Annotated in this window: 103 protein-coding genes and 1 tRNA gene; 52 read left to right on the top strand and 52 right to left on the bottom strand. The window is 70.7% G+C overall.

All coding sequences use genetic code 11. The features are described from left to right. Positions 1 to 82: 82 nt before the first annotated feature. The 19 genes from CGQ25_RS04320 to CGQ25_RS04230 form a co-directional block, all read right to left on the bottom strand. Complete coding sequence (locus CGQ25_RS04320; protein WP_208711977.1) at positions 83 to 1,444, bottom strand: ABC transporter substrate-binding protein; 1,362 nt, start codon at positions 1,442 to 1,444, stop codon at positions 83 to 85. Positions 1,445 to 1,591: 147 nt separating this feature from the next. Further along, positions 1,592 to 1,665 (bottom strand) — tRNA-Leu (locus tag CGQ25_RS04315). Between the two features lie 107 nt (positions 1,666 to 1,772). After that, positions 1,773 to 3,203 (bottom strand): NAD(P)/FAD-dependent oxidoreductase, encoded by a 1,431-nt coding sequence (locus CGQ25_RS04310; protein WP_208711976.1) that lies wholly within the window; start codon positions 3,201 to 3,203, stop codon positions 1,773 to 1,775. Between the two features lie 32 nt (positions 3,204 to 3,235). Beyond that, the gene (locus tag CGQ25_RS04305; protein WP_369802290.1) at positions 3,236 to 4,558 is read right to left on the bottom strand and encodes a S8 family serine peptidase; all 1,323 of its coding nucleotides are present in this window, start codon (positions 4,556 to 4,558) and stop codon (positions 3,236 to 3,238) included. Then, positions 4,555 to 5,547: a Ppx/GppA phosphatase family protein gene (locus CGQ25_RS04300; protein WP_208711975.1), complete on the bottom strand. Its 993-nt coding sequence runs from the start codon at positions 5,545 to 5,547 to the stop codon at positions 4,555 to 4,557. The genes CGQ25_RS04305 and CGQ25_RS04300 overlap by 4 nt, the downstream gene beginning before the upstream one ends. Then, positions 5,544 to 6,236, bottom strand: a complete 693-nt coding sequence (locus CGQ25_RS04295; RefSeq protein ID WP_255405562.1) for a DUF501 domain-containing protein — start codon at positions 6,234 to 6,236, stop codon at positions 5,544 to 5,546. The genes CGQ25_RS04300 and CGQ25_RS04295 overlap by 4 nt, the downstream gene beginning before the upstream one ends. A gap of 48 nt (positions 6,237 to 6,284) precedes the next feature. Beyond that, entirely contained in the window at positions 6,285 to 6,878 is a 594-nt protein-coding gene (locus tag CGQ25_RS04290) for a septum formation initiator family protein (RefSeq protein ID WP_208711974.1), read from the bottom strand. A gap of 167 nt (positions 6,879 to 7,045) precedes the next feature. Beyond that, positions 7,046 to 8,326, bottom strand: a complete 1,281-nt coding sequence (eno, locus tag CGQ25_RS04285) for a phosphopyruvate hydratase (protein WP_208711973.1) — start codon at positions 8,324 to 8,326, stop codon at positions 7,046 to 7,048. Between the two features lie 151 nt (positions 8,327 to 8,477). Further along, entirely contained in the window at positions 8,478 to 9,200 is a 723-nt protein-coding gene (locus CGQ25_RS04280) for a MazG nucleotide pyrophosphohydrolase domain-containing protein (RefSeq protein ID WP_208711972.1), read from the bottom strand. Between the two features lie 29 nt (positions 9,201 to 9,229). Then, a complete protein-coding gene (locus CGQ25_RS04275; RefSeq protein WP_208711971.1) occupies positions 9,230 to 10,372 on the bottom strand; it encodes an adenosine deaminase in 1,143 nt (380 codons plus the stop codon). A 45-nt stretch (positions 10,373 to 10,417) separates the two neighbouring features. Further along, a complete protein-coding gene (locus tag CGQ25_RS04270) occupies positions 10,418 to 11,152 on the bottom strand; it encodes a DedA family protein (protein ID WP_208712871.1) in 735 nt (244 codons plus the stop codon). 95 nt (positions 11,153 to 11,247) lie between these two features. After that, positions 11,248 to 12,582: a thymidine phosphorylase gene (locus CGQ25_RS04265; protein WP_369802289.1), complete on the bottom strand. Its 1,335-nt coding sequence runs from the start codon at positions 12,580 to 12,582 to the stop codon at positions 11,248 to 11,250. Beyond that, positions 12,579 to 13,016 (bottom strand): cytidine deaminase, encoded by a 438-nt coding sequence (locus tag CGQ25_RS04260; protein WP_208711970.1) that lies wholly within the window; start codon positions 13,014 to 13,016, stop codon positions 12,579 to 12,581. Before CGQ25_RS04260 ends, CGQ25_RS04265 begins: the two co-directional genes overlap by 4 nt. Next, positions 13,003 to 14,466 (bottom strand): ABC transporter permease, encoded by a 1,464-nt coding sequence (locus CGQ25_RS04255; RefSeq protein ID WP_255405561.1) that lies wholly within the window; start codon positions 14,464 to 14,466, stop codon positions 13,003 to 13,005. Before CGQ25_RS04255 ends, CGQ25_RS04260 begins: the two co-directional genes overlap by 14 nt. After that, positions 14,463 to 15,743: an ABC transporter permease gene (locus tag CGQ25_RS04250; RefSeq protein ID WP_208711969.1), complete on the bottom strand. Its 1,281-nt coding sequence runs from the start codon at positions 15,741 to 15,743 to the stop codon at positions 14,463 to 14,465. Before CGQ25_RS04250 ends, CGQ25_RS04255 begins: the two co-directional genes overlap by 4 nt. Further along, entirely contained in the window at positions 15,736 to 17,316 is a 1,581-nt protein-coding gene (locus tag CGQ25_RS04245) for an ABC transporter ATP-binding protein (protein WP_208711968.1), read from the bottom strand. The genes CGQ25_RS04250 and CGQ25_RS04245 overlap by 8 nt, the downstream gene beginning before the upstream one ends. 123 nt (positions 17,317 to 17,439) lie before the next feature. Continuing rightward, positions 17,440 to 18,552: a BMP family protein gene (locus CGQ25_RS04240; RefSeq protein WP_208711967.1), complete on the bottom strand. Its 1,113-nt coding sequence runs from the start codon at positions 18,550 to 18,552 to the stop codon at positions 17,440 to 17,442. 154 nt (positions 18,553 to 18,706) lie between these two features. Continuing rightward, positions 18,707 to 19,906: an amidohydrolase gene (locus CGQ25_RS04235; protein ID WP_208711966.1), complete on the bottom strand. Its 1,200-nt coding sequence runs from the start codon at positions 19,904 to 19,906 to the stop codon at positions 18,707 to 18,709. 60 nt (positions 19,907 to 19,966) lie between these two features. Beyond that, positions 19,967 to 21,106, bottom strand: coding sequence for a mannose-1-phosphate guanylyltransferase (locus CGQ25_RS04230; RefSeq protein ID WP_208711965.1), 1,140 nt, complete (start codon positions 21,104 to 21,106; stop codon positions 19,967 to 19,969). 249 nt (positions 21,107 to 21,355) lie between these two features. Between CGQ25_RS04230 and sdhC the strand changes: the two genes are divergently transcribed. The 4 genes from sdhC to CGQ25_RS04210 are packed head-to-tail and all read left to right on the top strand — an operon-like array spanning position 21,356 to position 24,825. Further along, positions 21,356 to 21,736: a succinate dehydrogenase, cytochrome b556 subunit gene (sdhC, locus tag CGQ25_RS04225; RefSeq protein WP_208711964.1), complete on the top strand. Its 381-nt coding sequence runs from the start codon at positions 21,356 to 21,358 to the stop codon at positions 21,734 to 21,736. Position 21,737: 1 nt separating this feature from the next. Then, on the top strand, positions 21,738 to 22,220 hold the full coding sequence (locus tag CGQ25_RS04220; RefSeq protein WP_208711963.1) for a succinate dehydrogenase hydrophobic membrane anchor subunit: 483 nt from the start codon (positions 21,738 to 21,740) through the stop codon (positions 22,218 to 22,220). A gap of 26 nt (positions 22,221 to 22,246) precedes the next feature. Beyond that, positions 22,247 to 24,046 (top strand): succinate dehydrogenase flavoprotein subunit, encoded by a 1,800-nt coding sequence (gene sdhA, locus CGQ25_RS04215; RefSeq protein ID WP_208711962.1) that lies wholly within the window; start codon positions 22,247 to 22,249, stop codon positions 24,044 to 24,046. Beyond that, positions 24,046 to 24,825: a succinate dehydrogenase iron-sulfur subunit gene (locus CGQ25_RS04210; RefSeq protein WP_208711961.1), complete on the top strand. Its 780-nt coding sequence runs from the start codon at positions 24,046 to 24,048 to the stop codon at positions 24,823 to 24,825. Before sdhA ends, CGQ25_RS04210 begins: the two co-directional genes overlap by 1 nt. 84 nt (positions 24,826 to 24,909) lie before the next feature. Here CGQ25_RS04210 and CGQ25_RS04205 read toward each other — a convergent pair whose 3' ends face one another. From CGQ25_RS04205 to CGQ25_RS04165, 9 genes are all read right to left on the bottom strand, one after another. Continuing rightward, complete coding sequence (locus CGQ25_RS04205) at positions 24,910 to 26,049, bottom strand: YihY/virulence factor BrkB family protein (RefSeq protein ID WP_369802288.1); 1,140 nt, start codon at positions 26,047 to 26,049, stop codon at positions 24,910 to 24,912. Beyond that, entirely contained in the window at positions 26,000 to 26,596 is a 597-nt protein-coding gene (locus tag CGQ25_RS04200) for a 2'-5' RNA ligase family protein (protein WP_208711960.1), read from the bottom strand. The genes CGQ25_RS04205 and CGQ25_RS04200 overlap by 50 nt, the downstream gene beginning before the upstream one ends. Before the next feature lie 4 nt (positions 26,597 to 26,600). After that, positions 26,601 to 27,647 (bottom strand): tryptophan--tRNA ligase, encoded by a 1,047-nt coding sequence (gene trpS, locus CGQ25_RS04195; RefSeq protein ID WP_255405559.1) that lies wholly within the window; start codon positions 27,645 to 27,647, stop codon positions 26,601 to 26,603. 20 nt (positions 27,648 to 27,667) lie between these two features. Then, a complete protein-coding gene (locus CGQ25_RS04190) occupies positions 27,668 to 28,495 on the bottom strand; it encodes an exodeoxyribonuclease III (RefSeq protein WP_208711959.1) in 828 nt (275 codons plus the stop codon). A 9-nt stretch (positions 28,496 to 28,504) separates the two neighbouring features. Continuing rightward, positions 28,505 to 29,038 carry a hypothetical protein gene (locus CGQ25_RS04185; protein ID WP_208711958.1) on the bottom strand — a complete coding sequence of 178 codons (534 nt, stop codon included), beginning with the start codon at positions 29,036 to 29,038 and terminating at the stop codon, positions 28,505 to 28,507. Positions 29,039 to 29,203: 165 nt separating this feature from the next. Further along, the gene (locus tag CGQ25_RS04180) at positions 29,204 to 30,025 is read right to left on the bottom strand and encodes an ABC transporter permease (RefSeq protein ID WP_208712866.1); all 822 of its coding nucleotides are present in this window, start codon (positions 30,023 to 30,025) and stop codon (positions 29,204 to 29,206) included. A 5-nt stretch (positions 30,026 to 30,030) separates the two neighbouring features. Continuing rightward, positions 30,031 to 30,930 (bottom strand): ABC transporter permease, encoded by a 900-nt coding sequence (locus CGQ25_RS04175; RefSeq protein ID WP_255405558.1) that lies wholly within the window; start codon positions 30,928 to 30,930, stop codon positions 30,031 to 30,033. Further along, entirely contained in the window at positions 30,923 to 31,861 is a 939-nt protein-coding gene (locus tag CGQ25_RS04170; RefSeq protein ID WP_255405557.1) for an ABC transporter ATP-binding protein, read from the bottom strand. The genes CGQ25_RS04175 and CGQ25_RS04170 overlap by 8 nt, the downstream gene beginning before the upstream one ends. A gap of 83 nt (positions 31,862 to 31,944) precedes the next feature. After that, positions 31,945 to 32,919 (bottom strand): LysR substrate-binding domain-containing protein, encoded by a 975-nt coding sequence (locus CGQ25_RS04165; RefSeq protein WP_208711956.1) that lies wholly within the window; start codon positions 32,917 to 32,919, stop codon positions 31,945 to 31,947. 250 nt (positions 32,920 to 33,169) lie between these two features. Between CGQ25_RS04165 and CGQ25_RS04160 the strand changes: the two genes are divergently transcribed. Next, positions 33,170 to 34,561, top strand: a complete 1,392-nt coding sequence (locus tag CGQ25_RS04160; RefSeq protein WP_208711955.1) for an MFS transporter — start codon at positions 33,170 to 33,172, stop codon at positions 34,559 to 34,561. Positions 34,562 to 34,713: 152 nt separating this feature from the next. On the opposite strand, the gene CGQ25_RS04155 is transcribed toward CGQ25_RS04160, so the two are convergent. The 5 genes from CGQ25_RS04155 to glyA form a co-directional block, all read right to left on the bottom strand. Continuing rightward, a complete protein-coding gene (locus CGQ25_RS04155; RefSeq protein WP_208711954.1) occupies positions 34,714 to 34,989 on the bottom strand; it encodes an SHOCT domain-containing protein in 276 nt (91 codons plus the stop codon). 153 nt (positions 34,990 to 35,142) lie between these two features. Then, positions 35,143 to 35,808 (bottom strand): response regulator transcription factor, encoded by a 666-nt coding sequence (locus CGQ25_RS04150; RefSeq protein WP_208711953.1) that lies wholly within the window; start codon positions 35,806 to 35,808, stop codon positions 35,143 to 35,145. Continuing rightward, the gene (locus tag CGQ25_RS04145; protein ID WP_208711952.1) at positions 35,805 to 36,953 is read right to left on the bottom strand and encodes a sensor histidine kinase; all 1,149 of its coding nucleotides are present in this window, start codon (positions 36,951 to 36,953) and stop codon (positions 35,805 to 35,807) included. Before CGQ25_RS04145 ends, CGQ25_RS04150 begins: the two co-directional genes overlap by 4 nt. Positions 36,954 to 37,151: 198 nt before the next feature. Continuing rightward, complete coding sequence (locus CGQ25_RS04140; protein ID WP_208712864.1) at positions 37,152 to 38,057, bottom strand: bifunctional methylenetetrahydrofolate dehydrogenase/methenyltetrahydrofolate cyclohydrolase; 906 nt, start codon at positions 38,055 to 38,057, stop codon at positions 37,152 to 37,154. Between the two features lie 8 nt (positions 38,058 to 38,065). Next, positions 38,066 to 39,364, bottom strand: a complete 1,299-nt coding sequence (glyA, locus tag CGQ25_RS04135; RefSeq protein WP_222703693.1) for a serine hydroxymethyltransferase — start codon at positions 39,362 to 39,364, stop codon at positions 38,066 to 38,068. 285 nt (positions 39,365 to 39,649) lie between these two features. Between glyA and CGQ25_RS18260 the strand changes: the two genes are divergently transcribed. Together CGQ25_RS18260 and purU (CGQ25_RS18255) are read left to right on the top strand one after the other, a co-directional pair. Next, the gene (locus tag CGQ25_RS18260) at positions 39,650 to 40,768 is read left to right on the top strand and encodes an NAD(P)-binding domain-containing protein (RefSeq protein ID WP_222703724.1); all 1,119 of its coding nucleotides are present in this window, start codon (positions 39,650 to 39,652) and stop codon (positions 40,766 to 40,768) included. Positions 40,769 to 40,773: 5 nt separating this feature from the next. Then, complete coding sequence (gene purU, locus CGQ25_RS18255; protein WP_222703692.1) at positions 40,774 to 41,622, top strand: formyltetrahydrofolate deformylase; 849 nt, start codon at positions 40,774 to 40,776, stop codon at positions 41,620 to 41,622. Between the two features lie 153 nt (positions 41,623 to 41,775). Here the strand turns inward: purU (CGQ25_RS18255) and CGQ25_RS04125 are convergent, their stop codons facing one another. Beyond that, on the bottom strand, positions 41,776 to 42,303 hold the full coding sequence (locus tag CGQ25_RS04125; protein WP_208711951.1) for a gamma carbonic anhydrase family protein: 528 nt from the start codon (positions 42,301 to 42,303) through the stop codon (positions 41,776 to 41,778). 128 nt (positions 42,304 to 42,431) lie between these two features. Between CGQ25_RS04125 and CGQ25_RS04120 the strand changes: the two genes are divergently transcribed. From CGQ25_RS04120 to CGQ25_RS04105, 4 genes are all read left to right on the top strand, one after another. After that, positions 42,432 to 43,622: an ROK family transcriptional regulator gene (locus CGQ25_RS04120; protein ID WP_208712861.1), complete on the top strand. Its 1,191-nt coding sequence runs from the start codon at positions 42,432 to 42,434 to the stop codon at positions 43,620 to 43,622. 160 nt (positions 43,623 to 43,782) lie between these two features. Beyond that, on the top strand, positions 43,783 to 45,327 hold the full coding sequence (mmsA, locus tag CGQ25_RS04115; RefSeq protein WP_208711950.1) for a multiple monosaccharide ABC transporter ATP-binding protein: 1,545 nt from the start codon (positions 43,783 to 43,785) through the stop codon (positions 45,325 to 45,327). Between the two features lie 31 nt (positions 45,328 to 45,358). Continuing rightward, on the top strand, positions 45,359 to 46,642 hold the full coding sequence (gene mmsB, locus CGQ25_RS04110) for a multiple monosaccharide ABC transporter permease (protein WP_208711949.1): 1,284 nt from the start codon (positions 45,359 to 45,361) through the stop codon (positions 46,640 to 46,642). Positions 46,643 to 46,743: 101 nt separating this feature from the next. Continuing rightward, on the top strand, positions 46,744 to 47,850 hold the full coding sequence (locus CGQ25_RS04105) for a sugar-binding protein (protein ID WP_208711948.1): 1,107 nt from the start codon (positions 46,744 to 46,746) through the stop codon (positions 47,848 to 47,850). 36 nt (positions 47,851 to 47,886) lie between these two features. Here the strand turns inward: CGQ25_RS04105 and CGQ25_RS04100 are convergent, their stop codons facing one another. Continuing rightward, positions 47,887 to 49,767, bottom strand: coding sequence for a heavy metal translocating P-type ATPase (locus CGQ25_RS04100; RefSeq protein WP_208711947.1), 1,881 nt, complete (start codon positions 49,765 to 49,767; stop codon positions 47,887 to 47,889). A gap of 87 nt (positions 49,768 to 49,854) precedes the next feature. On the opposite strand from CGQ25_RS04100, the gene CGQ25_RS04095 reads away from it, so the two are divergent. The 3 genes from CGQ25_RS04095 to CGQ25_RS04085 all read left to right on the top strand — a co-directional run bounded on the left by CGQ25_RS04095 (position 49,855) and on the right by CGQ25_RS04085 (position 53,369). Further along, positions 49,855 to 50,928 (top strand): Gfo/Idh/MocA family protein, encoded by a 1,074-nt coding sequence (locus CGQ25_RS04095; protein WP_208711946.1) that lies wholly within the window; start codon positions 49,855 to 49,857, stop codon positions 50,926 to 50,928. A gap of 97 nt (positions 50,929 to 51,025) precedes the next feature. Continuing rightward, positions 51,026 to 51,976 carry a hypothetical protein gene (locus tag CGQ25_RS04090; RefSeq protein WP_208711945.1) on the top strand — a complete coding sequence of 317 codons (951 nt, stop codon included), beginning with the start codon at positions 51,026 to 51,028 and terminating at the stop codon, positions 51,974 to 51,976. A 76-nt stretch (positions 51,977 to 52,052) separates the two neighbouring features. Then, positions 52,053 to 53,369, top strand: a complete 1,317-nt coding sequence (locus tag CGQ25_RS04085; protein WP_208711944.1) for a hypothetical protein — start codon at positions 52,053 to 52,055, stop codon at positions 53,367 to 53,369. 157 nt (positions 53,370 to 53,526) lie between these two features. Here CGQ25_RS04085 and CGQ25_RS04080 read toward each other — a convergent pair whose 3' ends face one another. Beyond that, positions 53,527 to 53,973, bottom strand: coding sequence for a DoxX family protein (locus CGQ25_RS04080; RefSeq protein ID WP_208711943.1), 447 nt, complete (start codon positions 53,971 to 53,973; stop codon positions 53,527 to 53,529). A gap of 302 nt (positions 53,974 to 54,275) precedes the next feature. Next, positions 54,276 to 56,498, bottom strand: a complete 2,223-nt coding sequence (locus CGQ25_RS04075) for an NADP-dependent isocitrate dehydrogenase (protein WP_208711942.1) — start codon at positions 56,496 to 56,498, stop codon at positions 54,276 to 54,278. Between the two features lie 171 nt (positions 56,499 to 56,669). Between CGQ25_RS04075 and CGQ25_RS04070 the strand changes: the two genes are divergently transcribed. The 7 genes from CGQ25_RS04070 to CGQ25_RS04040 all read left to right on the top strand — a co-directional run bounded on the left by CGQ25_RS04070 (position 56,670) and on the right by CGQ25_RS04040 (position 61,203). Continuing rightward, positions 56,670 to 56,942 carry a hypothetical protein gene (locus CGQ25_RS04070; RefSeq protein ID WP_208711941.1) on the top strand — a complete coding sequence of 91 codons (273 nt, stop codon included), beginning with the start codon at positions 56,670 to 56,672 and terminating at the stop codon, positions 56,940 to 56,942. Positions 56,943 to 57,206: 264 nt separating this feature from the next. After that, positions 57,207 to 57,950, top strand: a complete 744-nt coding sequence (locus tag CGQ25_RS04065; protein WP_208711940.1) for a BTAD domain-containing putative transcriptional regulator — start codon at positions 57,207 to 57,209, stop codon at positions 57,948 to 57,950. Between the two features lie 88 nt (positions 57,951 to 58,038). Further along, positions 58,039 to 58,767 (top strand): hypothetical protein, encoded by a 729-nt coding sequence (locus CGQ25_RS04060; protein WP_208711939.1) that lies wholly within the window; start codon positions 58,039 to 58,041, stop codon positions 58,765 to 58,767. A gap of 211 nt (positions 58,768 to 58,978) precedes the next feature. Next, entirely contained in the window at positions 58,979 to 59,179 is a 201-nt protein-coding gene (locus CGQ25_RS04055; protein ID WP_208711938.1) for a hypothetical protein, read from the top strand. A gap of 102 nt (positions 59,180 to 59,281) precedes the next feature. Then, positions 59,282 to 60,661 carry a hypothetical protein gene (locus CGQ25_RS04050; protein WP_208711937.1) on the top strand — a complete coding sequence of 460 codons (1,380 nt, stop codon included), beginning with the start codon at positions 59,282 to 59,284 and terminating at the stop codon, positions 60,659 to 60,661. A gap of 71 nt (positions 60,662 to 60,732) precedes the next feature. Then, positions 60,733 to 60,933, top strand: coding sequence for a hypothetical protein (locus CGQ25_RS04045; RefSeq protein ID WP_208711936.1), 201 nt, complete (start codon positions 60,733 to 60,735; stop codon positions 60,931 to 60,933). Positions 60,934 to 61,002: 69 nt separating this feature from the next. Next, the gene (locus CGQ25_RS04040) at positions 61,003 to 61,203 is read left to right on the top strand and encodes a hypothetical protein (RefSeq protein ID WP_208711935.1); all 201 of its coding nucleotides are present in this window, start codon (positions 61,003 to 61,005) and stop codon (positions 61,201 to 61,203) included. A gap of 82 nt (positions 61,204 to 61,285) precedes the next feature. Here CGQ25_RS04040 and purH read toward each other — a convergent pair whose 3' ends face one another. Continuing rightward, positions 61,286 to 62,959 carry a bifunctional phosphoribosylaminoimidazolecarboxamide formyltransferase/IMP cyclohydrolase gene (gene purH, locus CGQ25_RS04035; protein ID WP_208711934.1) on the bottom strand — a complete coding sequence of 558 codons (1,674 nt, stop codon included), beginning with the start codon at positions 62,957 to 62,959 and terminating at the stop codon, positions 61,286 to 61,288. A gap of 158 nt (positions 62,960 to 63,117) precedes the next feature. Here purH and CGQ25_RS04030 point away from each other — a divergent pair, with 158 nt between their 5' ends. The 5 genes from CGQ25_RS04030 to CGQ25_RS04010 all read left to right on the top strand — a co-directional run bounded on the left by CGQ25_RS04030 (position 63,118) and on the right by CGQ25_RS04010 (position 67,605). After that, entirely contained in the window at positions 63,118 to 64,269 is a 1,152-nt protein-coding gene (locus tag CGQ25_RS04030; protein ID WP_208711933.1) for a zinc-dependent alcohol dehydrogenase, read from the top strand. A gap of 12 nt (positions 64,270 to 64,281) precedes the next feature. Then, entirely contained in the window at positions 64,282 to 64,854 is a 573-nt protein-coding gene (locus CGQ25_RS04025) for a hypothetical protein (protein ID WP_208711932.1), read from the top strand. Between the two features lie 57 nt (positions 64,855 to 64,911). Continuing rightward, on the top strand, positions 64,912 to 65,367 hold the full coding sequence (locus CGQ25_RS04020; protein ID WP_208711931.1) for a DoxX family protein: 456 nt from the start codon (positions 64,912 to 64,914) through the stop codon (positions 65,365 to 65,367). 241 nt (positions 65,368 to 65,608) lie between these two features. Beyond that, a complete protein-coding gene (locus tag CGQ25_RS04015) occupies positions 65,609 to 66,961 on the top strand; it encodes an MFS transporter (protein WP_208711930.1) in 1,353 nt (450 codons plus the stop codon). Positions 66,962 to 67,131: 170 nt separating this feature from the next. Then, complete coding sequence (locus tag CGQ25_RS04010) at positions 67,132 to 67,605, top strand: SRPBCC family protein (protein ID WP_208711929.1); 474 nt, start codon at positions 67,132 to 67,134, stop codon at positions 67,603 to 67,605. Positions 67,606 to 67,689: 84 nt separating this feature from the next. Here the strand turns inward: CGQ25_RS04010 and purN are convergent, their stop codons facing one another. The 3 genes from purN to CGQ25_RS03995 all read right to left on the bottom strand — a co-directional run bounded on the left by purN (position 67,690) and on the right by CGQ25_RS03995 (position 71,079). Then, on the bottom strand, positions 67,690 to 68,277 hold the full coding sequence (purN, locus tag CGQ25_RS04005; protein ID WP_208711928.1) for a phosphoribosylglycinamide formyltransferase: 588 nt from the start codon (positions 68,275 to 68,277) through the stop codon (positions 67,690 to 67,692). Positions 68,278 to 68,484: 207 nt separating this feature from the next. Next, the gene (locus CGQ25_RS04000) at positions 68,485 to 69,801 is read right to left on the bottom strand and encodes a DUF6350 family protein (protein WP_208711927.1); all 1,317 of its coding nucleotides are present in this window, start codon (positions 69,799 to 69,801) and stop codon (positions 68,485 to 68,487) included. A 117-nt stretch (positions 69,802 to 69,918) separates the two neighbouring features. Beyond that, positions 69,919 to 71,079 (bottom strand): NADH:flavin oxidoreductase, encoded by a 1,161-nt coding sequence (locus CGQ25_RS03995; RefSeq protein WP_208711926.1) that lies wholly within the window; start codon positions 71,077 to 71,079, stop codon positions 69,919 to 69,921. A gap of 157 nt (positions 71,080 to 71,236) precedes the next feature. Here CGQ25_RS03995 and CGQ25_RS03990 point away from each other — a divergent pair, with 157 nt between their 5' ends. The 12 genes from CGQ25_RS03990 to CGQ25_RS03935 all read left to right on the top strand — a co-directional run bounded on the left by CGQ25_RS03990 (position 71,237) and on the right by CGQ25_RS03935 (position 87,344). Next, positions 71,237 to 71,701, top strand: coding sequence for a DUF4383 domain-containing protein (locus tag CGQ25_RS03990; protein ID WP_208711925.1), 465 nt, complete (start codon positions 71,237 to 71,239; stop codon positions 71,699 to 71,701). Positions 71,702 to 71,804: 103 nt separating this feature from the next. Further along, complete coding sequence (locus CGQ25_RS03985; protein WP_208711924.1) at positions 71,805 to 73,004, top strand: MFS transporter; 1,200 nt, start codon at positions 71,805 to 71,807, stop codon at positions 73,002 to 73,004. A 114-nt stretch (positions 73,005 to 73,118) separates the two neighbouring features. Further along, positions 73,119 to 74,279: a glycosyltransferase family 1 protein gene (locus CGQ25_RS03980; RefSeq protein ID WP_208711923.1), complete on the top strand. Its 1,161-nt coding sequence runs from the start codon at positions 73,119 to 73,121 to the stop codon at positions 74,277 to 74,279. Positions 74,280 to 74,297: 18 nt separating this feature from the next. Further along, positions 74,298 to 75,650, top strand: coding sequence for a UDP-glucose/GDP-mannose dehydrogenase family protein (locus CGQ25_RS03975; protein ID WP_208711922.1), 1,353 nt, complete (start codon positions 74,298 to 74,300; stop codon positions 75,648 to 75,650). A gap of 88 nt (positions 75,651 to 75,738) precedes the next feature. Then, positions 75,739 to 79,083 carry a DEAD/DEAH box helicase gene (locus CGQ25_RS03970; protein ID WP_208711921.1) on the top strand — a complete coding sequence of 1,115 codons (3,345 nt, stop codon included), beginning with the start codon at positions 75,739 to 75,741 and terminating at the stop codon, positions 79,081 to 79,083. Between the two features lie 335 nt (positions 79,084 to 79,418). Further along, positions 79,419 to 80,096 (top strand): transglycosylase family protein, encoded by a 678-nt coding sequence (locus CGQ25_RS03965; RefSeq protein WP_208711920.1) that lies wholly within the window; start codon positions 79,419 to 79,421, stop codon positions 80,094 to 80,096. A gap of 365 nt (positions 80,097 to 80,461) precedes the next feature. Next, positions 80,462 to 81,946 (top strand): NCS1 family nucleobase:cation symporter-1, encoded by a 1,485-nt coding sequence (locus CGQ25_RS03960; RefSeq protein ID WP_255405721.1) that lies wholly within the window; start codon positions 80,462 to 80,464, stop codon positions 81,944 to 81,946. A 125-nt stretch (positions 81,947 to 82,071) separates the two neighbouring features. Next, the gene (locus CGQ25_RS03955; RefSeq protein WP_208711918.1) at positions 82,072 to 82,797 is read left to right on the top strand and encodes an aspartate/glutamate racemase family protein; all 726 of its coding nucleotides are present in this window, start codon (positions 82,072 to 82,074) and stop codon (positions 82,795 to 82,797) included. A 171-nt stretch (positions 82,798 to 82,968) separates the two neighbouring features. Then, entirely contained in the window at positions 82,969 to 84,183 is a 1,215-nt protein-coding gene (fdhA, locus tag CGQ25_RS03950) for a formaldehyde dehydrogenase, glutathione-independent (RefSeq protein ID WP_208711917.1), read from the top strand. A 102-nt stretch (positions 84,184 to 84,285) separates the two neighbouring features. Next, positions 84,286 to 84,951, top strand: a complete 666-nt coding sequence (locus CGQ25_RS03945) for an RNA polymerase sigma factor (RefSeq protein ID WP_208711916.1) — start codon at positions 84,286 to 84,288, stop codon at positions 84,949 to 84,951. Then, positions 84,948 to 85,994, top strand: coding sequence for an Ig-like domain-containing protein (locus CGQ25_RS03940; RefSeq protein ID WP_208711915.1), 1,047 nt, complete (start codon positions 84,948 to 84,950; stop codon positions 85,992 to 85,994). Before CGQ25_RS03945 ends, CGQ25_RS03940 begins: the two co-directional genes overlap by 4 nt. Before the next feature lie 45 nt (positions 85,995 to 86,039). Continuing rightward, complete coding sequence (locus CGQ25_RS03935; protein ID WP_208711914.1) at positions 86,040 to 87,344, top strand: FAD-dependent oxidoreductase; 1,305 nt, start codon at positions 86,040 to 86,042, stop codon at positions 87,342 to 87,344. Positions 87,345 to 87,359: 15 nt separating this feature from the next. Here the strand turns inward: CGQ25_RS03935 and CGQ25_RS03930 are convergent, their stop codons facing one another. Beyond that, positions 87,360 to 88,121 carry an IclR family transcriptional regulator gene (locus CGQ25_RS03930; protein ID WP_255405551.1) on the bottom strand — a complete coding sequence of 254 codons (762 nt, stop codon included), beginning with the start codon at positions 88,119 to 88,121 and terminating at the stop codon, positions 87,360 to 87,362. Between the two features lie 162 nt (positions 88,122 to 88,283). Here CGQ25_RS03930 and CGQ25_RS03925 point away from each other — a divergent pair, with 162 nt between their 5' ends. From CGQ25_RS03925 to hxlB, 5 genes are read left to right on the top strand one after another with little or no spacing between them, the layout of a single operon-like run. Further along, positions 88,284 to 89,606 carry an MFS transporter gene (locus CGQ25_RS03925; protein ID WP_208711913.1) on the top strand — a complete coding sequence of 441 codons (1,323 nt, stop codon included), beginning with the start codon at positions 88,284 to 88,286 and terminating at the stop codon, positions 89,604 to 89,606. 4 nt (positions 89,607 to 89,610) lie between these two features. Next, a complete protein-coding gene (locus CGQ25_RS03920; RefSeq protein ID WP_208711912.1) occupies positions 89,611 to 90,375 on the top strand; it encodes a fumarylacetoacetate hydrolase family protein in 765 nt (254 codons plus the stop codon). Then, the gene (locus CGQ25_RS03915) at positions 90,372 to 91,331 is read left to right on the top strand and encodes a sugar kinase (protein ID WP_208711911.1); all 960 of its coding nucleotides are present in this window, start codon (positions 90,372 to 90,374) and stop codon (positions 91,329 to 91,331) included. Before CGQ25_RS03920 ends, CGQ25_RS03915 begins: the two co-directional genes overlap by 4 nt. 10 nt (positions 91,332 to 91,341) lie before the next feature. Next, on the top strand, positions 91,342 to 91,986 hold the full coding sequence (locus tag CGQ25_RS03910) for an orotidine 5'-phosphate decarboxylase / HUMPS family protein (protein ID WP_208711910.1): 645 nt from the start codon (positions 91,342 to 91,344) through the stop codon (positions 91,984 to 91,986). Continuing rightward, complete coding sequence (gene hxlB / locus CGQ25_RS03905) at positions 91,976 to 92,530, top strand: 6-phospho-3-hexuloisomerase (protein WP_222703691.1); 555 nt, start codon at positions 91,976 to 91,978, stop codon at positions 92,528 to 92,530. Before CGQ25_RS03910 ends, hxlB begins: the two co-directional genes overlap by 11 nt. 49 nt (positions 92,531 to 92,579) lie before the next feature. Here hxlB and CGQ25_RS03900 read toward each other — a convergent pair whose 3' ends face one another. From CGQ25_RS03900 to CGQ25_RS03870, 7 genes are all read right to left on the bottom strand, one after another. Then, entirely contained in the window at positions 92,580 to 93,203 is a 624-nt protein-coding gene (locus CGQ25_RS03900; RefSeq protein ID WP_208711909.1) for a PadR family transcriptional regulator, read from the bottom strand. A gap of 72 nt (positions 93,204 to 93,275) precedes the next feature. Next, entirely contained in the window at positions 93,276 to 94,688 is a 1,413-nt protein-coding gene (locus CGQ25_RS03895) for an aminomethyltransferase family protein (protein WP_208711908.1), read from the bottom strand. A gap of 56 nt (positions 94,689 to 94,744) precedes the next feature. After that, positions 94,745 to 95,617, bottom strand: coding sequence for a formyltetrahydrofolate deformylase (purU, locus tag CGQ25_RS03890; protein ID WP_208711907.1), 873 nt, complete (start codon positions 95,615 to 95,617; stop codon positions 94,745 to 94,747). Positions 95,618 to 95,628: 11 nt separating this feature from the next. Further along, a complete protein-coding gene (locus tag CGQ25_RS03885; protein WP_255405720.1) occupies positions 95,629 to 96,468 on the bottom strand; it encodes a methylenetetrahydrofolate reductase in 840 nt (279 codons plus the stop codon). A 151-nt stretch (positions 96,469 to 96,619) separates the two neighbouring features. Next, a complete protein-coding gene (locus CGQ25_RS03880; protein WP_208711905.1) occupies positions 96,620 to 97,885 on the bottom strand; it encodes an MFS transporter in 1,266 nt (421 codons plus the stop codon). A gap of 6 nt (positions 97,886 to 97,891) precedes the next feature. Further along, positions 97,892 to 99,394 (bottom strand): aldehyde dehydrogenase family protein, encoded by a 1,503-nt coding sequence (locus CGQ25_RS03875; protein WP_208711904.1) that lies wholly within the window; start codon positions 99,392 to 99,394, stop codon positions 97,892 to 97,894. Positions 99,395 to 99,483: 89 nt separating this feature from the next. Further along, positions 99,484 to 100,848, bottom strand: a complete 1,365-nt coding sequence (locus CGQ25_RS03870) for an aminomethyltransferase family protein (protein WP_208711903.1) — start codon at positions 100,846 to 100,848, stop codon at positions 99,484 to 99,486. Positions 100,849 to 100,984: 136 nt separating this feature from the next. On the opposite strand from CGQ25_RS03870, the gene CGQ25_RS03865 reads away from it, so the two are divergent. Further along, positions 100,985 to 102,409 carry an aminomethyltransferase family protein gene (locus CGQ25_RS03865; protein ID WP_208711902.1) on the top strand — a complete coding sequence of 475 codons (1,425 nt, stop codon included), beginning with the start codon at positions 100,985 to 100,987 and terminating at the stop codon, positions 102,407 to 102,409. A 9-nt stretch (positions 102,410 to 102,418) separates the two neighbouring features. Here the strand turns inward: CGQ25_RS03865 and CGQ25_RS03860 are convergent, their stop codons facing one another. Further along, complete coding sequence (locus tag CGQ25_RS03860; protein ID WP_208711901.1) at positions 102,419 to 103,090, bottom strand: GntR family transcriptional regulator; 672 nt, start codon at positions 103,088 to 103,090, stop codon at positions 102,419 to 102,421. A 181-nt stretch (positions 103,091 to 103,271) separates the two neighbouring features. On the opposite strand from CGQ25_RS03860, the gene CGQ25_RS03855 reads away from it, so the two are divergent. The 5 genes from CGQ25_RS03855 to CGQ25_RS03835 are packed head-to-tail and all read left to right on the top strand — an operon-like array spanning position 103,272 to position 107,997. Next, positions 103,272 to 104,054, top strand: coding sequence for an ABC transporter ATP-binding protein (locus CGQ25_RS03855; RefSeq protein WP_208711900.1), 783 nt, complete (start codon positions 103,272 to 103,274; stop codon positions 104,052 to 104,054). Further along, positions 104,041 to 104,751 (top strand): ABC transporter ATP-binding protein, encoded by a 711-nt coding sequence (locus CGQ25_RS03850; RefSeq protein WP_208711899.1) that lies wholly within the window; start codon positions 104,041 to 104,043, stop codon positions 104,749 to 104,751. The genes CGQ25_RS03855 and CGQ25_RS03850 overlap by 14 nt, the downstream gene beginning before the upstream one ends. Positions 104,752 to 104,756: 5 nt before the next feature. Next, on the top strand, positions 104,757 to 105,638 hold the full coding sequence (locus CGQ25_RS03845) for a branched-chain amino acid ABC transporter permease (RefSeq protein WP_208711898.1): 882 nt from the start codon (positions 104,757 to 104,759) through the stop codon (positions 105,636 to 105,638). Further along, entirely contained in the window at positions 105,638 to 106,738 is a 1,101-nt protein-coding gene (locus CGQ25_RS03840; RefSeq protein WP_208711897.1) for a branched-chain amino acid ABC transporter permease, read from the top strand. Before CGQ25_RS03845 ends, CGQ25_RS03840 begins: the two co-directional genes overlap by 1 nt. Beyond that, positions 106,735 to 107,997, top strand: a complete 1,263-nt coding sequence (locus CGQ25_RS03835; protein WP_208711896.1) for an ABC transporter substrate-binding protein — start codon at positions 106,735 to 106,737, stop codon at positions 107,995 to 107,997. Before CGQ25_RS03840 ends, CGQ25_RS03835 begins: the two co-directional genes overlap by 4 nt. Positions 107,998 to 108,172: 175 nt before the next feature. Here CGQ25_RS03835 and CGQ25_RS03830 read toward each other — a convergent pair whose 3' ends face one another. Beyond that, positions 108,173 to 109,468: a serine hydrolase gene (locus tag CGQ25_RS03830; protein ID WP_208711895.1), complete on the bottom strand. Its 1,296-nt coding sequence runs from the start codon at positions 109,466 to 109,468 to the stop codon at positions 108,173 to 108,175. Between the two features lie 47 nt (positions 109,469 to 109,515). Then, entirely contained in the window at positions 109,516 to 110,871 is a 1,356-nt protein-coding gene (locus tag CGQ25_RS03825) for a phenylacetate--CoA ligase family protein (RefSeq protein WP_208711894.1), read from the bottom strand. Positions 110,872 to 111,005: 134 nt separating this feature from the next. Between CGQ25_RS03825 and CGQ25_RS03820 the strand changes: the two genes are divergently transcribed. The 3 genes from CGQ25_RS03820 to CGQ25_RS03810 all read left to right on the top strand — a co-directional run. Further along, positions 111,006 to 111,323 (top strand): SHOCT domain-containing protein, encoded by a 318-nt coding sequence (locus CGQ25_RS03820; RefSeq protein ID WP_208711893.1) that lies wholly within the window; start codon positions 111,006 to 111,008, stop codon positions 111,321 to 111,323. A gap of 22 nt (positions 111,324 to 111,345) precedes the next feature. Continuing rightward, a complete protein-coding gene (locus CGQ25_RS03815) occupies positions 111,346 to 112,131 on the top strand; it encodes a potassium channel family protein (RefSeq protein WP_208711892.1) in 786 nt (261 codons plus the stop codon). A gap of 104 nt (positions 112,132 to 112,235) precedes the next feature. Further along, the coding region (locus CGQ25_RS03810) for a leucine zipper domain-containing protein (RefSeq protein WP_255405719.1) at positions 112,236 to 112,349 on the top strand (114 nt) is incomplete at its 3' end.

Raw genomic sequence — 112,349 nt, 5'->3', positions numbered from 1 at the left:
CCGCTGCCGCACACCACACGGGAGGGCCCCGGTTCCTGAAGGAACCGGGGCCCTCCCGTCATGTGCGTCGGAGGAGGCGGGCTCAGCTGAGCTTGCCGTACTCCTCCTTGATCGGCTGGGGGACGTTCTTGTCGTCGAACTGGTAGATGCCGATGTAGGCCTCGGTCGGATCGCCCGCGTCGGAGAAGGTCACCGGCCCCGACTTGCCGTCGTAGTCGATGTCCTTGCCCTGGCGCAGGAGGGTGACGCAGGACGCGAAGTCGCCGCACTTCTCGCCGCCCTCGGAGACGTCCTTGAGGTGCTTGGCGATGTCGACGCCCTTGGTGCTCTTGGCCTCCTCGGCCGCGAGGGCAATGAGGTTCACCGCATCCCAGGACTCGCCGGCGTAGGAGTAGTCCTTCAGGGACGGGTCGATCGCGAGGAGCTGCTTCTTGAAGTCGTCCTTCGCGAACGTGCCCGGGATCGTGCCCTGCGCACCCTTGAGGGTGCCGGCCTGGAAGTCCTTGCTGTAGTCGGAGGTGTTGCCGTCCACCATGAACATCGACGTCGGCTTGACGCCCTTGCCCGTCAGCAGCGGGACAATCTGCTTGGCCTGGTCGAAGGTGATGAGCGCAATGGCATCCGGCTTGGCCGCGAGGACCTTGTCGACCTGGGTGCTGAACTGCGAGTCGCCCTCGTTGAACAGCTCTTCGGCCACGACCTTGCCGCCGGCAGACTGGAACGCGTCCTTGATGTTCTTCTGCAGGCCCGTGCCGTAGGCGTCATTGAGGACGATCATCCCGAGCGTCTGGGCCCCACAGCTGGCGATGTAGTTGCCGAGCACGCGGCCCTGGAGGACATCCGAGGGAGCCGTGCGCCAGTAGAGCCCCTTGTCGTCCCAGGTCGTGAAGTCGGGCGAGGTGTTGGCGGGAGAGAACTGCACGACGCCCGCGCCCGTGATCTGGTTGATGACCGTCTTCGACACGCCGGAGGACGCCGCGCCGATGATGGCGCTCACGTTCTGGCCGAGAAGGTTCGTGACGGACTGGGTCGCAATGTCGGTCTTCGTGTCACCGGAGTCCCGGTGGATGACCTCGATCGGCTTCCCGAGCACACCGCCTGCGTCGTTGACCTGCTTGACGGCGAGGTTGACGCCGGCGATCTCCGGCGGCCCGAGGAACGCGAGGGACCCGGTCGTCGGAAGCAGCGAGCCGAGCTTGAGCGGAGTGTCTGTCGTGCTCGTGGCAGGGGGAACCGATCCGGACGCGCCGGTGGCGGCCGCCGTCGCGCCGCCGCTTCCGCTCTGGGGCGCGGGACACGCAACGCCCTGCGGCGCCGCGCTGGCGGAGCTGCTGCCAGAGGACGTACTCGAGCCTCCACCGCATGCGGTGGCGAGAAGGGCGACGCCGACACCGAGCGCGGCGAGTTTCGCCGCCCGGGGCGTAGCCTGAAGGCGCTGAATCATGCGTAATCTCCTCCATCGAAGGTGCCGGGCACCCTGATGCGAACAACCAGGTGTTCCTGATTAGAAGACAGGCTAATTCAACGCTTAACCCTGAATACAGTGTTTCAGGTCACATGCTGGTAACGGATGGAGACCACATGCAAGACGTGCCCCAGCAGGGACTCGAACCCTGACTGAGCGGATTTTAAGTCCGCTGCCTCTGCCGATTGGGCTACTGGGGCGTGCACACCAGCCTAGCGAATCCGGGCCGACGCACGACGGCGGCGCCGCGCCTCCCGCAGGAGGCGCGCCGCCGCCGTCATGACTGCCGTAGCGGCCGGACGCCCGACTACTTGGTTCCGGCGGGAACCTTCTCCGCGGCGGGCGCGGCGGGGGCAGCGGGCTTCGGGGCGGGACGGGCGGCCGCCTCGAACGCGGCGCGCGGGTTGTCGAGCCCCTGGATCGGGGTGGTGTCGCGCCCGGCGAACAGCGACGAGAACCAGTCGAGGATGACCCGGAACTTGCGCTCGGCCGTGGGGATCGCCATACCGTGGTAGCCGCGGTGGGCGAGCCAGGCGAGCGGGCCCTTGAGGCCGATCCGGCCGAACAGGTTGATGTTCGCGACGCCCTTCCAGGCACCGAAGCCGGCAACGGCGCCGAGGTTCTTGTGCTTGTAGTCGGTCAGCGGCTTGTCCCAGCGGCTGGCCCACAGGTTCTTCGCGAGGACCTTGGCCTGGCGCAGGGCGTGCTGGGCGTTCGGAACACACGTTCCGTCCGGGAGGCCCTTGCCGGTGAGGTCGGGCACCGCGGCGATGTCGCCAGCGGCCCAGGCGTTCTCGATGATGCCCTCGTCACCTGCGATGCGCAGGTCGGGCAGGACGCGCACGCGGCCGCGCGGCTCGAGCGGGAAGTCGGTCGAGCGGACCATGGGGTTGGCCTGGACGCCGGCGGTCCAGATCAGGGTGTCCGCCTCGAACTCGTCTGCGGGGGCCTTGTCCGGCATGGTGATGAGCTTGAGCGGCCCCTCGGCGCTGGCGAGGGACGTGTTGAGGAGGACCTCGACGCCACGGCTCTTGAGGTGCTCCACGACCCAGTCGGCCTGCTCGGCCGTGACCTCGGGCATGATGCGGCCCATGGCCTCGACGAGCACGAACCGGACCTCGTCCTGGTGCAGGCGGCCATTGTTCCGGACGGCCTCACGGGCGAGGTCCTCGAGCTCGGCGATCGTCTCGATGCCGGCGAAACCGCCGCCGACGACCACGAAGGTCAGGGCGCGCTTGCGCTCCGCCGGGTCGGTCGCGGTCGAGGCGAACTCGATGCGCTCCAGGACCTGGTTGCGCAGCGCCACGGCCTCCTCGATGGTCTTGTTGCCGATGCCCTTGTCGGCGAGGCCGGGGATCGGGAACGTGCGGGTGATCGCGCCCGCGGCGAGGACGACGTCGACGTACGGGACCTCGACGGTGCCCTGATCGCCCGGAAGGGCGACGACGGCCTTGCGGTTCTCGTGGTCGATGGCCGTCACGGAGCCCTGGATGACCTCGGTCTTCTTCAGGTGCTCGCGGAGGGAGACGACGGCGTGGCGCGCCTCGATGTTGCCGCCGGCCACCTCGGGCAGGAACGGCTGGTAGGTCATGTAGGGAAGCGGATCGACGACGGTGACGATGCCACCGGCCTCGGCGATCTTCTTCTGGAGGTTGAGGGCGACGTAGAGGCCGACGTAGCCGCCGCCGACGACGAGGACGCGGGGGCGCTCGACAAGCTGCAGGGAGGAGGAAGGCATGGGACCAGCGTAGCAGCTTGTGAAAATATTCACTAGCGGTCCGTGGGGCGCGTCCTCGATGCAACGCGGCGCATGTGGAGCGCTCCCGTGATGGCGATCCCGACGATGAGCGACGAGCACCCGACGACGACGATCGGCGGCCACGGGTTGTCCGCGGGGGACGGCTCATGGGGCACGGGCGCGGCCGGCTCCGGTAGCGCTGCCGCCGGGGCCGAGGAGGCAGCGGCCGCGCCCGGGGCGGCGGTCGCGGGCGTGCCCTTCCGGTGCACGCGGATCCAGTCCGCGATCGACCCGAGCGGGTTGGCCGCTGCATCCGGGACGTCGGCCTTCAGGGCGGCCTCGGCGTCGAGGATCCCGAATCCGTAGATCGGGTCCTGGCCAGCCGGCCCGGCGTCTTTGGCGGTCGAGAGAATCCGGTTGATGACCTGCGAGGCGCTCATCGCGGGCCATTTCGCGCGGATCAGCGCCGCGACCCCCGAGACGATCGGCGCCGCGCCGGAGGTGCCGGCCCATTCGGCGTACTGGCCCCCGGGCATGCCGCCCACGAGGCCTTCGGCGGGCGCGGCCACGCCGATGCTGATGCCCTGCGCCGAGGAGTCGACGCTCGCCGTGCGGGCCCTGTCCAGGCCGGCGACCGTGAGAACGCCCGGGATGGTCGCGGGTGCGCCCACCTGGACGTTGCCTCCGCCCCGGTTCCCGGCGGCGGCCACGATCACGACGTCCTTCTGCTCGGCGTACAGGAACGCCTCGTCCCAGCTCTGGGGCCACGCCGGCGAGGAGCTGCCGAGGGAGATGTTGATGACCTTCGCGCCCTGGTCCACGGCCCAGCGCACCGCGTCGGGAATCTGGTCCTGGTCGGACCGGCCCGACGGATTCACCGAGCCGAGCCAGGTCGAGACGGTCAGGAGGGAGGCCTCCGGCGCGACACCGACGACGCCGTCGGGGCCGCCGGCCGGGTCGGTGTCCTTGGCCTGGGTCGCGTGTCCGCGGCCGGCGAGCATCGTGGCGACGAGCGTGCCGTGCTCGGGCTTGGCGCCGAGGGGCTTCTGGCCGTCCGGCGCGCCTGCACCCGAGGCGTCGTGGCCGCCGACGACGACGCCGCGGAGGTCCGGGTGCCGGCCGTCGATTCCGCTGTCGATCACAGCGACCTTGACCCCGGCGCCCTTCGAGACCTGCCAGGCCTTGTCGATTCCGTACTCGGCGATCCAGTACTCGCGGTCACGGATGCTGTCCGCTCTAGCCGGTGCCGCCGGGACCAGGAAGGCGGCGACCGCGGCGGGCAGGACTGCCGCCACCGCGACCAGCACCGCGAAGAGGGCCGCGGCCGCTCGGGCCCCTGCTCGGTTCCGCGTCACGGCGACTCGGGGGCCAGGGTGCTCAGGGCAATGCCGTCGAGGATGTCGTGCTCGCTCGTCACGGCAGTGGTGATCCGGCCTTCGCTGAGCTCTCCCATCCGCGTGAGGATGCGGCGCCACACGAGGGCGCCGGCACCGATCACGTCCACGCGTCCGGGATGCATGTAGGGCAGGGCGGCCCGCTCGGCGTGGCTCATCTCCAGCAGCGACGTGCACGCGGCCGCGATCTGCGCTGTCGGGAGCTCGGTGCCGTGGATGCGCTCGGGCAGGTACGACGGCAGCTGAAGGGCGTGCGCCGTCACGGTAGTGACCGAGCCGGCGACCCCGATCACCGCCCTGGCCTCGGCCAGGGGCACGGCGGCGAGGGCCTGTTCGATGCCCGCGTCGACGTCCGCCTCGGCGGCTGCGATCTGCTCGGGAGTCGGAGGGTCGGACCGGAGGTGCCGCTCGGTGAGGCGCACGCAGCCGATGTCGACCGAGCGCGCTGCGCGCACGCCCTCGGCGTCTCCGAGGACGAATTCGGTGCTCCCGCCGCCGAGGTCGACGACGAGGACGGGGACGCCCGGCTCGAGGGCGAGGACGCTGGCCGCTCCCGCGAAGCTCAGGGCCGCCTCCTCGTCTCCGCTCACGACCTCGGGCTCGACGCCGAGCCGGGCCCTGATGCCGTCGACGAAGACGCTGCGGTTGCGGGCATCGCGGGTCGCGGACGTCGCGACGAAGCGGATGCGCTCCGCCCCGAGGGAACGGATCGTCGCGGCGTAGTCGTCCGCGGCCGCGAAGGTCCGCTCGAGCGCCTCCGGGGCGAGCTCGCCGGTCGCGTCGACGCCCTGCCCGAGCCTCACGATCCGCATCTCGCGGTGAACGTCGGCCAGGCGGGGTGGCCGCTCTGCCGCCCCACCGCCGTCGTGCGCCTTGGGCCCGTCCGCACCCGCATCGGCGACCAGGAGGCGGATCGAGTTGGTCCCGCAGTCGATCCCCGCGACCCTCACGCCTCTTCGCCGCCCTCGCTGCGCTCAGCTTCGGTGGCGGAGTCTCCGGCGCCGGACCGCCTGGCGGGCGCCGGCCGGCCGGTCATCGACGGCAGGCCCTGCGGCCCGTGGCGCGAGAGGTCCCGGCTGGGCGCCGCGCCCTCCGTGTCCCACGCTCCTTCGCACCAGCACCGGTCCCGTGTCCACCATTCGGCGATGCGCTCGATCGCCTCGTCCCCGAGGGGGTTGACGCCGGGCCCCATCGCGAGCGACTGCCCGACGAGGACGTGCAGGCACTTGACCCGGGAGGGCATGCCGCCGGCGGAGACGCCGTCGATCTCGGGGACGGGACCGGTCCCGGCCCGCCGCCCTATCTCCTCGCGGGCGGCGAGGTAGGCCTCGTGCGCCGCCCGGTAATACGCGGCGAGCTCTGGGTCCGCCTCGAGGCGCGCGTTCATCTCGGCCATGACGCCGGCGGCTTCGAGCCGCGAGACGGCAGACGTGATCACGGGGTGCGTGAGGTAGAAGGTGGTCGGGAACGGCGTGCCGTTGCCCAGCCGCGGCGCCGTGGCCGCCACGAGGGGGTTGCCGCAGACGCAGCGGGCCGGGATGGCGACGACGTCGCGCACCGGCCGGCCGAGCTGCCGGCTCAGCACCTCGAGGTCGGCGGGCGTGGGCGCGTCGCTGGGCGCCGTGGAGTTCTCGGTCACGATGGTCCTTGCTTGGTCGGTCAGGGGCGGCTCAGCCGCGGGAGCTGCTCACTCCGTGGCGGCACGGACGAACGAGTCCCAGAAGCCCTCGGCCCACGGACGGTCTCCCCCGCTCTGGGATGCCGGGCTCCCGGCTGCCGGCGACGTGGAGCCGACGTCGCCGAACACCCAGTAGGACGTCTCGCCGGGCATGACCATGTTAATGCGGTCGCGGGCCTGCTGCTTGACGTAGTTGGGGTCTTCCCACCGCGAGATCGACTGGCGGAGCCCGTCCTGCTCGGTCTTCCTCGCCGCGATGTCCTGCTCGAGCGAGCTGATCTCGGCACGCTGGCTCAGGAACACCCGCACCGTCGGGGCGAGCATGACCGTGATCGCGACGAGCACGACCGCGAGTGCGAGGATCCGGCCTGAGAACGCCCGGGCCGGGACGGGCGCCTCCGCGGCCGGGGTCGCGGCGCGTCCCGACGGCGCCGCAGCGCGGGACGACGACGCCAACGACCCTGAGGCCGTCTTCGGCGCGGCTGCGCTCGGGCGGGCGGCGTCCTTGGGGGCGGGACCGCCGGCGGGGCCGCCGGTCGCGGGCGCGGGCGGCCTGCGCTTCGTGCCGGGGGTGCGGGGCACCGCCGGTCGACGCGTGGCCATGTGCGCTCCTCACGTGGGACGGGGCCGCTGGATGCACAAACGGCCGCGGCGGCCATGGTGTCTTCCACCATAGCCGCCGCGGCCGGCGAATCCGTGCAGGCCCCCGGGCGGGTGCCGGACTCCTAGGTTCCGTTCAGCTGGCCGAGGGCTCGGCCGCCGAGGGTGGCTCAGCCCTTGAAGCGCGGGAAGGCGCTGCGGCCCGCGTAGCGGGCGGCGTCGTCGAGCTCCTCCTCGATGCGCAGGAGCTGGTTGTACTTGGCCACGCGCTCGGAGCGGGCCGGGGCACCGGTCTTGATCTGGCCGGCGTTGGTGGCCACGCAGATGTCGGCGATCGTCGTGTCCTCGGTCTCGCCGGAGCGGTGCGAGGTGATGGTCGTGTAGCCCGAGCGCTGGGCGAGCGACACGGCGTCGAGCGTCTCGGTCAGCGAGCCGATCTGGTTCACCTTCACGAGCAGCGAGTTGGCCGTGCGCGCGTCGATGCCCTGCTGGAGGCGCTCCGGGTTGGTCACGAACAGGTCGTCGCCCACAAGCTGGACCTTGTCGCCGATGCTCTCGGTGAGGATCTTCCAGCCCTCCCAGTCGTTCTCGTCAAGCGGGTCCTCGATGGAGACGAGCGGGAAGTCGTTGACGAGCTCGGCGTAGTACGCGCTCATCTCGGAGGCGGAGAGGGACTTGCCCTCGAACTGGTAGGCACCGTTCTCGAAGAACTCCGAGGAGGCGACGTCGAGGGCGAGGGCGATGTCCTTGCCGGGGGTGTAGCCGGCCTTCTGGATGGCCTCCGTGATGAGCTCGAGGGCCGCGCGGTTGGAGGGCAGGTTCGGGGCGAAGCCGCCCTCGTCGCCCAGGCCCGTCGAGAGGCCCTTCTCCTTCAGCACGCCCTTGAGGCTGTGGTACACCTCGACGCCCCAGCGGAGGCCCTCCGAGAAGGTCTCGGCGCCGAGCGGGGCGATCATGAACTCCTGGATGTCCACGTCGGAGTCTGCGTGGGAGCCGCCGTTGAGGATGTTCATGAGCGGCACGGGCAGCACGTGCGCGTTCGGGCCGCCCAGGTACTTGTAGAGCGGGAGGTTGGCCGAGTCCGCAGCGGCGTTGGCGACGGCGAGGGAGACGCCGAGGATGGCGTTCGCGCCGAGGTTGGACTTGTTGGCGGTGCCGTCCAGGTCGATCATCGCCTGGTCGATGGCACGCTGGTCAGTCGCGTCGAAGCCGTTCAGCGCCGGGGCAATCTGGTCGAGGACCGCCTCGACCGCCTGCTGGACGCCCTTGCCCAGGTAGCGGCCCTTGTCGCCGTCGCGGCGCTCCACAGCCTCGAATTCGCCGGTCGATGCGCCCGAGGGGACGGCCGCGCGTCCGAGGGAGCCGTCGCTGAGCAGGACCTCGACCTCGACCGTCGGGTTGCCGCGGGAGTCCAGGATTTCGCGGGCGTGGATGGCATCGATAAGCGCCATGGATGTGCTCCTTGGTGGAAACGTGCTGACTTCGAAGGTGGTGATACCAGGGGTGACCACGGTGTCGTCCCCAGCCTAGTCGGCCCCCAGCTGGCCCGCGACCATGTGACGCCTGCCCTCCGCGGGCGGCTCGGGCCGGCAGCCGGCCCGCTCAGAGACGCCCGACGGCGGTGCGCAGCGCCCGCTCGGAGTCGAGCCCCCGCGCCCGGGCCGCCCGGACGACGCCGAGCAGGAAGTCCCCGAGTTCCTCCTCCGTCCCGAACGCCGAAGTCACCCCCTCTGACGCCGAAGTCACCCCGTGTGGGGCCGAGGTCACCCCCTCTGACGCCGAAGTCACCCCGTCGAGCGCACGACGCCGCTCCGCCCGCCCGAGCGCCTTGTCCGCGAGGGCGAGCGCCGGAAGGTGCCGCGGAAGCCCCTCGAGCGCGGTGGGGCCGACAAGGTGCGGCGAGGCGTCGCCGTCGTCCGCGGTTCCCTCGGCGAGTGCCGCCTTCTCCGCGCGCTTCGCCTCGTCCCACGAGGAGATGATCTCCTCGACCGTGGCCGGGAAGCTCGGCTGCAGGCCGCCGTCAGGCGTGAAGACGTGCCGGTTGCGGCGCACCATCTTCTCCGTGAGCGCCTCCGCCACCGCGTCGAGGTCGAAGGCGCCGCGCTCCCGCGCGATCTCGGCGTGCAGCACGACCTGGAGCAGGACGTCGGCGAGCTCTCCCTTGAGGTCTTCCTCGGGATGCTCATCCTCGATAGCCTCCACGAGCTCGTACGACTCCTCCACGAGGTACGTCACCAGGGAGGCATGCGTGAGCGCCGCCGTCCAGAGGCAGTGCTCGCGGAGGAGGCGGATCACCTCGACGAGACGGTCGACGGCGGCGCTCACGGTTGGCTCATTCCCTCGCCAGGGGCGCGCTAGCTGGAGAGGTTCGAGTAGGCCTCGTTGATGTACTCCACGAGGTCCTCGCGGTCCTCGAGGGGCAGGAAGGCCGCCTCGGCCGCATTGAGCGTGAGCTCGAGGAGGTCGTCGAGGTCGTAGTCGTAGGCCTCGACGAGGAGCTGGAACTCGTCCGTGAGGCTCACCCCGCTCATGAGCCGGTTGTCGGGGCTGACGGTCACGTTGAAGCCCAGCTCGTACAGCATGTCGAAGGGGTGGTCGAGGATGTCCTCTCCCCACTGGGAGATGGCCCCGGTCTGGAGGTTCGAGGACGGGCACAGCTCGAGCGGGATGCCACGGTCGCGGACCCAGGCGGCGAGCTGCCCGAGCGTCACGTCGAGGATCGGCACGCCATCCTCGTCGACCTCGTCGGTCGCCTCGACGGCGATGTCCTCGGCGATCCGGACGCCGTGGCCCAGCCGCACCGCGCGCCCGTCCACGAGCGCGGACTGGATGCTGTCGGGCCCGGCGGCCTCGCCGGCGTGGACCGTGGCGGGGAAGTTGTTCTGCGCGAGGTACCTGAAGGCCTCCGCGAAGCGCGACGGCGGGAACCCGTCCTCGGCGCCCGCGATGTCGAAGCCCACCGCGCCTCGGTCCCGGTGGCGCACGGCGAGCTCGGCGATCTCCATCCCGCGGTCCGCATGGCGCATGGCGGTGATGAGCTGTCCGACGGCGATGACGCGCCCGGTCTCCTCGACCGCGGCGACGCCCTCCTCGAGGCCGGCCTGGACGGCTTCGACAGCCTCGTCGAGCGTGAGTCCCCTCGCGAGGTGCTGCTCGGGCGCCCAGCGCACCTCGCCGTACACCACGCCGTCGTCCGCGAGGTCCTCCACGAACTCGCGTGCCACCCGGCGGAGCGCGGACGCGGTCTGCATGACGGCAACGGTGTGGTCGAAGGTCTCGAGGTACCGCGGGAGGGAGCCCGAATCGGCGGCCTCGCGGAACCATGCGCCCAGGGCGACCGCGTCCGTGGACGGCAGCTCGTGGCCGACCTCGGCAGCCAGTTCGATGATCGTGGCGGGGCGGAGGCCGCCGTCGAGGTGGTCGTGCAGGGAGACCTTCGGGAGGTTCCGCAGGTCGAAGGTCAGGTCCGGGGCGGCGTCGATGTTCGGCTCAGTCACGGGCTCAACTCTAGAGAAGCCCCGACCCGCGTTCCAGACGGCGCGCTACTCGCGCGGCGTGGTGGAACTCTCGTGCTCCCGCGGAGCGTAGTCGTCGGCGTGGGGGTGCGGGTGCTCGCGCAGCTCCCGCTCGTGGTCCGCGGCGGCGCGGGTTGCCGCCTTCCGAGCATCGACGGTGTCGCGCCAGCGGTGGAACAGCGTGATTGAGTGGTCGAGGGCCACGCCGAGGACGAGCGCGAAGACGACCGCCACGACGACGCTGAGCAGCGGGTTGTGGTGCAGCCAGGGGAAGGAGCTCGCCAGCAGGCCGACGCCGAGCGAGTAGCCGACCCAGGTCAGGCAGGCGAACGCATCGAGCCAGAAGAAGGTGCGGTGCCGAAACCCGGTGCTGCCGGACACGTAGTTGACCGCGACCCTGCCCCACGGGATGTAGCGCGCGGTGAAGATCAGCACCGCGCCGCGCTTGTCGAGCTCGTGGCGCGCCCAGCCGAAGACCTTCTGCACCTTGGGCCGGCGCATCCACTTCCACCGCTCCGTGCCGATCTTCCGGCCGAGCATATACGCCATGTTGTCGCCGGCGATCGCGCCGACGAGCGCCGTGAGGCCGAGGATCCAGAGGTTGGGCTCGCCGCTGTGGCGCCAGTAGGCCGCGAGCGCCACGATCAGCGTCTCGCTCGGAGCCACCATCGCGAAGCCGTCTATGAAGAAGAAGACGAGCAGGATGGGGTAGATCCACCATTGCCCGGCGGCATGGAGAATCACTTCATTGATGCTTTCCAGCATGCCGGGGACTCCTCGCGAATATCGGTCAGTCCAGTGTCGCACGCGGTCCGGCGCGCCGTCACCCGTCCTGAGGCGTAGGCGAGGGGCGCAGCTCAGCCGGCGATGCGGTCGATGATGAGCCTCCGTCCCGGCCGCGCCCCCTCCGGGGCGATCGTCACGGCACCTTCGAGGGCCTCCTTGGCGCGCTCGAAGCGCTCGGGGGTGTCGGTCAGGAGGGTCATCAGCGGCTCGCCGGCGCGGACCGACGCGCCGGGCTTGGCATGCAGCCGCACTCCCGCTCCCGCCTGGACGGCGTCCTCCTTCCGCGCCCGGCCGGCTCCGAGCCGCCACGCGGCGACGCCCACCGCGAGGGCGTCGAGCCCCACCAGCGTCCCGTCGGCGGGCGCGTAGACGGTCTCCGATTCCTTGGCCCGTGGCAGGGGCGCGTCGGGGTCGCCGCCCTGGGCTGAGATCATGCGGCGCCACACGTCCATCGCGCGGCCGTCCTTGAGCGCGGCGGCGGGATCGGCGTCGCGCACCCCCGCCGCGGCGAGCATCTCCTCGGCGAGCCGGACGGTGAGCTCGACGACGTCCTCGGGGCCGCCGCCCGCGAGCACCTCCACGGACTCCTCGACCTCGATGGCGTTGCCTGCCGTGAGACCGAGGGGTGTGCCCATGTCAGTCAGGAGCGCCACCGTGTTCACCCCCGCGTCCTGGCCCAGGGCGACCATGGTCTGGGCAAGCTCGCGGGCGGACTGTTCGTCCTTCATGAACGCGCCGGAGCCCACCTTGACGTCGAGGACGAGCGCGCCGGTTCCCTCGGCGATCTTCTTGCTCATGATCGAGGAGGCGATGAGCGGGATGGCCTCGACCGTCCCGGTCACGTCCCGGAGGGCGTAGAGCTTCCTGTCGGCCGGCGCGAGCCCCGCGCCCGCGGCGCAGATGACGGCGCCAACCCCGTCGAGCTGGGCCATCATCTCGGCGTTCGTGAGAGAGGCGCGCCAGCCCGGGACCGACTCGAGCTTGTCCAGCGTCCCGCCCGTGTGGCCCAGGCCTCGGCCGGACAGCTGGGGCACCGCCACACCGAAGGCGGCGACGAGCGGGGCGAGCGGGAGCGTGATCTTGTCACCCACTCCCCCGGTGGAATGCTTGTCCGCCGTGGGGCGCTGTCCGCCGGAGGGTGTCCGCAGCGAGGAGAAGTCGAGGCGCTCGCCTGAGGCGATCATCGCCGTCGTCCATCGGGCCGTCTCGCGGTGGGTCATCCCGTTCAGGAGGATCGCCATGGCGAGGGCGGACATCTGCTCGTCGGCGACCGCGCCGCGTGTGTACGCGTCGATGACCCAGTCGATCTGGGAGTCGGTGAGCTCGCCCCGGTCGCGCTTGGCGCGGATGACGTCGACGGCGTCGTGCGGCTCGTGTGCCTCGGCTGCGGCTTCTGGCAGGGTCACGTGGTGTCCTTCCGGTCGTCGGGGAGGTCCTGGGGCCCGAAGGCGTCCGGGAGGACCTCGTCCATGGAGCGTTCCCCGCTCACCGTCAGCAGGCGCATGCCGGGCGCGCGGAACTCGTAGAGGAGCTGCCGGCAGCGCCCGCAGGGCATGATGACCGTGCCCTCGGCGTCGACGCACACGAAGGCCACAAGGCGTCCGCCGCCACCGAGCTGAAGCTGGCCCACGAGCGTGCACTCGGCGCAGAGTGTCAGGCCGTAGGAGGCGTTCTCGACGTTGCAGCCCGTGATGGTGCGCCCGTCGTCCACGAGCGCCGCGGCGCCGACAGGGAACCTCGAGTAGGGGGCGTAGGCCGCGGCCATCGCCTCGGTGGCCGCGGCCGTGAGGGCATCCCAGTCGATCTCGGGGCCGGCCGCGCGGGGCTCACTGCTTGACATAGGGGATGCCTTCCATGGCCGGCGGGCGCGAGCGGCCCACGAGGCCGGCCACGGCGAAGACCGTGACGACGTACGGGAGCATCGCCATGAACTGGCTCGGCACCGGCGAGCCGATGATGGTGATGACGCTCTGCAGGTTGTCCGCGAAGCCGAACAGCAGCGAGGCCAGGAACGCGCCGATCGGGTTCCAGCGCCCGAAGATGAGCGCGGCCAGGGCGATGTAGCCGCGGCCGGCGGACATCTCCTTGCTGAAGGCGTCCACAGCCACGAGCGTGAAGAACGATCCGCCGATCCCTGCCACGGCGCCACCGAGGATGGTGTTCCAGAATCTGGTCCGGTTGACGTTGACGCCGAGCGTGTCCGCAGCCTGGGGGTGCTCACCGACAGCCCTGACCCGCAGGCCCCACCTCGTGTGGAACAGGCCCACGTAGACCACGATCACGGCGACATACATCAGATACCCGACGAGGGACTGGCGGAACAGGATGGGCCCGATGAGGGGGACGTCGGCGAGGACCGGGATCGCGATGCTGCCCAGATGCGGTGGCTTGTTGAGCCCCTCGGGGTTCTCGGTCAGGAGCGTCGAGAAGAGGAAGTTGGTCAGCCCCACCACCAGGACGTTCAGCACGACGCCGACGATGATCTGGTTCACGAGGTACTTGATGCTCACAAGGGCCAGAACGAGGGAGACGAGAGCTCCCGCGACCGCCGCGGAGACGAGGCCCACGTAGACGTTCTGGGCGATCGTCGCCCCGACGGCGGCGCTGAATGCGCCCATGAGGAGCTGTCCCTCGATCGCGATGTTCACGATCCCGGAGCGCTCGCACAGGACGCCGGAGAGGGACCCGAAAACGAGCGGGACGGCGAGCGTCACCGCACCGGCGAGCAGGCCGGCAAGCGAGATGTAGGGCGTCTCGGCCGCGCCGCCGGCCACGATCCAGGTCAGGAAGCCCACCAGGAAGGCGACGGCGAAGACGGCGGTGGCCCAGCGCGGCGTCGTGCGCGACCGGACCGTGAGCCACACGGAGTACCCGGCCACCGAGAGCATGATCACCGCGGTGAGCCACCCGACTACGGGTGCGCTGAGCGTGATCAGCGTGACGTTGGCGACGCCGAGGATGGACAGGACGAAGACGACGACGGCCGCCGCGAAGGCCCCGGGAACCCAGCGCGCCGGGGTGCGGCGCTGGCGGTACCACAGGTAGCCGAACCAGCCGGCGCCGGCGAGGGCGACAGCGAACGCTAGCCACGCCGCGACCATCGAGGCCTCTCCCCCGGTGTCGACGAGGCCGAAGGCGGCGTTCTTGCTGCCCGAGAGGACGCCGAACATGAGCGTGCCCGCCACTGCGAGGATGGTCAGGCCCACAGCGGTCTTCCAGCTCACGAGCGCCCTGCCCACCGCCGGCACGGTTGCCCCCGCGGGCCGTGGCGCTGACGTGGTCGCGGTCATGACGCGGCTCCGCTCTGGCCCGATGCGGCCGGCGTGGGGGTGGGGGACGGCGCGTCGTCTCGCTTCTTCCGGCGCCGGTTGAGGCCGAAGATGGCGCGCACGAGCGGAGGGGCCGCGATGAACAGGACGATGAGCGACTGGATGACGAGGACGATGTCGATCGGCGTCTGGGTGACGGCCTGCATCGAGACGCCGCCGGCCCGGAAGGCGCCGAACAGGAGGCCCGCGAAGAAGGTGCCCCACGGCGTCGAACGTCCCAGGAGCGCCACGGTGATGGCATCGAAGCCGATGGACGCCGCGACACCTGCGGAGAGGTACTTCTCGGTGCCCGAGACCTGGGCAATCCCGGCGAGTCCGGCCAGGGCGCCGGCGAGGGCCATGACGAGCACCGTGGCCCGGTTCACATTGATCCCGGCGGTCCGCGCGGCGTTCGGGTTGGCGCCTACGGCGCGGAACTCGAAGCCGGTCGTGGAGCGGGACAGGATCCACCACACGCCCCACGTGACGAGGATGGCGAGGATGAACCCCGCGTGCAGCCGGAACTGTGGTCCGAGGAGCGCGGGGAAGAGGGCTGTCTCATCCAGGAACGGGGAGATCGGGTTCGTCGAGCCGGAGCGCTGGAAGCCTGGCTGCGTCAGGAGGAACAGCAGGAGGAAACTCGCGATGTAGTTGAACATGATCGTGACGATGACTTCGTGGGCGCCGGTGCGCGCCTTGAGGAAGCCGACGAGGCCGCCCCAGAGGCCGCCGCCGACGATGCCTGCGAGCACCACGAGCGGCAGGTGCACAGCGACCGGCAGATGCCACGTGAATCCCACATAGGCCCCGAACATCGCGCCGAAGATGAGCTGGCCCTGGGCGCCGATGTTGAAGAGGCCGGCGCGGAACGCGATGGCGACGCCGAGGCCCGCGAAGATGAGCGGCGCCGACACGGTGAGGGTCTCGGCGAGAGGATAGAACATCGCCGCAGCGTCGGTGCCCTCCCAGTTGAAGATCGACCCCTGAACGAGTGCCGCGTAGGGCCGGAGGACCTCGGAGAGGGTGTCGGACGGCCGGGCGAAGAAGTAGCCCGCCGCCGCGGCGACCTTCGGGTTCGTCACCGCCATGAGCACGCCGCCGATCACGATCGCCAGGACCACGGAGAGCAGCGAGACCATCGGCGTCCCCGTGACGATCCGCCGGAAGACAGACTCCTCGTCGTGCCGGCCAGGAGCCTCGGGCGCGGGGACCGGCTGCGGGCCCTGCGCCGACTCCGGGGCGTTTCGGGTCTCAGCCATGCGTCTCTCCTCGGGTGTGGTCGCCGGCCGGCGGGCGCTGCTCGGTCTCCTCGGCCGCGGCTGCGCGCGCCTCCTGATCGCTCATCCCGGCCATCATGAGGCCGAGGACGTCGCGCGGTGTGCCGGCGTCCACGACGCCCATGAGCCGACCGCGGTACAGGACCGCGATGCGGTCGGCGAGTTCCATGATCTCGTCGAGCTCCGTCGAGACGATCATCACGGGAGTCCCGCGATCCCGCTCGGCGAGGATGCGGCGGTGCAGGAACTCGATGGAACCGACGTCGACCCCGCGGGTCGGCTGGGAGGCGATGAAGAGGCGCAGGGGCCGGGACAGCTCGCGGGCCATGACGACCTTCTGCTGGTTCCCGCCAGAGAGCGCGGACGCCGGGACGTCTGCCGACTGCGTCCTGATGTCGAATTCCTCGATCTTCTCCTTGGCCTGGGCGGCGATGCGTGCGGGGCTCATCGCGAGCCCTCTGGCGAACGGCGCCCTGTCGTAGAGGTCGAGGACGAGGTTCTCGGCGACGCTGAACGCGCCGACGAGGCCGTCGTGGGAGCGGTCCTCCGGGACGAACCCGACCCCCGCTTCCAGGATGTGCTTGACGGACCGGCCGAGCAGCTCCTTGCCGTCGAGGACCACCGAGCCGGTCGCGTGCTTCGCGAGCCCCAGGATGGCTTCCGTGAGCTCCGTCTGGCCGTTCCCCTGGACACCGGCGACGGCGAGGATCTCGCCTTGGGCGATGTCGAAGGTGACCCCGTCGACCACCCGCTGCCCGTTGGGCGCGGCGACCGTGAGGTCCCGGACGGAGAACGTGGTGTCCTTCGGCTCGGCGGGCGCCTTGTCGAGGGTGAGGATGACGGGCCGGCCAACCATCATCGTCGCGAGTTCCGCAGGCGCGGCCGACGGCGCGGCGTCGCCCACCACCCGGCCGCGGCGGATCACGGTGATCACGTCGGCGACGGCCTTGACTTCGCGCAGCTTGTGGGAGATGAAGATGATCGACGTCCCGGAGGCCTTGAGCTCGCCGATGATGGCCAGGAGCTCGTCCGTCTCCTGGGGCGTGAGGACGGCGGTCGGCTCGTCGAGGATGAGCACCTTGGCGTCCCTGACGAGCGCCTTGATGATCTCGACGCGCTGCTGGACCCCGACGGGGAGGTCCTCGACGAGCGCGTCGGGGTCGACGTCGAACCCGTAGCGGGCGGAGATCTCGCGGATCCTCTTCCTGGTCGCCTCGAGGTCGAGGAAGCCCGCCGCCTTCGTCGTCTCGGCACCGAGGGCGACGTTCTCGGCGACGGTGAAGACCGGCACAAGCATGAAGTGCTGGTGCACCATCCCGATACCGGCGGCCATCGCGTCCGCCGGCCCGCGGAAGGACACCGCGCGGCCGTCCACGAGGATCTCGCCCTCGGTGGGCTCGTACAGCCCGTAGAGGACGTTCATGAGGGTCGACTTGCCAGCCCCGTTCTCGCCGAGGAGTGCGTGCACCTGCGAGTCCTCGACGGTCAGGTCGATGTGGTCATTGGCGGCGAACGTGCCGAAGCGCTTGGTGATGCCGCGCAGTTCGAGTTTCACGGGTGGAACCATCCCCTTCGCGTGGGTGGGGCCAGCGTCACTGCCCATCATGCCAGCGCCGCCCGCCCGTGAGGGCGGACGGCGCGGCGCTCATGCTGGATGCTGACGGACGCAGCCCTGCGGCTACTTGGAGACCGGGCTGGACTTCGAGGTCACCTTGACAGAACCCGAGATGATGTCCTTCTTGAGCTGGTCGACTTCGCTCTTGAGGTCGGAGGGGACCGTCGAGTCCAGGTCGTGGTACGGCGCGAGTGCCACTCCCCCGTTCTCGAGGGTGCCCACGTACGGGGTGGAGTCGAACTTGCCGTCCTTGTCGTCCTTGATCACCGACTCGACCGCGTTGGCCATGGTCTTCTGGACCGAGGTGAGGAGCACCGACTTGTAGTCGGGGGCCGTGAGATAGCCGTCCGAGTCGACCCAGATGAGCTTCGCGTCGGTCCCGGCCTTCTTCGCGTCGAGGACCGCGGAGCCTGCTCCGGCGCCGACCGGGCCGGCCACGGGGAGGATGATGTCCGCGCCCTGCTGGAGGAAGCCCTGCGTGAGGACCTTGCCCTTGTCGATGGACTTGAAGTCGCCCACGAACGTGCCGTCCTGCTTGTCCTTGTCCCAGCCGAGGACCTGGACGTTCTTGTTCTTCTTCTGGTTGTAGTACTTGACCCCGTCCGCGAATCCGTCCATGAAGATCGTCACGGTGGGGATGTTGAGGCCGCCGAAGGTCGCGACCTTCCCCGTCTTCGAGGTGCCCGCTGCGAGGTAGCCCGCGAGGAAGGCGGCCTGGGCCGTGTCGTAGACGATCGGCTTGACGTTCTTCGGGAACGACGGGTCCGAGAAGTCGATGATGGCGAAGTGGCTGTTCGGGTTGGCGGTGGCGATGTTCTTCGTCGCGTCGCCGAGCAGGAAGCCGACCGTCACGGTGAGCTTGCAGCCCGCCTGGACCATCGAGCGCAGGTTCGGGTCGTAGTCGGTGTCCGCCTTGGACTGGACGTGCTTCTCCTGGATGCCGAGGTCCTTGGCCGCCTTCTGGAGGCCCTCGTACCCGGACTGGTTGAAGGACTTGTCGTCGAAGCCCCCGGAGTCGGACACCATGCAGCCGAGGTAGTTCGAGGCCGAGGCGCTGCCCGAGGATCCCCCGCTCGAGGGGGCTTGACCACATCCGGCAAGCACGAGCGCGGCAGCACCGGCAGCGGCGACGCCGGCGAATCCGGCCTTGGGCAGACGGAAACGTGTGGGGTTCATGGAGTCCTCCAGAGACGCGGGCGCGTGGTACGACTCACAACCTACTCGCCAAACGAATCCTTCACATAGGCGGCGGCGCCAGCGGGCGGGCAATCGTTGGCGATTCGTTACCTCGGCGGCACAGGGCCTGCGCCGGTGGCGGGCTGTGCCCGTTTCAGAGGTCGCGGACGCTCCGCAGCGCCGTCGCCGTGAGGACCTGCACGCCGTAGCCGATGGCCCGCTCGTCGACCACGAGGTCCCCGCGGTGGAGGTCGTACTCCTCCCCCCCAGGGGTGTGGGTCCCGAGGCGGAACATCGAGCCCGGGACCTCCGCGAGGAACCACGCGAAGTCCTCCCCGCCCATCGACTGGGGAGTGAGCACGACGGCGTCCTCCCCCAGCTCGGCGCGAGCGGCGGCCTCGATGAGCGCGGTCTCGTGCTCGGAGTTCACCACCGGGGGCACGCCACGGGTGTGCTCAAGGGTCACGTCCACGCCGTAGGGGGCCGCGACCTGCTGGACCACCTCGTCGAGGAGCTCGCCGGCGCTGTGCCATGCCTCCCGGTCCAGGCAGCGCATGGTGCCGGCCATCGAGCCCGACGCCGGGATCGCGTTGGGGGCCGAACCGGCGGAGATCTGGCCCCACACCATCGACACGCCACTGCGCACGTCGACCCTGCGGGAGAGGACGGCAGGGACATTGATCGCGATCTGGGAGAGGGCGAAGACGAGGTCTTCTGTCAGGTGGGGGCGCGAGGTGTGGCCCCCGCGGCCGGTCAGCTCGATCCTGATCGTGTCCGAAGCCGACGTGATCGGCCCGATACGCGTGCCGATCCTGCCGACCTCGATGCGCGGGTCGCAGTGCAGCGCGACGATCCGCGGGACCCCTGAGAGGACGCCCTGGTCGATGCACGCGAGCGCGCCGCCGGGCATGGTCTCCTCCGCCGGCTGGAACAGGACACGGACCGTGGCCCGGAGGGGCCGCTCGCGGTCCAGCTCGGCGAGCATGAGCGCGGCGCCGAGCGCCGCCGTCGTGTGCACATCGTGTCCGCAGGCATGGGTCACGCCGTGGTTTCGCGACGCGAACGGCAGCCCCGACTCCTCGATGATCGGAAGCGCGTCGATGTCGCCCCGGATGGCCGTGGCGATGGGCCCGGTCCCGATGTCCACCACGACGCCGGTGCCCTCGAGCCGCTTCGGGGCGAGCCCTGCCGCCTCGAGCCGCGCTACAAGGCGGTCGGTGGTGCGGTACTCATGGAACGACAGCTCGGGATGGGCGTGCAGATCCCGGCGGAACGCGATCAGCTCGTCCAGGAACCTCTCGAGCCGGGGGCCCACGAGGGGGGTCGGCTCCGCCTCTGTCGTGTAGTTTCGCACCCGTTCACTCTAGCGTCACCGTGCTGTGCGCCAGTGATTGTTGCCGGCGACGGCCCGCTTCTACAGCACGTCGGTGTCGCCGCTGGCCTTGAGCCCGGCGACCGCGTTCTTCACCTTCTGCGCGTGCTCCTTGGTTGTCACGAGCAGCGCGTCCGGCGTGTCGACGATGACGACATCCTCGATGCCGATGAGCGCGATGACGCGCTTCGTGTCCGAGACCACGATCCCGCTCGCGTCCTCCGTGAAGACGCGGGCACCCTCGCCGAGGACTGTGACGGCGTCCTCCTCGCGCGCGCTGTTGAGCCGGCCGATCGCGGCGAAGTCGCCCACGTCGTCCCAGCGGAATGCGCCGGGCACGACGGCGACGTCCCCGGCCGCCGCTGCGGGCTCGGCGACCGCGTAGTCGATCGCGATCTTCGGCAGCGTGGGCCACACGCGTGCAGTGACCTCGTCCCGGTCAGGGGTGTCCCACGCGGCCGCGATCTCGGTGAGCCCCTCGAACAGGACCGGCTGGTTGGCCGCGAGGTGCTCGAGCATGAGCTTCACGGGGGCGACGAACATTCCCGCGTTCCAGAGGTACTCCCCCGAGGCGAGGTACTTCTCGGCAACCTCACGGTTGGGCTTCTCGACGAACTCCGCGACCGCGCGGGCGCTCGGCGCGCCCTCGACGTCCAGCGCCTCGCCGCCCCGGATGTACCCGAAGCCGGTCGAAGGGTGGGTGGGCTCGATGCCGATGGTGACGATCTTCCCGCGCTCGCCCGAGGCCGCCGTGTACACCGCCTCGCGCACGGCCGCCTGGAACACGTCGTCGGGGCTGATGACCTGGTCCGCCGCGAACGAGCCCATGATGATGTCCGGGCTCCTGCGGTGCAGGATCGCCGCGGCCAGTCCGATGGCCGCCCCGGAGTCCTTCGGCTCGCTCTCGAGCACGACATCGGACGGGTCGAGCTCGGGGATCTGCCGGCAGACGGCGGCCTCGTGGGCCAGACCGGTCACCACGAGGAACCGGCCGTTGGCCAGCGGGGCGAGCCTGTCGTACGTCGCGCGGATCAGGGTGCTGCCGGAGCCTGTCAGGTCGTGGAGGAACTTCGGGGCGGCGGCACGGGACAGCGGCCAGAGCCTCGTCCCCACACCGCCCGCGGGGATCACGGCCACGAAGCGGTCGAGGACCGATCCGGGCGCAGCAGAAGAGAGTTTCATCGCCCTAACTCTAAGTCAGTCGCTCCCGGCGCCGACGACCCGGACGGCAGGGAGCCCGGCCGACTGTGACCATTACCACGCCTCTGCACAGGACCAAATACCCAAATTGAGTAAGCTGTGGGCGAAGTCTAGATTTAGGCTGGAGCTCGAGAAGAGCGCGCCCTGCGTCCTGCAGGGCAGCTGGCGCACCGGTAGCCCCCTCCGCATGGGCCCCATGCGGGCACCGGTGCCCGCAGGGAGGTTTATTCAGTGCCGACAAAACCAGCTGGCACCCTGTACCGCGGCCGTGAAGGCATGTGGTCCTGGGTCGGACACCGGGTCACCGGCGTCGTCATCTTCTTCTTCTTGTTGGTGCACGTCCTGGACACCTCATTGGTGCGCGTGTCCCCCGAGACGTACACGGCCGTCATCGGTGCCTACAAGAACCCGCTCATGGCCCTCGGCGAGACCGGCCTCGTCGCCGCCATCCTCTTCCACGCCTTCAACGGCCTGCGAGTCATCCTCGTGGACTTCTGGAAGAGCGGCCCCAAGTACCAGCGTCAGATGCTGTGGGCCGTCCTCGTGATCTGGGTGATCGCCTTCGCCGGCTTCGCCATCCGCCATCTCTCGCTCGCGCTGGGAGGCCACTGATATGAGCGCCCTGCCTGTCATCCCCGAGCCCCGCAGCACGTCCGTCAGCGGACGCATCGCGCCGCAGTACAAGCGCTCACGCAGCCCCAGGACCCAGTTCGAGATGCTCGCGTGGCTGTTCATGCGCCTCTCGGGGATCGTCCTGGTGGTCCTCATCTTCGGCCACCTCACGGTCAACCTCCTCGTCGGCGAGGGCATCCACGCGATCGACTTCGGCTTCGTCGCGGGCAAGTGGGCCGACCCGTTCTGGCAGTTCTGGGACCTCGCGATGCTCTGGCTCGCGATGCTCCACGGCACCAACGGCGTCCGCACGATCATCAACGACTACGCCGAGCGTGACGCGGTGCGCTTCTGGCTCAAGGTGGTCCTCTACGCGGCGTCCGCGCTCATCATCATCCTCGGCACCCTCGTGATCTTCACGTTCGACCCGTGCCCGGTGATCGACGGCGTCCGCCACGTCGCCGACTACTGCCCCGCCTCGTAAGTCCCCCGGAAAGAGAGCATCAAAGCATGCAGGTCCACAAATACGACGTGGTGATCGTCGGCGCCGGCGGCGCCGGCATGCGGGCAGCCATCGAGTCCGGCCAGCGCGCGCGCACCGCCGTGCTGACCAAGCTGTACCCCACCCGTTCGCACACGGGAGCCGCCCAGGGCGGCATGTGCGCAGCCCTCGCGAACGTCGAGGAAGACAACTGGGAGTGGCACACCTTCGACACCATCAAGGGCGGCGACTACCTCGTCGACCAGGATGCTGCCGAGGTCATGGCCAAGGAGGCCATCGACGCGGTCCTCGACCTCGAGAAGATGGGCCTGCCCTTCAACCGCACCCCCGAGGGCCGGATCGACCAGCGCCGCTTCGGCGGCCACACCCGCGACCACGGCAAGGCACCGGTCCGCCGCGCATGCTACGCCGCCGACCGCACGGGCCACATGATCCTCCAGACGCTCTACCAGAACTGCGTCAAGCACAACGTCGAGTTCTACAACGAGTACTACGTGCTCGACCTCCTCCTGACCGAGGAGGACGCGACCCGCGAGGACGGCACGCCGTACAAGCAGAAGCGCGTGGCCGGCGTCGTGAGCTACGACCTCGCCTCGGGCGAGCTCCACATCTTCCAGGCCAAGTCGGTCGTCTTCGCCTCCGGTGGCGCCGGGAAGGTCTTCAAGACCACCTCGAACGCCCACACCCTCACGGGCGACGGCATGGGCATCGCGTTCCGCCGCGGCATCCCGCTCGAGGACATGGAGTTCTTCCAGTTCCACCCGACCGGCCTCGCCGGCCTCGGCATCCTCCTCACCGAGGGTGCCCGCGGTGAGGGCGCGATCCTGCGCAACTCCGAGGGCGAGCGCTTCATGGAGCGCTACGCGCCGACCATCAAGGACCTCGCGCCCCGCGACATCGTCGCCCGCGCCATGGCCAACGAGGTGCGCGAGGGCCGCGGCGCCGGCCCGAACAAGGACTACGTCTACCTCGACCTGACGCACCTCGAGCCCGAGCACATCGAGGCGAAGCTCCCGGACATCACCGAGTTCGCCCGCACGTACCTCGGCGTCGAGCCCTTCACCGACCCGGTCCCGGTCTACCCCACCGCGCACTACGCGATGGGTGGCATCCCGACCAACATCAAGGGCGAAGTGCTCCAGGACAACGACACCGTCATCCCCGGCCTGTACGCCGCGGGTGAGGTCGCGTGCGTGTCCGTCCACGGGTCGAACCGCCTCGGCACAAACTCGCTCCTGGACATCAACGTCTTCGGGAAGCGCTCCGGCATCAACGCCGCCGAGTACGCGAAGACGGCCGACTACGTCGAGCTCCCGGAGAACCCGGCGGGCTACACCGAGGCCCTCCTCGAGGGCATGCGGAACTCCAACGGCACCGAGCGCGTCGCGTACATCCGCCGCGACCTGCAGGAGACCATGGACGCGAACATGCAGGTGTTCCGCGACAAGGACTCCCTCGAGCGGGTCCTCAGCGACATCGCCGTGCTCGAGGAGCGCTACCGGAACATCTCGGTAGGCGACAAGGGCAAGCGCTTCAACCTCGACCTCCTCGAGGCGGTGGAGCTCGGCTTCCTGCTCGAGATCGCCAAGGTCATGACGGTCGGCGCCCTGCACCGCAAGGAGTCCCGCGGCGGCCACTACCGCGAGGACTTCCCCGAGCGCGACGACGTGAACTTCATGAAGCACTCGATGGCGTACAAGGACCCGTCCGTCACGGCGCAGTCCTCACCCGACGGCGTGGCTGGTATCCGGCTCGAGACCAAGCCCGTCATCTTCACCCGCTACGAGCCCATGGAGCGTAAGTACTGATGACTGCTGCACCTGCCGAACCCGCATCCAAGGTCGAACTCCCCGAAGGGGCCAGTGGCGGCTCGGTTCCGAGCTTCGACGTCACGCTCCGCGTGCGGCGGTACGACCCGGAGGTCTCCGACGAGGTCCGCTGGGACGACTTCAAGCTGACCATGTACGGCACGGACCGCGTGCTCGACGCCCTTCACAAGGCGAAGTGGGAGCACGACGGCTCGGTCTCGTTCCGCCGCTCCTGCGCGCACGGCGTGTGCGGCTCCGATGCCATGCGCATCAACGGCCGCAACCGCCTCGCGTGCAAGACGCTCCTGAAGGACCTCGATACGTCCAAGCCGATCACGGTCGAGCCCATCAAGGGCCTTCCGGTCGAGAAGGACCTCATCGTGGACATGGAGCCGTTCTTCCAGTCCTACCGCGAGATCATGCCGTTCCTCATCTCCAAGGGCCACGAGCCCACGAAGGAGCGCATCCAGTCGATCGAGGACCGCGAGCGGTTCGACGACACCACCAAGTGCATCCTCTGCGCCGCGTGCACGTCGTCCTGCCCGGTGTTCTGGACGGACGGGCAGTACTTCGGCCCCGCCGCCATCGTCAACGCGCACCGGTTCATCTTCGACTCGCGTGACGACGCCGGCGACATGCGCCTCGAGATCCTCAACGACAAGGAGGGCGTGTGGCGCTGCCGCACGACCTTCAACTGCACCGAGGCGTGCCCGCGCGGCATCCAGGTGACGCAGGCGATCGCCGAGGTCAAGCAGGCCATCCTGGCCCGCCAGTTCTGAGGTTCCAGCTCTCCCACGTGCGAGGGGCGCCGCTTCCGACGAAGCGGCGCCCCTCGCGCATTTCGGGCACAGCCGCGCCGCGGCTCAGCGCGCCGCGGCCCTCCGCCTGCCTCCCCTGAGTGAGGCGATCCACGCCGCCGAGGCGTGGCGCCCCGGGCGGCCGGAACCGAACGCCTCCGGATGCCGTTCGGCGTGGCGGGTGGCCGCGGTGAAGTCGGCCTCCCGGACCGCGCTCCACGCCGCCGAGACCAGATACACCTGGCTCACGAGGTTGAACCAGATGAGGAGGCCCACCACGATCGCGAACGGCGCAAGCAGCGGGTTGGACCCTGCCCGGGCCAGCAGCTGAGTGCTGAAGGCCTGGAGGATCGACGTCCCGACGCCCGCGAGGATGGTCCCCTCGATGAGTGCCCTGCGGGAGATCTGGAGCCAGCCTGCGAAGCGGAACAGGATGAACGCCGTCAGGATGTTGAGCGCGAGCGGCACCGCGAGTCCCACCGCCCACCCGACCGGCCGCACGAACACGCCGTCGATCTTCAGCTGCTCGGCAATGTAATCCAGTGCCGCCGTGAACACCACGCTCACGGCCGAGGTCAGCACGAGGAGGACGCCCAGGAGCAGGAGCGTGCCGATGTCACGCAGCTTCACGAGGATCGGGTTCGCCCTGATGGGGCCGAAGCCCAGGACGCCCCGGAGGCCGTCGCGCAGTCCTGTAATCCAGCCCAGCGACGAGAAGACGGTGACGACGGTCGCGATGATCGCGGTGACGCTCAGGCCCGTGGGGTTGAGGAGCTGCTGGGGATCGACGAGGCCGTCGCCGCCGTCGACCTTCAAAAGGCCCGGCGCCGCCTTCGCCACGTTCTGGACGACCATGTCGAGCAGCCCCGGGTTTCCTGCCAGGACGAGGGCGGCGAAGGAGAACCCAGTGGCGAGGAGGCCGAAGATCGAGAAGAACATGTTGAAGCCGATGCCGGCACTCATGAGGGGGCCGTGCTGGAGCGAGTACTGCTGGAAGGCCCTCACGGGCAGCAGTGCCTTGATCCTCGCCACGGTCCACATCACGACCGCCAGTGCCTGCTTCGGGAGGCCTCCCCCGCGCCGGGCCCGTCCGACGTCCTGCCGCTTGTGCAGCACGTCCAGAAGGAGCTTGGCCCGTTCGGTCGGGAGGGGATCGTCAGCCGGCGTCCGGCCCCTGGGTCTTCGCTGCTCCTGTGCCAAAGTCAAGCTCTTCCCTCAGCTGCCAGAATCCGTCGGCGTCGTGCTCGTACAGGCCCATGCTAGCCACGGTGAAGGATTCGGAATAGGACTCGAGGGCGGCTTCTGCCTCGTCCAGGCGTTCCGCGGGCACGTCGTGGGCCACGGTCACGTGCGGGTGGTAGGGGAACGGGAGGTCCCGCTGGAGCGGTCCCTGCTGAAGCTCTTCGTGAAGCCGCACGCATTGGTCGAAGCCGTCGAGCACGTTCAGGTACACCACGGGAGAGACGGGGCGGAACGAGCCGGTCCCCTTCAGGCCCACGGTGAACGGGCGGGCACGCCGTGCCACCGACCGGACGTGGCGGACAGCCGCGTCCCAGTCGTCCGTCTCGGTGGTGGTGACGAGCGTGATATGGGCGGGGATGAGCTCCGCCATGGGGTCCCCGAAGGAGGCACGCCACGCGCGCAGCTCGGCGGTGACCCTGTCAGGGAAGCCAAGAATGACCCCCACGAGGGGACTCGTCGGGCCGGCGGGGGCGACGCCGTCGGGCTCGGTGCCTTCCTCGAAGTCCGGCATGGCCTCAGGCGAGGGCCGCAGCCGCCGGAGCCAGTGCGGGCAGGAAGCCGACGCGCTCGTAGACCTCGGCGAGGACCGGCACGGCGATCTCACGGGCCTTGGCGGCACCGACGGCGAGGAGCCTGTCGAGCTCGGCCGGATCCTCGAGGAGTTCCTCGGTGCGGGCCTTGATCGGGGCGAGCGTGTCCACGACCGCCTCGGCCACGTCCACCTTGAGGTGGCCGTACATCTTGCCCTCGTACGCGTCCTCGAGCTCGGGGATGCTGCGGCCGGTGACGGTCGAGTAGATGCTCAGGAGGTTCGACACCCCGGGCTTCGCCTCGCGGTCGAAGCGGATCTCCGTCTCGGCGTCCGTCACCGCGGACTTGATCCGCTTCGCCGTGACCTTCGGATCGTCGAGGAGGTTGATCAGTCCGTTCGGGGACTCGGCGGACTTGGACATCTTCGCCGTCGGGTTCTGGAGGTCGTAGATCTTGGCCGAGGTGCGTGGGATGAGCGGCTCCGGGACCGTGAAGGTCTCGCCGAAGCGCGTGTTGAAGCGGTGGGCCAGGTCGCGGGCGAGCTCGAGGTGCTGCCGCTGGTCCTCGCCGACCGGGACCCCGTACGGCTTGTACAGGAGGATGTCCGCCGCCATGAGCATGGGGTACGTGAAGAGGCCGGCGCTCGCCGCGTCGTGGCCGTGCCGGGCGGACTTGTCCTTGAACTGGGTCATCCGGGAAGCCTCGCCGAAGCCGGTGAGGCACATGAGGACCCACGCGAGCTGGGCATGCTCCGGGACGTGCGACTGCACGAAGAGCGTGGACTTCTCGACGTCAATCCCGCCGGCGATGTACTGGGCAGCGGTGAGGCGGGTGCGGTGGCGCAGCTCCGTCGGGTCCTGCGGCACCGTGATCGCGTGGAGGTCCGGGATGAAGTAGAAGCAGTCGTACTCGTCCTGCTGCGCGACCCAGTTCACGAGGGCGCCGAGATAGTTGCCCAAGTGGAGCGAGTCGCCCGAGGGCTGCATGCCGGACAGGAGCCGCTGGCGGGCGGCGGGAGCGTTCGAGGTCATGGAGTAGGCGCTTCCGGGGTCTAGAGCTTGTAGTCGATCACGAGGGGGGCATGGTCGGACCATCGGGTGTCCCACGCGCTCGCACGGTCCACGACGGCGTTCCGCGCCACGTCCGCGAGGGCCGGCGTCGCCATGTGGTAGTCGATGCGCCACCCGGCGTCGTTGTCGAACGCCTTGCCGCGCTGGGACCACCAGGTGTAGGGGCCGTCGACCTGTCCGGCCAGGTCCCGGTGCACGTCCCGCCACCCGATCTCCTGGCCGAAGAAGCGGTCGAAGTAGGCCCGCTCCTCAGGCAGGAAGCCGGCCCGCTTCTGGTTTGCCTTCCAGTTGCGGATGTCCAGTGGGGTGTGGCCCACGTTCAGGTCCCCGACCACGAGCGCGTAGTCGGCGTACTCCGCCAGCTCCGGGAGCCGCTTGAGCATCACGTCGAGGAAGCGGAACTTGTCGTCCTGCTTGGGGGTGCCGACCTCGCCGGAATGGACGTAGGCGCTCACCACCGTGAGCTGCCGCCCGCCGTCGAGCGCAAAATCCGCCTCGATCCAGCGGCCGGCGGTCGCGAAGTAGTCGTCGCCGATCCCGATGCGCGTCTCGGTGGGCGCCTCGCGCGAGGCGATCGCCACGCCCGCGCGCCCCTTGGCGTCCGCTTCCGCGTGGAGCACATGCCAGCCATCGAAGCACTCGTGGACGGTCGGATCGGGTGCGCGGACCTCCTGCAGGCACAGGATGTCGACGTCCCGCGGCTCCAGCCACTCCGGCATGCCCTTGCGCCACGCCGCGCGGAGCCCGTTGACGTTGACAGTCGCGATGCGCACAGCCCCGTCCTTGGGGGCCGCCTCCGTGGAACTCACCTAGCCACTCTACCCCTCGTCGACGACGGTCCCGGAGACGGGCGTGTCATCGTCGGGACGGAGCATGTCACGGGCGTTCGACGCCGTGATCTGGATGGTCTCGAGGGCACGCGCCACCATCTCGGGGTCGCCCCCGAGGTTCTCCCGGATCACACGCTCCTGGACCTGGATGATCTTGAACGAATGGTCGAGCTTGAGGTCGCGGACGTCGTCGACCGAGCGCGCCTCCCCTGCAGTCCCGGCGAGCGACGGCGCCCGGCCCGTGAGCTTCTCGGCCGCGCGCTCGAAGCGCTCCTGGGCGCGGCGCCCCGCGCTCCGGACCGTCAGGAACACGAACGTCGCGAAGGCGAGCCAGCCGAAGGACACGATGACCACGATCCAGCCGATGACATCGTTCTGGTTGGCGGCGAAGATCACGGCGACGAGGAAGGCCAGGACGAGGACCGACAGGCCCAGCGCACCGATCCTGAAGCCTCCTCCACGGCGGGCTTGGGCGCCGGCGCCGGACTGGATGGACGGGTTCTGGGGGCCGAGACTCTGCATGCCCCCCATTCTTCCAGACACGATAGGCGCCCCCGTCCCGTACGCCGAGGTCACCCCGTGTGCGCCCGAAGTCACCCCCTGTGAGCGCGAAGTCACCCCCGCTGACAGCGACACGGGGTGACCTCGGCGCCACACCGGGTGACCTCGGCGCCACACCGGGTGACGTCAGCGGAGGAAGAGCGCCCGGAGCCGGAGAGTCGTGAAGGCGAGTCCGCAGAGGATCATGCCTGCGTAGTAGAGCAGGTGGACCCAGGTCGAGCCCGTGAAGACGCCGATGCTGATCTGCCGCATCAGCTCCACGCCGTGCCAGAGGGGGAACGCCTCGACGATCCACTGGATCGGCTTCGGGTACACGGAGAGCGGATAGAAGGTTGCCGAGAAGAGGAACATCGGCAGCATGACGAAGGTGATCAGATCCATGTGCTGGAAGGTCTTCATGTAGCTGGTCACCGCCATCCCGAACGAGGCGAACCCGAACGCCACCATGACCGACGCCGGCACGAGCAGGAGGGCCGACGGGGTCGTGATCAGCCCCATGACCGCCATGACGCCGGTGAAGCCCAGCGCATACAGGAAGCCGCGGAAGAGCGCCATGAGGATCTCCCCCATGGCGATGTCGAGCGGCCCCAGCGACGTGTAGAGCATGCCCTGGTAGAGCTTGCCGAAGTGCATCTTGAAGAACACATTCCATGTCGAGTCGTAGATGGCGCCGTTCATTGCCGAGACTGCGAGCAGGGCCGGCGCGATGTACGCGGCGTACGAGATGGGCGTCCCTCCCGGCCCCTCGACTGTGCCGACCAGGGAGCCCAGGCCGACCCCCATGGACAGCAGGTAGAACACCGGCTCGAAGAACCCGGAGACGAGGATGATCCAGTTCTGGCTCTTGATGACGCGGAATCCGCGTTCGACGACGGCGCGCGCGTTCCCCGCGTACAGTCCCGCGAGCGGACCCCGCCCTGTAGCAGTGGCGCCGGAGCGGTTGGCCATGAGGATCACGTGCTCATCCTCCTCGTGTAGTTCCGGCGCGCCCACCAGATCCCCAGGACCCCGAGCGCGGCCAGATAGCCGAGGTGCACGCCAACGAGCCAGACGGGGAGGCTGAGGCCATACGAGACGATGCGCGCGAGCTGGTTCCCATGCCACAAGGGCGAGATCCAGCCGATCCACTGCATTCCCGCAGGCATGGTCTCGAGCGGATAGAACGTGCCGGAGAACAGGAACAGCGGCATGATGACGAAGCGCTGGATCATGGAGAACTGGAAGTTCTCCTTCTCGATGTAGGCGGAGTAGGCCATGACCGGGGCGCCGAACGCCATCCCGGTGAGGACGCCGAGCGGCACGAGCAGGAACGCCCACGGGCCGGGTGCCGCGCCGAACGCGAGCATGATGAGGAAGAACACGATGCACTGGACCAGCAGGCGGACGCCCACCGCGAGGATGTGGCCCGTCGCGAGCTGGCCCGGGGCCAGCGGAGTCACGTGCGGCCCGTAGTAGACGCGGCGCCACTTGAAGCCGTCCATCACCGGGTACATCATCTCGTTGGCGCACGTCAGGACGGCGCTGGACACCAGCAGTGCGGGGGCGGCGTACGCGAGGTACCCGACGCCGTCGAACGCCGCGGAGCCGGTGCCGGACCGGTCCACGATCGTGGCCAGCCCCACGCCCATCGAGAAGAGGTACAGGAGCGGGTTGCCCACGCTGGTCACGACGATGGTGACGAGGTAGGCGCGCATCCTGCGGAGCATGTGCTCGGCGAAGTACAGGGCGCCCCAGCGCCTGGCTTTGGCGGCCGAGACGCCGGGGCCGTGCGCGTGCACGGGGCTGGAGCGGTGCCGGGCGCGGGCGTCCCGCGCGGCTGGACGCCCTCCGGCCCGTGCGCGCTGGTCAGTCAACGAGCGACCGGCCCGTCAGCCGGAGGAACACGTCCTCGAGCGATGCGCGGCGCACGAGCGAGGTGAGCGGCCGCAGCCCCCGCGCCCGGGCCTGCTCGAGGGACCACTCGCCGTCGTGCGTGTAGACCAGGACGCGGTCCGGGAGCAGCTCGGTGCGTTCCCCCACCCCCTCGAGTTCACCGAGGACCGCGGCGTTGCGCTCCGCGCCGAACCGCAGCTCGAGGACCTCGCGGCTCGAATGCTCGCGGATGAGCGCGGGCGGCGACCCCTCCGCCATGATCCGGCCCTTGTCCACGACGATGAGGCGGTCGCACAGCTGCTCGGCCTCGTCCATGTAGTGGGTCGTGAGGACGAGGGTGACCCCCTGCTCCTTGAGGCGGAACAGCCGGTCCCACAGGATATGCCGGGCCTGGGGGTCGAGGCCTGTGGTGGGCTCGTCGAGGAGGAGGATCGTCGGCTCGTTCACGAGCGAACGGGCGATCGTCAGGCGCCGCTTCATGCCCCCGGACAGCGAGTCGACGCGAGCCGCGGCCTTGTCCTCGAGCTGGGCGAAGGCGAGGAGTTCGTCGGCCCGGCGCTTGAGGTACGCGGTGGGGAGTCCGAAGTAGCGGCCGTAGATGATGAGGTTGTCGCGGACGCGGAGTTCCTCGTCGAGGTTGTCCTGCTGGGGCACGACGCCGAGATGGGCGCGCACCTCGGGGCCCTGCAGCTCGGGGTCCATGCCCATGATGGTGAGCTGCCCCGAGGTCCGCTGGCTCACTCCGCCGATCATGCGCATCGTCGTGGACTTGCCAGCGCCGTTGGGTCCGAGCAGCCCGAAGGATTCGCCGGCAGCGACGTCGAAGGAGATGCCGTCGACCGCTGTGACCTCGCCGAAGGACTTCGTCAGGTGGCGTGCCGAGATGACGGCATTGCTCGTCGCCTCTCCCACTGCACTCCCCCCGAGTTGCATGGCACCACAGCGTGACATCTCTCGCACTCTAGTGCCGCGCGGCAGGTCTCACAACGAACGTTTCACCCCCGCGTGTCACGCGGGCTGCCGGCCGCCGCGGCGGGCGACCCGGCGCCGTCGTGCCCTGCCTGGCGACCGTAGCAGCCCAGGATCTCGACCGCGTAGTCCAGGAGGGCCGCGGCGCGCGGCGTGAGGTCCATGTCCTCGGGCCAGATGGCCACGACGTTCGTGCGCGTCGCCGAAGGCTCGATGGGGCGCACCGCGATCGGACGGCCTTCAACGGAGGTCGCGGTCGTGTTCGGGCGGGACATGAGCAGCCCATAGCCCACTCCGCGGCCCACGAGCGCCTGTACGAGGATGATCTGCGGCACCCGCGCCGCCACCCGCGGCGTGAGCCCGCGCGCCGCGAACGCCTGCAGCGTGTTCTCGATGCTGGGGCGCGCCTCGTACATGACGAGCGGCTCGTCGGCGAGGTCGGCGAGGTCGACGGCGTCCCTCGCCGCGAGCGGGTGGTCGGGGTGCAGGTGCGCCTCGAGCTCCGTCGCATAGATCTCCCGGTGCCGGTAGCCGGCCGGGAGGAAGAGGTCGTAGACGATCGCGACGTCGAGCTTGCCTGCCTCGAGGTCCGGCAGGAGGTCTTCGTGGGTCCCGACGGTGATCTCGAGGTCGATCCCGGGATGCCGGCGGGGGAAGCCGTCCACGACGGCGGGCACGATGCTCGTCGCGAAGCTCGCGAAGCAGCCCAGCTTGACGGGGCCGCGCAGCTTCCCCCCGCTCTGGGTGTCCAGGACGAGCTCACGGGTGTCCGCGAGGATCCGGCGCGCCTGGGTGGCGAAGTGCTGTCCGGCGGGAGTCAGCGCGAAGCCGCGTGCCTTGCGGCGCACGCACAGCTGCTCGCCCACCGTCCTCTCCAACCCGGTGATGGCCTGCGACAGCGCGGACTCCGAGATGTGCAGGTCGACCGCGGCGGCGCTGAGCGTCTCGTAGTCCGGCAGTGCCGCGAAGAGCTCGAGCTGCCTGAGCGTCACGTCTGCCATGAGGACCTCGAGAGGGGAAGTAGCGACGCCGCACCACGTTGAGTCGAGCAGCCAAGTTAAGTTAGACCGAATTACTTTGCCAATGCTCTGAAGTTTACACGAGGAAGTGGCATACGCCACGATGGGTCTTACCGTCCTTTCCTCAGTCCGCCCCATGAGGGCTCCGCTGACACCACCCTTCGCACCCTGCGGCGAGACCGCATCCGAGTGGCATCACCGACGATGCCGGCACCCCAAGGACAGACACGCAATGACCACACCCGGCGCAGCCTCAGCCCCATCCTCCGCAGCGAACCAGCGACGCGTAGCGTTCGCCACGATCATCGGGACCACCATCGAGTGGTACGACTTCTTCATCTACGCCACGGGCGCGGCCCTCGTGTTCGCCGAGCTCTTCTTCAAGCCGGCGGGCAACGACATCGCCCTCCTGCTCTCGTTCGCCACCGTGGGCATCAGCTTCCTCTTCCGCCCGCTCGGGGCCTTCCTCGCCGGCCACTTCGGCGACGTGATCGGCCGGCGCGCGATGCTCGTCATCACCCTGATCCTCATGGGCGCTGCGACGACCCTCATCGGCGTGCTGCCGACGTTCTCCCAGGTCGGCATGGCCGCGCCCATCCTGCTGCTGCTCCTGCGCATCCTCCAGGGCGTCTCCGCCGGCGGCGAGTGGGGCGGGGCAGTCCTCATGGCCGTCGAACACGCCCCCAACCACCGCCGCGGCCTCGCCGGCGCGTTCCCGCAGCTCGGCGTCCCGCTCGGCATGCTCCTCGCCTCCGGCGTCATGGCGATCATGACGGGGCTCGTCTCCCCCGGCAGGGCGTTCCTCGAGTGGGGCTGGCGCGTGCCGTTCCTGCTCAGCGTCGTGCTGATCGTTGTCGGCTACTTCGTGCGGCGTGCGGTCGAGGAGAGCCCCGTCTTCGCTGAGATCGCCGAGCGCGGCCAGCAGACCAAGGTGCCGATCGTGGCCCTGTTCCGCAAGCACTGGCATCTCGTGGTCCTCGCCTCGCTCGTCTTCGTCGGCAACAACGCCGCGGGCTACATGACCACCGGCGGCTTCATCCAGGGCTACGCCACCGGCCGGCTCAAGATGGACTCCACCGCCGTGCTGCTCGCCGCGACCGTCGCGTCCGCCATGTGGTTCATCTCGACGCTCGTCGCCGGGATCCTCGCCGACAGGATCGGCCGCAAGGCCACCTACCTCATCGGGTTCGTGTTCCAGGCGCTCATGGTCTTCCCGCTGTTCTGGTTCGTCAACATCGGCAACCTCGGCGGCCTCTACGCTGGCCTGGTCCTGTTCTCCATCGGACTCGGGCTCACCTACGGCCCGCAGGCGGCCGGGTACTCCGAGATCTTCCCCGCCTCGGTCCGGTTCTCCGGCGTCTCGATCTCGTACGCGATCGGCGCCATCCTCGGGGGCGCCTTCGCACCCACCATCGCCCAGGCCCTCCTCCAGGAGACCGGCACCACCGCAGCCGTCTCGGCCTACCTCCTCGTGATGACCGTCATCTCCATCGCCGCGGTCCTGATGCTCCGTGACCGGCGGGGCATTCCGCTCGGCCCGGACCACGAGGCGGAGCAGGCCACGGGCGCCACGGTCTTCGGCCCCCACACCGCGGCCGCCGCCCCCGAGGCCGCGAAGGCCTGACACCCGTACCCCCTCGTCTGAGGGTCACGTCCTGAAGGTCAGGTTCTGGAAGTCACTTCACGTGACCTCCAGAACCTGACCTTCAGAGTCTGACCTTCAGAATGTGACCCCCAGAATGTGACCCCCAGAATGTGACCCCCAGAGGGCTGGGGTCAGCGGGACTTTCCGCGGTCTGCCCTCAGGACCTCGAGCCGCTGCCGGTACTCCGTCTCGTCGATCTCGCCGCGCGCGTACCGCTCGCGGAGCACCGACTCGGCCCCGGCCCCTGAGGCCTCCTGCCAGTGCCGCCGCCACCAGAAGCGACGCGCGAACACGAAGAAGAGGATCAGGACGAGGAACCAGAACAGCGGGAAGAGCAGGAACCAGGGGAACCAGGGCCCTCCCCAGTGGTCCGCGGCGTTCTGGGTGGCGATGAGTGCTGCGTTCATGGCGCACGTCTCCTTGACTAGACATCGGCTGTCCTTCAGCCGCTGACTCCAGTCTTCGCGCCGCGGCCGCAGGGCGCGTCGGCCGCCGGGAGACACTTCAGCCGGACGCCTACTCCCGCGGGAGCACCGCCGGGAGCACACACGTCCCAGCCCTCACCCCAGCCACCCCGGCCGTACCAGCCCCGACTCGTAGGCGAGGACCACGAGCTGCGCCCGGTCCCGGAGACCCAGCTTCGTCATCGCCCGGGAGACATGCGTCTTCGCGGTCAGGGGCGTGATGAAGAGCCGCTCGGCGATCTCGGCATTGTTGAGCCCCTGACCGACCAGTGCCACCACTTCCCGTTCGCGCTCGGTGAGCAGGCCGACGTCGAGCGGCTGGGCCCGCTCGGCCGGCCCCTCCGCTGCGAGCCGGGTGAGGAGCCTACGGGTCACCGACGGCGAGAGCATCGCGTCGCCGTCGTGCACGGCCCGCACTGCGCGGACAAGATCCTCAGGCTCGGTGTCCTTGACCAGGAAGCCGCTCGCCCCGGCGCGGATCGCGCCGGTGACATACTCGTCCAGCTCGAACGTGGTCAGGATGATGACCTTGAGGCCCTCGCGATGGGCGCCGAGGATGATCCGGGTGGCCTCGAGGCCATCGCCGCCGGCCATGCGGATGTCCATGAGGACGACGTCGGGCGAGAGCCGCTCCGCCTCGGCCACGGCTGCCGATCCACTCCCCGCCTCCCCGACCACCTCCATGTCCGGCTCAGCGTCCAGCAGCGCACGGAATCCGGCGCGGATGAGGGCCTGGTCGTCTACGACGAGGATCCGGATCACCGGCGCCCCCCTCCCCCGACCCCCGCCTCGGGGAGCTCCGCGCGGAGGAGCAGCCCGGCGTCGTCCGCCAGGGTGAGGGAGCCGCCCGCCGCCTCGACCCGCTCGCGCATCCCGGTCAGCCCCGACCCGGGCGCGGCGCCGCGCAGGCCCGAGCCGTCGTCGTGCACCTCCACGACGACGGCGCCGCCCTCGCGCGCGATCCTCACCCCGGCGGTGCGCGCACCGGCGTGCCGCACGGTGTTGGTGAGCGCCTCCTGCACCACCCAGTGCACGATCCGCTGGATCGCGGGCGACGGCGGCGGGTCCAGCTGGGCCGTCAGGGTCACCTCGAGGCCCGTCCCCCGGGCATCCTCGACGAGCGCGGGCACCCGGTCCAGGGGCTCGTCCCGGCCGACGGGGGCGTCCTGCCGGAGGACCCCGAGGAGTTCGCGGACCTCGCCGAGCGCCTCGTGGCTCGCGTTCTTGATCGCCTCGAGGGCCGGGAGGAGCTCCTCGGGCCGCCGGTCGGCCAGATGCAGCGCGACGCTCGCGCGGACGTTGATGAGGGAGAGCGAGTGCGCGACCACGTCGTGGATGTCCCGCGCGAGCTCGAGGCGCTCCTGGTCGCGCGCCTGGCGCCGATGGGCCTCCCACTCGCGGCGCCGGGCGGCGAACCGCTCCCGCCGGACCCGCAGCCCCTCACCGAGCAGGAGCACGACGGCAGCCCACGCGCCCACCGCCGCGACCCTGAGCCACTCCCCAGTGGGCGCGGCCCAAGCCGCTGCCGCCGCCACGAAGACCACGCCGGCGGACCACGCCCAGAGGCGGGCACCGGCGGCCGTCGCCAGGACAAGGGCGATGGCGGGCGCCGCGAGGACCGGGCCCCACGGGTAGCCGAGGGCGAAGTAGGCGATGGTCACCGCCACCGCTGCGGCGGCGGCCGGCCCCGGCCAGCGCGGGAGGACGAGCAGGAGCGCCGGCCCGGCGACGAGGAGCAGGACCGCGAGGAGGTCGACGGCGCGGGCATCCGGCTGGCGCACCGCCGCGCCGTGCGTGCCGAGCACCTGCACGAGGGCGAGCACGGCGACGCCCGCCACGCGGAACGGCCACGGCGGGCGGCGGCCTGCCCACGCGGCCCGCGGCCCCGCCTCAGTCCACCCACGCATAGGCCGAGCCTACGCGCGCGTGGGGGCGGCGTCGTCGTCCGCCCGGCGGAACGGGGGCGGCGGGCGCGTACTCCCCGCGGAGTAGGCGCCCGACAGCGCTCTGGGGGTCCGACAGCACTCTGGGGGTCACCTTCTGGGGGTCACGCGATGTGACTCCCAGGAAGTGACCCCCAGAGGGTGACCCCCAGACGGGTGGAGTCAGGCGAGGCCTGCGGTGCGCTCGGCGGCTTCGACGACGTTGGTCATGAGCAGGGCCACGGTCATCGGCCCCACACCGCCCGGGTTGGGCGAGAGGTATCCCGCGACCTGGGCGACGTCAGGGTGCACGTCGCCGAACACCTTCGGCTTGCCGCCCTCGGGGTCGTCCTCGCGGGTCACGCCGACATCCAGCACGGCTGCACCGGGCTTCACGTCCTCGGCCTTGACGATGTGCTTCACGCCCGCGCCGGCGACGATGACGTCCGCCTCGCGCAGGTGCCTGCCCAGATCCTCAGTGCCCGTATGGGTGATCGTGACCGTGGCGTTGATCTCCCGGCGCGTGAGCAGCAGCGGGATCGGGCGGCCGATCGTGACTCCGCGCCCGACAACGACCACGTGCTTGCCCTTGAGGTCGTAGCCGTTGCGGACCAGGAGCTCGATGACGCCGCGCGGCGTGCAGGGCAGCGGCGTGTCGATCTTCCCGTTGACGTTGAGCACAAGGCGCCCGAGGTTCGTCGGGTGGAGTCCGTCCGCGTCCTTCGCTGGATCGATCCGCTCGAGGATCGCGTCCGTGTCCAGATGCTTGGGCAGCGGGAGCTGCACGATGTACCCGTGGCACCCGGGATCGGCGTTGAGCTCGTCGATGAGGGCTTCGACCTCGGCCTGCGTGGCGTCCGCCGGCAGCTCCTTCTGGATCGAGTTCATCCCGATCGCCTTGGACTGCTTGTGCTTCATGCCCACGTACAGCTGGGAGGCGGGATCGGCACCAACGAGCACCGTGGCGATGCCAGGGGTGATGCCCTTGGCCTTGAGCGCAGCGACGCGATCGGAGAGCTCTGCCTTGATCTCCGCGGCGGCTGCGCGGCCGTCGAGGACGACGGCCCTGTTCTCTGTCTGCGGCGCCATCGTCTCGCTCACCACTCCTCGTGCCCCGGGTAGAGCGGGAAGTCATTCGCGAGCTTGTCGACGCGCGCGCGGAGGGCCTCCAGGCCGGACCCGGCGCCGCCCTTGAGCGCGGTCGCGATGATGTCCGCGACCTCGGTGAACTCGGTCGCGCCGAACCCACGGGTGGCGAGAGCCGGCGTGCCGATGCGCAGGCCCGAGGTGACCATCGGCGGGCGCGGGTCGAACGGGACGGCGTTGCGGTTCACGGTGATGCCGACCTCGTGGAGGAGGTCCTCGGCCTGCTGGCCGTCGAGCTCCGAGTTGCGCAGGTCGACCAGGACCAGGTGCACATCAGTGCCGCCGGTGAGGACGGAGACTCCTGCGTCGGCCACGTCCTTCTGGTTGAGGCGGTCCGCGATGATCTTCGCGCCCTCGAGGACGCGCTCCTGGCGCTCCTTGAACTCATCGGAGCCGGCGATCTTGAAGGCGACCGCCTTGGCCGCGATGACGTGCATGAGCGGGCCGCCCTGCTGCCCCGGGAACACGTTGGAGTTGAGCTTCTTGCCGAACTCCTCCTTCGCGAGGATCACGCCGGAGCGCGGGCCTGCGAGGGTCTTGTGGACGGTCGAGGTCACCACGTGGGAGTGCGGAACGGGGCTCGGGTGCAGGCCCGCGGCCACGAGGCCGGCGAAGTGCGCCATGTCGGTCCACAGGAGCGCGCCGACCTCGTCGGCAATCGAGCGGAACGCCGCGAAGTCGAGGTGGCGCGGGTAGGCGGACCAGCCGGCGATGATGACGTTCGGGCGCTCGGCGAGGGCCTGCTCGCGCAGCTTGTCCATGTCGACCCGGAACGTGTCCTCTTCGACCTGGTACGCGGCGACCTGGTAGAGCTTGCCCGAGAAGTTCAGCTTCATGCCGTGCGTGAGGTGGCCGCCATGGGCGAGGGAGAGTCCCAGGATCTTGTCGCCCGGGTTGATCATGGCGGACAGTGCCGCGGCGTTGGCCTGGGCACCCGAGTGCGGCTGGACGTTCGCGTACTCCGCGCCGAAGAGCGCCTTGACGCGCTCGATCGCGAGGCTCTCGGCCACGTCGACGTACTCGCAGCCGCCGTAGTAGCGCTTGCCCGGGTAGCCCTCGGCGTACTTGTTGGTCAGGACCGAGCCCTGGGCCTCCATGACGGCGCGCGGCGCGAAGTTCTCCGACGCGATCATCTCGAGGGTATTGCGCTGGCGGCCGAGCTCCTGGTCGAGGACGGCCGCGATCTCGGGGTCGACTTCGCTCAGCGGGAGATTGCTGACGGTGGACACGGTAGGAGTGGTGGGGCTCACGGGATCTCCTGGTCGAAGGTTGCGGGAGGCTACTGGTCAGGCTACCGGCCCTGCCCGCCGCCCGGTACTGGATGGCGGAGCATGAAGGCGCGGCTTCTCGACCCCCGGCCCAGGCGTACGATCCGCGGTGTCCCAACAGCATGCCGCTCCCCGGTGGTGACCCACCCAACGCCAGTCGCGACCAGTCCAGCATATCCGCACGGCCGGAACAGGAAGAGGCGTTCGGCGGTTGGAACAGATAGTTGACATGTCAGTGAGCGTCTCAGGGAGGTCCGGGTGGACAGGATGAAGGCAGTCGTCATCGGGGCCGGCCAGGTGGGCCTGAGCGCCGCGTACTGGCTCGGCCGCCGCGGGCTCCGGGCTTGGGAGGACTTCGTCGTCCTCGACGCCAACGAGGGGCCCGGCGGAGCATGGCGCCACCGGTGGGACTCCCTCACGTTCGACGCCGCGCACGGCCTCCACCCGCTCCCCGGCCTCCCGCTCGAGGCGCCCGACCCGCACGAGCCGGCCTCCGCCGTCGTGAGCCGCTACTACGGGGACTACGAGCGCGCCTTCGCGCTGCCGGTGATCCGGCCCGTGCGGGTCGCCTGGGTGGAGCGGGCGCACGACGGCGGCGCGCTCCTCGTGCGCGCCGCCGACGGACGCGAATGGCGGACGGAGACGGTCATCAACGCCACCGGGACCTGGGACAGCCCCTACTGGCCCCACTACCCGGGGCGCGAAGCCTTCCAGGGCAGGCAGCTGCACACGCACGACTTCGTCTCGGCAGAGGAGTTCCGCGGGCAGCGGGTCCTCGTGGTGGGCGGCGGGACGAGCGCGGCGCAGTTCCTGCTCCAGCTCGACGCCGCCGGCGCCCGGACCTTCTGGTCGACCCGACGGCCGCCGCAGTGGACCGAGGTGCCCTTCGACGCCGACTGGGGCGTCGCCGTCGAACGCCGAGTGGGCGAGCGCACGCGCGCCGGCCTGCCGCCGCTGTCAGTCGTGGCCGCGACCGGGCTCCCCCTCACGGAGCAGTACCGCGCCGGGATCGACGCGGGCGTGCTGGTCTCGCGGGGGCCGCTCGCACGGATCACCCGCTCGGGTGCCGTCCTCGCCGACGGGACCGAGCTCGAGCTCGACGCCATCCTCTGGGCGACGGGGTTCCGGGCATCCCTCGGACACCTCGCGACCCTCCACGTGCGCGAGCCGGGCGGCGGCGTCCTCATGGCGGACGACGGCGTGCGGGTCGTGCGCGAGCCCCGGCTGTTCCTCGTGGGGTACGGGGCGAGCGCCTCGACCGTGGGGGCCACCCGGGCGGGGCGCTCCGCGGCCCTGGCCGCCGTGCGGTTCCTCTCAGACGGCGGCGGGGCGGCGGCGTCGTCCGCCCGGGCGCCGCGGGAGGACGCGCTCGCGTCGGTACCCTAGGACGCGTGGAACGCAACACCTTCATCGTGACCCTCTCGTGCCCGGACCGGCCCGGCATCGTCCACGCCGTCTCGGGCGCGCTGCTCGACGCGGGGTGCAACATCACCGAGTCCCGCCAGTACGAGAGTCCGGACACAGGGACGTTCTTCATGAGGGTCACGGTCGAGACTGGCTCGGAGCGGGCCGCGCTCGAGGCCTCGCTCGCGCCGGTGGCGGACGCCTTCGCGATGAAGCTCGGGATCTTCAACGGCGGCGAGCCCGTCCGCACGCTCATCATGTGCTCCAAGGACGGGCGCACCCTCAACGACCTGCTGTTCCAGCAGCGGACCGGGACACTGCCGATCGAGGTTCCCGCCGTCGTCTCGAACCACACCGACCTGGCGCCGATGGCCGAGTTCTACGGGGTCCCCTTCGCGCACCTGCCCGTGACCTCCGCGACCAAGGCGGACGCCGAGGCGAAGCTGCTCGCCCTCGTCGAGGAGCACCGGGTCGAGCTTGTCGTGCTGGCCCGGTACATGCAGATCCTCTCCGATGACCTGTGCCGCGCCCTCGAGGGCCGGGCGATCAACATCCACCACTCGTTCCTGCCCTCGTTCAAGGGCGCCCGGCCCTACCACCAGGCGCACGCGCGGGGCGTGAAGATCATCGGCGCCACGGCGCACTATGTGACCGCCGACCTCGACGAGGGGCCGATCATCGAGCAGGAGGTCATCCGGGTGGACCACTCGAAGACCGCCGAACAGCTGGTCCAGCTGGGCCGGGACGTCGAGGGCCGCACCCTGTCCAGGGCCGTGCAGTGGCACGCAGAGCACCGCGTGCTCCTCGACGGGCACCGGACGGTCGTCTTCGCCTGACCCCTGCCCCCGCCCTCTTCGCCGAGGTCACCGCCTGTGGGCGCGAAGTCACCCCCTGTGCGCGCGACGTCACCCCCTGTGGGCCCGAAATCACCCTTTACGGCGGCACACGGGGTGACCTCGGCGCCAGAGGGGGTGACCTCGGCGGGCCGGTCAGGAGTGGTGGCCGTTGGCCTGCCGGTGGGCGCGGGCCAGGTCGACGTAGTGCGTGGCGTTGCGGCGCACCGACTCGACCTCCTCGTCGGACAGCTCGCGACGGACCTTCGCAGGCACGCCGGCCACGAGCGAGCGCGGCGGCACCACGGTGCCCTCGAGCACGACGGCGCCTGCAGCCACGAGCGAGCCAGATCCGATGACGGCGCCGTTCATGATGGTCGCGCCCATCCCGACCAGGACGTTGTCCTCCACGGTGCACCCGTGCACGACGGCGTTGTGCCCCACCGAAACGCCGGCGCCGACCGTGCAGGGAAAGCCGGCGTCCGCATGGAGGACGACGTTGTCCTGGAGGTTGCTCCCCGCGCCGACAGAAATGGTGGCGCTGTCGCCGCGGACGGAGACGCCGTAGAACGCGCTCGAGTGCTCTGCGAGGTGCGCGTCGCCGATGATGCTCGCCGTCGGTGCGACGAACGCACTGGGATGGATGTCGGGGGCAGCGCCGCCGAATTCGATGACTGGGCTCATGCCCTCAGCGTAGTTGCGCCTGGCCGGCTGCGCCCGGCAGGCCGCCGACTCCGCAAGACTGGAACGCATGGCGCACCTGTTGCGTTTATTTCTTGACGACAAGCCGGATGAAGGGGAAGCTGTACCGCATGGTCTCCACGCTGCGTTCGACGACGAGCGCCACCGACAACCCGGGCTCCCAATCGGCCCTGCGAAAGCTCAACGAGCAGCGCATCGTGGAAACCCTCATGGCGGGCCCGGCCACGCAGGCCGAGCTGTCGCGGCAGACCGGCCTCTCCACCGCGACCGTGTCCAACATCGTCAAGGTGCTGCACGACGCCGGCGTCGTCGCCACCGAGCCGACCACGAGTTCCGGCCGGAGGGCCCTGAGCGTCCGCCTGAACAGCAACTCGGCGGTGGCGGTCGGGATCGACTTCGGACGGCGGCACCTGCGAGTCGTCCTGGCCAACCTCGCCTACGAGGTCCTCGCCGAGCAGAACATCACGCTGCCGCTCGGACATGAGGCCGACGTGAGCATCTCCGCGGCCGTGGACCTCCTGGACTCGCTCCTCGAGGACGCTGGCGTGCGCCGCGCGGACGTCGTGGGCGTAGGCGCTGGCATCCCCGGTCCGATCGACCACCGGACGGGGACAGTCGCCCAGGGCGCCATCCTTCCGGAGTGGGTCGGGTTCCACCTCCTCGCGCACCTCGAGGAACGGCTGGGACTGCCCGTCTTCGTGGACAACGACGCCAACCTGGGCGCGCTGAGCGAGGTCACATGGGGCCCGCACAGCGGCGTAGAGAACCTCGTCTTCGTCAAGATCGGCTCGGGCATCGGCGCCGGGCTGATCCTCAACGGCCTGCTGTTCTACGGGCAGGTCGGCGTGACCGGCGAGATCGGCCACGCCACCATCGTCGAACACGGGGCCGTGTGCCGCTGCGGCAACCGCGGATGCCTCGAGACCGTCGCCTCGACGACCACCATGTCAGAGCTCCTCTCGCGCGGCCAGCCGGAGCCGCTCACCCCGGACGAGATCGTCCGGCGCGCCCTCGCGGGCCACCCCGCCGTGCTGCGGGTCATCGACGACGCCGGGCTCGCCGTCGGCCGCGCACTCGGCAACGTCGCCAACCTCATCAACCCCGAGGTGATCGTCATCGGCGGGCCTCTGGCGGACCTCGGAGAGATCCTGCTCGAGCCGATCCGGCGCGGGCTGCTCCGTCACGCGGTCCCGCTCATCGGCGAGACCACCACCGTCACCATGTCCGCGCTCGGCGCCCGCGCGGAGGTGCTCGGCGCGGCCGCGCTGGTCTTCCAGAACGCGGACATCGCCCACCACTGACCGCTCGCGCACGACGCCGGCCACGCACCGCGCACGGTGACCTCACCACGATTGCGTTAAAGGCTTGACGGCAACCTGTGCATGCTTGTTTACTTTCTACTCAGACGGCGCCGCCGATCAGGCCGCCGGACAACGACGTTCGACCAGGAGGCAGCGGCACATGGCGCCGAACGAAGCGGTGATCCTCGAGATGAGGTCCATCACGAAGGAGTTCCCGGGGGTCAAGGCACTCTCGAACGTGAACCTGAAGGTGAAGGCCGGCGAGATCCACGCCATCTGCGGGGAGAACGGCGCCGGCAAGTCCACGCTGATGAAGGTGCTCTCGGGTGTCTACCCGCACGGCTCCTACTCCGGCGAGATCGTCTACCAGGGCGAGGTCCAGGAGTTCAAGGACATCCGTGCCAGCGAGCACGCGGGCATCGTGATCATCCACCAGGAGCTCGCGCTCATCCCCGAGCTCTCGATCATGGAGAACATCTTCCTCGGCAACGAGCCGACCAAGCGCGGCGTCATCGACTGGAAGGAAGCCCGCAAGCGCTCCCTCGAACTGCTCGCCCGCGTGGGCCTGGCCGACGACCCGGACACGCCCATCAAGGAGATCGGCGTCGGCAAGCAGCAGCTCGTCGAGATCGCCAAGGCCCTCAACAAGTCGGTGCGGCTGCTCATCCTCGACGAGCCGACGGCGGCGCTGAACGAGTCGGACTCCCAGCACCTGCTCGACCTCATCGTCGGCCTCAAGGGCCGCGGCGTCACGAGCATCATGATCTCCCACAAGCTCAACGAGATCGAGCAGATCGCGGACGAGATCACGATCATCCGCGACGGGAAGTCCATCGAGACCCTCAACGTCAAGGCGGACGGCGTGGACGAGGACCGCATCATCAAGGGGATGGTCGGCCGCACGCTCGAGTCCCGGTTCCCCGACCACACGCCCACCATCGGCGAGGTCCTGTTCGAGGTCCGGAACTGGACCGTCCAGCACCCCCAGGTCGCCGACCGGCTCGTGTGCAAGAACTCGAGCTTCTTCGTGCGCAAGGGCGAGATCGTGGGCTTCGCCGGGCTCATGGGCGCCGGGCGGACAGAGCTCGCCCGCAGCATCTTCGGCCACTCGTACGGCAAGGTCCTCTCGGGCCAGACCTTCATGCACGGCAAGGAGGTCAGGATGCGCACGGTCGCCCAGGCGATCGAGGCCGGCCTCGGATACGTCACCGAGGACCGCAAGTCGCTCGGGCTGAACCTCCTGGACGACATCAAGACGACCACCGTCTCGGCCGCACTGAACAAGATCACCCGGGGCCTCGTCGTCGACCGCAACCGCGAGTACAAGGTCGCCGAGGAGTACCGGCGGTCGCTGCGGACCAAGACCCCGAGCGTCGACGAGGGGGTGGCCAAGCTCTCGGGCGGCAACCAGCAGAAGGTCGTCCTCGCCAAGTGGATGTTCACCGACCCCGAGCTGCTCATCCTCGACGAGCCGACCCGCGGCATCGACGTCGGGGCGAAGTACGAGATCTACGGCATCATCCAGAGGCTCGCGAGCCAGGGCAAGGGCGTCATCGTCATCTCGTCAGAGCTGCCCGAGCTCCTCGGCCTCTCGGACCGCATCTACACCATCTTCGAGGGCGCCATCACCGGGGTCCTGACCAAGGAAGAGGCTACGCAGGAGAGCCTCATGAAGCTCATGACCCAGACCCGCAAGACGGCCTGAGACGAAGAACCAGGAGACCGAAGGACACCCCATGGACGCCCTCAAGAAGCTCTTCGGCGGGAACACCCGCCAGTTCGGCATGATCTTCGCCCTCGTGGCACTGATCGTGCTGTTCCAGATCCTGACCGGCGGTCTCACGCTGACTCCGGACAACGTGATCAACCTCTTCAATGGCAACTCCTACATCCTGATCCTCGCCATCGGCATGGTCCTGGTGATCATCGCTGGCCACATCGACCTCTCGGTCGGCTCGGTCGCGGCAGCGGTGGGGATCATCGTGGCCCTCGCGATCCGCGACTGGGGCCTCCCCTCGTGGGTCGGCTTCCTGCTGGGACTCGCGATCGGCGCGGTGATCGGCGCGTGGCAGGGGTTCTGGGTCGCGTACGTCGGCATCCCGGCCTTCATCGTCACGCTCGCCGGCATGCTCATCTTCCGCGGCGTGAACCAGTACATCGGCAAGTCGAACACCATCCCGGTGCCACGCGACTTCCAGACCATCGGCGCGGGCTTCCTCCCGGAGGTCGGCCCGGACACGGGCTACAACAATCTCACCCTGCTCCTCGGGCTCCTCGGCGCGGCCGCCGTGGTCTTCTTCGAGGTCAGGAACCGCCGCACCGCGAAGGAGCTCGGGGCCGAGGTCCCGGAGCTGTGGGTGACCGTCACGAAGCTCGTCCTGATCTGCGGCGCGATCCTCTACGCGACGTACCTCTTCGCCACCGGCCGCCCCGGCACCTCGTTCCCCGTCTCGGGCATCATCCTCGGCATCCTTGTCCTGCTCTACGGCTTCATCTCGGCCAAGACCGTGATCGGGCGCCACATCTATGCGGTCGGCGGCAACCGCCACGCCGCCGAGCTCTCCGGCGTGCAGTCCAAGAAGGTCAACTTCCTCGTCATGATGAACATGGCCATCCTCGCGGCCCTGGCCGGCATGGTCTTCGTGGCCCGCTCCACAGCGTCCGGCCCGTTCGACGGCACCGGCTGGGAGCTCGACGCGATCGCGGCCGTGTTCATCGGCGGCGCGGCAGTCACCGGCGGCGTCGGCACGGTCATCGGGTCGATCGTCGGTGGCCTCGTCATGGCGGTCCTCAACAACGGCCTCCAGCTGCTCGGCGTGGGCGCGGACCTCACCGCGATCATCAAGGGCCTCGTGCTCCTGGCCGCCGTCGCGTTCGACGTCTACAACAAGACCCAGGGCCGGCGCTCGATCATCGGCCTGCTCATCCGCGGCGGTGGCGGCGGCACGGGCACCCGGGGCACCCCGCTCCAGCCGGACGAGACCACCAAGACCAGCGAGGTCCTGGCCAAGGACGCCTGAGGCGCCCAGGCCGACCACACGGCGTCGTGCGTCCCCGCTCGGCGCCAGCCCACAGTTCCCCACCAAACACCATCACGAACACACAGAAGAAAGCGGAGAACATGCGCATGTTTTCAAGGGCAGCCAGGGCCGTCGCGGTCGTTGGCATCGCAGCACTGGCGCTGACGGCCTGCGGCCGCTCGGAACCGAGCAGCTCCGGCGGGAGCGGCGGGGCCAGCGGCTCGGGCGGCTTCGCCAAAGACGCGCTCATCGGGGTCGCTCTTCCGCAGAAGACATCGGAGAACTGGGTGCTCGCCGAGCAGCTGTTCAACGACGGTCTCAAGGGAGCCGGCTTCAAGGGCGACGTCCAGTTCGCGAATGGCGGCGTGTCCGAGCAGCAGAACCAGATCTCGGCCATGGTGACCAAGGGCGCGAAGGTCATCATCGTCGGCGCGATCGACGGCTCGCAGCTCGGCACCCAGGTCCAGCAGGCCAAGGCCTCCGGCGCGACGGTGATCGCCTACGACCGTCTGCTGAAGAACACGGACGCGGTGGACTACTACGTCGCGTACGACAACTTCAAGGTCGGCCAGCTCCAGGGCCAGGCCCTCCTCGACGGCATGAAGGCCAAGAAGCCCAGCGGCCCGTACAACATCGAGCTCTTCGCCGGCTCCCCCGACGATGCCAACGCCAAGGTGTTCTTCGACGGCGCCATGAGCGTCCTGCAGCCGAAGATCGACGACGGCACGCTGAAGGTCCTCTCGGGCCAGAAGTCCTTCGAGCAGGCCGTGACGCAGGGCTGGAAGGCCGAGAACGCGCAGAAGCGCATGGACACGCTGCTCGCAGCGAACTACACGTCCGCGAACCTCGACGGCGTGCTCTCGCCGAACGACACGCTCGCCCGCGCGATCATCACCTCGGTCAAGGGCGCCGGCAAGGCGATCCCGATCGTGACCGGCCAGGACTCCGAGGTCGAGTCGGTCAAGTCGATCATGGCCGGCGAGCAGTACTCGACCATCAACAAGGACACCCGGAACCTCGTGAACAAGGCCATCGACATGGTCAAGCAGCTCCAGGCCGGCCAGAAGGTCGACGTGAACGACGAGAAGTCGTACAACAACGGCGTCAAGACCGTCCCCGCGTACCTGCTCCCGCCGGTCATCGTGACCAAGGCCAACGCCAAGGAGGCCTACGCGAACGACCCGACCCTGAGCAAGCTCACACAGTAGCCTGGCTCAGGCACCGGGGGCCCTGCCCCTGGGCGTTCAGCGCACGACGGCGGCCGCTCCCCTTCCGGGGGCGGCCGCCGCTGTGCGTGGGCGCACCCTCCCGATGGCCCGGAGGGCGTTGAGGATCGTGGCGAGGTCCACGAGCTCCTGGAGCAGGGCTCCGACGACGGCGGGCAGGGCACCGGTGAGCGCGACGAGCATGAGCCCGACACTGAGCGCGATGCCCAGCCAGATCGACTGGAGTGCGACCCGGACGGTGTGCTGGGCGATCTCGACGGCCTTCGCCGTGCGCGAGATGTCCTCGACCAGCACCACGGCGTCCGCGGATTCGCTCGCGGCCGTCGAGCCGCGCGCGCCCATGGCGATCCCGACGTCGGCGGCGGCCAGGACCGGGGCGTCGTTGACGCCGTCGCCGACCATGAGGACCGGGCGCAGCTCGGCTGCGCGCACGATCTCGACCTTGTCGAGCGGCAGCAGCTCGGGCCGGACGTCCGTGACGCCCAGCTCTCCCGCGATGCTGCGCGCAGTGGTGGGCGAGTCGCCGGTGAGCATGAGCGTGTGCCCGACGCCGGCCGCCGCGAGCCGCTCCAGGGTCCCCTTCGCTTCGGGGCGCGGGAGGTCCCGGAGCACGACGACGCCGGCGAAGGCGCGGTCGACGGCAACGTAGACGGCGAGTTCGCCGGGCCCGAGGTCCGGCTCGTCGAGGCCGGCGCCGACCTCGGAGCCTACGTAGGCGCGCTTGCCGACCAGGACGCGGTGGCCGCCGACGTGGGCGAGGACACCGTTCGTGGCCGCCTCCTCGGCTCCGTCTCCCCGTTCGAGCCAGAGGCCGCGGGCGAGCGCGGCCTCGACGACCGACGAGGCGAGCGCGTGGGTCGAGTACTGCTCGGCGGAGGCCGCGAGCGCCAGGAGGGTGCCGGCGTCGAACGTGCCCGCCGGCCGGACGTCGACGAGCTCGGGGCGGCCGCGCGTGAGGGTGCCCGTCTTGTCGAACGCGACCGTGCGCACGCGTGAGAGGACCTCGATGACGGCCCCGCCCTTGACGATCACGCCGTGCTTCGCGGCCCGGCTCATGCCGCCCATGAAGGCCACCGGCGCGGCGATCAGGAGCGGGCAGGGCGTGGCGACGACGAGGACCTCGGCGAAGCGGTGCGGGTCCCCCGAGAGCCACCAGCCGAGGACGCCGAGGGCCAGCGAGAAGAGGGTGAACGGCACGGCATACCGGTCGGCGAGCCGGACCACCGGGGCCTTGCTCTCGGAAGCCTCCCGCACGAGGGCGACGATCTGGGAGAACTGGCTGTCCGCCGCCGAGGTCGTCGCCCTCACGAGGGCGGCGGCCGTGCCGTTGACGGAGCCGGAGAGGACGTCCTCGCCCTCCTCGCGGTCCACGGGCAGGCTCTCGCCCGTGAGGGACGACTCGTCGAAGCTCGCGGCGGCCGAGACGAGGACGGCGTCCACGGGGACGACCTCCGAGGGCCTCACGACGAGGAGGTCGCCGGGGCGGATCTCCTCGAGCAGCACATCTTCGACCAGCCCGCCGTCCACCTGGCGGTGCGCGACGCGGGGAGCGCGGTCCAGCAGGGCCTTCAGCTCCCGCTTGGCGCGCCCCGCCGCGAAGTCCTCGAGCGCCTCGCCGCCGGTGAGCATGACGACCACGATGATCGCGGCGACATACTCGCCGACCAGGAGCGTCGCGACGATCGCGGTGACGGCGAGGATGTCCAGCCCCCACTTGCCCTTCAGGAGCGAGCGGACCATGCCGACGGCGGTCCACGCGGCCACTCCCCCGGCGAACAGGCTCGCGATGATCCGCGCGGGCCCGTCCTGGCCTGCGGCCGCGAGCGCCAGGGACAGGGCGAGGACGGCGATCGCCGCGACGACGAGCGGATTCTGACGGGCCACACCCACGATCCCCATGCTTCGATCCTGCCCCTGACCCCGGTGCGCGTCCAGCAAGGCGAGGCTGTCCTCGTCAGCCGTACCGGACGTGGAAGGATGGCCCGTATGACGCGTCACATCCAGCACCCGTGGCTGTCCCTGCAGACCCCGTCGGATCCGCTCGCCGCCACCGGGGCGACGCTGCGGTGGGGCGTGGTCTCCACCGGCGGGATAGCCCGGACGGTCACGCGGGACCTCACGCTGCTGCCGGATGCGAGCCTGCACGCCGTGAGCTCGCGCAGCGCGAACCGTGCGGTGCAGTTCGCCCGGGAGCTCGGCTTCGCGCACGCCTATGGGGACGAGGCCGGGGTCCCAGGGTACCGCCGGCTCGTGGAGGACCCGGACGTGGACGTCGTGTACGTGGCGACGCCGCATGGGCAGCACCACGAGGTGGCCAAGGCCGCCCTCGAGGCGGGCAAGCATGTCCTGGTCGAGAAGGCCTTCACGGTCACCGCCCACGAGGCGCAGGAACTGGTCGACCTCGCGGCGGCTCGGGGGCTGTTCCTCATGGAGGCGGTGTGGAGCCGGTTCGTTCCGGGCATGCAGCGGGCCTTCGAGATCGCCGAGTCCGGGGAGCTGGGCGAGGTGCAGTGGGTCTCGGCCGATCTCGGGTTCCCCGCCCCCAAGGACCCTGCCAGCCGGCTCTGGGACGTCGCCGCGGGCGGCGGCGCGCTCCTCGACCTCACGGTGTACCCGCTGCTGTGGGCCATCGGGACGCTCGGCTTCCCCGACTCGCTCACCGCGGTGGGCACGCTCACGGACGACGGCGTGGACTCCCAGAACATCCTGACCCTCGCCTACAGCGGCGGCCAGCTCGCGGCCCTGACATCCTCCCTCCTCGCGCACGGACCGCGGACGGCCACCGTGGCCGGGACCGAGGGCGTGCTGACGACCGTCGGGAGCATCAACAACCCGACCGAGCTCGTGGTCCGCCGTGGGTGGGATCCGGCCCGCGTGGAGAAGCTCGAGATCGTCGCGCGGGGGTACGTGTACGAGCTGCGCGAGGTCACCCGCTGCATCCAGCAGGGAGTCACCGAGAGCCCCACCATGCCATGGCAGCACACCCTCGACACCATGCGCCTCTTCGACGGGGTGCGCGCGCAGCTGGGGATCAGCTACCCCAACGACGCCCGCCGCTGAGCGGACTGCCTGCAGCTTCTTCTCCTCCGGCTCTGGACCTCCAGCACCGGACCCGTTTAGCATGGCTGCCGTAACGACCTCGTGGGGAGGAGGGCCGATGCGCACTGCCACACCGTGGCGAGTCCGCGCCGTCGCCCTTGCCCGCCACGCCGCAGCCGCCGCCGGCCTTGGCCTCGCCTGGCTCGTCGTCTCAGGCTCCCCCGCGTCCGCGGCATCCGGCGACCTTCTGGGCGGCACTGCTGCCTCGCCGTCGTCCATTGTCGCCAGCGTGGCTTCCCCTGTCGCGTCCGAGGCTGCAAGCGTCGTGAATGCCCTTCCCGAGGTGAGCCCTGCAGGCGGAACCCCCGGCGAGACCGTCAGCAGCACGACCGTCCTTCTCGGTGCCGTCGTCGAGGATGTCCCCGACGCGCTCGCCCCGGTGACGCACGGTCCCCTCGCTCCGGTTGCCCCCATCCTCGATCCCGTGGTCGGCAACACCGCGGCCGCGGTAGGCGGGGTGGTTTCCGTGGTGGGAGACGCCGCGGGCGGAGCGGTGGACGACGCCGTGCTCCCGGTCGTCGACCTGGTGACGCCGGTGGCCGACACCGCTGTGGCGGTCGAGCCTGCCCTGCCAGCACCCCTGCCAGAGTCCGTTCCACCGGTCGGCGCCGAAGCTGACGCGCCAACCGCACCCGCACAGGCCGCGGTCCTGGACTCCGCCCCGCCTCTGAGCGCTGGAGCGGCCAGTGCCCCCACGCCTTGGTCGCTGGCATCCGGCTACGCCTTCACGGCGTTCGCTGCTCACCATGCTGCAGAGGCGCTCTCGAGCATCGTCCCCGTGCTGCCCTCGGACGGGCAGCCACTGATCTCGGTCCTTCCGCCGGCTCCGGCGCCGGGCTCGCTGGGGGGTTCGTCGTCCGGTCTGGGCGGAGGCCCGATCGGAGCGGCGGCGCTGGCGGCCGCGTCGTTCTCCCTCGGGCTCCTGTGGCTCGTGGGAGCAAGGCTGCGCCTCGCCGGCCCGCCGTTGCCGGCCGCACCGGCCTTCGATCCGGGCTCAACTCCCGACTAGAGGGGACGCATCTGCCCTCGCGCAGACCCGCATCCCCAGGCGCTCCGCGCCATTCCGTCCTAGTCAGGAGAAGACTGTGAATACCCTCGCTCGAAGGGTGCTCCTTGGCACCCTCATGGCCGGAGGCCTGTTCGGCCTCGGCCAAGCCGCCGCAACCGCGGCAGACAACACGACACTCACTACCGTCCCCGCCGTGGCGGCCACCGCCCCCACCCAGCTGACCACCGACGGGCTCCTCACCGGCGCCACCGGCAGCGGCACCGGAGCGGGCACGGGCGCGGTCCTGGGCGACACCACCCTCACCACCGTCCCGGCCGTGGCGGCCACCGCCCCCACCCAGCTGACCACCGACGGGCTCCTCACCGGCACCGCCGGCAGCGGCACCGGAGCGGGCACGGGCGCGGTCCTGGGCGACACCGCCCTCACCACCGTCCCGGCCGTGGCGGCCACCGCCCCCACCCAGCTGACCACCGACGGGCTCCTCACCGGCACAGCCGGCAGCGGCACCGGAGCGGGCACGGGCGCGGTCCTGGGCGACACCACCCTCACCACCGTCCCGGCCGTGGGTGCCACTGCCCCCACCCAGCTGACCACCGGCGGGCTCCTCACCGGCAGCGGCACCGGAGCGGGCACGGGCGCGGTCCTCGGCGACACCACCCTCACCACCGTCCCCGCCGTGGCGGCCACCGCCCCCACCCAGCTGACCACCGACGGGCTCCTCACCGGCGCCACCGGCAGCGGCACCGGAGCGGGCACGGGCGCGGTCCTCGGCGACACCACCCTCACCACCGTCCCGGCTGTCTGCCTCTCGGCTCCGCTGTCCCTGACGACGAACGGTGAGGCCGCAGCCCTGCCCGCCGGCACCTGCGGCAGCATCGCGACGCCGGCTGCAGAACCGGGAACCGGCACGCCCGCGGGCGATGGTGCGGGCTCGGGCACCACTCCCTGCTCCTGCACCACGGGAACGGCGCCCGGGACCGTCCAGGACGCCGGCGCCGCAGCTGAGGGCGTTCCCGGAAGCGCAACGCCTGCCGGCGTCGCGGACATCCCCGCTCGTGCCACGACCGGCGCCACGGCCGGTTCCATTGCCGCCGCGGCACCCATCCTGACGGGCGCAGGCGGAGCCTACGCGGCGGGGACCGCTTCGTCGGGGGCTGCCGGACCGGCTGTATCCACGCAGGGAGCGGGCGCGGCTGCAGCCTCGGCCGCACCTTCGGCGGCTGCAGCACCCGCGGCCGCACCGGCCGCCATGTGCCTGGCTTCCATGGCCGAGGACACCGTGGGCGGGGTCTCGCTCACGCTCGCTGCACTCCTCGCCGCAGCGGCGCTCGCCATCGGCCTGACCCTTGGGATGGTCCTCGGCGGCACCGTTCGCCGCCGGGTCCGGGCCTGACAGAGTCCTCGTTTGCCCGGGCTTGCCGGCCCGGGCGATGAGGACGGGTCCTCAAGCCGTCCGTGACGCAGACAGCGCGCACGACGGCGCCCCGCACCTCGGGCGAGAAACATCGCCTGAGGTGCGGGGCGCCGTCGTGCCTTGGAACAGCCCGGGCTCAGGCGGCGATGACCGCGAGACGACCCGAGCTGCGGCCGAAGATGGCGGCGCCGAGCGAGATGCGGCCCGGTCCGACGAGGGCCACCGCTGCGGCGCCGGCGGCCAGGAGCAGCACGAGCTCCATGCCGCCCTTCTCGACGAACATGCCCGCCGAGACGTGGACGAGGAACAGCGCACCGAGCATCTCGACGGCCAGCAGCGTCGCGGCCACGCGGGTCAGTAGGCCGACGATGAGCAGCGCACCGCCGACGAGCTCGAGCCCGGCCGCGATCGGCGCGGCAACCTGCGCGGCGGGGACACCCATCTGGGCGAAGGCACCCTGAGCACCCGGGATGGTGTACTCGAAGAACTTCTGCCAGCCGTGGGCGAAGAAGACCGCACCGAGGGCGATCCGCAGGACTGCGCGGGCGGCGTCGGCGAGGGCGGGGCTGGAAGTCGTGGCCATGGAGGCTCCTTGCTGTCAGAGGTCATCGGATCGGTGGCCGCCGAACAGGCGACACGCTGTTCAATCTTCAATTGAACTTTCAACCATTGTGGTGATGGTCGATGCACGCTGTCAAAGCCACCCCGACTTCCCCCGCAACACTGTGCCGGAGATCACCGCAGCCAGACGGACGACGGCGCCCCGCGCCCCGGGCGAGTTGCTCGCCTGAGGCGCGGGGCGCCGTCGTGCTCGTGAATCGACTGCTCCAGAAATGTCGTTATGAGCCGTCAGAACGACACTTTCTCAGCAATCGATATGCGGACCTACTTGCGGAGGCCGTCCACGACCCCGTTAAGGGTTGCCGAGGGACGCATGACCGAGGAGACCTTGGCCTCATCCGGGTGGTAGTAGCCGCCGAGGTCGACCGACGAGCCCTGGACTGCCAGGAGCTCGGAGACGATGGCCTCCTCATTCGACGTCAGGGCCTCGGCGACGGGCGCGAACGCGGCGGCGAGGTCGGCGTCGTCCGTCTGCTGGGCGAGCTCCCTCGCCCAGTACTGGGCGAGGAAGTAGTGCGAGCCGCGGTTGTCGATGGTGCCGAGCTTGCGGCCCGGCGACTTGTTCTCCTCGAGGAACGTGCCCGTGGCACGGTCGAGGGTGTCCGCGAGGACCTTCGCCGCGGGCACGCCGGCCTGCTCGGCGTAGAGCTCGAAGGACGGCACGAGGGCGAAGAACTCGCCGAGGCTGTCCCAGCGGAGGTAGTCCTCCTTGACGAGCTGCTGGACGTGCTTCGGGGCGGAGCCGCCGGCACCCGTCTCGAAGAGGCCGCCGCCTGCGATGAGCGGGACGATCGAGAGCATCTTGGCGCTCGTGCCCAGCTCGAGGATCGGGAAGAGGTCCGTGAGGTAGTCGCGGAGCACGTTGCCGGTCACGGAGATAGTGTCCTCCCCCTTGCGGAGGCGGTCGAGCGTGTAGGCGGTGGCCTCGGCAGGCGCGAGGATCTCGATCGTGAGGCCCTCGGTGTCGTGCTCGCCGAGGTACTCGCGCACCTTGGCGATGAGGTTGCGGTCGTGGGCGCGCTCCTCGTCGAGCCAGAAGACGGCCGGGGAGCCGGTGGCGCGGGCGCGGTTCACGGCGAGCTTGACCCAGTCGCGGATCGGCACGTCCTTGGTCTGGCATGCGCGCCAGATGTCGCCCGCCTTGACCGCGTGCTCGAGGAGGACGTCGCCGGCGGCGTTGACCAGCTGGACCGTTCCGGCGGCAGGGATCTCGAAAGTCTTGTCGTGGCTGCCGTACTCTTCGGCCGCCTGGGCCATGAGGCCCACGTTCGGCACGGTGCCCATGGTGGTGGGATCGAGGGCGCCGTGCTCGCGGCAGTCGTCGATCACGGTCTGGTAGACGCCCGCGTACGAGGAGTCCGGCAGGACGGCGAGCGTGTCGTGCTCCTTGCCGTCCGGGCCCCACATGTGGCCGCCGATTCGGATCATGGCCGGCATGGAGGCGTCCACGATGACGTCGGAGGGCACGTGGAGGTTGGTGATGCCCTTGTCCGAGTCGACCATCGCGAGGGCCGGTCCGTCCGAGAGGCACTTCTGGATCGCGTCCTTGACGCCCTCGCGGACGTCCTCAGGGAGGTCGTCGAGGCCGTTGAGGATCGAGGCCAGGCCGTTGTTGGGGCTCAGGCCGGCGGCGGCGAGCTGCTTGCCGTAGGTGTCGAAGAGCTCGGCGAAGTACGCCTTGACGACGTGGCCGAAGATGATCGGGTCCGAGACCTTCATCATGGTGGCCTTGAGGTGCGCCGAGAACAGGACGCCCTCCTCCTTGGCCCGGCTGACCTGGGCCGCGAGGAAGTTGTCAAGGGCGGCGGAGTCCATGAACGTGCCGTCGACGACCTCGCCCGCGAGGACCTTGATGCCCTTCTTGAGCTCCTTGACGGTGCCGTCCTCGAGCACGAGCTGGATGGTCAGCGAGTCGTCGGCAGGCAGCACGATGGACTTCTCGTTGGCACGGAAGTCGCTCTCGCCCATCGTGGCGACGTTGGTCTTCGAATCGGCGGTCCAGGCACCCATGGAGTGCGGGTTCTTGCGCGCATAGTTCTTGACGGAGAGGGGGGCACGGCGGTCCGAATTGCCCTCGCGGAGCACGGGGTTCACCGCGGAACCCTTGATCCTGTCGTAGCGCGAACGGATGTCCGTCTCCTCGTCCGAGGAGGGGTTGTCCGGGTAGTCCGGGAGGGCATAGCCCTGCGACTGGAGCTCGGCGACGGCGGCCTTGAGCTGCGGGACGGAGGCGCTGATGTTCGGGAGCTTGATGATGTTCGCCTCCGGCGTCTTCGCCAGGGCACCCAGTTCCGCAAGCGCGTCCGACGTGCGCTGCTCCTCCGTCAGGTAATCACCGAACGCTGCGATGATGCGCCCCGCAAGGGAGATGTCGCGGGTCTCGATGTCGATCCCAGCCGTCGAGGCGAATGCCTGCACGATGGGCAGGAACGAGTGGGTCGCGAGCATCGGCGCTTCGTCGGTATGCGTGTAGATGATGGTGGCCATGGGTGGGCGCCTCCCTGTGGAGCTGCTTGTGCGGGATCTTCTTCCAGATCAACGGGTCCAATCTACCCGAGCCTTCCTCGCGTGGCAGACTGAGTCGTTTTACACTGTGTGACGTTCAGGTGGTACGCGCACCGGGGCCCTGCCCCCGGTCACTAGCTGGGGGCAGCACACATGACATCCGAGGCGTCGATGCCTTCAGGCAGCCACAGGGAGATCCACGAGGACCCGGAGGACTCGGCCGGGTCCGGCACACTCGTGCTCCGCTCATGGCGGGAGCCGGACGGGCGGCTGCGAGTGCGGCTGCTGAGCGCCTCGGGCGCGGAGGCGCCTGCGAGCGTCCTCGTCACGGACAGTCCCGACTCGGTCCTCCACGCGGTCGAGGCCTGGCTGAAGGAGCAGGCGGGGGAGGATTCTTCCGATGCGCGCCGCGCCGCTGGCGCCTGAGCCCGATATCGGGAGCCGAATAGCTGGTCCTTGAAGGAATTTGTCAATTGCACACCCGTTATTGACAGGCTCGTGACCGCGTCATCATCCTGATCGTACGCAGCAGCCGGGCTCGCGTTTGAACACTGCATCTCGCCGATCTTCGAGGGCGTCCTTGTCCTGCTGCCTGAAGTATCACGGTATGACGAGGGGATCAGTGCGGTGGTATGGCGAGTCCGTTTACTCGGATGCTGGCAACTCAAACGCGATGGAGAGACCGTTCAGGTGGGGCTCCGGCAGCAGCGGCTGATCGCGGCCCTCGCTCTGCTGGGCGAACGCCCACGGCAGTTCCTCTCCGGCCTGCTCTGGCCCGACAGCTCTGAGGCGCAGGCCAGCGGCAACCTCAGGGCGGCCCTTTTCAAGATCAGCCACCAGCTGCCGGGCCTGCTCGACGACAGGACCGAACCGGTGGGCCTCAGCGGATCGGTCACGGTGGACCTGCACGAGTTCCGCTCGCACCTGGCAGGGGCCGGTGCGGCAGGGCCAGCCGACGTCCCGGCGGACTTCACCGACGTGCTCCGCTCCGCCGAGCTCCTGCCGGGCTGGTACGACGACTGGGTCCTCTTCGAGCAGGAGCGGCTGCGTGAGCAGCGGGTCCTGGTCCTGGAGTCCCTCTCCCGTCGGCACCTGCTGGACGAGGACACCGAACGCGCGCTCGACGCCGCCCGGTCGGCCGCCGCCATCGAGCCCTTGCGCGAATCCGCGCAGCGCCTGCTCATCGAGGTCCAGCTCCGGGCCGGCAACGCGGCCGGGGCCCGGCGCACCTTCATCGACTTCGAGGCCCGCCTCTGGGAGGAGCTCGGCGTCGAACCCTCCGACGGCCTCAGGAGCCTGCTCGGACCGGTCGCGATGGCGACCGTCCGGAAGATCACCACAGCAGACCCGGCCGAACCCGGCCGTTCGCGGGCAGCCCGTCCCGACCCGCGTCCCCGCCCCCGCCTCTCACCGATTGCCATGCGCCCCGCCTAGCGCGCGACGGCGCTGCCTCACCTCCCCTGCCTCCCGACGCTCTGGCGCCGGGTCGGTCCGCCCTGCCCTGCACGAGAAACGAGGATCCGTGAAGAAGAAGTCGAAGTTCCTGTCAGCGGCCGCCGCCGCGGCGCTCACCATCACCGGGCTCCTCGCCGTCCCCGTGGCGTCCGCGTCCGCAGCCCCTGGCCAGGGCAATGCTTGGGGGAAGTATCTCAACGTGACCTCACGGGCGGTCGCCAACCCGGCCCACAAGGTCGCCGTCGACTCCGCCGCGGTGTGGGGTCCGCTGAAATCGTCCGACGACTCGCCGGCGTCGGCCACCGCGAGCGCTCAGGCCAACTGCTCCGGCTGTTCGGCCCAGGCGACCACCCTTCAGGTCCTCTCCTCCGCTCAGGCCGCCAACATCTGGGCCAACAACACCGCGACGGCCTACACGACGGGCAACTGGGCGTCGTCGACCGCGGTCTCGGTGCAGGTCGTCACGGCCACAGGGTCAAACGTGATCATCGCCAACAACCGCGCCGTGTCAATCAACGAGGGCTGCACTGGGTGCACCGCCACCACCGCCGCGCTTCAGTACATCATCGTGGGGGGCAAGTCACTGGATCTCTCCGACCAAGCTAAGGCGATCGTTCAGGGGATTGAACAGGAGCTCAGCTACACCTTCAAGAACGACTCGTGGCGTCCCAAGACTGAGCGGTCGGCGCGCGCCCGCGCAGCCGCGAATGATGCCGCGGAGCGGGCACGGGCCGTCATCGCCGCGGACACGGGGGCAGCCGTCCAAACGAAGGTGGACCTGGACACGGAGGGCTGAGCGCCCGGGCAGGCCGCGAGGCCTCCGCCTGCTGGGACACCAGCCGGCGGAGGCCTCTCCGTGCTGTGGCCAGACAACCCGCCCGAGCCCTCCCCCATCAGGCCAATAACGCCCCGGTAACGGAGCGATAACTGGCCACCCGCTTGACTGGTGCCATCGATTGGATCAGCAATCGACTTGAATAACCACCAATGCATCAGGAGTGATTGCAATGACCAAGCTCTCCATCGCCGAAGAGACCATCGAGATGCTCCCGAGCCGCGAGACCCTCTCGTGGGGAAGCAGCTTCCACTTCGGTGACAACCTCGCCGTCGTTCTCGCCTCGAACTCCTCGACCGCGGGCAACATGTACACGATCGGTGGCCTGGCCTACAGCGTGGCCAACCAGACCATCAACGTCACCCAGAAGTAGCACGGAACGTGGGGGCCCGAGGTTTCCCCAGCACCTCTGGGCCCCCATCACCCGCCCCACCCTCCCCCACATCCGGCTCTCCGGCGATGACAGGACGGACCGATGGCACTCCAGGAACCGGCGACCGAAGCCTCCGGGCTCATCGCGGACCGCGGCGTCCACTGGGTGCGTTCCGCCGGCGTCGAGCTTCTCGGGGAGGCAACGGGAACCGGGCTTACGAAGCCCGTCTTCCTCGTCCGCCGGTCGGACGGCCAGGTGGTGCAGCTGACCGAACTGCTCTACCGCGTGATCGATGCCGCGGATGCGCCGCAGGCCCCGGAGGAGCTCGCGGCCGCCATCTCCGCGCGTCTCGGCAAGGAGCTCGACGTCGACGGGCTCAACACGCTCGCCGGGCGGCTCGAGCCCATCGGGCTGCTGTCCGATGACGGGGCAGTGCCGCCCGAGCACCTCGAGGCGGCCAAGCCGATCCTCGCCCTCACCCTCAAGGGCACGCTCATCCCCACGCGGGGCGTGCAGTTCCTGGCCGGGGTGTTCCGGTTCCTGTTCGTCCCACCCGTGGTAGTGGCCGCCGTGCTGGCGTTCGTCGGCCTCGACGTGTACCTCGCCTTCCGGGCCGACGCCCTGCAGGCCCTGGGGGCAGTGCTCGTCACGCCGTCTGCCCTGTTGGCCCTGTACGGCCTCATCTTCGTGGGCACCGTGTTCCACGAGATCGGCCACGCCGCAGCCTGCCGCTATGGAGGCGCAAGGCCCGGCGTCATCGGCATAGGCCTCTACCTGGTCTTCCCAGCGTTCTTCACCAACGTCACGGACTCCTACCGCCTAGGACGGGCCGGTCGGATCCGCACGGACCTCGGGGGACTGTATTTCAACCTGCTGTGGGTTCTGGCTGCGGGCGGCGCCTTCCTCGCGAGCGGCAGTCCCTTCCTCCTGCTGGTGGTCATCGTGACCCAGCTGCAGATGCTGCAGCAGCTCCCGCCCTTCGTCAGGCTCGACGGCTACTTCGTCCTCGCGGACCTCGCCGGTATCCCCGACCTGTTCGCCAGGGTGAAGCCCGTCCTGACCAGCCTTCTCCCGGGCCGGCCGACCGACCCGCGCGTCAGTGAGCTCAAGCCCTACTCGCGCTGGATCGTGACCGTCTGGGTCCTCACGGTCGTCCCTTTCCTGACCATCGTCCTCACCTGGCTCTTCATCACCCTGCCGGTCGTGATCGGCCAGACAGTCCAGGCGGCGGCGGTGCACGTCAGCAGCTTCACAGGCTTCTTCGCCAGCGGCCGTCCCGTCGAGGCCATCCTCGCGGCGATCGCGCTGGTGCTGCTCGTCCTGCCGGTGGCGGGGCTCTGCATCATCCTGGCCCAGCTCGCCATGAACGGCGTCCGTGTGGTCTCGGCCCGGCTTGCCTCCCAGCGGAAGCGCCGCGCATGGACTGGCCGCCACGTACGGCGCAACCCCCGCCACCGGCAGGCGCCAACAGCCCGCGCCTGACCCATCCCTTGGGCCTCCAGGCTCCAGACCCTGCATCAGCACCACCGAGCATCCGAAAGGAGGTGAACACCATGGAGAAGATCACCGATGTCACCGCGGAAACGATCGAGCTGCTTCCGGCGCGCCACACGCTGGGCCTCACCAGCTTCCACCTCGGCAACAACTTTGCCCTCGTGCTCGCGGCCAACTCGTCGACCGCGGTCAACGACACGTCCGCTCTCGCGGCCGCGCTCAGCGCCGCCTCGCAGACCGTCACGGTCAGCCAGTCCTGACGCCGACCACACGCTGCCGGGTGCCCGGCCCCTCGGGCACCCGGCAACAGATCCTCAAGGAGTTGGGACATGGCCCAGGAACTCCCCCAGCGCGTTCTCGCCGCAGAGGAGGCAGTCCTGCTGCCCGAACGCGACACGCTCGCGCTGGTCAACATCAACATCGCACCGGTCGTCGGGATCAACTTCGCTATCGCAATCAATGCGGCAACGATCAATTCCACCGCCAATGCCGGCGCATGGCAGAACCTCGTCACGTGGCAGCACAACTAGCTGCGTGAACGCACGACGGCGCGCCCCCGCCCAGGGAGCGCGCCGTCGTCGTGCGCGGCCGGAAAGCCGCGGCTTCGTGGAATCAGTGGAAGAAGTGCCGCGAGCCCGTGAAGTACATCGTGATGCCAGCGGCCTTCGCCGCCTCGATGACCTCCTCGTCGCGCACCGAACCGCCGGGCTGGACCACCGCGGTCACGCCCGCGTCGATGAGGATCTGCAGCCCGTCGGCGAACGGGAAGAACGCGTCCGACGCCGCGACCGCACCGCGGGTGCGCTCCGGAGCCGAGCCGGCACCGCCGGCTCCCTGGGCGCCGCCGGCGGAGTCGACGTCGGACGCCACCTCGACCCCGAGGGTGTTGGCGCGCTCGACGGCGAGGCGGCACGAGTCGACGCGGTTGACCTGGCCCATGCCGATGCCCACGGAGGCGCCGTCCTTGGCGACGAGGATCGCGTTGGACTTCGCCGCCCGGGACGCCTTCCAGGCGAACGCGAGGTCCGCGAGCGTGGCCTCGTCGGCGGACTCGCCGGCGGCGAGCGTCCAGTTGGCCGGGTCGTCGCCCTCGGCGGCGAAGGTGTCCGAGACCTGGATGAGCACGCCGCCCGAGATCTGCTTGATCTCGGTGGCGTACCGGCCGTAGCCCTCCGGCAGGGCCAGGAGGCGGATGTTCTTCTTCTTCGAGAGGATCTCGACGGCCTCCGGCTCGAAGTCCGGGGCGATGACGACCTCGGTGAAGATCCCGGCCACGGTCTCGGCCATGCCCTTGGTCACCGTGCGGTTCGCGGCGATGACTCCGCCGAACGCGGAGACGGGGTCGCAGGCGTGGGCCTTGCGGTGGGCGTCGGCGATCGGGTCCTCGGCGCCGGGCGTGGCCACGGCGATGCCGCACGGGTTGGCGTGCTTGATGATCGCGACGGCGGGCTCGTCGAAGTCGAACGCGGCGCGCACGGCGGCGTCGGCGTCGACGTAGTTGTTGTAGCTCATGGCCTTGCCGTGGAGCTGGTCCGCCTGGGCGATCCCGGCCGGGGCCGCCTTGTCCACGTACAGCGCGGCCTGCTGGTGCGGGTTCTCGCCGTAGCGGAGCACCTCGGAGCGCTCGAGGGCGAGGCCGGCGTACGCCGGCCAGTCGACCACGCCGTCGCCGTCCTCGTCGAGGAACTGGCTCGCGGTCCACGTCGCCACCGCCGTGTCGTACGCGGCCGTGTGCGCGAACGCCTTGGCCGCGAGACGCTGGCGGGTCTTGAGGTCGAACCCGCCGGCCTTGGCCGCGGCGACGACCTCGCCGTAGGCCGCCGGGTCGACGACGATCGCGACGGCGGCGTGGTTCTTCGCGGCCGAGCGCACCATCGCCGGCCCGCCGATGTCGATCTGCTCGACGACGTCGTCCAGCGCGGCGCCGGACCGGACCGTCTCCACGAACGGGTAGAGGTTCACCACCACGAGGTCGAACGCCTCGATCTGCATGTCCTCGAGGGTCTTCATGTGCTCGGGCACGCGGCGGTCGGCGAGGATGCCCCCGTGCACGCGCGGATGCAGCGTCTTCACGCGCCCGTCGAGCATCTCCGGGGAGCCGGTGACCTCCTCGACCTCCTGCACCGGGACGCCGGCGCCGGCGATCCGCTTCGCCGTCGAACCGGTCGAGACGATCCGAACGCCGGCCTCGTGCAGCCCCTTCGCGAGGTCCTCGAGGCCCGTCTTGTCGTAGACCGAGATCAGGGCTCGGCGGATGGGAACACGGTCCAGCTGGATCACAGGCACTCGTCTTTCTCGAAACGGGGCGGGGAGGGGTCCCGGCCATTCTATCGACCGCCCGGGGGCCGGCCCCGCCCCTGCGCCGGTCCAGCATGTTTCCCGCCGGGGCGAAAGGGGCATGTCTCAGTGACCGGAACGATACCGCGCGAGGAAGGCGCCCCCACATGCGAGCCATGGTCTACCGCGGACCGTACAAGATCCGGGTCGAGGAGAAGGACATCCCGGCCATCGAGCACCCGAACGACGCGATCGTCCGGGTGGACCTGGCCGCCATCTGCGGCTCAGACCTACACCTCTACCACGGGATGCTCCCCGACACCCGGGTCGGGATGACGTTCGGCCACGAGTTCGTCGGCGTCGTCGAGAAGGTCGGCCCGTCCGTCCAGAACCTCTCGAAGGGCGACCGGGTCATGGTCCCCTTCAACGTCTTCTGCGGATCCTGCTACTTCTGCGCGCGGGGCCTCTACTCGAACTGCCACAACGTCAACCCGAACGCGACCGCGGTCGGCGGGGCCTACGGCTACTCGCACACGGCCGGCGGGTACGACGGCGGCCAGTCGCAGTTCGTGCGCGTGCCGTTCGCCGACGTCGGGCCCTCCCGCATCCCCGAGTGGATGTCGGACGAGGACGCCGTCCTGCTCACCGATGCCCTCCCCACCGGCTACTTCGGCGCCCAGCTCGGGGACATCGCGGAGGGCGACACCGTCGTGGTCTTCGGGGCCGGGCCCGTGGGGCTGTTCGCGGCGGCGTCGTCGTGGCTGATGGGCGCGGGCAGGGTCATCGTCATCGACCACCTCGACTACCGGCTCGAGAAGGCGCGCGACTTCGCGCACGCGGAGACGTACAACTTCACCGAGTACGGCGACATCGTCCTCCAGCTCAAGAAGGACACCGACTACCTCGGGGCCGACGTGGTGATCGACGCGGCGGGCGCGGAGGCGGACGGAAGCTTCTTCCAGCACGTCCTCGCGTCCAAGCTCAAGCTCCAGGGCGGCTCCCCCATCGCGCTGAACTGGGCCATAGACTCCGTCCGCAAGGGCGGCACGGTCTCGGTGGTCGGGGCCTACGGCCCGATGTTCAGCGCGATCCGCTTCGGCGACGCGATGAACAAGGGGCTGACGATCCGCACCAACCAGTGCCCGGTGAAGAGGCAATGGCCGCGGCTGTTCGAGCACATCCGGAACGGCTACCTCAGGCCCAGCGAGATCGTCACCCACCGCATCCCGCTCGAGCACATCGCCGAGGGCTACCACATCTTCTCGAGCAAGCTGGACAACATCATCAAGCCGCTCGTCGTGCCGAACGCGGCCGCCTGAGAGGAGCCCGCCATGCCCTACACCGCAGACGCACACCGCCAGCCGCCGTCGCGCGACGAGCTGCGCGCCCGCATCCCCGGCTGGGGCGCGGACCTCGACCCGAAGGACCGTCCCTCCGTGCCCCGCGAGCAGCGCTTGGAGACCGGCGCTCACTGGGACTTCCCGGAGCGCCAGGCGGAAACGACGCCCCACGAGCACTCGCTCGAGCACCGCTTCGTCACGCCCGTCTTCGGCACCTCCGTCCCCCTGCGCGGAGTCTCGGGTGCCATCCGCCGGTTCGCCTACCGCCGGTACAGCGAGGGCCAGACAGCCCACTGGCTCCTGCTCATCGCCGGGGACCGGGTCGACGCCTGGGAATCCCATGCCCGTTCGCTCTTCTCCGGCGCTCCAGACAACCCGGTGACCGAGACGGGCATCCTGGGCGAGGCCGGGCACCACCCCGTGGCATCCCGCTTCGGGCGCGGGCGCGCCGACGTGCGACACCAGTGGATCGACCCGATCATCGTCGCCGGGCCGTGGATCGCGGCCCCCGTCGTCGCGGTCCTCGCCGCGCGGAAGACCCTCCGGGCGTTCCGCGGCGCCTGACCGCCGTCGTATTGTCCAATCACCAGCGTCCACCGAAGCCACCAGAGAAGGACCATCATGGGATTCAGCCTCAGCCGCTCCGTCCTCCGCCTCGCCACGGGCGCGTTCATCCTCAACCAGGGCCTGTCCAAGCTCCGGCTCGACCGGGACAGCGCCACAGGCCTGCGGGACATGACCGCCAACGCCTTCCCACAGGCCCAGCAGCTAGCCCCGGAGACGTTCGGCAAGGCCGTGGCCGCCGCCGAGATCGGGCTCGGCGCCGCCCTCCTGGCCCCGTTCGTCCCGACCCGGCTCGCGGCGCTTGGCCTCACCGCGTTCTCCGGAGGCCTCCTGGCCGTGTACGCCAAGACGCCCGGGATGACGGAGTCCGACGGCGTCCGGCCCACCCAGGCCGGCCTCACCATGGCGAAGGACGTCTGGCTCGCCGCCATCGGCGTCGCCCTCCTCGTCAGCCGCCGCCCGAGGAAGCCCCTCAAGACGGCCAAGGCCAAGGTGCGCAAGATCGCCAAGTAGCGCCGCCCCCTGCCGTCTCGGGTACGCCAGATTCACCGCCCTGCCATCTCGGGTACGCCAGATTCACCGCCCTGCCATCTCGGGTACGCCAGACGTCGGCGACGCGGCCCGCGCGGCCCGGCCACCCGCCGTCGTGCGTACCTGAGAACGCCGGAGGCGGGTTTTGGTGTACCCGAGAGCGCTCAGGGTGCGCCTTGGTGTACCCGAGACCGGGGGGAGGGGCGGGGCTAGGCTTGGCTGCATGAGCACCTCCACCGCGCTGCCCACCGGGGACACCGTCGTGCAGAACCTTCCCTGGCGCTGGGGGGTGCAGGGGAAGATCTTTTTGATCGGCGGCCTGGGCTTCATGTTCGACGCCTGGGACGTGACACTCAACGGCGTCCTGATCCCGCTGCTCTCCGCCCACTGGAGCCTCGAACCCGCCCAGGCGGCGTGGATCGGCACCGCGAACCTCATCGGGATGGCCGTCGGCGCCTTCGCCTGGGGCACGATCGCCGACACGGTCGGCCGCAAGGTGGCGTTCACCGCGACCCTGCTCATCTTCTCGGTGTTCACGGTGGCCGGCGCAGTGAGCCCGGACATCGTGTGGTTCTGCGTCTTCCGGTTCCTCGCCGGCTTCGGCCTCGGCGGCTGCGTCCCGGTGGACTACGCGCTCGTGGGCGAGTTCACGCCGCGGAGGCTGCGCGGACGCGTCCTGACCGCCATGGACGGCTGGTGGCCGGTCGGGGCCGCACTGTGCGGCTTCGTGTCCGCCTGGCTCGTGGGGGCGTTCGCGGACTGGCGACTGCCGCTGCTCGTCATGGTCCTGCCCGCCCTGCTCGTGTTCTGGATCCGCCGGGGCGTGCCCGAGTCGCCGCTGTTCCTCATCCGCAAGGGCCGCGGCGCGGAGGCTCGGGCCGTGATCGACGGGCTCGTCGAGCGCACGGGCGCCGAGCCCACCGAGTACCGCCTCCCCGAGCCCCACGACGTCCCGAGGCTCTCGCCCGGCTCGTGGGCGGAGCAGCTGGGCCGGGTGTGGCGCTTCAACTGGAGGGTCACGGGCGTGGCCTGGGCGCTCTTCTTCAGCATCCTGCTGGTCTACTACCTCGCCCTCACCTGGATGCCGCGCATCCTCATCGGGGCCGGCTTCGCTGAGTACCGGGCCTTCCTCACGACGGCGGGCATGGCCGCCGTCGGCCTGCTCGGCGTCGTGGTCGCCGCCCTCATCGTGGAACGCGTGGGGCGCAAGTGGATCCTCGCGGTCACCGGGCCGCTCTCGGCGCTGACGCTCGTGGTCGTCGCGTGGGTCGTCGATGTTCCAGCCGCCGCCATCGGCTGGCTCCTCGCGTTCGGCTTCGTGGTCCAGGTGGCGATTCCGGTGCTGTACGCCTACGTGTCCGAGCTCTACCCGACCGAGCTGCGCGGCTCCGGGTTCGGCTGGGCCTCGACGTTCTCCCGCATCGGCGCCGGCATCGGCCCGCTCGTGTTCGCCGCCTGGTTCTGGCCGACCCTCGGCTTGGCGGCCTCCTTCGCGCTCACGGGCGGCCTCGTGGTGCTCGCGGTCGTCTGGATGGCAGTGTCGGCGCCCGAGACCCGGCAGCGCTCGCTCTCCTGAGCTTGCGCTGGCTTGGGGGCTCGCAGGCCCGGCAGCGCACGCTGTTTGGGCCGCACAGCGTCGGGTAGCCGAAAGGATGACGGTCCGGAGAGAGGCCGCAGGCACAGGGCGACCGTCTGACAGGCGCCGCCCACTGCCGAAGTACAGCGCCAACCCTCAAGGAGAAACGCATGTCCACAGTGCAGGAATCCATCGACGTCGCCGTCCCCGTGTCCACCGCGTACAACCAGTGGACCCAGTTCGAGAGCTTCCCGGAGTTCATGGGCGGGGTCGAGTCGGTCGTCCAGCGGGACGACACCCACCTCCACTGGACCACCAAGGTGGCAGGTCAGACGCGCGAGTTCGACACGGAGATCACCGAGCAGCACCCCGACGAGCGGATCGCGTGGAAGACCACCGAAGGCGTCAACCACGCCGGCGTCGTCACGTTCCACCGGCTCAACGACACCGAATCCCGGGTCTCGGTCCAGTTCCAGTGGGAGCCGGACTCTGCCACCGAGAAGCTCGGCGCCGCGTTCGGCGCTGACGACGCCCAGGTGAAGAAGGACCTCAAGCGGTTCAAGGAGTTCGTCGAGTCCCACGGCGCCACCGGCGCCTGGCGAGGCGACGTGGACTCCCCGCCGCAGACGGGCGAGACGTTCTGACACCCGTCTGATCCAGCTCACGCAGCGCACGACGCCGCGTGCTCGCCACGGCGGGCACGCGGCGTCGTGCGCTGTGCGCTGTGGCTACGCCACGGGGGCCGGGACCTGCCCTACCGCGATGCGACGCAGGACGTCGATGAGCAGCCGGCGCTCGACCACCTTGATGCGCTCGTGGAGGGACTCTTCGTCCTCCCCCTCGGCGATGACCACGGCCTCCTGGGCGATGATCGGGCCGGTGTCCACCCCGGCGTCGGCCCAGTGGACCGTGCAGCCGGTGACCTTGACGCCGTACGCGAGCGCGTCGCGGACGCCGTGCGCGCCGGGGAACGCCGGGAGGAGCGCGGGGTGCGTGTTGAGGTACTTACCCTTGAAGCGCTCGATGAAGTCCGGGCTCACGATCCGCATGAAGCCTGAGGACACGACGACGTCCGGGCTGTAGGAGGCAACCTTCGCGGTGAGCGCGGCATCCCATTCGTCGCGGGTGGGGAACGAGTTGAAGTTCACGATGAAGGTCTCGAGGCCCGCATCCTCGGACCGCTCGATCCCGTAGGTCCCCTCGCGGTCGGCGCCGACGGCGGCGATCTCGACGCCCGCGAGGTCGCCGGACTCCACGGCGTCGATCAGAGCCTGGAGGTTCGAGCCGGTGCCGGATACGAGGACCACGATGCGCATGGACCCACCATACCGGCGGGCACCGCCCCTCCCCCGCGCTGAAGTCACCCCCAGGGAGCGCGAAGTCACCCCCTGTGAGCGCGAAGTCACCCCCTGTGAGCGCGAAGTCACCCCCTGTGAGCGCGAGATCGGCTTTCAGAGACGCCACACGGGGTGACCTCGGCGCCACACGGGGTGACCTCGGCACCACACGGGGTGACCTCGGCATCAGAGGGAGGTGGCGGCCAGCTCCCGCTCCGCGCGGGACCGCTCGAGCCACGGTCCGAGGGCATACCCGATGCAGGCGCCCACGGCGGTCTCTGCGCCGACCCAGACGAGCATCCACAGGGGGTCGACCCCGAGCTGGGTGAAGCGGCCCATTCCCGCCGAGCCGCCCGTCAGCCACGCGAGCCCCGCCGCGAGCGCGCCGGCAGAGGCCCCGACGAGGGCGCCCAGGAACAGTGCGGAGACGGGGGCCGTGAACCAGCGGGCCCTGACCTTGATGGAGAGCCACTCGTCGAAGTGGTCCTCGCCCTCGCGCACGAACCACCAGCCTGCCAGGACCCCGGCGAGCACCGGGACGACCAGCGCCGCGGGACCCAGGAGGAGCTCCCCGCTGGGAAGGGCGGCGAGCGCCGGCACGGGCGGCAGGGGTCCAACAGCGGTCGCGAGCGCCCCCGCCGTCGAGCCTGCCCCGAGCGTGACGCCCGCGCCCGAGGCCCAGCCCAGCGTCCACACGAGCAGGTGCGGGGCGTACCCCAGCTGCGCGACGGTGAGGGCGGCTCCGCCGACCGGGTCGGCACCGACGGCCTCGTACACGGTGACAATCTGGGCCCAGTGCGCCACGAGGCTGGCCGCGAGCAGCAGGCCGGACAGTGCCAGGGAGCCGAGCAGCGCGACGAGTCCGGCGCGCAGGACGGCCCACACGTAGCTTCCCGCCCACCGGGAGTACTGGCCCGTCCGGGCAATCCAGTCGACGGCGTCGACGCCGATCAGGCGCGCCCAGGATCCCGCCTCGCGCCGGGCCCCGATCACGAGCCCGAGGCCGAACGGCGCGAGCGGCGTCAGCGCCGCGGCGATGAGCCCCACGCCGACCTGAGGGGTGCGGCACAGGAAGCCCGTCGCGAAGCCGAAGGCGGCGTAGGCCGCGGCGGCACCGGCGAGCGCCTGCCACAGGTTGTCCGCATAGGAGGCGCGGGCCAGCCGCCGGCCCGAGCGCCACGCGAGCAGGATGGGCAGGAGCGTCAAGCCCAAGGGGATGAGCGAGAGGGTGCCCGCCTCCGCCGGGACGTCCGCGCCGGCCGCGGGGGAAGCGACACTGAGGCTGAGCGGCACGCCGTGGACGAGGAGCCAGGCCTGCCCCCCGAGCCGCCCGACGGGCTCCGGGCCCCACCCCCCGAGGCCGCCGGTCAGCCAGACCGCGACGATCGGGACGAGCGCGAGGACGGCGGAGATGATGATCGCCTGGATGGCCTCGACCGCGCCCTGGAGCCACAGCGGCATGGGCAGGCCCCGGATTCCTGACTGGTCGGCGCGGAGTTTCATCGCCCTCCACTGTGCCACGGACGCGCCGCGCGCGGGCTCAGGCGCACCGTGCTCGCCCCCGCCCGCGCACGACGGCGGCCACGCGCCGTCGTGCGTCCGGCCCACCCGTCGCTGGGGTCAGGAGAGGCGTAGACGGTCCTCGGCGCTGAAGGGCCGGATCTCGTCGGTGCGCCCGTCCCGGACCTTGGCGACCCATGCGGGATCGGAGAGGAGGACGCGGCCGACGGCGACCAGGTCGAACTCGTCGCGCGCGAACTGGGCGAGGAGCGTCTCGAGGCCGCGGACCTCGGAGCGCCCGCCCTCCTGCCACGTGACCTCGAACGCGTTGTCCAGGCCCACGGAGCCCACGGTGATCACGGGAAGGCCGGTGAGCTTCTTGGTCCAGCCGGCGAGGCCGAGCCGGGCGCCCTCGGTGTCCCCAGACCCGTCGGCCTCGGGGAAGGCCGGCTCCCAGTGGCGCCGCGTCGAGGGGTGGAAGGCGGAGACGCCTGCGTGGGCGAGAGTCTTCAGGATGGTGCCCAGCTCCTCGGGAGTCTCGGCGATCCGGGCGCCGTAGTCGCCGGACTTCCACTGGGAGAAGCGGAAGATGACGGGGAAGTCGGGCCCGACGGCGGCACGCACGGCCGCGGCGACCTCGGCGGGGAAGCGGAGACGCGCCTCGAGCGAGCCGCCGTAGCTGTCGGTCCGGCGGTTGGTCCCGGCCCAGAGGAACTGGTCGAGGAGGTAGCCGTGGGCTCCGTGGAGCTCGACACCGTCGAACCCGGCCTCCTGCGCGGCGACCGCGGCGCGGGCGAAGTCCTCGCGGATGCGGGCGAGCTCCTCGACGGTGGCGGCGCGGCCGCGCTCGGCGCCGTTGGGAGCGATGCCGGAGGGGCTCAGGCTGGGCAGCTGCGGGTTGAATTCCGCATGGTTCCCGCGCGCCGCTCCGAGGTGCCACAGCTGGGGGACGATGCGGCCGCCCTCGGCGTGGACGGCGTCGACGAGGCGGCGCCACGCATCGAGCTGCTCGCGGCCGAACAGCCGCGGGACAGAGGTGCTCGGACCCGAATCCTGGGAGACGTAGACGCCCTCGGTGATCAGCAGGCCCACGCCGGCAGCCGCGCGGCGCGCGTAGTAGCCCACGACGTCGGGCGTCACCGTGCCGTCCGGGGAGAACTCGCGCGTCATGGGGGCCATCACGAAGCGGTTCGGGAGGCGGACGGGTCCGAGGTCGAACGGTGTGAAGAGGCTCGAGAGCGGGGCGGTGGACGTGGTGTCAGGCGCGTGCTCGGTTGTCATGACAGGCCCAACCGGCGGCCTGGTGCGGGGCATTCCCGGACACCCCCGGCTGTGACGCGACTCACTACACCGCGTAGAATTGAGGTGTCGGCGGACCGGCACTCCACCGACGCCCGCCGGGCATGAGCCCCCGGGCAGCTTGGGGTTCGGAGGAGACATGACCACCGCCGCGCCGCACGCACATGGTGTCCACTTCGGGCGCAGGGACGTCCAGAACGTCGCCATCGGCGTCGGCATCATCGTGATGCTCGTCGGCATCCTTGGGTTCGTCCCGGGAATCACCGGCAGCTACGGGGACCTGAGGTTCCTCGGGCCCGACTCCCACGCCATGTTCCTGGGCGTGTTCCAGGTGTCCATGCTGCTGAACATCGTGCACCTGGCCATCGGGGCCGTCGGCCTGACCATGGCGCAGAAGTGGACAGGGGCGCGCAGCTTCCTGCTCTGGTTCGGCGTCGTCTACATCCTGCTGGGCGTCTACGGGTTCGCGGTCGGCACCGCGTCCGCCGCCAACGTCCTGGCGTCCAACATGGCCGACAACTGGGCGTTCGCCGTCCTCGGGCTGGCCATGATGGTGTGCAGCTGGCTGTTCACCCGCAGCCCGGTCGAGGAGGAGAGGGCCTAGGCACCTCGCGTCCTGCAGTCCCTGCCACCGCGGCGCGGGCCCTGCTCGGGGCCCGCGCCGCTCGCTGCCCGCACCGCTCGCTGCCCGGCCTAGAATCAGGGCCGTGACCCAGCCCGCTCCAGCACCCCCGCCCTTCGCGGCCGTCGTCCCCCTCTACGCGGCGGGGTTCACGACGGCGTTCGGCGCCCACAGCATCGCAGCGGGCCTCGGCGCGGAGAGCGGCCCTGGCGGTCTGGGCCTGAACCTGTTCGCGCTCGGCGTCCTGCTGGCCCTGTACGACCTGGCGGAGGTCTTCCTCAAGCCCCTCTTCGGCTCCCTCGCGGACAGGCTCGGCCCCAAGCCGGTGGTCGTCGGCGGGCTCGTGGCGTTCGCCGCGGCCTCGCTCGTGGGGGTCTTCGTCCAGGCGCCGTGGGCGCTCGCCGTGGCCCGGCTCGGGCAGGGCGCGGCGGCGTCGGCCTTCTCGCCCGCGTCGTCGGCGAGCGTCGCACGGCTGGCAGGCCCGCTCACCGGGCGGTACTTCGGGCGCTACGGCTCGTGGAAGGGGATCGGGTACGCGATCGGGCCGCTGCTTGGGGCCGCCGCGCTCTACCTCGGCGGGTTCCCGCTGCTGTTCGGCGTCCTCTCGCTGGTCGCCGCAGGCGTCGCGGTCTGGGTCGCGGCGGCGATGCCGCGCCTCGAACCGCTCCCCCGCCGCCGCTACACCGTGGCGGACCTCGCGCGCCAGATCGGCGACCGCTCGTTCCTCGGCCCCACCCTCGTGCTCGCCGCCGCGACGGGATCGCTCGGCGCCGCCGTGGGCTTCCTGCCCGCCCTCGCAGCCCAGTCAGGGCTCAGCACCGCCGCCGCGATCGCGGCCGTGACCGTCCTCGCCATCGCCTCGTCCCTCGTCCAGCCGCGCGTCGGCGCGCTGAGGGACGCCGGCCGCCTCACCGACACGCGCGGCATCCTCCTCGGCCTCGGGCTCATCGTCGTCGGGGCTCTCGTTGGGGCCGCTGGGGCAACTGCCGGGACCGCGGCCGCGGCCCTGGCCGTCTACGCCGCGGCGCTGCTCGTGGGAGCCGGGATCGGTCTCGCGACCCCGCTCGCGTTCGCACACCTCGCCGACGCCACCCCGCCCGAGCGGATGGGCCGCACGATGGGCTCGGCGGAGATCGGACGGGAGGCGGGCGACGCCGGCGGCCCGCTCCTGGTCGGGGCGGTCGCCGCGGGAGCGGGCCTCGGCTGGGGCCTCGCTGCCCTCGCAGGCGCGGTAGCGCTCGCCGGGCTCGCAGCCCCGCGTGCGCCGTCTCACGCCCAGGACTGACCTCCCGCGCCGGGCCCCGACTGGCGCACCCGTCCTCCCCGCGTTCACTTAGGCTTCCACGCCGCGTCACGCCTCCTCTGCCCTTCGGTCAAATGGTCACAGGATGGTTGAGGCGTGAGGATCGCGATTGTTGCCGAGTCGTTCCTGCCGCAGATGAACGGGGTCACGCACTCCATCCTGCGGATCCTCGACCACTTCCAGGAGCGCGGCGACGAGGTGCTCGTCATCGCCCCCTCCGGTGAGGGGGCCAGCGCCGTCTTCCCGGTGCGGGAGCGGGTGGCCGGCGCCCAGGTGCACCGCCTGCCGGCCCTTCCCGTGGCCGGGTATCCAAACGTGCGGGTCGCATTCGGCGCCGTGCCCAAGGTCAAGCGCATCCTGAGGGCCTTCGCCCCGGACGTCGTCCACCTCGCCTCCCCGTTCGAGCTGGGGTGGCGCGCGGTCCGCGCCGCGGACCAGCTGGGCCTGCCGACCATCGCCGTCTACCAGACCGAGGTGCCCGGGTACGCGGCGCGCTACGGCCTGCCGTTCCTTGAGAACTGGGCGTGGCAGCGCGTGGAGGCCATCCACCTCCTCGCGGACCGCACGCTCGCGCCGTCGACCTTCGCGTTCAACCAGCTGCGCGGCCGCGGCGTGCTCGACGTCGAGCTGTGGCGCCGCGGCGTGGACACCGTGCGCTTCACCCCCTCGAAGCGCGACGCCGCGTGGCGGGCCTCCGTCGCCGGCTGCACCCGCGAGGGGCGCCCGGTGAAGGTGATCGGGTACGTGGGCAGGCTCGCCGCGGAGAAGCAGGTGGAGGACCTCCACGTCCTCGCGGATATCCCCGGAACGAAGCTGGTGGTCGTCGGCGACGGCCCGCTGCGCACCCAGCTCGAGGCCCAGCTGCCGTCCGCCCACTTCGCCGGCTTCCAGGGCGGGGAAGACTTGGCCAGGATCGTGGCCAGCTTCGACCTCTTCGTCCACCCGGGCGAGTTCGAGACCTTCTGCCAGACCATCCAGGAGGCCATGGCCTCGGGGGTCCCGGTCGTCGCCACGGGACGGGGAGGGCCCCTCGACCTCGTGGACAACTCGAAGACCGGCTGGCTGTACACGCCGGGACGCCTCGACGAGCTGCGCTCGTACGCCCTCGACCTTCTCGGGGACGATGCCAAGCGCGCCGCCTTCGCCGCCGCCGCGCGGCGGAGCGTGCGGGGTCGGTCCTGGCGCGCCATCTCCGAGCAGCTCATCGGACACTACGAGGCCGTGATCGCCCGGCGGGCGTCGCTCGCGGCCGGCTGACCAGCGAAAGGGAACACCATGAAGATCTCCGTCATCGGCTGCGGATACCTCGGCGCGGTCCACGCCGCGACCCTGGCGTCGATGGGCCACGACGTGGTGGGCATCGACACGGACGCCGACAAGGTCGGTCACCTCTCGAGGGGCTTCGCGCCGTTCTTCGAACCCGGGCTCGAGGAGCTCCTCGCCGACGGCCGGGACAGCGGCCGGCTCACGTTCTCCACCGACATGGACCGGGTGGCGGACGCCGAGGTGCACTTCCTGTGCGTCGGCACCCCACAGTCCAAGACGAGCGACGTCGCGGACCTGGGCTATCTCGAGGCCGCGACGCGGGCGGTGGGCGCGCGGGCCAAGGCGGGCTCCGCCGTCGTGGGCAAGTCCACCGTCCCCGTCGGCACGGTGCACCGGGTGCGGGAGTGGCTCTCGGGAGCCGACCTGGCGCTCGCGTGGAACCCGGAATTCCTGCGGCAGGGCACCGCGGTGAAGGACTCACTCGTGCCAGACCGCCTCGTGTACGGGGTGGAGGACTCGGACGACGCCGCCGGGCCGGGGTCCGCAGGACCCAGCACCGTGCGCACGCTCGACGAGGTCTACGCTCCCCTCCTGCACGCCGGCGTCCCCCGGATCGTGACCAGCTTCGCAACCGCGGAGCTCATCAAGTCCGCCGCCAACGCGTACCTCGCCACGAAGCTCTCCTACATCAACGCCATGGCCGAGCTGTGCGACGCCGCCGGCGCGGACGTCACCCAGCTCTCCGCGGCGATGGGACTCGACCCGCGGATCGGCCAGCGGTACCTCGCCGCCGGACTCGGCTTCGGCGGCGGCTGCCTGCCCAAGGACATCCGCTCGTTCCGGGCGCAGGCGCGCGAGCTCGCGGTGGACTCGGTGGATGCGTGGATGGGCCTGGTCGACTCGATCAACGTGGGCCAGCGCGGCCGGGTGGCTGCGCTGGCGGCGGAGCTGTGCGGCGGCGCGGTCTCCGGCCGCCGGATCGCGGTGCTGGGCGCCGCGTTCAAGCCGGACACCGACGACATCCGCGACTCCCCCGCCCTCGACGTCGCGGTGCGGCTCGCGGGCGCAGGAGCGCATGTGGTTGTGACCGACCCCAAGGCCATCAACAACGCGTGGATGCGGTACCCGCAGCTGCAGTTCGAGTCGTCCGTCGCGGCGGCGGCGGAGGGCGCGGAGATCGTCCTGCTGCTGACGGAGTGGCCCCAGTTCCGCGCCCTCGACCCGCTCGACCTCGCGGGCCGCGTGCGCCGTCCCGTGATCATCGACGCCCGCAATGTCCTGCCCCGGACGGAGTGGCGCGCGGCCGGATGGACGGTCCACGGCGTCGGCACCGGGGATGCGGCCCGGGTCCAGGTCGCCTGACCCGCCCTGTCAGCCCAGAGCGAAGATCTGTCCACAGGGCGCGGTCCCGGTTCGAAACGCGTCGGAGGGGCGTGGGAGCATGGAATCCATGGCCCCCACCCCCTTCCCCGCACCCCGCGACAGCCTGGCGAGCGCCAGCCTGCCGCTGGTCGACGCGGTGACGATGCTGCACCGGGTGGGGCCGACCGCCATGGCCAAGGCCAACGCCTACACGCGCGGCGGGCACGTCCTCGAGCTGGACTGGAACTCCGGAGCCCTCGAGCTCGTCGGCCTGGTCCAGGGCAGCGACCCCGAGCCGTACGAGGTCAAGGTCTACCTCCAGCCCTCCGGTTCCACGTTCAGGTACGACGGCGGGTGGTGCACCTGCCCCGTTGGCACGGACTGCAAGCACATGGCCGCCGCGGTGCTGGCCGCGAACGCGGACCACCTCCGCGGTCTGGCGGGCGCGGCCCGGGGCCGGGCCGAGGCCGCGGAGCCCGCATGGAAGGCGGAGCTGCGGCAGATCATCTCCCCGTCCGGCGCGCGCGGCCGGGCCGGAGGGGCGGCGCAGCGCCTGGGCCTCCAGTTCGAGTTCCGCGACCTCGACGCCGCGTTCTCCCGCCGCTTCAGCGGCCCGCATGCGCCCCGCTTCAGCCAGGGCCGCAAGCTCGCGATGCGCCCGGTGGCCAGCAGCCCGAAGACGGGCAAGTGGGTCAAGGGAAACCTCACGTGGAGCACGTTCGGCCGCCAGGACTACAACGGGGACTACGTCGAGGCCCACTTCGCCTGCTTCCGCGAGATCCAGGCCCTCCGCCTCGGGACGGGCTCGGGGTACTGGAACGGCAATGACCCCTGGATCTACCTCGACGACTTCATCAGCCCCCTCCTGTGGACCCTCCTCGATGCGGCGGCCCACGTGGGCGTCGAGCTCGTGGGCACCCGCAAGGGCGTCTCGGTCGAGGTCGCGCGTGAGCTCGCCACGGTGAGCCTCGAGGCGCTCCCCGCGGACGACGGCGCGATCCGCCTCGCGCCCGTCCTCGCCATCGGCGGCGTCCCGGCGCCGACCACCGCGGCGGGAACGATCGGCGACCACGGGGCCTACGCCGTCGTGCGCACCGGGACCGAGGAGCGCATCGTCCTCGCCCAGGCCGCGTCCCGCCTGGGCGACCGCGAGCGGGCCCTGCTGCAGACGCCCGAGGGCATCGAGATCCCCGCGGGCGACCGGGAGGCGTTCGTCGCCGAGTTCTACCCGGACCTCGCCCGCGCGGTCACCCTCACGGCAGACGACGATGCGCTCGGCCTGCCGCCCATCGAGCCGCCCGCGCTCGTGCTCACCGCCCGCTTCGAACCGCGCGACGTCCTGCGGCTGGACTGGCACTGGGAGTACCGTTCGGGCGACGCCGTCCGGCGGCTGCCGCTCGTGGCCTCCCCTGGCGACGGCATGCGCCGGGACGAGTCGGAGGAGGAGTCCAGAGCGGCCGCTGCTGCGGCGGCCCTCGCCGACAGCGTCCTCGCGGGAAAGCCGCTCGGCCCGGCCAGGCTCGAGGGCCTCGACACCGCGGACTTCGCGGAGCGCACCCTTGCCGTCCTCGAGGCCGCGGACGGGATCGAGGTCCGCGTCGAGGGGACACGGCCCGACTACCGGCAGCTCCACGGCGCCCCCGAGCTCGTGGTCAGCACGGTCGAGAGCGAGAAGCGCGACTGGTTCGACCTCGGGCTCATGGTCACCGTGGAGGGCCGCTCCATCCCGTTCCAGGACATCTTCACGGCCTTGGCCAAGGGGCGGGAGAAGGTCATGCTGCCGGACAAGACCTGGTTCCGCATCGACACCCCTGAGATCCGCCGCCTCAAGAAGCTCATCGACGAATCCCACGAGCTGCGCGAGTGGCGCGCCGAGAGCACCTCGAAGAAGCCGCCCCGGCTGAGCCTGTACCAGGCCGGGCTCTGGGACGAGATCGCCGAGATCGCGGGCGAGACCGTTCAGGCGCCGCGCTGGAGGACCGCGGTCGACGGCCTCCTCGACCCGCATGCGCTCGACCGGGTCCCGGTGCCCGCCGACCTCCAGGCCCAGCTGCGCCCCTATCAGGACGACGGGTTCCAGTGGCTCGCCTTCCTCCACCGGCACGGGCTCGGCGGCGTGCTCGCGGACGACATGGGCCTGGGCAAGACCCTCCAGACGCTCGCGCTCATCCTGCACGCGCTGGCCGGGGAACCGAAGCCGCCGTTCCTCGTCGTGGCGCCTACCTCGGTCGTGGCGAACTGGGCCACGGAGGCGGCGCGCTTCGCGCCCGGCCTGAGGACGGTCGCACTGACCGACACCGAGGGGAAGTCCGGTGTGCCGCTCGCGCAGTCGTGCGCGGACGCGGACCTGGTCGTGACGAGCTACGCCCTGTTCCGGCTGGACTTCGAGGCGTACGCGGCCCTGGCCTGGTCGGGCCTCGTGATGGACGAGGCGCAGTTCCTGAAGAACCGCGCGACGAAGGCCCACCAGTGCGCCCGGGACCTCGAGGCGCCGTTCAAGCTCGCCCTCACGGGCACGCCGCTCGAGAACAACCTCATGGAGCTGTGGTCCCTCTTCGCGATCGTGGCCCCGGGCCTGTTCCCGGCGGCCCACCACTTCGGCCAGGACTTCGCCAAGCCAATCGAGAAGAACGCCGACGCGGACCGGCTCGCCCGGCTCCGGCGCCGCGTCCGGCCGCTCATGCTGCGCCGCACCAAGGACGCCGTCGCGAAGGAGCTCCCGGAGAAGCTCGAGCAGCGCCTCGACGTGGACCTCGACCCCAGGCACCGCAAGCTCTACCAGCAGTACCTCCAGCGCGAGCGGGAGAAGGTGCTGGGCCTCGTCGAGGACCTGGACCGCAACCGCTTCATCGTCTTCCGCTCCCTCACCCTCCTGCGGCTCATGGCCCTCGACCCGTCCCTCGTCGACGATGCGCACGAGGCGGTCTCGCCCGCGAAGCTCGACTCGCTCCTCGAGCAGCTCGACGACGTTGTCGCCGAGGGGCACCGCGCGCTGGTGTTCAGCCAGTTCACGTCCTTCCTCAAGAAGGCCGCTGCCCGGCTCGAGGCCGAGGGCATCGCCTACGAGTACCTCGACGGGTCGACACGCCGCCGCGGGGAGGTCGTGTCGCGCTTCAAGGAGGGCGAGGCGCCGGTCTTCCTCATCTCGCTCAAGGCGGGCGGCTTCGGGCTGAACCTGACGGAGGCCGACTACTGCTTCCTGCTGGACCCATGGTGGAACCCCGCGGCCGAGGCGCAGGCCGTGGACCGCGTGCACCGCATCGGGCAGACCCGCCGTGTCATGACGTACCGGCTCGTGGCCAAGGGCACGATCGAGGAGAAGGTCATGGAGCTCAAGGAGAAGAAGGCCGCCCTCTTCTCCTCCGTCATGGACGACGACGCCATGTTCGCCTCGACCCTGACCGCCGACGACGTCCGGAGCCTCCTGGACTGAGTCGGCCAGGGACTGAAGAGACCGACGGGCACGAGAAGACAGCGGAGTCCCAGCAGACTCTCAGTAAAGATCACGGTTTGGCAACAGAGAACCGATCCTCTACGGTAGAGGTCAAGGTTCGATAACGGACCAAAGCCTCTACCCCGCGAGGCGGAGGCAGACAATCGCCGCGGCCTTTGACGCCGTCGGCTGCATATGCCGGGTGCTGCCGTCCACCGTTCGCCGCCGTCTGCGCAGACACCTCGACCTGACCGTTGACCGTCAGGGGCCGGTGGCGCACGACGACTTCTGGGGACAGAGGGAGTGCCGGTGGAGCCCCGAGCATACACACCGTTATGAAGAAGACATCTTTCGCTTCCTCCGCCCGCCGCTCCCTCGCCGTGGTGGCCGCCTCCGGTGCCGCGCTCGGTGCCGCCGCCCTCGGAGCCCCCGCCGCCAACGCCGTCTCGGGTTCCACGTGGGACGCTCTCGCCCAGTGCGAGGCCAGCGGCAACTGGTCGGCCAACACCGGCAACGGCTACTACGGCGGCCTCCAGTTCACCCAGAGCACCTGGGCCGCCTACGGCGGCTCCGGATCCCCCGCCAACGCCACCCGTGACCAGCAGATTGCCGTCGCGGAGCGCGTGCTCGCCGGACAGGGCTGGGGCGCATGGCCTGCCTGCTCCGCAAAGCTGGGCCTCTACGGCACGGCCGGCGCCAACCCGACTCCCGTCCAGCCGGCCCCAGCCCCGGCCCCCGCCCCGAAGGCGCCCGTACAGCAGGCGCCAGTCCAGAAGGCGCCGGCCAAGGCCGCCGCTCCCGCGCAGGTCGCGCCGACGCAGGGCCGCCACGCCGCGCAGGTCCCGCTGAGCGGCAAGACCTACACGGTCGCCGCGGGCGATACGCTGAGCGGGATCGCCCAGAAGCTCGGCATCACGGGCGGCTGGGAGAGGCTCGCGGATGCGAACGCCTCCACCATCAGCAACCCCAACCTGATCTTCGTCAACCAGGTCCTCCAGCTCCCGGCCCAGTAAGGCCGGGCGGACGTGCGCGGCGCCGCCCCCCAAGTGCCGCGCACAACCACCCTCCCCCTCAGCGCCGCACCAGAATTCGCCCACCCGCGCTCGCGGGCACCACGGCGGGCTCTGGTGCGGCGCTTCTCTCGTCCCCGGGTTCGGCATCCGGCGGGATCCCGCGGCAGCAGACTCCTTCCGACCACCCTTGCGCTGGGATACCAAGAGCTGTACATTTGGGATACCAAAAGGAGAGACGCGGATCACACACGCTCCCGTCTCGTCCCCCAAAAGTTGCGCAGTCTCCTTGCCCCCTCCCAGAGAGTCAGCCAATGAACAGCACCCCGGACACTGTCGTCCCCGAGCTGGACACCGCCGCCGCCCCGATGGACACCGCCCGCAGCCACGCGCCGTCGGCCGTCCCCGCCGGGCTCAGCACCCGCCTCTACAACAAGGACCTGGCCCCCACCCAGCGCGCCGGCCGCAGCTGGAGCGCCTACAGCATCTTCACCCTCTGGGCCAACGACGTGCACAGCCTCGGCAACTACGCGTTCGCGATCGGCCTCTTCGCCCTGGGCCTCGGCGGCTGGCAGGTCCTCGCGGCCCTCGGCGTCGGCGCGGCCCTCCTGTTCGCCCTGCTTAACCTCTCCGGCTTCATGGGGCAGAAGACGGGCGTCCCGTTCCCCGTCATGAGCCGGATCGCCTTCGGCATCCACGGCGCGCAGATCGCCGCCCTCGTCCGCGGCGCGGTCGCCATTGCGTGGTTCGGCATCCAAACCTACCTGGCCTCGGTCGTGCTGCGCGTGCTGCTGATCGCCGTCGCGCCCGGCCTCGCCCCGCTCGACGAGGGCCAGCTCCTCGGCCTCTCCCCTCTCGGCTGGATCGCGTTCGTGGGCCTGTGGGTCGTGCAGGTCGTCATCGTCTCCTACGGCATGGAGATGATCCGCAAGTACGAGGCCTTCGCCGGGCCCATCATCCTGGCCACCATGCTCGCCCTCGCCGTCTGGATGTTCGCGCAGGCGGGCTTCCAGATCGCGTGGAGCACCGACAGGAGCCTCACCGGCGGGGACATGTGGCTGCACATCCTCGGCGGCGGCGCCCTCTGGGTCTCCATCTACGGCACGTTCGTGCTCAACTTCTGCGACTTCACCCGCTCCGCCAAGACCAGGGCCGCAATCGTCAAGGGCAACTTCTGGGGCATCCCGGTCAACATGCTCCTCTTCGGCGCGATCACCGTGGTCCTCGCCGGGGCCCAGTTCAGGATCAACGGCCAGATCATCACGAGCCCGTCGGACATCGTCGCCTCGATCCCGAATACGTTCCTGCTCGCCGCCGCGTCCCTCGCGCTCCTCGTCCTCACGATCGCCGTGAACCTCATGGCCAACTTCGTCGCCCCGACCTACGCCCTGACCAACCTGTTCCCGCGGCGCCTGAACTTCCGCAGGGCCGCGATGGTCTCGGCCGTGGTCGGCCTCGTGATCCTGCCGTGGAACCTCTACAACAACCCGATCGTGATCGTCTACTTCCTCGGCGGCCTCGGCGCGCTCCTGGGCCCGCTGTTCGGCGTGATCATGGCGGACTACTGGCTCATCCGCCGCGGCAAGGTCAATGTCCCGGCGCTGTACACCGAGGCGGCGGCCGCCGACTACCACTACACCAAGGGCGTCAACCCCCGCGCCATCGCCGCCCTCGTGCCCGCCGCGGCCGTCGCCCTGGCGATCGCCTTCATCCCCGCCCTGTCCATGCTGAGCTCGTTCGCCTGGTTCTTCGGCGCCGGCATCGCCGCCGTGAACTACTGGTTCATCGCCGACCGCACCCGAGCCCTCAACGACGCGGACGGCGAGGCCATCGCCGTCCCCAGCGTCCACTGACGCCCACCTCCACGCGCCATCCCGAGCACGACGGCGGCGGCCCGGCCCCCGCGCCCGGCCCGCCGCCGTCGTGACCACCGCAGCCCCCTGCGGGGCCTCCTCACCAGCAGAAGCCAGGTACCCCCATGCGCATCCTTGTCGCCAACGTCAACACCACCCAGTCCATGACCGACTCCATCGCCGCGGCCGCACGCGCAGCCGCATCGGCGGGCACGGAGATCGTCGGCATCACGCCACGCCTCGGCGCAGACTCGTGCGAGGGCAACTTCGAGTCCTACCTGGCCGCCGTCGCGGTCATGGACGCGGTCTCCCGCTACGAGGGCGAGTTCGACGCCGTGATCCAGGCCGGCTACGGCGAGCACGGGCGGGAGGGCCTCCAGGAGCTCCTCGACGTGCCCGTCGTGGACATCACCGAGGCCGCCGCCTCGACAGCGATGTTCCTCGGCCACAGGTACTCCGTGGTGACGACGCTGGACCGGGCCGTCCCGCTGATCGAGGACCGGCTCAGGCTCGCCGGGCTCGACGCCCGCTGCGCTTCGGTGCGCGCGTCCGGGCTCGGCGTGCTCGAGCTCGAGGAGGACCCCGAGCGGGCGGTGAAGGAGATCGTCGCCCAGGCCGAGGCAGCGGTGGGCGACGACAGGGCGGAGGTGATCGTGCTCGGCTGCGGCGGCATGAGCGGCCTCGACGCCCGGATCCGCGAGCGCTGCGGCGTCCCCGTGGTCGACGGCGTCGCTGCCGCCGTGGCCGTCGCAGAGGGCCTCGTCCGGCTCGGGCTGAGCACGTCCAAGGTGCGCACCTACGCGCCGCCGCGCCCCAAGAAGGTCACCGGCTGGCCCCTCAGCGCCGCCTGAGACGTGCCTTGACCTGCCCCGGCGCCTCTGCCTACGGTGCCCGTACCGCCGAGAAGTGACGCGCGCCACCCGCACAGCACCGTGCGCCCGGCCCGCGCCAGGCAGATTGACTGCATCAGCACGCGGGGTCGGCACCGGCCCCGCCCGAACCAAGGCAGGGGACCAGCATCCATGGCAGGCAACAGAGCGGTCGCTTACAAGGGGCCGGGCGTCGTCGAGGTCATCGACACCGACTACCCGACGTTCGAGCTCAAGGACGGGCCCGGGGTCAACCCGGCGAATGTGGGGCGGAAGGTCCCCCACGGAGCCATCCTGAAGACGGTCACCACGAACATCTGCGGCTCCGACCAGCACATGGTGCGCGGCCGCACGACCGCGCCGAAGGACCTCGTCCTCGGGCACGAGATCACTGGCGAGGTCGTCGAGGTCGGTCCCGACGTGGAGTTCGTCAAGGTCGGGGACATCGTCTCGGTCCCGTTCAACATCGCGTGCGGCAGGTGCCGGAACTGCAAGGAGCGCAAGACCGGCATCTGCCTCAACGTCAACCCCGACCGGCCCGGCAGCGCGTACGGGTACGTGGACATGGGCGGCTGGGTCGGCGGCCAGGCCGAGTACGTCCTGGTCCCCTACGCGGACTGGAACCTCCTGGTGTTCCCTGACCGCGACCAGGCGCTGGAGAAGATCATGGACCTGACCATGCTCTCGGACATCTTCCCCACGGGGTTCCACGGCGCCGTCACCGCAGGCGTCGGGGTCGGTTCGACCGTGTACGTGGCCGGGGCCGGGCCGGTGGGCCTCGCGGCGGCGACGGGCGCGCTCCTGCTGGGCGCCGCCGTCGTCATCGTGGGGGACATGAACGCGGACCGGCTCAAGCAGGCGGCGAGCTTCGGCTGCGAGACCGTGGACCTGACCAAGGGCGGCCCGGCGGAGCAGATCGAGCAGATCCTCGGCGAGCCGCTCGTGGACTGCGGCATCGACGCGGTGGGGTTCGAGGCCAAGGGCCACGGCTCGGGGGCGAAGGAGGCCCCGGCCACCGTGCTGAACTCGCTCATGGACATCACGGCCGCCGGCGGCGCCCTCGGCATCCCGGGCCTCTACGTCACGGGCGACCCCGGCGGCATCGACGAGTCCGCCCAGAAGGGCTCGCTGTCCCTCTCGCTCGGCACGGGGTGGGCGAAGTCGCTGTCCTTCACCACCGGCCAGTGCCCCGTCATGAAGTACAACCGGGGGCTCATGATGGCGATCCTCCACGACCGCGTCCAGATCGGGAAGAACGTCAACGCCACGGCGATCGGCCTCGACGACGCGCCGCGCGGCTACGCCGAGTTCGACGCCGGCGCCGCCACCAAGTACGTCCTCAACCCGAACGGCTACGTCAAGAACTAGCAGGCACCGGGAAGGACGCCCGCGCGCACCCCTGACGGTCGTGGACCCTCACGTTGCTCCAGTTGCTGGACGTAAAATGGGTCCAGACCTCAGGGGTGCGTCATGTGCGATCTGCCGAAGCGCCGCTTCAGGGCGGCCATCCGTCCAGCGCGGGTCCTCGTCGCCGCCGTCGGGATCGCTGCGATCGCGGCCGGGTGGCTCGTGCCGACGCTCCTCTCCGCCGTCCCGATCGGCGCAGGGGCCCTGGTCCTCCTCGCCGCCGTCGTGCCCGCCGTGCGGGACATCGAGCTCGGCCTGCCGGGAGACCTGAAGCTCACCGCTGCGCTGTCCGGGCGGCAGCAGGACATCGAGAGCGTCTTCGAGCAGCAGCGCGGGGACCTCCAGCTCTGCGCGCAGCTGCTGTGCGGAGACCCGGAGCAGGCCAAGGCCCTCCTCGAGGCGGCCTGGTCGCGGACGGCGGAGGTCTGGCGCGGCCCGGTCACGCCGCAGCTGCGGCTCTACACGCTGTGCGTGCTCGTCCAGCTCCTCGAGAAGAGGGACCGCTGGGCGCAGCCCGAGACCCCTGCCGAGGCGAAGACCCTCCTGGCGAAGCTGCCGATCGGCGAGCGCGTCGCCGTCGTGCTCCATGACTTCGCCGCGCTCACCATCGCCGAGATCGCCGGACTGACTGAGAGCACCACCTCGACCGTCACCGACCGCCTCGCACGCGCCAACGAGCAGGCCCAGCTCTCGCTCGGCAGCGGCCCCACCGGGAGCGGTTCGCCGTGAACAGCGAGCTCCGGCAGCGGCTCTACGCCGAGGCGACCGAGCTCGCCGCGAGGCATCCCGCGGACTTGGAGAGCGCCGTCGCCCGCGGGCACGAGCGGCTCCGGAACCGTGCCACGCTCCTGAGCGTCCTCACAGCGGTCGCCGTGCTCGCGGCCGCGGCGGCGCTCGTCATCGTGCGGCTGGTCGGGCCAGCCGGGGGCGACAGCAGCCGCTCCGCGACGGTGATCGGGATCGTCGTCTCGGCGCCGGGGCAGCAGCTCCCGCTGGGGCTGAAGATCCAGGCCTCGGCGAAGGCCACCCTGAGCGACGGCCGTACCCGCCAGCTCGAGGACGGGGTGGTGTGGTCGAGCGCGAATCCTTCCGTGGTCGCGGTCGACGGCGCAGGGCTGCTCACGGCTGTCGCCGAGGGTTCCACCGCCGTCAGCGCCACGTTCGGCGGCTTCACCTCGTCGCTCACCTTCTCGGTGGTCCCCGGGTCCACCTTCACCCCCACCCCCTCGGTCACGGTCCGCGCGCTGGAGGTCGACCCGGAGAGCACGAGCGTCCGGGCCGGGCTGACCACCGCGTTCTCCGCGCAGCTGCGCCTGAGCGACAACTCGGTCATCCCGGCCTCCCAGCTGACGTGGAAGACCAGCGACGAGAAGATCGCCACGGTGGACGCGGCGGGGACCGTCACCGGGGTCGCGCCGGGCAGCGCGCTGCTGACGGCCACCGCCAAGGACCCGCTCGGGGCCTCGTACGAGGCGCTCGCCCTGGTCGTCGTGACCCCGCCGGAGGTGGTGCGGCTTCAGATCGAGCCCGCGACCGTGCCCCCGCTGTTCGTGGGCGACAAGCCCGTGAAGCTGACCGCGACCGTCACCTACACGACCGGGAAGTCCGAGGTGGTGGACGCGGTGTCCTGGTCCTCTGACAACGGCGAGGCGGTCCGGATGGACGACCACGGCAACGCCTACCCCGAGAAGGCCGGGACCTCCCGGATCACGGCCATGTACCAGGGGACCACGAGCCAGCCGGTGACCATCACGGTCAAGCAGATCGACTAGGACGCGTCGCCTGACTCCCCGGGCGCCCCCGCGTACGCTGGAGCCATGGCTGCACCCGAGCGGACGCGCGTGGCGGTGGTGGGCGGCGGACCCGCGGGCATGGTCCTGGGACTCCTGCTCGCGAGGGGCGGGATCGAGACGGTGGTGCTCGAGAAGCACCCGGACTTCCTCCGCGACTTCCGCGGCGACACGGTCCACGCGTCGACCCTGACGCTCCTGGACGAGCTCGGGCTGGGCTCCGCGTTCGCCGAGCTCCCCCACCGGCTCATGGACCGGGCGGAGATCCAGCTCGACGCCGGAACGGTGCGTCTGGCGGACCTGGGCCGTTCCCTCCCCGGGCTGCACCGGCACGTGGCCCTCGTCCCGCAGTGGGACTTCCTCGAGATGCTCGCCGACGCCGCGGAGCGCGAGCCGCACTTCACGCTGCTGCGCTCGGCGGAGGCGGTGGGCCTGGCGCACGACGGCGGGCGGGTCGCCGGGGTGCGGTGGCGCGACTACCGCCCCACGCCGGTTGAGCGCAGCGCAGCGGAGTCGAAACCCCTCCCCGAGCACCTCCTCGCCGCCGACCTCGTCGTCGCGTGCGACGGCCGCTGGTCGGACGTGCGCGCGGCCGCGGGGCTCTCGGCCGAGACCTTCGGGGCGCCGATCGACGTGTGGTGGTTCAGGCTGCCGCGCCACGAGGGCGATCCCGACGGCGGCGTGGGCCGGCTCTCGGGGCGCGAGTTCATGGTCATGATCGACCGCGGCCACGAGTGGCAGTGCGGCTACCTCATCGCCAAGGGCCAGGACGCGCAGCTGCGCGCCGAGGGCCTTGAGGCGTTCCGGTCCAGGCTCGCGCGGCTGCAGCCCTGGCTCGCCGACCGGCTCACACGGTGGCCGGGCTCGTTCGACGACGTCAAGCTCCTCGACGTCCGCGTCGAGCGCCTGCGCGAGTGGCATCGGGACGGCCTGCTCCTCATCGGCGACGCCGCGCACCCCATGTCCCCGGTCGGCGGGGTGGGCATCAACCTCGCGATCCAGGACGCCGTCGCCGCGTCACGGATCGTCGGCCAGTGGATGCGGCACGCACCCGGCCCCGTGCCGGAGAAGGTCCTCGCCGAGGTCCAGGCGCGGCGGCTGCCGCCCACCCGGCTCGTCCAGGCCTTCCAGCGGCTTGCGCACCGCGGCGTCGTGAGCCGGGCACTGAAGGGCACGCTCGCGACGTCGGCCACCCGGGTACCGCTCCCCCTGCGGCTCCTGGCCCGCTTCCCGCTCCTCCAGCGCGTCCCCGCCCGACTCATCGCGATCGGACCCCGGCCCGAGCACGCACCGAGCTGGGCGCGCCGGCTCGAGCGGCTCGAGCCGCGCTGAGGACCTCCCGGCAGGTCAGCGCGGGGGCAGTCGGACCGTCAGCTCCTGCGCGGCCTCGTTCAGGGCGGGAAGGTAGTCGAGGAGCCTCTCCCGGCTGACACGGTAGGCCGGGGCCGCGACGGAGAGCGCGGCCACCGTGACGCCGTCGGGATTCCGCACGGGGACCCCGATGGCGCGGATGCCCGCCTCGTGCTCTTCGTCGGCGACGGCGTAGCCCTGACGGGAGACCTCGTCGATCTCGTCCCGGAACCGCTGCCGGTCCACGATGGTGTGCGGCGTGAAGGCCGTGAGCTCCAGATGCTCCACGAGCTCGCTGCGGGCAGCCTCGGCCGCGAAGGCCACGAGCACCTTCCCCATCGAGGTGCAGTGGAGCGGGCCGCGCCGTCCCGGTTCGCCGCTGACGCTGACCGAATGGCTGCCCTGGACGTGGTGCACGTAGAGCTGGTGGTGCCCGTCGATCACCGACATGAGGGCGCTCTCGGCGGTCCGGTCGGCGAGCCTGCGGAGCACCGGAAGGGCGGACCCCGCGAATCCGTGCCGGTGGGCCACACGGCTCGCGAGGGAGAAGGTCTGGAGCCCGAGGCTGTAGCGCCGGCTGGCCTCGTCGACTGAGGCGTAGCCGTCCCGCACGAGGGCAGTGGCCAGCCGGTGGGCGGTGCTCGGCGGGAAGCCTGCCTTCCTGGCCACCTCGGAGAGGGATGCCCCGTCCGGATAGTCGCCGAGCAGGGTCAGGAGCAGCAGGGCCTTTCCGACCATGTCGGGAGGAGTCGACGTCATGCCCCCAGTATGCCAGAGCCATTCCACGATGTGGGAGACCGTGCCGATAGGAGGAAAAAGTCGGTCGCTCCCCCTTGTGCGCCACCCCCACCGAGGCGCACACTTGATTCCGGGTGGCGACAAGCCATTCCATTATATGGAACATCACACTGAGGTGATCTCATGACCCACCACTCCGCAACCAGCCACGGGCCGGCCCGTGCGGTCGCAGCGTCTCCGGGACGGGCCCGCTGGGCACGGCTCCTCCCGATAGCCTTCGTCACGTACTCGCTCGCGTACCTGGACCGCTCGAACTACTCCATCGGCGTCGCCGGCGGCCTGAAGACCGACCTGAACCTGGACGCCGGCGTCTCGGCCCTCCTGGGCGCCCTGTTCTTCCTCGGCTACTTCCTGTTCCAGGTCCCTGCCGGCGTCTACGCCGAGCGGCGCAGCGCGCGGACCCTGATCTTCTGGAGCCTCATCGCCTGGGGCGTCCTCGCGTCCCTGCAGGGCGTGGTCTCCGACGTCGTCTGGCTCATGGTGGTGCGGTTCCTCCTCGGCGTCGTCGAGGCCGCCGTCCTGCCCGCCATGGTGATCTTCCTGAGCCACTGGTTCACGAAGGCCGAACGGGGCCGGGCCAACACCTATCTCATCCTCGGCAACCCGGTCACCGTCCTCTGGCTGACCGCGGTGTCCGGCTACCTCGTCGAGGCGACGTCGTGGCGGTGGATGTTCATCATCGAGGGTGTTCCGGCCATCGTGTGGGCCTTCGTCTTCCGGGCGCTCGTCGCCGACCACCCGCACCAGGCGCGCTGGCTCAGCAAGGACGAGCGCAGCTACGTCGAGGACGCACTGGACGCCGAGCAGCGCTCGATGACCCCGGCCGCCTCGCTGTGGAGCGCGCTGCGGTCCCGAAACGTCGTCATCCTGTCGGTGCAGTACTTCCTGTGGAGCCTCGGCGTCTACGGCTTCGTCTTCTGGCTCCCCTCGATCGTGAAGGCAGCGAGCGGCGAGGGCATCGGGATGACAGGGCTCATCTCCGCCATCCCCTACGTCTTCGCGGTGATCCTCATGGTCGTCAACAGCCGCCTCTCGGACCTCTCGGGCCACCGCAACCGGTACGTCTGGCCGTGGCTCGCACTCAGCGCGGTGGCCTTCTACGGCTCCTACCTCATCGGGCCCTCGAACTTCTGGGCGGCCTTCGTCCTGCTGGTGGTCGCGGGCGCCGCGATGTACGCCCCGTACGGGCCGTTCTTCGCCGCGATCCCGGAGCTCATGCCCCGCGACGTCGCCGGTCCGGCGATTGCTCTCGTCAACTCCCTGGGCGCCCTCGGCGGATTCGCCGGGTCCTACCTCGTGGGCTGGCTCGACGGCGCCACCGGATCGAGCAGCGCCTCGTTCCTGCTCATGGCGGTCAGCCTCGCGGGATCCGCGGTGCTCATCCCGCTCGTCCGCCCGCGCACCGCGAAGCCGTCCCGGTCCGCGCTCCGCACGGCGGAGTCCTGAGCCGATGCGCATCTGCAGGATCGCCCACGCCGGCGGCACCAGCTACGCCAGCTGGGAGGGCGAGGAGTTCGCCGAACTGGCCGACCCCTTCGCACCCCGGCCCCGCCACACCGGGACGAGGATCTCCCCCGCGGCAGCGCGGCTGCTCGCCCCGGCCGAGCCCCGCACGGTGGTCGGCATGGCACACAACACCGGCGCGGCCGACAGGGCGCTCCCCCCGGCCGCCTTCCTGAAGGCCGCGCGCTCCGTGGTCGGCCCGGGCGCCGCCGTGCGCCTCCCGGACGACGCCGGCCGGACCGTCGCCGAGGGCGAGCTCGCCCTGGTGATCGGCCGGGAGACCACGGGGGTGCGCCCGGCGGACCTGCTCTCGTGCGTCCTCGGCCTCACCGTGGCCAACGACGTCACCGACCGGAGCGCCCAGCGCGACGACCCGCTGTGGACCGCAGCCAAGAGCAGGCACACGTTCACCCCGGTGGGGCCGTGGATCGAGACCGGGCTGGACGCGGCCGACCTCCAGGTCACGGTGACGGTCAACGGCGTCGAGGCGAGCCGCGCCTCGACCGCCGGCCTCGCCCGCGACCCCGGCGAGATCCTGGCCTACGTGGCCCGGCTCATGCCGCTGGGTCCGGGCGACCTCGTCCTGACCGGGGCCCCCGGCCCCGAGGCCCCCCTGCGAGCCGGGGACGCCGTCGGCGTGCGCATCGGCGGCCTCGGGGAGCTCGGCAACCCGGTGGAGGCCTGGCACGCACGGCAGGGGGCCGCGGCATGAGCGCCCTGGACGCCGTCACGTTCGGTGAGGCCATGGCCATGTTCATGGCCTGCGAGCCCGGGCCTCTCCACGAGGTGGCCGCCTTCGAGCGGGGACTGGCCGGGGCGGAGACCAACGTCGCCGTCGGCCTGGCCCGGCTCGGGCACCGGTCCGGATGGATCGGGAGGGTGGGGGCAGACCCCTTCGGCAGCTACGCCCTCGCCACGCTCCGCGCCGAAGGCGTGGACACGGGAGCGGCCACGGTCGACGACGCCGCCCCCACCGGCTTCCAGCTCAAGGGACTGGCCCTCGGCGGCGACCCAGAGGTGTTCTACTTCAGGAAGGGCTCCGCCGGCAGCCGGCTCACCGCGAGCGAGGCGACGGACGCGTGCATCGCCTCGGCCCGGCACCTCCACCTCACCGGCATCCCGCTCGCGCTCTCCGCCAGCACCCGCGCCTTCGCGGTGCGCGCCCTCGAGATCGCGCGGGCCAACGGGGCGACGGTCTCCTTCGACCCGAACATCCGGCCCACCCTGTGGAGCAGCGAGGCCGAGCTCGTCGAGGCGACGAACGCCATCGCTGCCGCGGCCGACTGGGTGCTGCCGGGCCGGACCGAAGGGCTGCTGCTCACCGGCCGGGACAGCGCGGACGGCATCGCCGACTTCTACCTCACCCTCGGCGCCTCGCGCGTCGCGGTCAAGGACGGCGCCGCCGGGGCATCCCTGCACACCACCCATGGCCGGCTCGACCACCCGGGCTTCCGGGTCGGCGTCGTCGACACCGTCGGGGCGGGTGATGGATTCGCCGCGGGCCTCATCAGCGCCTACCTCGACGGGCTCGACGACGCGGCCGCCCTCGAGCGCGCGAGCGCCGTGGGGGCCCTGGCCACCACCCACCGCGGCGACCGCGACGGCCTGCCCACGCGCGCAGGGCTCGACGCGTTCACCGCCGCGGCCGCCATGGCCCCGACCACCTAGGAGGACCCGCTTGGAGCTCCAGATAGCACTCGACCGCCTTCCCCGGGCACGGGCGCTCGCCCTCGCCCGCGAGCTGGCCCCCTCGGCGGACGTCATCGAGGTGGGAACCTCGCTCATCAAGGCGCACGGCATGGACGTGGTCCGTGAGATCGTCGCCGCGGCCGGACCCACCCCCGTCCTCGCGGACCTGAAGACGGCCGACGACGCCGCCACCGAGTTCGGCATGGCGTTCGACGCGGGAGCGGGGGCCGCGACGGTGCTCGCGGTCGCCCACGACGCGACCCTCGAGAAGGCCATCAGGACCGCCGGAGACTACGGCGCCGAGACGGTCGTCGACCTCATGGCGACCACCGAGGGGCGGCGCACGCAGCTGGCCGCGAACCTGCCCGACGACGCCGTCCTGGCCGCCCACGTGGCCAAGGACGTCCAGTCCGCGCAGGACGGGCCGGCCAGCCTGCTCGGCGCATGGGCCACCGGCCGGAGGCTCGCGCTCGCCGGCGGGCTCGGCGCGGACGACCTGCCCGCCCTCGCAGGCATTCCGCGCCTGCGCGTGATCGTGGGCAGCGCCGTCACCGGCGCTGCCGACCCGCTCGCCGCGGCGCAGGAGCTGCGCCGCCGCCTCACCAGCCTCGAAAGGACCCGCAGTGGCCGATGATTCCTTGACCACGATCGCCCGCGAACTGGAGCCCGTCCTCGCCGGCGTCGACCGCGACGAGCTCGAAGGGACGGTGCGCGCCCTCGAGGAGGCCCCGCGAGTCTTCGTCACCGGCGAGGGCCGCTCCGGCCTCATGGGCAGGGCGTTCGCGATGCGTCTCATGCATCTGGGCCTGACCGCCTACGTGGTCGGCGAGACGACGACCCCAGCCCTCCGCGGCGGCGACCTCCTCGTCGCGGTCTCCGGATCCGGCACCACGGCCCACACCGTCCAGGTCGCGAAGGCCGCCGTCGCTGCCGGGGCACGGGTCCACGCGGTCACCTCGGATGCGGAGTCCGCGCTCGCGCGGCTGGCGGCGACGCGGCTGGTCCTGCCCGCGGCCACCAAGCACCGGCGGCCGGGCGAGGCCCCCAGCCGCCAGCCGCTCTCGAGCCTGTTCGACCAGGCCACCCACCTCACGCTGGACGCGGTGTGCCTGGACCTCGCAGAACGGAGGCAGGTCGACAACGACGCGGCCCGGGCGGCCCACGCCAACACGGAGTAGCACGAGCGACGAGTACCACCGCGACGAGCAGCATCGCCGAGCAGCGCGGCTACGCCTCGGCGACCGTCGCGCTGGCGGCCCAGGAGCCGTCCGTGCCGGAGAGGCTGTCGACGAGGCCGAGCCCACGCTGCGCCCACGCGATCTCGCCGCGGGCCCGCTCGACGAGGCCCTCGTAGGCGAACCGCTTGAAGGCGATCGTGCGCTCCTGCTCCTCGGCGGGCGTGACCGCGAGGCGGCGCACGAGCATGGGGTTCTCGACGGCCGCAATCCGCCGGAGCTCGCCCTCCCACTGGGCGAGCTCCGCCTCCCACTGCTCGATGTGCGCGCGGAAGAAGGCGCGCGCCGCGGCCGGGGTCGCGTTCTCGAGGTAGGCCGCCTTGAGGTGCGCCGGGTCGCGGATGCGCGCGTACTCGAGCGGCGTCCGGATCCACGCGGCGAAGGCCCGCTCCCCCGCGTCCGTGACGTGGTACACGCGGCGCGTCCCGCGCTGGCCCCTCGCCTGTTCCTCGCCCTCGATAAGGCCCTCGGCCTCCATCTTGCGCAGCTCCGGGTAGATCTGCGAGTCGGGCGCGTGCCACACGTGGCCGACCGACAGCGAGAACTGCTTCTGCAGGTCATACCCCGAGAGCGGACCGACGCGGAGCAGCGCGAGCAGAGCGAACTTCAGGCTCATGGCGGTCTCCTTCGGCGTGGGGGTGGGCCTGCGGCACGGGGAAGCCCGCTCCCCCGTGCCGGGGCCACAACCTTACGCGGGCTGGTAGTTCGTCCGCCAGCCGCCGTGGTACGTTGCGCGCGCCACCGTCGAGTACGGCACCGGACTGACGACCGCGCGCACCTCGATCTGCTCGTGGGGCTCGACGGCGGCCTTCGAGCTTCCGCCGTTCGGCTCGCCCCAGACCACCTTGAGCTCCGTCCCCTCGGGCACGTTCGCGTCCACCGTGCCGAGCGAGAGGCCGCGGCGCTCGTTCGCGCTGTAGCCGGTGAACATCGAGAAGCCCACGACGGTGCCGTCGGCGTCGACCACCGAGTCGTAGTTCGCCGAGCCGTAGTTCGCCAGCGGGAGGTCGAAGAACTTGTAGTGCGGGCCGTCGACATCGAACAGCGAGGAGAAGATCCTGCTCAGGTCCTCGGCGTTCCATGCCAGGGTGACCTTGCGGCGCTGGGTCGCAGGGTCGACCTTCTCGAGGGCGTCGCGGCCGATGAAGTCGTGGTCGAACTTCACGAAGGAGCCGTAGCCGAGCTCCCACGGGGTGAGGTAGTAGTCCTCGATGTTCTCCGACACGAAGGAGCCGGCCAGGGTCGCGGTGGCCTCGTAGCCGTCGGCCGGGAGCCACTCGCGGTAGGCCCGCTCCGCCTCCCCTGTGTAGATCGCGGGCAGCGGGGACGGGATCCACCCGGACTCGAGCGTGTTCGACGGGTAGGCCCGGGACCCGACCGGCACGAGGCCGAATTCCGCGCCTGCCTCCACGATGGCGTTCATGATCCGGTCGTGGTCCTCGTACGGGCCCCAGATCTCCAGGCCCGGTGCGCCGGCCATGCCGTGCCGGAGCGTTCGGACGGTGGTGCCGTCGATCGTCATGGTGGACATGTTGAAGAACTTCAGCTGCTCGAGCGGGCCGCCGTTGAGCTTCTCGATGACCTGCCAGGCGTTGGGGCCCTGGATCTGGAAGCGGTAGTACCGGCGCGAGACCGCGTGCCCGTAGGGGCGCGACGGCGAGCGGCGGTCCACCTCGATGTCCAGGTTGCTGTAGCCGCCGGTCTCGCCGTGGAACAGGAGCCAGTTCGCCGCGGGAGAGCGTCCCACGTAGACGTACTCGTCCTCGGCCTCGCGGAAGAGGATGCCATCCCCGATCACGTGGCCGGAGGCGGTGGTCGGGACGTACTGCTTGGCCTTGTCCACGGGGAAGTTGGCGGTCGAGTTGATGGCCGTGGCCGTGATGAGCTTGATGGCGTCCGAGCCGCGCATGAACAGGTTGTCCATGTGGTGCGACTGGTCGTAGAGCACGGCGGTCTCCCGCCACGCCCTTTGCTCCTTGATCCAGTTCTGGAAGTCGGCCGGGACCACGGGGTAGATGTAGGAGCCGATCTGGGAGTTGCGCAGGAGCTCGACGGTGTTGCCCGACGCGTCGAGGACTTCCTGCAGATTCTTGGGTGCCACGGTGAACCTCTCGTTCTGTCTCGGTAGGGCTGGTTCGGTGCTGTTCTGACGGTGGTCTAGAAGACGATGGTCTGGTTGCCGTGCCGGATCACCCGGTCGGAGGCGTGCCACTCGACGGCTCGGGAGAGCACGGCGCGCTCGACGTAGGCGCCGCGCGCCTGCAGGTCGGCGGCGGAATGGGCGTGGGTCGCGCGGGCCACGTCCTGCTCGATGATGGGCCCCTCGTCGAGGTCCTTGGTCACGTAGTGCGCGGTGGCCCCGATGAGCTTGACCCCGCGTTCCTTGGCCTTGCGGTACGGCGCCGCGCCGATGAACGCCGGCAGGAACGAGTGGTGGATGTTGATCAGGGGCACGCCGACGCCGTCAAGGAAGTCCGGCGAGAGGATCTGCATGTACCGCGCGAGGACCACGAAGTCCACGTTCCCGGCGAGCAGCTTGACGATCTCGGCCTCCGCGGTCGACTTGTCCGCGCCCGCGGACGGGACGTGGAAGAACGGGACGCCGAAGGAGCGGACGTCCTCGGCCGTGTTGGTGTGGTTGGAGATGACCATCGGGATGGTCACGGGCAGCTCCCCCCGGCGGTGCCGCCAGAGGAGTTCGAGGAGGCAGTGGTCCGAGGTGGAGACCATGATCGCCATCCGCTTCGGGACGGACCGGTCGGTGACGGACCACTCCATGCCCATCGGCCCGAGGGTCTGCGCAAGGTCCGCCTGGATGTCCGGCATCGCGACGGCGAGGTCGCGCCGGCCGAAGACGACCCGCTGGAAGAAGTCTCCTCCCGTGGGGTCGGTCGAGTACTGGTCGAGGCTCACGATGTTGCCCTCGTGGCGCGTCACGAGGGCCGCGACGGCGGCGACGATCCCCGGCCGGTCCGGGCCGTGGACGATCAGGCAGGCCTGGTCCCGCTGGGGCCCGGTGTGCACGACCATGGCCGGTCCCCTCAGCTGCGCTCTGCCGTGAAGGACCGGACCCAGTCGGCGGTCGCGCCGAGGCCGCCGAACGTGTAGAAGTGCAGCCCGACCCCGCCGAGGCGCTCGGCCTCGTTCTCCTGTGCCGGCTCTCCCTGCGGCGGCGCGGCGAGCGCGGCGGCGAGGTCGTCGACGAAGCGGTCGGGGCCGGCGTCGCCCATCAGGTTGGTGAGCGAGAAGCCGTACTTCTTCACGATCATCGCATTGGCGCCCACTCCGAAACGGCGGGCGAAGCCGAGGAGCCGCTTGATGCCGGCTGGGCCCGGGGTGCCGACGCGGACCGGCGCGTCGATGCCGCGGGAGCGGACGGCGTCGATCCATGCGACTACAGGGTCGATGTCGAAGGCGAACTGCGTGATGATGACGGCCCCGAGTCCCTGCTGCTTGAGGGCCGCAGCCTTGTCCTCGAGCGCGCTGGCGAGGACCGGCTTCGGGATGTCCGGATGGCCCTCGGGGTACCCTCCGATGCCCACTTCCTTCACCCCGTACCGGGGCAGGATGCCGCTCTCGATGACGGAGAGGGAGTCCTCGTAGGGCCCTTCCGGGGTGGCGGGGTCGCCGCCCACGGCGAAGACGTGCTCGGAGGCGCCGACCTCCTGCAGGCGGCCGAGGAACTCCTCGAGCTGGGCCTGGGACGCGAGGCGGCGGGCGGAGATGTGCGGGATGGGAATGAAGCCGCTGTCCCGCACCGCCTTCGCGGCGGCCACGCGCATCTCGAGGTCCTCGTTGCCGAGGAACGTGACGTTGATCCTCGTGCCCTCGGGGATGCGGTCCTTCGCCTCGAGGAGGGCGGGCACGTCCTTGCCCGTCATCTCGAGCGAGAAGCCGTTGACGAGCTGGAGCGAGGCTGAACGGTTCCTCGCGGGGGCGGTTCTGCTCACGGTGCCGGACTCCTTTCGGCGGCGCGGCGGTGCGCCTCCTTCGACTTTACCTATGCACATAGGGACTGTCTATAGGTATCTGTCAGGAGCCGGCCAGCACGTGCCGCTCGCGGCCGACGGCGAGCCCCACCGCGAGCTGCGCGCCCAGCACGAGGACCACGAACAGCAGGGGGACGAGCCACCCGCCCGTGGCCGTGAGCAGCCCGCCGAACGCCACGGGCCCCACGGCGGCGATCGCGTAGCCGCCGGACTGGGCCATGCCCGAGAGCCGCGCCGCGACGGCCGGGGTCCCGGCGCGCAGGCTGAACAGGCTGAACGAGGTGGCCAGCGACGCGCCCGAGGACAGCCCGAACAGCAGCACCCACGCGAGGAACAGGCCCGGTACGGCGAGGAGGCCCGCCATGGCCGCGAGCCCGACCACCGGGATCAGCGCGGGTGCCCACCGCGCGAGCCGGCCCCGCAGGAGGAACGGGGTGACGAGCGAGCCGCCCAGCGAGCTGACCTGCAGCAGCATGACGTCCGCGCCCGCCACGACCTCGGGCCTGCCGTTGCTCAGCGAGAGCGGCGCGAGCCAGGTGACGAGCATGTAGAACGTCATCGCCTGCACACCCATGTACGCGAGGACCTGCCACGCGACCCCGTCACCCCAGACCCCCAGGCGCGAGGGGACGCGGACCGCGGCGGGCAGCCGGGCGGCGTCGTGCGCCACCCCAGTGCCGGCGGCGGACGACGGCGCGCGGCGACGCAGCCCGTGGGCGCCGGCCCAGACGGCGATCGCCACCGGGACGAGGGCACCCGAGGCGAGGAGCGCCCAGCGCCAGCCGAGCGGTCCCTGGCCGGCGTCGAGGTGCGAGACCGGCACCACCACGCCCGAGGCGAGCGCGCCGAAGCCGCTCAGCGTCGCGGTGAAGACGGCAGTGGCGGCAGGGACGCGGTCGGCGAAGTCGCTCTTGATCACGGCGGGCAGGAGCACGTTCGCGATGGCGAGGGCCGAGCCGACCAGGACCGTGCCGGCCCACACGTTCGCCTCGGCGCCGGGCACCGAGCGCCAGAGCGTGCCGAGGGCTAGGGCCACGAGGGAGACGAGCACCACCGGGCCCATGCCGAACCGCGCGCTGAGGGCATGGGCGAGCGGGGAGACCACCGCGAACGCGATGAGCGGGATGGCCGCGAGCAGCCCCAGCGCTGCTTCGGTCGTTCCCAGGTCCGCCGCGATCTGGTTCAGGAGCGGCCCGACCCCGGTGATCGGCGAGCGGAGGTTCGCCGCGACGAGCAGGACCGCGGCCAGGAGCGCGAGGCGCGGGCGCCGCACCCGGGTCGGTGCCTGCTCCCGCGCCTCGCGACCCATGGACGCTCAGCCGGCCGCGAGGGCGTCCGGGTCGAGGTGGGCGATCGAGCGGGTGTCCTGGAAGGCGCGGACGCCCTCGATCCCCTGCTCCCGGCCGAAGCCGGACTGCTTCATGCCGCCGAAGGGGGCGCGCAGGTCCAGCCTCGTGGCGCCGTGGTCGTTGACCCAGACGTAGCCGCACGCCAGCTGCCCGCCCACGCGGTTCGCGGCGTCGGGGTCCGCGGTCCAGACGGACCCGCAGAGCCCGGCCCACGTGTCGTTCGCGGCGCGGATGGCCTCGTCCTCGGTGTCGAACGGGATCACGGGAATCACCGGGCCGAACTGCTCCTGGGTCACGACCCGCAGCGACGGGTCGGGGTCCACGACGATCGCCGGGCGCAGGAAGTTGCCGCCGGCCAGCTCCGGGTCGGTCGGCAGCGTGCCGAACTCGCGCACGTCCGCACCGGAGGACTTGGCCTCCTCGATGATCTCCGCGACGAAGGCCTTCTGCGCGGAGGAGTTGAGGGGCCCCATCGTGGTGCCCTCGTCGAGCCCGTACCCGATCACCGCCTTCTCGAGCCGCGCCGAGAGGCCGGCGACCACCTCGTCGAGCCGGGAGCGGTGCACGTAGACGCGCTTGGCGTTCATGCAGATCTGCCCGGTCGTGTCGAAGATCGCCGCGTAGAGCCGGTCGAGGTGGGTGTCATCGACGATCGCGTCCTCGAGCATGACGGCGGCGTCGTTCCCGCCGAGCTCGAGGGTGACCCGGGTGAGCGACTTCGCGGCCATCTCCATGATGCGCTTCCCGCCCGCGACGCTGCCGGTGAAGCAGACCTTCGCTACGTCCGGGCTCGTGATGAGCGCGGACATGTCCGCGTCCTTGCCCGTGACGACGTTCAGGACTCCCGGGGGCAGCTTCTCGGCGACGCGCTGGACCACGCGGGTGGTGGCGAGCGGGGTCGAGGGCGGCGGCTTGACGATGGCGGTGTTGCCGGCGATCAGGGCGTGCGGCAGGGACGCGCCGAGGATCGCGATGGGCCAGTTGAACGGCACGATCACGGTGACGACGCCGAGCGGCTGGTACTTCACCGTGGTCGTGACGGGGATGCCGGGGGCAGGGTCCAGGACCTTGCCGGTGTCGACCTCGTCCGCCAGGGCGACGGCGAGGTTCCAGCGGATCTCGAACACGAGCGAGTCGACCCACGCCTCCATGCGGATCTTGCCGTTCTCCTGGGACAGGATCGCCGCGTCCTCGTCGCGGGCCTCGGCGATGCCCTCGATCGCCGCCCGCATGTGCTCGGCGCGTTCCTGCGCGCTCAGCGCGGACCACGCAGGGAAGGCTTCCTTCGCGGCGGCGATCGCGTCGTCGACGTCGGCGGCGCTCGCCGCTGCGGCGTGCCCGACGACGGTACCCGGCTTCCCCGGGTCGGGGACCTCGAGCGTCGCGGCGGCCTGGCGCTCGCGGCCGCCGATGTACAGGCCGGTGCTGACGGGCGCCTTCGGCGCGGCAGTGCTGAGTGTCTCGGTCATGGTGTGCCTCCTGACGGTGTCACTTCTGCGCGATCGGCGTCCCGTGCGTGTGGAACGTCTCGATCGTCTTCATCCCCCAGGCCTGCAGTTCATGCGCGGTACACCGTCCGTGCGAACTCGTGGTACGGGGCGGGGGCCACGGTGGCGCGGATGCGCACCTGGCGGTGGTCGGCGTCGACGGCTGCCTTGCGCGAAACCGGGTCCTCGCCCCACACCACCTCGACCTCGGCACCGTCCGGCACCTGGGTGTCGACCGTGGCGAGGGACATGTACAGCTGGTCGTAGGCGACGTACCCGGCGTCGGTCGAGATCCCGACCCGCTGGCCGTCCTTGAGGACCTCGTCCATCTGGAACAGCCCGTAGCGGGCCTTGGGGAAGTCGAGGTACTTGGCGGGCGTCCCCGGTTCCATCTGCGAGCGCACGACGGCGGCGACGTCCTCAGCGTTCCAGATCAGCGTGGCCTTGCGGCGGCGCTGGTCCTCGGCGTGCCGTTCGAGGGCCGCACGGCCGTGGAAGTCGTGGTCGAAGCGCACCGACTTGCCGAGGCCGATGTCGTATGGGGTCATGTAGTAGTCGTGGACGTCGGCCGAGTACAGCGAGCCCCCGATGGACCCGGCACGCGCGGCCGGCAGCCAGTCGCGGTACTCGGCGAGGTCCTCGTCGAAGATCGCCGGGAACGGCGTGGGGACCCAGCCCGACTCGAGCGGAGAGGCCGAGTACGCCTTCGCCCCGACCCTGCGGATCTCGAACTCGGCGCCCGCGTCCATGAGCGCCTCGAGCACGGCCTCGTTGTCCTCCCACGGACCGTAGAACTCGAAGCCGGGCTGTCCGGCCATGCCGTGGCGCAGCGCCTTCACTGGCCGGCCGGCGATCTCGACATCGCCGATGTGGAAGAACTTGATCTCCGGGATCGGCCCGGCGAAGACCTTCTCCATGACCTCGTTCGCGCGGGGGCCCTGGAGCTCGTAGCGGTAGAAGGTGGGCGGGCCCTGCCGCATGTGCGAGTTCGCCTCGAGGCGGTAGCGGACGTCACGCCCGTCGGCCTCGGCCTTCTCGACGTTGAAGCGCACCCAGTCGATGAGGAGGTGGTGGCCGATGAGCACGATGCCCTCGGGGCCCTCGGCGTTGTAGAACAGGATGCCGTCGCCGATGAGGTAGCCGTCCTGGTTGACGGCGATGAGCTGCTTCGCGACACCCTGCCGGAACGTGCCGAACGTGTTCGGGGAGATCGAGGACAGCAGCGGGATGAGGTCCGCCCCGGAGAGGAACAGCTGCGTCATGTGGTGCGACTGGTCCATGAGCGCCACCGTCGTGTTCCACGCGCGCATCTCGTCGCGCCAGTTCGTGAACTCGGGGGCCACGGGGAAGGTGAAGGCAGGCCAGTTCTGGTTTCGCAGGAGCTCGACGGGGCTGCCGGCTCGGGCGATCGCCTGGGCGAGGGATTCGGAGGTCATCGTCGACCCTTCCTTTCGGCGCAGGGCAGGCGCCCTGAGGCGGGGGGTGGTGCCAGACAACCACCGCTCTGGCCTCAGGTCAAGCAGTCCAATACATTATTGTCCACAATCGCGTCAACCGAAGGAGATCGGCACGATGGCACCCCAGAACCTCCAGGACGTTCTCGATGCGGCGGCCGGCACACCGCAGGGAACGGTCGAGCTCCTGCGCAACTCCCAGCTCGGCACGTACATCTACCCGGTGGTCCCCGCCGAGTTCACCAACTGGCGGCGCGAGCAGAAGGCCTGGCGCGAGACCGCGGTCCTCTACGACCAGTCGCACCATATGGTGAACTTCTTCCTCAAGGGGCCGGATGCGCTCAGGCTCCTCTCGGACACGGGCATCAACAGCTTCGCGAACTTCCCCGTGGACACGGCGAAGCAGTTCGTGCCGGTCGCGTCCAACGGCGGTGTGATCGGGGACGGGATCCTGTTCCACGAGGCGGAGCAGGACTTCGTGTTCGTCGGCCGGGCGCCCGTGGCGAACTGGCTCCAGTTCCACGCCGAGACCGGCGGCTACGACGTCGAGGTCGCCTACGACGACCGCTCCCCCTCGCGGCCCTACGGCGCCGCCGTCACGCGCTCGTACTACCGCTTCCAGATCCAGGGCCCCAACGCGTGGCAGATCATCGAGAAGCTCGCCGGCGGCCCGGTCGAGAAGGTGAAGTTCTTCCACATGGGCCACATGACGATCGCCGGCGAGCAGGTCCGCACGCTCCGCCACGGCATGGCCGGGGCGCCGGGCCTCGAGATCTGGGGTCCCTACGCCCAGCACGGCGCGATCCGCGACGCGGTCCTCGAGGCCGGCGCGGAGTTCGGCATCGAGCCGTGCGGCTCGCGGGCCTACTCCTCGAACACCCTCGAGTCGGGCTGGATCCCCTCCCCCCTGCCCGCGATCTACACAGGAGAGGCGGAGCGGGCCTACCGGCAGTGGCTGCCCGCGAACAGCTACGAGGCCATCAACGCGCTCGCCGGCTCCTTCGTGTCCGGGGACATCGAGGACTACTACCTGAACCCGTGGGAGCTCGGCTACGGGTCCTTCGTGAAGTTCGACCATGACTTCATCGGCCGCGACGCCCTCGAGAAGCTCGACCCGGCTGCGCAGCGCCGCAAGGTCACGCTCGCGTGGAACGACGACGACCTCGCGGAGATCTGGGCCTCGTTCCTGGACCGCGACCGGCCGGGCTACCAGTTCTTCGACGTGCCCAACGCCAACTACGGCTCGTCCAACTACGACTCGGTGGTCGACGCCGACGGCGCCGTCGTGGGCCTCTCGCTCTTCACCGGTGTCACCGCGAACGAGCGGCGCGGGCTCTCGCTCGCCACCGTTGATCCCAATGTCCCGCTCGGCGCCGAGGTCCGCGTGGTGTGGGGCGAGCCCGACGGCGGGTCCCGCAAGACCACGGTGGAGCCGCACGAGCAGATCAGCGTGCGTGCCGTCGTGAGCCCCGCGCCCTATTCGGTGACGGCCCGCACCGAGTACCACGGGGGCTGGAGGACCGCCGGCGCCGGGAGCCGCTGAGGCCGGGGGTCAGGCGGCAAGCTCCCGGAGCGCATCGATGACGCTGAGCAGGTGGCGGCGCACCGCCTGCTCGGCGGCACCGGGATCCCGGGCCAGGATGGCGTCGATGATGGCGGTGTGCTCGAGCACCGAGGCCTTGGCGCGCGCCGGACGCGACGAGAGCTTGAACTGGTGGCGGACGCTCTGCGCGTGCAGGCGCCCAAGCACGTCCGCGGCGGTGCCGTGATGGGCCAGCTCCCGGACGCGCCGGTCGAGCAGCTGGTGCAGCCGCGCGTACTCCACGAGGTCGCCCTCCTCGACGGATGCGACCATGTCCGCGCGGAGCCGCGCGAAGGCCTCCGCATCCGCCTCGGACAGGCTCGACGCCGTCTTGGCCGCGCACAGTCCCTCGACGCCGATCCGCACCTCGATGATCTCGATGGCTTCCTCCAGCGTCACCGCCCGGACCCGTGCCCCACGGTTCGGCAGCCTCTCGATCAGGCCCTCGGCCGCGAGCTCGAGCAGCGCCGTGCGCACCGTTGCCCGGCTCGCCGAGAACGCCTCGCTCAGGTCCGCCTCGATGAGCCGCTGGTTCGGCGCGTACTCGCCGCGCATGATGGCGTCGCGGATCAGGTCTGCGACGCCGCGCTCCCCCGCCGGGGCAACCGCCGCAGCGGGTGCCTTCTCCGCGGCTGACGACATGTGCATTCACTCCCCGGATTCGGCGGACAGGGCGGCGGCCCCGACGCAGGCGACGGCATTGGCTGCCATCCTAAGACTCATCCAAAATCGTTGACAATCTCGTCTCCGGATCCGTAGCGTCAGTGACACCAGTCACATCGGCCGTGCTCTTCGAGGGCGACGACGCGGAAGGGGGTGCGGGATGGCGGCACGCCTGACCCTTCGCGACGTCAGCCTGCACTTCGGCGGCGTCAAGGTCCTCCAGGACGTGAGCTTCGAGGTCGAGCCCGGGAGCATCTTCGGCCTGGTCGGGCCCAACGGGGCCGGCAAGACCTCGCTGTTCAACTGCATCAGCGGGCACTACAAGCCGAGCTCCGGCTCGATCACGATCGACGGCACCGAGGTGGTGGGCAGCGCCCCGTCGCGGCTCGCACGGCTCGGACTCTCGCGCACCTTCCAGCACCCCGCGCTGCAGCTGAGGGCGACCGTCCTCGAGAACGTGCTCCTCGGCGGACACCTGCGGCTTCCGGGCGGCCCGGTCTCGTGGGCCCTCTCGCTGCCGAACACCACCCGCGCCGAGCGCGCGATGCGCGCGGAGGCCCTCGAGCTGCTCGAGCGCGCTGGCCTCGGCTGGGCCGCCCACCTGCCCGCTGACGAGCTCTCCCACGGGCTCCACAAGGGCATCGAGCTCTGGCGCGCGCTCCTGTCGAAGCCGTCCCTGCTGCTGCTCGATGAGCCCGCCGCGGGGCTCTCCCACGGCGAGGTCGAGCAGCTCATCGAGACCGTCAGGCAGGTCCGCGCCGAGCAGGACATCACGATCGTCATCGTCGAGCACCACATGGGGCTGATCTCCGCGCTCACCGACCGCGTGGTCGTCCTGGACCACGGCAGCAAGCTCATGGAGGGCACGGCCGGCCAGGCCCAGTCCGACCCGCGCGTGATCGAGGCCTACATCGGGAAGGACGCCGCGGATGACGCTGCTTGAACTCGACAGCGTCACCGCCTCCTACGGCCCGGTCCAGGTGCTCGACGGCGTCTCCCTCACCGTGCCCGAGAACGGCTCCGTGGGCATCCTGGGCGCCAACGGCGCGGGCAAGACGACGACGCTGCGCGCCATCAGCGGGACGGTCAGGACCGGCGGCCGGATCCGTTTCGCCGGCCGCGACATCCGCGGACGCCGTCCTGACCAGGTCGCGGCGCTCGGCATCGCCCACGTCCCCGAGGGGCGGGGGACGCTGTCGCAGCTCTCCGTGCGGGAAAACCTCCTCGTCGGCGCCTACATGCGCAAGGACCGCAAGCAGATCTCCGCGGACATCGACTACTGCCTCGACCTCTTCCCTCAGCTCCGCGAGCGCATCGGTTCCCGGGCCGCCGCGCTCTCCGGCGGGGAGCAGCAGATGCTCGCGGTGGGGCGGGCGTTCATGGCCAAGCCCAAGCTGCTGCTGCTCGACGAAGCCTCCCTCGGGCTGGCCCCCGGAACCGCCAAGACCGTGTACGAGGCCATCCGGCGCCTGCGCATCGAATCGGGCATCGCGATGCTCGTCGTCGAGCAGAACGCCAACCTCGCCTTCACCCTCGTCGACACCGCCACGGTCCTCGAAACGGGGCGCAACGTGCTGACCGGGACCTCCGCCGAGCTCAAGGGCATGGACGAGATCCGCCGCGCCTACCTGGGGGGCTGACCCGCGTGGACACCTTCATCCAGCTCACCGTGGACGGCCTCTCGACGGGCTCGATCTACGCCGCCCTCGCGCTCGCCATCGTGCTGGTCAACCAGGCCACGGGCCTCATCAACTTCGCCCAGGGCGGCATGGCCGTCCTGTCCGCGTACCTCGCCTACGCCTTCCTCGAGGCGGGGCTGCCGCTCATCCTGGCGCTCCTGGCAGCGGTCCTGGTCTCGTTCGCGGTCGGAGCGCTCGTGGAGCGCTTCCTGATCCGCCGGTTCGAGCGCGGTGACCCGGACACGGCCGTCGTCGCCACGATCGGCCTGCTCACGCTCGTCACAGGGGTCATCGCCGTGGTCTGGGGCTACAACAACCGCCAGTTCCCGTCGCTGTTCCCGCTCACGAGCGTGGAGGTCCTGGGCGCGGTCGTGAGCCTCCGCTCTCTCGCGACGACCCTCACGATCCTCGCGATCATGGGAATCCTCCAGCTGCTCTTCATGAAGACCAAGCTCGGGCTGGCCCTGCGCGCGGTCGCCGACAACCCGGCGTCGTCCGCGCTCTCCGGGCTCCCGGTCGGGCGGCTCCTCATGGTCGGGTGGGGCCTGGCCGCCGCGCTCGGGGCCATCGCAGGCGCCCTCGTCGGACCGCAGCTGACCCTCACCCCGGGGATGCTGGACGGCGCGCTCGTCTACGCGCTCGCCGCCGTCATCCTCGGCGGGCTCGACAGCCCGGTCGGGGCGGTGGCCGCGGCCTGGGCGATCGGCGTGCTCGAGAACCTCGTGGCCGTGTACATCCCGCTCATCGGGCACGACCTGAAGATTGCGGTGCCGTTCGTGCTCATCTTCGTGATCCTCGTGCTCAGGCCCCAGGGCCTGTTCGGACGGAAGGTCGTGGTACGAGTCTGATGGCTACGCTCTCCTCCGCCCTCGGGAACCGATGGGCTCGCGTCGGGCTCATTGCCGTCGTCGTGATCGTGCTCCTCGCCGCCCCGCTCTTCCTGCCCGCGATCACCAACCTGACGCTCGTGCGCGTGGGCGTGTACGCCGTCGCCGTCCTGGGCCTGAACATCGTCATGGGGTACGCCGGCCAGGTGAACCTGGGCCAGATCTTCTTCGTGGGCCTGGGCGCCTACGTCACCGCCTACGGTGTCAAGCAGGGCTGGAACATCCTGATCGTCCTGATCGCCGCATGCGTGATCGCCGGGATCGTCGGGCTCCTCGTCGCCCTGGCGGCGGCGCGCCTCGGCGGACTGGCCATCGCGATGGTCACGATCGCCCTCCCGATCGTCGGCGTCCCCCTGGCCAAGCGGCTCGACATGTTCACCGGCGGGTCGCAGGGGATCTCGGCGATCTTCTCCACCGCCCCAGACTGGTCGGGCCTGTTCAACGACCAGTGGCAGTACTACATCATCCTCGTCGTGGCCGGGGCCGGATTCCTGCTCGCCCGAGCCCTCGTGCGCGGGAAGTACGGGCGGGCGTTCGCCGTCGTGAAGGACAACGAGGCGGTCGCGGCCTCGATGGGCATCTCCCCGTACTGGACCAAGGTGCTCGCGTTCACCATCGCCTCGGTCTACGGCGGCGCGAGCGGCTTCCTCTACCTCGCGGCCGTGCAGTACACCTCGCCGGAGACGCTGAGCTTCGGGCACTCGATCAGCCTCCTCGCGGCGATGGTGATCGGCGGCGCGGGGAGCATCATCGGCTCGCTGATCGGCGGCGCGTACTACGTCTTCGTCCCGCAGTTCACCAACGCGATCGACCCGAACTTCACCACCGTCAGCCAGGGCGTGATCCTCCTCGCGGTGCTGTTCCTGCTGCCCGAGGGGCTCGTGAGCCTCCCACGCGTGCTCCGGCGCATCACCCGCCGGAAGCCGGCCCGGGCGGCCCCTGCCGGAACACCGCCCTCGAGCCACGCTTCCCCGGACCCGGCACCGCAGAACCCAGCACCCGAAGGCACAGCACCCCCACGCACAGCACCCGCCAGCACAGAGAGGCACGATCCGTCATGAAGGAACGAAGAAGGACACCTGGAGTCCTCGGCGCCGTCGCAGTGGCGTCGGTCCTCGCGCTCTCGCTGGCAGGCTGCCGCGGAAGCGCGAACGAGGGCGGCGGGGGCGGGGGCTCGGCGGCCTCCCCCGGCATCACGGACACCACCATCACGCTCGGCATCACGACGCCGCTCAGCGGCGCCACCGCCGGCCCGGGCACCTGCACGGTCGCCGGCGCCAAGGCGTACTTCGGCGCGAAGAACGCCGAGGGCGGCATCAAGTTCGGCGACGGCAAGACCCGCAAGGTCGAGATCAAGACCTACGACGACGGCTACGACCCGCAGAAGTCGCTGGCAAACTTCCAGCAGATGGTCTCGGACAACGTCTTCGCCGAGGGCATCGGCCTCGGCACCCCGACGAACCGGGCCTTCCGCGAGGCCGCGATCAGCCAGAAGGTCCCCCAGATCCTCGTCATGACGGGTGACCCGCTGTTCAGCGACCAGAAGCAGAGCCCCTGGCAGCTCGGCCTCGTGCCGATCTACCAGAACGAGGGCGAGGCGTTCGGCAAGCTCGTCGCGGCGTCCGGCGGAGCGCACAAGGTCGCGATCCTGTCCCAGAACGACGACTACGGCAAGGGCTACGTCCAGGGCTTCAAGGACGCGATCAAGGGCAGCTCGAACATCACGGTCGTCGGGGAGCAGACCTACGAGGCCACGGACACGTCCGTGGACGCGCAGCTCACCCAGCTCGCCGCGACGGGCGCCGACGTGTTCTTCAACGCCATGTCGATCACCCCGCTCGTCATCGCCTCGCTGCAGAAGGCGCAGCAGATCGGCTGGAAGCCCAGCTGGTTCCTGCCCTCCAACACGTCCAGCCCCACGGCGATCCTGCAGCCAGGCGGGGCCACGGCGTACCCGGGCGTGTACACGGTCGCCTTCGCGAAGGCGCCGCAGAGCCCTGAGTTCGCGAAGGACGACGACGTGGTCAAGTTCCTCTCCGACCTCAAGCAGTACGGAAGCTACTCGGATGCCCCCGCGTTCCCGCACTGCATGTGGAGCTACATCGCCGGGGCCACCCTCGAGAAGGCGTTCGGGAGCATGACCGACCCGACCCGCGACAGCTTCATGAAGGCGCTGAGGAACATCAAGGGCCTCGAGGCGCCGCTCATGCTCAAGGGGACCTCGGTGGACACGACGAAGGACGGCCAGCCCGCGATCTCGACCGTGCTCGTCCAGAAGTACAACGGCAAGGGCTACGCGACCTCGGAGAAGTTCGGCTGACCCGCCCGCACTGCCCACGACGGCGGCGACGCACCCGCGCTGGGTGCGTCGCCGCCGTCGTGCGTGGCCGTGGCCGAAGAGTGCGGCCGGCCCGTCAGCTGGGGAATATCCGGGCCGGCCTGTTAATTTGTAACTCGATTTTACAAACCCCTCCCGGCCCGGTCAAGGGCCCCGCTCAGGAGGCCCGGTACAGCTTCCCGATCACGAGCTTGGCGAGCTCGGTCGCGGGGGCGCGGTTGTCCGGAAGCGGGGCGAGGTTGGCCCACGTCACGAGCGTGACCCTGTTCGCCGGGTCGTACCCCATGAAGGAGTTGTAGCCGGGGAGCTCCCCGGTGTGGCCGTACATCGCCCCGAACTGCGCGATGTTCATGCCGTAGCCGGCGTTGGGCTGGGTCATCTGGATGCTCTCCATGCGGGTGCGCTGCATGTCCGCGGAGAGCAGCCTGCCCGAGCCGAGGGCTTCGACCCAGGTTGCGAGCTCGGGCGCGGTCGAGATCCCCGATCCCGCGGCCCACGCCCACGAGGGGTTCACCTCCGTGTAGTCCGTCGGGACGAGCGTGCCGGCGCGGGCGGAGGCGAGCTGGTCCGGCGGAAGGAGGGAGGTCTCGATCGTGCTCTCGAACGTCCCGTACGAGTAGCCGCGCGCGAACGGGGCCGCGATCGCCGAGGAGTCCGGGGCCGGCAGCTGCGTCTCGGTCAGCCCGAGCGGGGTGAAGAGCCTGTCGCGGAAGATCTGCTCGAGCGGCTTGCCGTCCAGCTTCTCCGCGATCGTCCCGAGGAGCACGGTGTTCGTGTTCGAGTACTCCCACTTCGCGCCCGGGTCGAAGGTGGGCGCGTGCGAGAACGCCACCTTCAGCAGCTCGTCGGGCTTCCACACGCGCATCCGGTCGGCGTCGACGGCCCGGTTCCAGTCCGGGTCGAAGGTGTAGTTGTAGAGGCCCGAGCGCATCTCGAGCAGCTGCTCGATGGTGATCCTGTCCCCGTTCGGCACTCCGTCGCGGTACTTCGAGACCGGGTCCTTGAGCCCGATCTTTCCCTCCTGCGCGAGCTGGAGGATGGCGGTCCCGGTCCAGGTCTTGGTGTTGGAGCCGACCCGGATGTGGTCCCCGACCGTCACCGCCTCGCTGCCGCCGCGCTCCCGCGTCCCGTACGCGAGCTCGAGGTTCGGCTGGCCGGGTCGCTTCAGGAGCAGGACTGCGCCGGGGACCTGCATCTCCTTCGCAGCGTCGTTGAAGGCGGTGCGGATCTCGTCGTCGCCCACCTTCGCGATCGCCGGGGCAGACGACGACGGCGACGCGCCGCTCCCGGCCTCCGCACCGCCCGTCGGGGTGCTGGCACCGGCCGACGACGAGGCCGCCGGGGCGGTGGACGCCGGGGTGCAGCCTGCCAGCGCCAGTGCCAGGGCTGCGGCTGCCAGGGCGGCCGCGGGGGCCAGGGCGGGGGCCGTGGCGAGGGGACGCGCGCGCGTCATTGCTGTCCGTTCCGGCCCCTCTCCCCGGGCACAGGGTATCGCAGGGATCATGCGCGGGGCAGGCCGCGCACGAGCGGAACCTTGCCCAGGGCCGTGCGCTCGAGCGCGGCGACGGGCACGACGCGCACCTGGACCCCTGCGGCGCCCGCCGCGGCGAGCGCGGCCTCGACTCGGGCGCGGACCGCGTCCGTTTCCGTCCCCGGTGGGAGCCCCACGAGGAGGACGTCGATCCCGTCCCGGCGCTGGACAACCTGCCACCCCGTGGTGGGCAGGTCTTCGAGCGCGTCCTCGAACACGATCGGGTGGACGCTCACGGCTCCGTGGACGCGGGGCACCTCGAGGACGTCCTCGGCCCTGCCGTCGACCCGCGTGACGATCGCGAAGGCGCGCCCGCAAGGGCAGCCCGGGCGGTCGATCACGAGCCGGTCCGACATCTCGTAGCGGATGAGCGGGAGGGTCCGCGCGAACGGGACGGTGACGAGGAGCTTCTCCCCCGGCGTCCCCGGCGGCACGGGCCGGTTGCGGGCGTCGACGGACTCGGCGATGACGAGGTCCTCGTAGAGGTGCCGCCGCCCGGCTGTGCAGACGGACGCGATGGCCGCGGTCTCGGTGGCGGCATAGGAGTCCAGTGGCCGGATGCCCCACGCGCGTTCGACGTCGCGCGCCGTCTGGGCGGAAAGCACCTCGGAGGAACTCGTGATCTGGCTCGGGGAGATGCGCAGCTTCCCCGCCGCCTGCTCTGCCGCGAGGGGCCGCAGTGCCGACGCGTACGCCACCACGATGTCCGGGGCGAAGCCGTTCAGCGCGGCGACGGTCTCGGCCAGGGGCGCGCCGGCGTCGAGCCGGAGGGTCGGGGTGACTGCGCCCAGGGTGGCTCCCAGCAGTGCCGAGGCGTGGGTGGGGCGCGCCGAGCTGACGAAGGCGATGCGCGGAGGGTGCAGGGGGCCGGCCTTGATGCCGGCCCAGTCGTTGGGACGCGAGTAGGAGGCAAGCGCAGTCGCCCATTCGCGGCGGTCCCAGATGAAGACGCCGCGGCGGCCGGTCGTGCCGGCGGTGGCCGCGGCCCACCAGCGCCCGCGCCACGGGCGTCCGGGGTCGCCGTCGTGCTCCACGAGGTCGGCGAGATGCGCCTCGACGTCGGCGAGGCGCAGGCCGGGGCGCGTGACGGCGTCGTCCCAGTGCTCCATGAGCTGCGCCTTGGTCACGGGCGGGAGCGCCGTCAGGGGCGCGTCCTCGAGCCCGGCGTGGAGGCGGCGGTAGAACGGCGAGCGCTCGACGGCGTGGCGGCGCGCCGCGGCCACGGCCCGCTCGCGGTGGGCGGCGATCCGCTCGGCGCTCCAGCGGTCGCGGGCGCGCCACAGGAAGCGCAGTGCGAGGACCCGGGCCATCAGGGCGGCATCCATGGCATCAGCGTACGGCGCCGCGGCCCAGGCCCGGGAGAAGTAGGGCCCGTGGACTCTGGGCAGGAGTGCCGGGCGGGCGGACACTGCGGGTAGGGGACGCGGACGGCGTCCCCTACCGATCGGAGGTGGCCGCGATGATGTACTGGAACGGCAACATGGGCGTGTGGGGCTGGATCTTCATGATCCTGAGCTTCCTGCTGTTCTGGGGTGCCATCATCACGGGCATCGTGTTCCTCGCCCGCTCCGTCCGGCATGGCGGGCAGGGCTCGGGAGCCTGGGGACAGCCGGGGTGGGGCGGCGGGGCGATGCCGGTCGGCATGCCTCCCGGGCAGTACCCCGGTCCCGGACCAGAGCAGGTCCTCGCGGACCGCTTCGCCCGCGGCGAGATCGACGAGGCCGAGTACCGCGCACGCCTCGACGTGCTGAAGCAGCAGCACCGTGGCGGGGCGTGATTCCGGCGGTACCCTTCGATAGATGACCCAGGAGCGATGGCGGAAGCTGACTGAGTGGCCCACGCTCGCCGCCGCCTTCGTGTTCCTCGCCGCGTACTCCGTGCAGGTGATCGGGAACCTGGATCCCGAGGAAGGCCTCTGGGCGGAGACCTTCCTGTGGGCGGCGTGGGCGGTGTTCGTCGTGGACTACGCGGGGCAGCTGTGGCTGGCCCCGCACCGCGCGCGCTGGTTCATCCGGAACCTGCACGAGCTGGCGATCCTCGCGCTGCCGGCCCTGCGCCCGCTGCGGCTCGTGACCTTCCTGCGGATCGTCCACAACAAGGCGGGCTCCGCGCTCCGCGGGCGCCTCGTCGTATACGTCATCGCAGCCGCGGCGACCCTCGCCTACTGCGGTGCGCTCACGGTCGAGGACGTCGAGCAGAACATCCCCGGGGCCAACATCCGCAGCTTCGGCGACGCGATCTGGTGGGCCCTCGAGACGATCACGACGGTCGGCTACGGCGACCACTACCCGATCACGGTGATCGGGCGGCTGGTGGCGGCGGCGCTCATGGTCTCGGGCATCGCGGTGCTCGGCGTCATCACAGCCTCCATCGCCGCGTGGCTCGTGGAGAGCGTGTCCGCGCGCACGGCCGCCGAGCTGGACGAGGTCGAGGCCGAGGTCGAGGAGGTCGAGGCGGAGGTGGAGGCCCTCGACGAGTCCCTCGAGGCCCGGGTCCAGGCCCTCACCGAGCAGGTCGCCCGGCTCACCGCCGCCCTCCAGGCGCGCGACGCCGCGAGCCGCGTCGCCCCGCCCGAGCAGTCCTAGCTGTACCCGGCCAGGACGTTGGTAGCGGCGAGTCTGGTTGAACAAGGGAGAACCTCCGAGTGGGATGTGGCTTGTCGAAGGCCCACTCCAACTCGGAGGTTCTCGTGTTCCACCGTAGCGCCCGTTTGACTGTCCATGGCCGCCGGCTGATCGTCCAGCGGCATCAGGCTGGATGGAAGCAGGCCCACATCGCCGCGGCGATGGGCGTCTCGCGCAAG

Origin of the sequence: Sinomonas sp. R1AF57 (assembly GCF_002224485.1) — a bacterium.
GTDB lineage: Bacteria > Actinomycetota > Actinomycetes > Actinomycetales > Micrococcaceae > Sinomonas > Sinomonas flava.
The sequence above is the reverse complement of the archived record's forward strand: the minus strand, read 5'-3'. Positions and strand labels throughout refer to the sequence as shown.

What these genes read in the sequence shown, in the direction of transcription:
- CGQ25_RS04320 (WP_208711977.1), bottom strand. Translation starts at nt 1,444, where the DNA reads ATGATTCAGCGCCTTCAGGCTACGCCCCGGGCGGCGAAACTCGCCGCG.
- CGQ25_RS04310 (WP_208711976.1), bottom strand. Translation starts at nt 3,203, where the DNA reads ATGCCTTCCTCCTCCCTGCAGCTTGTCGAGCGCCCCCGCGTCCTCGTC.
- CGQ25_RS04290 (WP_208711974.1), bottom strand. Translation starts at nt 6,878, where the DNA reads ATGGCCACGCGTCGACCGGCGGTGCCCCGCACCCCCGGCACGAAGCGC.
- eno (WP_208711973.1), bottom strand. Translation starts at nt 8,326, where the DNA reads ATGGCGCTTATCGATGCCATCCACGCCCGCGAAATCCTGGACTCCCGC.
- CGQ25_RS04260 (WP_208711970.1), bottom strand. Translation starts at nt 13,016, where the DNA reads ATGTCAAGCAGTGAGCCCCGCGCGGCCGGCCCCGAGATCGACTGGGAT.
- CGQ25_RS04255 (WP_255405561.1), bottom strand. Translation starts at nt 14,466, where the DNA reads ATGACCGCGACCACGTCAGCGCCACGGCCCGCGGGGGCAACCGTGCCG.
- CGQ25_RS04250 (WP_208711969.1), bottom strand. Translation starts at nt 15,743, where the DNA reads ATGGCTGAGACCCGAAACGCCCCGGAGTCGGCGCAGGGCCCGCAGCCG.
- CGQ25_RS04240 (WP_208711967.1), bottom strand. Translation starts at nt 18,552, where the DNA reads ATGAACCCCACACGTTTCCGTCTGCCCAAGGCCGGATTCGCCGGCGTC.
- CGQ25_RS04230 (WP_208711965.1), bottom strand. Translation starts at nt 21,106, where the DNA reads ATGAAACTCTCTTCTGCTGCGCCCGGATCGGTCCTCGACCGCTTCGTG.
- CGQ25_RS04220 (WP_208711963.1), top strand. Translation starts at nt 21,738, where the DNA reads ATGAGCGCCCTGCCTGTCATCCCCGAGCCCCGCAGCACGTCCGTCAGC.
- sdhA (WP_208711962.1), top strand. Translation starts at nt 22,247, where the DNA reads ATGCAGGTCCACAAATACGACGTGGTGATCGTCGGCGCCGGCGGCGCC.
- CGQ25_RS04210 (WP_208711961.1), top strand. Translation starts at nt 24,046, where the DNA reads ATGACTGCTGCACCTGCCGAACCCGCATCCAAGGTCGAACTCCCCGAA.
- CGQ25_RS04200 (WP_208711960.1), bottom strand. Translation starts at nt 26,596, where the DNA reads ATGCCGGACTTCGAGGAAGGCACCGAGCCCGACGGCGTCGCCCCCGCC.
- trpS (WP_255405559.1), bottom strand. Translation starts at nt 27,647, where the DNA reads ATGACCTCGAACGCTCCCGCCGCCCGCCAGCGGCTCCTGTCCGGCATG.
- CGQ25_RS04185 (WP_208711958.1), bottom strand. Translation starts at nt 29,038, where the DNA reads ATGCAGAGTCTCGGCCCCCAGAACCCGTCCATCCAGTCCGGCGCCGGC.
- CGQ25_RS04180 (WP_208712866.1), bottom strand. Translation starts at nt 30,025, where the DNA reads ATGGCCAACCGCTCCGGCGCCACTGCTACAGGGCGGGGTCCGCTCGCG.
- CGQ25_RS04165 (WP_208711956.1), bottom strand. Translation starts at nt 32,919, where the DNA reads ATGGCAGACGTGACGCTCAGGCAGCTCGAGCTCTTCGCGGCACTGCCG.
- CGQ25_RS04160 (WP_208711955.1), top strand. Translation starts at nt 33,170, where the DNA reads ATGACCACACCCGGCGCAGCCTCAGCCCCATCCTCCGCAGCGAACCAG.
- CGQ25_RS04155 (WP_208711954.1), bottom strand. Translation starts at nt 34,989, where the DNA reads ATGAACGCAGCACTCATCGCCACCCAGAACGCCGCGGACCACTGGGGA.
- CGQ25_RS04145 (WP_208711952.1), bottom strand. Translation starts at nt 36,953, where the DNA reads ATGCGTGGGTGGACTGAGGCGGGGCCGCGGGCCGCGTGGGCAGGCCGC.
- CGQ25_RS04140 (WP_208712864.1), bottom strand. Translation starts at nt 38,057, where the DNA reads ATGGCGCCGCAGACAGAGAACAGGGCCGTCGTCCTCGACGGCCGCGCA.
- CGQ25_RS18260 (WP_222703724.1), top strand. Translation starts at nt 39,650, where the DNA reads ATGAAGGCAGTCGTCATCGGGGCCGGCCAGGTGGGCCTGAGCGCCGCG.
- CGQ25_RS04125 (WP_208711951.1), bottom strand. Translation starts at nt 42,303, where the DNA reads ATGAGCCCAGTCATCGAATTCGGCGGCGCTGCCCCCGACATCCATCCC.
- CGQ25_RS04120 (WP_208712861.1), top strand. Translation starts at nt 42,432, where the DNA reads ATGGTCTCCACGCTGCGTTCGACGACGAGCGCCACCGACAACCCGGGC.
- mmsA (WP_208711950.1), top strand. Translation starts at nt 43,783, where the DNA reads ATGGCGCCGAACGAAGCGGTGATCCTCGAGATGAGGTCCATCACGAAG.
- mmsB (WP_208711949.1), top strand. Translation starts at nt 45,359, where the DNA reads ATGGACGCCCTCAAGAAGCTCTTCGGCGGGAACACCCGCCAGTTCGGC.
- CGQ25_RS04105 (WP_208711948.1), top strand. Translation starts at nt 46,744, where the DNA reads ATGCGCATGTTTTCAAGGGCAGCCAGGGCCGTCGCGGTCGTTGGCATC.
- CGQ25_RS04100 (WP_208711947.1), bottom strand. Translation starts at nt 49,767, where the DNA reads ATGGGGATCGTGGGTGTGGCCCGTCAGAATCCGCTCGTCGTCGCGGCG.
- CGQ25_RS04095 (WP_208711946.1), top strand. Translation starts at nt 49,855, where the DNA reads ATGACGCGTCACATCCAGCACCCGTGGCTGTCCCTGCAGACCCCGTCG.
- CGQ25_RS04090 (WP_208711945.1), top strand. Translation starts at nt 51,026, where the DNA reads ATGCGCACTGCCACACCGTGGCGAGTCCGCGCCGTCGCCCTTGCCCGC.
- CGQ25_RS04080 (WP_208711943.1), bottom strand. Translation starts at nt 53,973, where the DNA reads ATGGCCACGACTTCCAGCCCCGCCCTCGCCGACGCCGCCCGCGCAGTC.
- CGQ25_RS04075 (WP_208711942.1), bottom strand. Translation starts at nt 56,498, where the DNA reads ATGGCCACCATCATCTACACGCATACCGACGAAGCGCCGATGCTCGCG.
- CGQ25_RS04070 (WP_208711941.1), top strand. Translation starts at nt 56,670, where the DNA reads ATGACATCCGAGGCGTCGATGCCTTCAGGCAGCCACAGGGAGATCCAC.
- CGQ25_RS04055 (WP_208711938.1), top strand. Translation starts at nt 58,979, where the DNA reads ATGACCAAGCTCTCCATCGCCGAAGAGACCATCGAGATGCTCCCGAGC.
- CGQ25_RS04050 (WP_208711937.1), top strand. Translation starts at nt 59,282, where the DNA reads ATGGCACTCCAGGAACCGGCGACCGAAGCCTCCGGGCTCATCGCGGAC.
- CGQ25_RS04045 (WP_208711936.1), top strand. Translation starts at nt 60,733, where the DNA reads ATGGAGAAGATCACCGATGTCACCGCGGAAACGATCGAGCTGCTTCCG.
- CGQ25_RS04040 (WP_208711935.1), top strand. Translation starts at nt 61,003, where the DNA reads ATGGCCCAGGAACTCCCCCAGCGCGTTCTCGCCGCAGAGGAGGCAGTC.
- CGQ25_RS04030 (WP_208711933.1), top strand. Translation starts at nt 63,118, where the DNA reads ATGCGAGCCATGGTCTACCGCGGACCGTACAAGATCCGGGTCGAGGAG.
- CGQ25_RS04025 (WP_208711932.1), top strand. Translation starts at nt 64,282, where the DNA reads ATGCCCTACACCGCAGACGCACACCGCCAGCCGCCGTCGCGCGACGAG.
- CGQ25_RS04020 (WP_208711931.1), top strand. Translation starts at nt 64,912, where the DNA reads ATGGGATTCAGCCTCAGCCGCTCCGTCCTCCGCCTCGCCACGGGCGCG.
- CGQ25_RS04015 (WP_208711930.1), top strand. Translation starts at nt 65,609, where the DNA reads ATGAGCACCTCCACCGCGCTGCCCACCGGGGACACCGTCGTGCAGAAC.
- CGQ25_RS04010 (WP_208711929.1), top strand. Translation starts at nt 67,132, where the DNA reads ATGTCCACAGTGCAGGAATCCATCGACGTCGCCGTCCCCGTGTCCACC.
- purN (WP_208711928.1), bottom strand. Translation starts at nt 68,277, where the DNA reads ATGCGCATCGTGGTCCTCGTATCCGGCACCGGCTCGAACCTCCAGGCT.
- CGQ25_RS04000 (WP_208711927.1), bottom strand. Translation starts at nt 69,801, where the DNA reads ATGAAACTCCGCGCCGACCAGTCAGGAATCCGGGGCCTGCCCATGCCG.
- CGQ25_RS03995 (WP_208711926.1), bottom strand. Translation starts at nt 71,079, where the DNA reads ATGACAACCGAGCACGCGCCTGACACCACGTCCACCGCCCCGCTCTCG.
- CGQ25_RS03990 (WP_208711925.1), top strand. Translation starts at nt 71,237, where the DNA reads ATGACCACCGCCGCGCCGCACGCACATGGTGTCCACTTCGGGCGCAGG.
- CGQ25_RS03975 (WP_208711922.1), top strand. Translation starts at nt 74,298, where the DNA reads ATGAAGATCTCCGTCATCGGCTGCGGATACCTCGGCGCGGTCCACGCC.
- CGQ25_RS03970 (WP_208711921.1), top strand. Translation starts at nt 75,739, where the DNA reads ATGGCCCCCACCCCCTTCCCCGCACCCCGCGACAGCCTGGCGAGCGCC.
- CGQ25_RS03965 (WP_208711920.1), top strand. Translation starts at nt 79,419, where the DNA reads ATGAAGAAGACATCTTTCGCTTCCTCCGCCCGCCGCTCCCTCGCCGTG.
- CGQ25_RS03960 (WP_255405721.1), top strand. Translation starts at nt 80,462, where the DNA reads ATGGACACCGCCCGCAGCCACGCGCCGTCGGCCGTCCCCGCCGGGCTC.
- CGQ25_RS03955 (WP_208711918.1), top strand. Translation starts at nt 82,072, where the DNA reads ATGCGCATCCTTGTCGCCAACGTCAACACCACCCAGTCCATGACCGAC.
- fdhA (WP_208711917.1), top strand. Translation starts at nt 82,969, where the DNA reads ATGGCAGGCAACAGAGCGGTCGCTTACAAGGGGCCGGGCGTCGTCGAG.
- CGQ25_RS03945 (WP_208711916.1), top strand. Translation starts at nt 84,286, where the DNA reads ATGTGCGATCTGCCGAAGCGCCGCTTCAGGGCGGCCATCCGTCCAGCG.
- CGQ25_RS03935 (WP_208711914.1), top strand. Translation starts at nt 86,040, where the DNA reads ATGGCTGCACCCGAGCGGACGCGCGTGGCGGTGGTGGGCGGCGGACCC.
- CGQ25_RS03930 (WP_255405551.1), bottom strand. Translation starts at nt 88,121, where the DNA reads ATGACGTCGACTCCTCCCGACATGGTCGGAAAGGCCCTGCTGCTCCTG.
- CGQ25_RS03925 (WP_208711913.1), top strand. Translation starts at nt 88,284, where the DNA reads ATGACCCACCACTCCGCAACCAGCCACGGGCCGGCCCGTGCGGTCGCA.
- CGQ25_RS03920 (WP_208711912.1), top strand. Translation starts at nt 89,611, where the DNA reads ATGCGCATCTGCAGGATCGCCCACGCCGGCGGCACCAGCTACGCCAGC.
- CGQ25_RS03915 (WP_208711911.1), top strand. Translation starts at nt 90,372, where the DNA reads ATGAGCGCCCTGGACGCCGTCACGTTCGGTGAGGCCATGGCCATGTTC.
- CGQ25_RS03900 (WP_208711909.1), bottom strand. Translation starts at nt 93,203, where the DNA reads ATGAGCCTGAAGTTCGCTCTGCTCGCGCTGCTCCGCGTCGGTCCGCTC.
- purU (WP_208711907.1), bottom strand. Translation starts at nt 95,617, where the DNA reads ATGGTCGTGCACACCGGGCCCCAGCGGGACCAGGCCTGCCTGATCGTC.
- CGQ25_RS03885 (WP_255405720.1), bottom strand. Translation starts at nt 96,468, where the DNA reads ATGACGGGCAAGGACGTGCCCGCCCTCCTCGAGGCGAAGGACCGCATC.
- CGQ25_RS03880 (WP_208711905.1), bottom strand. Translation starts at nt 97,885, where the DNA reads ATGGGTCGCGAGGCGCGGGAGCAGGCACCGACCCGGGTGCGGCGCCCG.
- CGQ25_RS03875 (WP_208711904.1), bottom strand. Translation starts at nt 99,394, where the DNA reads ATGACCGAGACACTCAGCACTGCCGCGCCGAAGGCGCCCGTCAGCACC.
- CGQ25_RS03870 (WP_208711903.1), bottom strand. Translation starts at nt 100,848, where the DNA reads ATGACCTCCGAATCCCTCGCCCAGGCGATCGCCCGAGCCGGCAGCCCC.
- CGQ25_RS03865 (WP_208711902.1), top strand. Translation starts at nt 100,985, where the DNA reads ATGGCACCCCAGAACCTCCAGGACGTTCTCGATGCGGCGGCCGGCACA.
- CGQ25_RS03860 (WP_208711901.1), bottom strand. Translation starts at nt 103,090, where the DNA reads ATGTCGTCAGCCGCGGAGAAGGCACCCGCTGCGGCGGTTGCCCCGGCG.
- CGQ25_RS03855 (WP_208711900.1), top strand. Translation starts at nt 103,272, where the DNA reads ATGGCGGCACGCCTGACCCTTCGCGACGTCAGCCTGCACTTCGGCGGC.
- CGQ25_RS03850 (WP_208711899.1), top strand. Translation starts at nt 104,041, where the DNA reads ATGACGCTGCTTGAACTCGACAGCGTCACCGCCTCCTACGGCCCGGTC.
- CGQ25_RS03840 (WP_208711897.1), top strand. Translation starts at nt 105,638, where the DNA reads ATGGCTACGCTCTCCTCCGCCCTCGGGAACCGATGGGCTCGCGTCGGG.
- CGQ25_RS03835 (WP_208711896.1), top strand. Translation starts at nt 106,735, where the DNA reads ATGAAGGAACGAAGAAGGACACCTGGAGTCCTCGGCGCCGTCGCAGTG.
- CGQ25_RS03830 (WP_208711895.1), bottom strand. Translation starts at nt 109,468, where the DNA reads ATGACGCGCGCGCGTCCCCTCGCCACGGCCCCCGCCCTGGCCCCCGCG.
- CGQ25_RS03825 (WP_208711894.1), bottom strand. Translation starts at nt 110,871, where the DNA reads ATGGATGCCGCCCTGATGGCCCGGGTCCTCGCACTGCGCTTCCTGTGG.
- CGQ25_RS03820 (WP_208711893.1), top strand. Translation starts at nt 111,006, where the DNA reads ATGATGTACTGGAACGGCAACATGGGCGTGTGGGGCTGGATCTTCATG.
- CGQ25_RS03815 (WP_208711892.1), top strand. Translation starts at nt 111,346, where the DNA reads ATGACCCAGGAGCGATGGCGGAAGCTGACTGAGTGGCCCACGCTCGCC.